Below are 112,457 nucleotides of genomic sequence, written 5' to 3'. Positions count from 1 at the left end.
CATTCCGGGCCGCAGCCGTCCGACATCATCAACTCGCCGTCGCCGATCTTGAGCGTCGCGTGCAGCACGCCGCCCGCGCCGATCTTCGGGAGCATGCTCTCGGGAACGGGGTCAGGGGCGTCGCCGTAACGCAGGAACATAAGGCGCTCGGCCCCGAGCGCCTGCTCGTAGAACGCGATCGCCTCTTCGCAACGGCTGTCGAAGAACAGGTAGGGCTTGATGGTCATGGCGGCTTCCTCCGTTGGTCGTCCTCGTCAAGGACGTCCGACCGAGGCGCGGCCCGACAGGCGCCGCCGGATTCTTTTCGGAAGCGGCGCCGCCTCCTGCGTCAGTCGTTCATCACGAGCTGACGGTTGATCGCGAGCGAGGCCATGCTGCAGAGCGCGCCCGAGAGCAGATAGACTCCGACGAAGGCGAGATCGAGCTTCGACGCCACGGTGAGCGCCACGAGCGGGGCGAAGCCCGCGCCGATCAGCCAGGCCAGGTCGGCGGTGAGCGCCGCGCCGGTGTAGCGATACCGCGACGAGAAGTTCGAGGTGAGCGCGCCGGACGACTGGCCGAAGGTCAGGCCGAGCAGGCCGAAGCCGATCAGGATGAAGGCCGTCTCGCCCGCGAGGCCGCCGCCGAGCAGGAACGGCGTCAGCACGCTGAACACCGCGATCAGTCCGGCGCAGACGCCGAGCAGGGTGCGGCGGCCGATGCGGTCGGCGATGACGCCCGACGCGACGATGCCGATGACGCCGACGACCGCCCCGAGCATCTCGATCAGCAGGAAGTGCCGCGCCGGCAGATCGGTGAACAGCGTCACCCAGGACAGCGGGAAGATCGTGACGAGATGGAACAGCGCGAAGCTCGCGAGCGGCGCGAAGGCGCCGATCAGCACGTTGCGGCCTTCCTTCCACAGCAGCTCGAGCACGGGCACGGGCTCGAGCTCGCGGGTCGACAGGAGCTGCGAATAGGCCTCGCTCAGCACCAGCCGCAGCCGCGCGAACAGCGCCACGACGTTGACGGCGAAGGCCACGAAGAACGGGTAGCGCCAGCCCCAGGACAGGAAGTCCTCCTCGGACAGCGTCGCCGTGAAATAGGCGAACAGGCCGGCGGCGAGCAGGAAGCCGAACGGCGCGCCGAGCTGCGGCATCATCGCGTACCAGCCGCGCTTGCCCGCCGGAGAGTTGAGCGACAGCAGCGAGGCGAGGCCGTCCCAGGCGCCGGCCAGCGCCAGCCCCTGGCCGATGCGGGCCGCGGCCAGCAGCCAGACCGCGGCGACGCCGATCGTGACGTGGCCCGGCAGGAAGGCGATCGAGGCGGTCGAGCCGCCGAGCAGGAACAGCGCGATCGTCAGCTTCACGCCGCGGCCGTAGACGCGGCCGATGGTCATGAAGATCAGCGAGCCGAACGGCCGCGCGACGAAAGCGAGCGAGAAGATCGCGAAGGAGTAGAGCGTCGCCGTCAGCCGGTCGACGTCCGGGAACAGCAGCGCCGGGAACACCAGCACGGAGGCGATGCCGTAAACGAAGAAGTCGAAGAACTCGGACGTGCGGCCGATGACCACGGCGAGGGCGATCTCGCCGGGCGTCACCTTGGCGTGGCCGGCGGCGCTTTCGCGGCCGTGGCGCTCGAGTTCGGCGGTCGCTTCCATCACGCTATCGTGGCTCATCGGCTCCAACGCTTGTCAAGGCCGCCTTGCGGCTCCGCGCCCCCGGCGGCGCTCGTCCGCCCCGGTTCCGTCCGGCGTCTCGCGACGCGCTCGCCCGACGGTTCGGCGCAGGTCGCGACCGTTCCGACGATCGCCGTGTCTAGCGGCATCGGCGCCCGCAGGCCGATAGGACAAAGCGTCCAATGTCCCGCGCCGCCGGGCGGGCTTAACCCGGCCCCATCAAGTTCCGATCCGAGACACGGACAGCCGGCCCTTGCGCACGCTCAGAACACTCGCCGTCCTCCCGCTTCTTCTGCTCCTCGCCGGCTGCGACATGGTCGTGATGTCGCCCTCCGGCGACATCGCCGCGCAGCAGCGCGACCTGATCGTGATCTCGACCCTTCTGATGCTGCTGATCATCGTGCCGGTGATCGCGCTGACGCTCCTGTTCGCCTGGCGCTACCGCGCCTCGAACAAGGAGGCGACCTACGATCCGGACTGGCACCACTCGACGCAGCTCGAGGTGGTCATCTGGGCCGCGCCGCTCGTCATCATCATCGCGCTCGGCGCGATCACCTGGACCAGCACGCATCTGCTCGACCCGTACCGTCCGCTGGGTCGGATCGACGAGAACCGTCCGCTGTCGGAGGGCGTGAAGCCGCTCGAGGTCCGGGCCGTCGCGCTCGACTGGAAGTGGCTGTTCATCTACCCCGACCTCGGCGTCGCGACCGTCAACGAGCTCGCCGCCCCGGTCGACACCCCGATCAACTTCCGCATCACCTCGTCCACGGTGATGAACTCGTTCTTCATCCCGGCGCTCGCGGGCCAGATCTACGCCATGGCGGGGATGGAGACGAAGCTCCACGCCGTCATCAACAAGCCCGGCGTCTATGACGGCTTCTCCGCGAACTACAGCGGCGCCGGTTTCTCCGACATGCGCTTCAAGTTCCACGGCGTCGATCAGGCGGGCTTCGACGCCTGGGTCGCGAAGGCCAGGGAGAGCGGGCAGACGCTCGACCGCGCCGGCTACCTCGAGCTCGAGAAGCCAAGCGTGCGCGAGCCGGTGAAGCTCTACGCCAATGTCGAGAACGAGCTGTTCGACGCCATCCTCAACATGTGCGTCGACACCCAGAAGATGTGCATGAAGGACATGATGCGCATCGACGCACAGGGCGGCATGGGCAAGGCCGGGCTCGGCAATGTGTTCGCCCTGCAATACGACAAGCCGCGCACCCGCGGCGGACACACGGCCCCGCCGAAGCGCTTCATCGCGGCGGTGTGCACGCCGGAGGCGCCGCGCGACGGCGAGACCGTCGAGCGCGTGACGCCGCGGCCCGACGGCCGCCGCGCGTCCGCCGCCGGCCTCCCGGCTGCGCAGACCGCCATGGCGCCCGGCGCCGCCGTTCTTCCGGAATGACAGAGTAGCTTCGATGACACCGAGCCCGGTTGAAGAGAGCGTCCTGTTCGGGCGCCTGTCGCTGAACGCGCTGCCGCTGCATGAGCCGATCCTGGTGGCGACCTTCGCGGCCGTCGCGATCGGTGGCGTCGCCGTGATCGGCGCGCTGACCTACCACCGTCTCTGGGGCTGGCTCTGGCGGGAGTGGCTGACCTCGATCGACCACAAGAAGATCGGGATCATGTATGTGATCCTCGGCCTCGTGATGCTCCTGCGCGGCTTCGCCGACGCCATCATGATGCGCCTTCAGCAGGCGATCGCCTTCGGCGGCTCCGAGGGCTACCTGCCGCCGCACCACTACGACCAGATCTTCACCGCCCACGGCGTGATCATGATCTTCTTCGTGGCGATGCCGCTGATCACCGGCTTCATGAACTACATCGTGCCGCTGCAGATCGGCGCGCGCGACGTGGCGTTCCCGTTCCTGAACAATTTCTCGTTCTGGATGACGACCAGCGGCGCCGTGCTCGTGATGGCGTCGCTGTTCGTGGGCGAGTTCGCCGCGACCGGCTGGCTCGCCTATCCGCCTCTGTCGGGCATCGCCTACAGCCCGGGCGTCGGCGTCGACTACTACATCTGGGCGCTGCAGATCGCGGGCGTCGGCACGCTGCTGTCGGGCGTGAACCTGATCGCGACCATCGTGAAGATGCGCGCGCCCGGCATGAGCATGATGCGCCTGCCGGTGTTCACGTGGACGGCGCTGTGCTCGAACGTGCTCATCGTCGCCTCCTTCCCCGTCCTGACGGCGGCGCTCGCGCTGCTGTCGCTCGACCGCTACGTCGGAACCGCGTTCTTCACGAACGACTTCGGCGGCAGCGCCATGATGTACGTGAACCTGATCTGGATCTGGGGCCACCCGGAGGTCTACATCCTGATCCTGCCGGCCTTCGGCATCTTCTCCGAAGTCGTCGCGACCTATTGCGGCAAGCGCCTGTTCGGCTACGCCTCGATGGTCTACGCGACGGTGGTCATCACCATCCTCTCGTACCTCGTCTGGCTACACCACTTCTTCACGATGGGGTCGGGCGCGAGCGTGAACTCGTTCTTCGGCATCACGACGATGATCATCTCGATCCCGACAGGCGCGAAGATCTTCAACTGGCTGTTCACGATGTACCGCGGCCGGATCAGGTTCGAACTGCCGATGATGTGGACCGTCTCCTTCATGGTGACGTTCGTGATCGGCGGCATGACCGGCGTGCTGCTCGCCGTCCCGCCGGCCGACTTCGTGCTACACAACTCGCTGTTCCTGATCGCGCACTTCCACAACGTGATCATCGGCGGCGTGCTGTTCGGCCTGTTCGCGGGCATCGCTTACTGGTTCCCGAAGGTCACCGGCTTCAAGCTCGACGAGTTCTGGGGCAGGATCTCGTTCTGGTGCTGGACGATCGGCTTCTACGTCGCGTTCATGCCGCTCTACGTGCTCGGCCTGATGGGCGTGACCCGGCGCATGAGCCGGTTCGAGGACCCGTCGCTGCAGATCTTCTTCGTGATCGCGGCCTTCGGCGCCGTGCTGATCGCGGGCGGCATCGCGTCCTTCCTGATCCAGCTCGTCGTCAGCTTCCGCAAGCGCGAGCAGCTCAAGGACACGACCGGCGATCCCTGGGACGGGCGCACGCTCGAATGGTCCACCTCGTCGCCGCCGCCGGCCTACAATTTCGCCTTCACGCCGGTGGTGCACGACCTCGACGCCTGGCACGACATGAAGAAGCGCGGCTACGTGCGGCCGACCGACGGCTTTATGCCGATCCACATGCCCAAGAACACCTGGGCCGGAATCGTGCTCTCGGGCGTCAGCCTGATCTGCGGCTTCGCGCTGGTCTGGCACATCTGGTGGCTCGCCGCCGCGAGCTTCGCGGCGCTGGTGTCGCTCGCGATCATCCACACCTTCAACTACGCCCGCGACTTCCACATTCCCGCGGCCGACGTGACCGCGACCGAAGCCGAGCGCACCAAGCTGCTCGCGGCCGGGGCCTGATCGCCATGAGCTCCACGACCATCGCCGCGACGGACGCCGCCCACGCCGACGCCGCGCTCGAGAAGCCGGACCGCGGAACCGTGTTCTACCTCCGGGAGGAGCATCACCCCGAGAACGGGACGATGCTCGGCTTCTGGATCTACCTGATGAGCGACTGTCTCATCTTCGCGGTGCTGTTCGCCTGCTACGGCGTGCTCGGCCGGAACTACGCGGCGGGCCCCTCCGGCGCGGACCTGTTCGACCTGAAGCTGGTCGCGATCAACACGACCTTCCTGCTGTTCTCCTCCATCACCTATGGCTTCGCTATGCTGGAGATGGTGAAGAACCGGGCCGGGACCACGCTCGCCTGGCTGTTCGTCACGCTGCTGTTTGGCCTCGCCTTCCTCGGGCTCGAACTCTACGAGTTCGCGCATCTGATTCATGAGGGCGCGACGCCGCAGCGCTCGGCGTTCCTGTCGTCGTTCTTCGCGCTGGTCGGCACCCACGGCCTGCACGTCGCCTTCGGCTGCGTCTGGCTGGTCACGCTGATGGTGCAGGTCAGCCAGCGCGGCCTGATCCCGGAGAACCGCCGCCGGCTGATGTGCCTCAGCCTGTTCTGGCACTTCCTCGACGTCGTCTGGATCGGCGTCTTCACCTTCGTCTATCTGATGGGGACGCTCTGATGGCCTCGGGAACGGACGCGCACGCCGCCGGCCACGCCGGCCACGGCCACGACGACCGCCACGAGGGCGGCGAAGCCCACGGCTCCATGCGGGGCTACGTCACCGGCTTCCTGCTCTCGGCGCTGCTGACCGCGATCCCGTTCTGGATCGTGATGGGCGACGTGTTCCGCGAGCCGACCACGGCGGCGATCGTCGTGATGGTGTTCGCGGTGATCCAGATCTTCGTGCACATGATCTACTTCCTGCACATGAACTCGAAGTCGGAGAACGGCTGGACGTTGCTCGCGCTGATCTTCACGGGGGTGCTGGTGATCATCACGCTGGCGGGCTCGTTCTGGGTGATGCACCACCTGAACACCAACATGATGCCGGGCGGCCAGCACGACATGGAACAGATGCGGTGACGGCGGCCGTCGCGGGGGACATGCTCGCCCGCGACGACGCGGAGGGCGGCCGGCCGCGTTCGGGGCTGGCGCTCGCCGCGATCGGCGTCCTCGCGCTCGCGGCCTTCGCCAGCTTCGTCGCGCTGGGGCTGTGGCAGATCGAGCGGCGCGCCTGGAAGCTCGACCTGATCTCCCGCGTCGAGACGCGCCTCGCCGCGGAGCCCGTCGCGGCGCCGGGCCCGGCCGCGTGGCCGGACGTCGACGCCGCGCGCTACGAGTACCTCCGGGTGACGCTCTCCGGCGTCTTCGACCATTCCCGCGAGACGCTGGTCCAGGCCGCGACCGGCCTCGGTTCGGGCTTCTGGACGCTGACGCCGCTGAAGACCGCGCAAGGTTTCGAGGTGCTGGTGAACCGCGGCTTCGTCAGACCCGAGCGGCGCGCCCCCGCGACCCGCGCGGACGGTCTGCCGCGCGGTCCCGTCGCGGTCACGGGCCTGCTGCGGCTCACCGAGCCCGACGGCGCCTTCCTGCGCGCGAACGAGCCGGACCGCGATCTCTGGCGCTCGCGCGACGTCGCGGCCATCGCCGCGGCGCGGGGGCTGACCGAGGCCGCGCCGTATTTCGTGGACGCCGATGGGCGGCCGAACGCCGGCGGATGGCCGGTCGGCGGGCTGACCGTGGTCGGCTTCCGCAACAACCACCTCGTCTACGCCCTGACCTGGTTCGGGCTCGCGCTGATGGTCGCCGGCGGCGCAGGCCTGCTGGCCCGGCACGAGCTCCGTCTGCGCGGAGCGCCGCGGGGGTGATCGCGATCGGTTCGACGCTGCGGCGTCTCGCCCCGGATCGGGCGGCGCCGGACGACGGCGCCACGCGCAAGAACATGCAGCAGCTGGTCCAGCTCCGCTGGATCGCCGTCTTCGGCCAGATCGTCACGATCGCCACCGTCCATTCCGGCTTCGGCATCGCCCTGCCGCTCGCGCCGATGGCGGCGGCGCTCGCCGCTCTCGTCGCGCTCAACGCGGCGACCTTGCTGCGGCTGAAGACCCGGGCGCCGGCGACCAACGTCGAACTATTCCTTCAACTCGCCTTCGACGCCGCCGCGCTCGCGACCCAGCTCTATCTCAGCGGCGGCGTCACCAACCCCTTCGCCTTCCTGTTCCTGTTGCAGGTGACGCTCGGCGCCGTGCTGCTGGAGGCGTGGTCGGCCTGGGCGCTGCTGGCGCTCGCCGTCGCCTGCTTCGCAGGGCTGGTCGGCTTCCATCGCCCGCTCGAGCTGCCCGGCGGCGACGAGAGCGAACTGTTCCGCCTGCACATCGAGGGCATGTTCGTCTGCTTCGCGCTCGACGCGATCCTGGTCGCGACCTTCGTCGCCCGCATGGGCCGCAACGTGCGCGAGCGCGACGCGCGGCTCGCCGACCTGCGCCAGCAGGCGGCCGAGGAGACCCACATCGTCCGCATGGGGCTGCTCGCCTCAGGCGCGGCGCATGAGCTCGGCACGCCGCTCGCGACGCTCGACGTGATCCTGAACGACTGGCGGCGGATGCCCGCGCTCGCCCACAACGCCGAGCTGCTCGACGAGATCGAGGACATGCGGGCCGAGGTGCGGCGCTGCAAGGCGATCGTCACCGGGATTCTGCTTTCGGCCGGCGAGGCGCGGGGCGACGCTCCCGTGGTCACGACGGTCGCGGTCTTCCTCGACGAGGTCGTCGCCGATCGCCGGGGGGCCCGGCCGGTCGGCGTGATCGCCTACGAGAACGGCTTCGGCGAGGACCAGCCGATCGTCTCGGACACCGGTCTGAAGCAGGTGATCGCCACCGTCATCGACAACGCCATCGACGCCTCGCCGCACTGGGTCGGCGTGACGGCGTCGCGCGAGGCGGACGCGCTCGTCATCGCGGTCGCGGACGACGGGCCGGGCTTCGCGCCAGAGATGCTGGCGAATTTCGGCAAGCCCTACAGCTCGACCAAGGGTCGGCCCGGAGGGGGACTGGGGCTCTTTCTGGTGGTAAACGTGGTCCGCAAGCTCGGCGGGGCCGTAGTCGCCTCCAACCGTCCGGGCGGCGGGGCGATCGTCACCCTGACGCTCCCGCTTGCGGCCCTCGCCATCGGGAAGGCGCGTGAGGATGTCGGCTGACCGACTGCTGGTGATCGTCGAGGACGACCCGAAGTTCTCGCAGACGCTCGCCCGCTCGTTCGAGCGCCGGGGCTACGAGGCGCTCCGGGCCGCGAGCCTCGAGGAGCTGCAGGAGCTGCTAAGGACCCGCTCGCCCGCCTTCGCGGTGGTGGACCTCAAGCTCGCCAACGGCTCGTCCGGCCTCGCCTGCGTGCAGGCGCTGCACGCCCACGACCCCGAGACCAACATCGTGGTGCTGACCGGCTTCGCCAGCATCGCCACCGCGGTGGAGGCGATCAAGCTCGGGGCCCGGCACTACCTCGCCAAGCCCTCGAACACCGACGACATCGAGGCGGCCTTCGAGCGGGTGGAGGGCGACGTCGCCGCGCCGCTGACCGAGCGCGCGACCTCGATCAAGACGCTGGAGTGGGAGCATATCCACCAGGTGTTGATGGAGACTGACTTCAACATCTCCGAGACCGCGCGGCGGCTGGGCATGCACCGCCGGACCCTCGCCCGCAAGCTCGAGAAGCAGCAGGTGAAGTGAGGCGGCGTCAGCCGGCCCCGAGCGCCAGCGCGAGCGCCGCCGCGAGCGAGGCCGCCGTGCGGACGTGGTTCCAGCGCGTCCACGGCCCGCGATAGGCCGCCCATCGCGCCTCCGCGTCGCCGTGGTCCGGCGCCGACGCCTTCAGGCGCTCGTTCAGGGGCACGTTGCAGGCGATCGTCACGCCGAGCGTGCCGGCGGCGTAGAGCGCGGCGCCGGCGATGGCCGCGGGGGAGAGGGACCAGGCCGCGCCAGCGAGCGCGAGCGCGCCGGTCCCGAAGAAAACGACGAAGAAGCCGGCGTTCAGGACCGTGACGTTGATCGCCTGCATCGCCGCGATCGCGTCGCGGGCGGCCAGCCGGTCGAGCGCCGGCATCACGAAATTCGAGAACGCGAAGAACAGCCCGCCAATCAGTCCGGCGCCGACCGAGGCGGCGAGGAGAAGCGCGTCGGGACCAGACGTGACGGACATCGGCTCAGCTCCAGTCATGAGAAGGGCTCATCCGCATTAAAGGCGATACATCGTCGCTTTTGGCGCGTCGAAGCGAGGCGCCCGGATTTTCTCGTGTCGTCGATCGTTTCTAAGCTTCGCCGGAAGCGCCTGTGAGCCCTGCGCGCAGCCCGCGCCGAGCGGCCGGCGCATGCCTGAGCGCGGCGAGTTTGCGCTTGCGGCGGCCGCCGCTTTGTGGCCTTCGAACCTGAGACAGGCCGGGCCGTCGCCCGGACCAACGCCAAGCGAGGCTATCGCCTTCGATGACGGCTGATCGTCGGAGCGCTCCGCAGAGCATGCTGCGCCGCTTCATCTCCTATTACCGGCCGTATCGCGGCCTGTTCGTGCTCGACTTCTCCGCGGCGGTCGCCTCGGGCCTGCTCGAGCTCGGCTTCCCCATGGCGGTGAAGCTGTTCGTGGACGAGCTGCTGCCGAGCCAGGACTGGCAGCTCGTGGTGCTTGCGGCCTTCGGCCTCGCCGCGATCTACATCGTCAACACCGGACTGATGGTGGTGGTCACCTACTGGGGCCACATGCTCGGGATCAACATCGAAACCGAGATGCGCCGCAGGGCGTTCGACCACCTGCAGAAGCTGTCCTTCGGCTATTTCGACAATCAGAAGACCGGCCATCTCGTGGGCCGCCTCACCAAGGATCTCGAGGAGATCGGCGAGGTCGCCCATCACGGGCCGGAAGATCTGTTCATCGCCCTGATGACGCTGATCGGCGCCTTCACGCTGATGTTCATGGTCAATGTGGAGCTGGCGCTGATCACGGTCGCCGTCGCGCCGCTGACCGCCTGGATCACCGGCCGCTACGGCGGACGGATGACGCGCAACTGGCGCGAGCTCTACGGCCGCGTCGGCGCCTTCAACGCCCGCATCGAGGAGAACGTCGGCGGCATCCGCGTCGTGCAGGCCTTCGCCAACGAGGCGCACGAGCGCGAGCTGTTCGCGCGCGACAACAGCGGCTACCGCGAGACGAAGCTCGCGGCCTACCGGATCATGGCCGCCACCGCGTCGCTGAGCTACCTCAGCATGCGCTTCACCCAGATCGTGGTGATGGTCGCGGGCAGCTACTTCGTCATCACCGGCCAGCTCAGCCATGGCGGCTTCGTCGGCTTCCTGCTGCTGATCGGCGCCTTCTTCCGGCCGCTCGAGAAGATCAACGCGGTCATCGAGACCTATCCCAAGGGCGTCGCCGGCTTCCGGCGCTATTGCGAGTTCCTGGACACGGCGCCCGACATCGTCGACCGGCCGGATGCGAAGCCCTCGGGCGCGCTGCGGGGCGACATCTCCTATCAGGGCGTCAGCTTCGGCTATGCGCCGGACAAGCCGGTGCTCGAGAACGTCGATCTCGACATCCGCGCCGGCGAAACCATCGCCTTCGTCGGTCCCTCCGGCGCCGGAAAGACCACGATCTGCTCGCTGCTGCCGCGCTTCTACGAGGTCAGCGCAGGTCGCATCGCGATCGACGGCGTCGACATCCGCGACATGACGCTCGCCTCGCTGCGGAGCCAGATCGGCGTGGTCCAGCAGGACGTGTTCCTGTTCGCGGGAACGATCCGCGAGAACATCGCCTATGGCCGCCTCGGGGCGCCGGACGAGGACGTGATGGAGGCCGCCCGCCGAGCCCGGCTCGAAGACATGATCGCCCGGCTGCCGGACGGGCTCGACACCGTCATCGGCGAGCGCGGCGTCAAGCTCTCCGGCGGCCAGAAGCAGCGGCTCGCCATCGCGCGCATGTTCCTGAAGAACCCGCCGATCCTGATCCTCGACGAGGCCACCTCGGCCCTCGACGCCGAGACCGAGCGCGCGATCCAGCGCTCGCTGACGGAGCTCGCCAAGGGGCGGACCACGCTCGTGATCGCGCACCGCCTGACCACGATCCGCGACGCCGACCGCATCGTCGTGGTCGACAAGCGCGGCATCGTCGAGCAGGGCCGGCACCACGACCTCATCACCAGCGAGGGCGTCTACCGGCGGCTGCATGAGGCGCAGTTCGCGGAGACGCCGCTGCGCAGCGCATGAGCGAGCGCTACGATCTTGACCGCTTCGTCGCGGCGCAGGAGCCGGTCTTCGCCCAGGCGCTCGCCGAACTGAAGGCGGGCGAGAAGCGCAGCCACTGGATTTGGTTCGTGTTTCCTCAGCTCAAGGGGCTGGGGGCGTCGCCCACGGCGGCGTTCTACGGCGTCGCGTCGCTCGGCGAGGCGCGCGCCTATCTCGCGCATCCCGTGCTGGGCGCCCGGCTCGACGAGGCCGTGACGGCGGTTCTCCGATGGGAGGGCCGGCCGCTGAGGCGCATCTTCGGAACGCCGGACGACCTCAAGTTCCGCTCGTCCATGACGCTGTTCGCGGCGGCCGCCGACGGCGGCCCCTACGCTTCCGCGATCGCCCGGATGTGCGGCGGCGAGCCGGACCCCCGCACCCTGGCGCTGCTCGGGCAAGGAGACGCGGCGTGATCGACGTCGCGATCGTCGGCGCGGGCGCGGCGGGCGTCGCCGCCGGCCGGCGCCTCGCGGACGCTGGGCTCGCCGTTAGGCTGCTCGAGGCGCGCCCGCGGATCGGCGGCCGCGCCTTCACGGCGGTCCACTCGCCCGGCGCGCTCGATCTCGGCTGCGGGTGGCTGCATTCCGCGGACGAAAATCCCTGGACCGCGATCGCGGAGGGGCAGGGCAGGGCGATCGACCGGACCTTGCCGCCGTGGGCGCGCCGGGCCGTGACGGCGGGCTTCCCCGCGCCGGACCAGCAGGCCTTCCGCGAGGCGAGCGACGCGCTGTCGGAACGGGTCGCCGCCGCGGCGGCGGAGCACGGCCCGGACTGCGCCGTCGCGGACCTGCTCGAGCCGGGCGGGCGCTGGAACGGGCTGCTCGGCGCCGTCAGCACCTGGGTGAGCGGCGCTGAGCCCGAGCGGGTCTCGGCGCGCGACCTCGCCGCCTACCGCGACACCGGCGTGAACTGGCGGACGCCGGACGGCTACGGCGCGGTGATCGCGACCCACGGGCGCGGGCTCGACGTGGCGCTCGGCTGCCGGGTGTCCCGCATCGATCATTCCGGAGCCGTCATCCGGCTGGAGACGCCCCGCGGCGCGGTCGAGGCCCGGCGCGTGATCGTCACGGTTCCGAGCGCGCTGATCGCGGACGAGGCGATCGCCTTCACGCCCGCGCTGCCGCGAAAGGTCGAGGCGGCGCGGGGCCTGCCGCTCGGGCTCGCCGACAAGCTGTTCCTGACGCTCGACCACGCGGACGAGTTCGCGGCGGATTCCCGCGTCTTCGGCCACACCGACCGCGTGGCGACCGGCGCCTACCACATCCGGCCGTTCGGACGGCCGCTGATCGAGGCCTATTTCGGCGGCGAACTCGCCGACGCGCTGGAGCGGGAGGGCGAGGGGGCCTTCGCGGCCCATGCCGTCGCGGAGCTAAAGGGCGTGTTCGGCGCCGCCTTCGCCCGGCGGCTCTCGCCGCTCGACATCCATCCCTGGCGCGCGGACCCTTACGCGCGCGGCTCCTATTCCTACGCCGCGCCCGGCCGCGCGGGCGACCGCGCGGTTCTTGCCGAGCCGGTCGACGGACGTCTGTTCTTCGCGGGCGAGGCCTGCTCTGAGCGGGACTACTCCACCGCCCACGGCGCCTACCGCACGGGGATCGCGGCCGCGGAGGCCATCCTCGCCGCGTGATTCGTTCGGCGCAATGCAGATGCGACGCCGTGCGATCTTCCGCTTCGATCGCATTTGTGTAATGAGCCCGCGCACCTGATCTGTGACGGCGAACGCCTCGATCCAGGGCCGCGGCTGCGGCCGGCGTTCCAGGTCCGCAAACGGTGTTGAACCCGCCCGGCTCTCAAGGCGCGTTCGAGCGAACGAGACGGAAACGATGAGCAAGTATCTCGAGGAGCGCGTGACCGAGGTCCGCCACTGGACCGACACGCTGTTCAGCTTCCGCACCACCCGCGACCAGTCGTTCCGCTTCCGGAACGGCGAGTTCACGATGATCGGCATCGAGGTCGACGGCAAGCCGCTGGTGCGCGCCTACTCCGTCGTGTCGGCGAACTACGACGACGAGCTCGAGTTTTTCTCGATCAAGGTGCCGGACGGTCCGCTGACCTCGCGGCTGCAGCACCTCAAAGTGGGCGACCCGATCCTCGTCGGCCGCAAGGCGACGGGCACGCTCGTCATCGACAACCTGCTGCCGGGCAAGCACCTCTACCTGCTCGGCACCGGTACGGGCCTCGCGCCCTTCCTGTCGATCATCAAGGACCCGGAAGCCTATGAGCGCTTCGACAAGGTGGTTCTGGTCCACGGCTGCCGCCATGTGAACGAGCTCGCCTATGGCGAGATGATCACCGAGGACCTGCCGAAGGACGAGCTGATCGGCGAACTGATCCGCGAGAAGCTGATCTACTACCCGACCGTCACCCGCGAACCGTTCCGCAACCGCGGCCGGATCACCGACCTGATGACCTCGGGCAAGCTGTTCGAGGACATCGGCTTGCCCGCAATGTCGATCGAGAACGACCGCTTCATGCTGTGCGGTTCGCCCGACATGATCCGCGACACCCGGCAGTTGCTGGACGGTCTCGGCTATGTCGAGGGCAACCACGGCGAGGCCGGCCACTTCGTGATCGAGAAGGCCTTCGCCGAGAAGTGACGCCGGGCGCCTGACGGCCGGCGTCGCGCCGGCCTCAGAAAGTCTTCAGCGTGCGGGCGAGCGTGACGATCTTCGTCGCTTACGCCCTCGGACAGCGCCGCCCTCTCAATTGCGAGCTTCGTGCGCACCTCGTCGGTCGAGAGGCCGGCGAGGTCGCTGTCACCCTGTGCGGTTGTCCTTGCGGGCCTGGGCCGCCTTGGTGCGCTGGGAGACGCGGCCCACCACGCCGGGATGCACGCGCGTCTTGCGCCGTTCGCTGGTGACCGGGCGCATGCCGTCGTCGGCGGTCGGTCCGGCCTCGGGCCGCCGGGCCTCGCCGGCCTGCCGCTTCAGCCGCAGCGCCTTGCGCGCCGCGCTCTGCAGGTCCTCCCGCGCCTTCAGCCGATGCCGACGCGAAATCTCTCCGTTCAGGCGCTTGATCGCCGCGCCAAACACCTGCTTGCGCTGCGACGGCCTGCTGGCCTCGCCGGGAAAGCTGCCGCCGCGGCCCTCCGCGGTCCCCTTGGACTGCCGGCGCAGCTGGCGGTGGAAGGTCCGTTTCTTATCCTGCGCATCGCGCAACCGCTTGTTGAGGTCAACGAGTTCCTGAAAACCAAGTTCGTAAGCTTTCGGGAAGTGGGATTGAGCGACGAGATCCGCTTCGTCCTTGGAAAGGACGGCGCGTTCGCTTCGCGTTGCTTGAGACATCGGCGTCATATCCTCCGAAATATATGGCGTCAAACGAAGATTTAGGGGAAATAGCCGTGACGTCGAGGCGGCGCGCGTTCACGCTTTCGCAAGGCTTCCCGCGAGCCGCGGGGCTGTCGTCCGCGAGGACGGCCGGCGTCGCGGACAGCGGCGATCGCTCTGGCGCTACGCTTGTTCAGCAAACGGGAGATGGTTCGGAAGATTGGCTGGGGGACCTGGATGCCCAGACCGTTTCGGCAGGCCTGAAACCCTTGGGTCTCTAAGGTCGACCAAGTTCAGTGTGGCCCCGCCGTGTGGACCCGTCAAGTGGCCCCGTGTGGCCCCGCCGGACGAGGCGGCCATGGCGGCGGCTCGGGGGCATGTCCTGCCCGCTCCGAAAGCCGTCCGGGATCCATCGAACGGCGGCGTTGATCGCAAGGCCGCAAGTCAGCTTGCTAGCAAGTCGGCAAGCGCGCTTGCGGCAAAGCGATCATGTGCGTCGTGGCCGTCGTCAGATTGGCGCGAGCTGCGCCACGGCCGTCGAGAGGCGGCGCGAAAGCAGGCCGGGCAGCCGCACCTCGAAGAATGCGGATAGCGTTTGGTGATATCCAGACTGCTGAAATCTTACTCCGGTCGACGCGACCCCAGCAATTGAACTTGATGTCGTTCCCGATCGCTAGTCTAAGTCGTCATAAAAATTGTTGGCGAGCGAGAAGGGCAGGGCGACGCACGAGACGAGAGAGCCTGCAAGACACGCTTGATCTGCTGCAGCGGTCGCCATCTTGCTAGCCCCAATTGTCCGACGGGAAGCGCCGAATCCGGCCGAAGAGCGTTTGGCGATTGAGGACACTGTCGTGCCACGCAGACGTGTCGCCGCCTGGATCGATCGCATGCCCAAGCGCGATCCGCTCGGGCTGGTTCCTGGGTTGGCGCCGGGACGCTCAACGAAGCCGGCGACAGGACTAGGCAAGGGCGCCGCCGTCGGCGGTCACAACGGCGCCGGTGATGATGCTTGCAGCCGGACTGGCCAGAAAGACCACCGCGTTCGCAACTTCGCGCGGCTCGCCATAACGCCCTAGGGAGGTGAGGCTTCTTTGGAAGTCGGCGGCGGGGCCGTTTGCTGGGTTCGCCTCCGTGTCGGTCGCGCCAGGCTGCACAAGATTGACGGTGACGCCCTTGGGGCCGAGCTCGCGTGACAGGCCGCGGGTGAAGGAGGTCAGCGCCGCCTTGGACATCGCGTAGGCTGTTATGCCCGGAAAAGGAACCCGCTCGCCGAGCGCCGAGCCGATCGTGACGATGCGCGCTCCTGCGCCAAGATGGGGAATGGCCGCTTTGGCGAACAGCACCGGCGCTCGCACATTGACGTCCATCAAGGCCTGGAAGTCCTCAAGCGCGATTTCGGCGATGGTTCCAGAGTGACCGATGGCGGCGCTGTTGACGAGTATGTCGAGGCCGCCCAGCGACGAGACGGCGACGCTCACCGAATGTGCTATCGCGTCCGGGTCCGCGCTGTCTGCCTGGATGGCGAAGGTTCGGCGCCCGGTTTTTTCGATAAGTTGGGCAGTCTGTTCCGCTCGATCGGTCGAACGCTGATAGGTGAACGCGACATCAGCGCCATTTTCAGCCAGTGCCAAAGCAATGGCGGCGCCGATCCCGCGCGATCCTCCGGTCACAAGTGCACGTTTTCCCTTTAAATCTATCATGGAATAGCCCGTAAGTACTTGTCAAATGCAGAGTGTTGACCGATGCGCAGCGCTACGTGGCCCCAACGTCAAACGCCGGCGTATCTCGAGTTGTTTTCACCGTCCACGACCCACTTTGGCGAAAAGAACTCGCGGACGCATAGGTGTCTTCCATAAACTGAAAGTAGACCATTTTGCCTTCGCGGACTTTGGCAAGGATGGCGAATGGCGACGTGAAGACGTGACCAACCTCGACAGAGCGGTAAGTGAACTTGCCGAAGATGGCGACATCCTCGCCGGAGGCGATCTTGTCGGTGACCGAAAAGTCTTCGACGTGCCAATAACTGGCGACCCGCAGGAAAGTGCTGCTGTAGGCCGACGGCCCCGTAGCGGTGCCGGCCCACGGCTCGATCTTCTTCAGTTCCGGATTGTCGAAATTCAACGAGACGTAGACGGCGTCCGGAGCGACGAGGCGGTGGGCGGCGGCCTCCACCTTGTCGGGCGCGGTGTTCGACAGAAAATCCAGCACCACAGCCAGTGATGCTGCCGAAAGATCGTCGGATTTGGGAATGGCCATAGGGAATTCGTCCTCTCGGCTATTGGAGCTTGCCGCGTCGTGAAAGCAGGACGCCAGCATGCGACGGCCGACTGAGAAATCCGGTGCGCCGACAGGCAGGTGCATACGCTTGCCGGACCTGCCGTCTAGGCTGTCATGCCAGCCGCAGCCGCGCCGCGCTGCGACCTGCCGGAACAACCTGCACGCCAGCTTTGCTGCTCGGTGAAATGTGGCGATGCAACGATCGCCTGAAAAGATTGGTCGACGTGACGCAGCGTCCTATTTGAAGAACGATGCTCGATCTCAACGACTTCCAGTATTTCGCAGCCGTCGTCGATCACGGCGGTTTCTCGCCGGCGGGTCGCGCGCTAGGCGTTCAGAAGTCGAAGCTCAGCCGCCGTGTTCTGGCGCTCGAGGAGCGTCTCGGCGTTCGCCTCCTGAACCGATCTTCGCGCCGCTTTTCGGTGACGGAAGTCGGCCGCGACTTCTATGAGCGCTGCGTTGCGATGCTGGTCGAAGCAGAAGCAGCCGAGCAGGTCGTCGCCGAAGCGCGGGCGGAGCCGCGGGGCGTGGTTCGAATGAGCTGCCCGACAGGACTCCTGTCTTTCCAGTTCGGCGACCTAATCGCGCGCTTCATGATGCGAAATCCCGCCGTTCAGGTGCAGCTGGAGAGTACGAACCGCCGTGTCGACGTCATTGCGGAGGGGTTCGATCTGGCGATCCGCGTGCGCTTTCCGCCGTTGGAATCGACGGACCTGGTGATGCGGTGGCTCGATGAGAGTCGGCAGTGTCTGGTGGCGGCGCGGTCCCTGATCGGCGACGCAGAGATCTCGCCCGGCGACCTGCACAATCTGCCGAGCCTCGACCAGGCCCGGCCATATCGCGAGCATGCCTGGGAGTTACATCGGGCCAATGGCGAGGTGACGACCATTCCTCATGCGCCCCGCCTGGTCACGGATGACATGTCGGTCCTCCGCAACGCCGCGATGGCAGGCGCTGGCGTCGTACAACTGCCGACCATCTTCGTCTGGGATGATGTCCGCGCCGGCCGACTTACGCATGTTCTTCCCAGCTGGAGACCGAAACCGGGAATCGTCCACGCCGTGTTTCCCTCGCGTCGCGGATTGCTCCCATCGGTCCGAGCGCTTTTGGATTTCCTTGCTCAGGAATGCGTGATCCAGCGGGCGCAGGCCGATAGGATCGTTCCCTCTATCGAGTGAGCTAGCCTGTAGGATGGGCCACCATTTTCGCCCCGGACTTCTGTTAGCTAACGGTCGTTCCCACCCGCGATCGCTTGCGATGGCGGGGTCTTGGTCCATCAACGTCTGGTTGCTGGAACGGAGCCAGTGTCCGGAACTGGCGCGAGCTCCGCCTGGTCCGCCCCTGCGCCACCACTGGGTCCACGACGGCCACTTGCGAAGTCGACAAACGCCTTGAACGCTCCGGTCGGGTCCACCGCTGGAGAAACAGAGGCTAAGGGAAAATTGATACTAGCGGGACCCCGGGCCACAGGAGGTCGCCCACCTCATCGCTTGCCTGGCCTAGGATCGCGCCGACTCGATCCACTGAGCCGCGTCTTTCATGGACGGCGAACCCGCCCGACCATCTGACCACTGCCACAGATGCATGCTCACGCCCTGCTTGGTCGCGAACGTGCCCGAAACTGAATGACCTGTCGGGGCGGTAAACCTCACAGCGGCGTGCGGATTTCCAGGAGGCTTTCCGTTTTCTCCCGACCTTTCTCGCGCAGATAGGCCACGATCTCGGCGCCGCTCCGCATGCTATGAGCCTTGGCCGCAATCTCGGCGCCTGCGACGTCGCCCCTGAGAACCGGGTCGATCAGGTCGAAGTGACGCTCGACCACGGTCGGGGCGTTCTTCACCACGACAGTCGAAGAGGCGATGTAAAGCCGGACCTGATTGGCGATCATGTCGTAATGCTCGCCGAGCCGGCGATTGCCCGAGAGCGCGACCAGCGTGCGGTGAAGCCCCATATCGGCGTCGACCAGTTCGTCGACGCGCCCGTTCTCGGCCGCGACCCGCAGCGCCTCGAACGCCGCCTCGATGGCGCGCCCGCCGGCGGCGTCGATCCGTTCCGCGCCGAGCCGCGCCGCTAGCGCTTCGAGGCTTGAACGCAGCGCCGACAGCTCCTCGGCGTCCTCGGCGCTCAGCGCCGCGACGTCCCAGCCGCTGTAGGGCCGCTGCACCACGAGCCCTTCGGTCACGAGGCGCTGAAGCGCCGCGCGCACCGTTCCGCGGGAGAGGCCGAACTGCTCGGCGAGCTTGACCTCGGTCAACCGCGACCCCTGCTCGAGCGCGCCGCTCACGATCGCGCCGCGCAGGCTTTCAGCCGCGGCGCGATCGAGGCTCACCTTTTTCGGCGCCTTAAGAGCGCTCAGTCCCGTCATGCCGCCGTCCTTGCATCGAAGCCGCCTGCACCCGACGCCATGGGTACAACATCATCTTTTCGATTGTCGACAATCAAGATGATTTACCGCCGCCTTTATGCGAACGGAGCACGCCCTGCCTACCATACAAAGAACCCCGATATCAGAGGCTTTGGCGCTTCCATAGTCAGCCCCGCCCGCCTTTTAGGCTTGACCCAGCGGTCCGCAGGCAATTGTCTGATTGTCGACAATCAGACCTCGGACCTCTCACATGACCCATTCCAGCTCGTTCATGCGCCGCCCCGTCGGCGCGTCGTGACCGCGGTGGCCAGCAGCGGCGAGACGAACCTGGTTCTCTCGGCGGTGCGCGCGGTCGACCGGGCGGTGCTCGGCGTCAACCGCGCCTGCATGATCGCGGCGCTCGCCGCCATGGCCGTCATGGTCTTCGTCAGCGTCTCGCTGCGCTACCTTACCGACGACGCCATCCTATGGGCCGAGGAGCTGAGCCGCTACTTAATGATCTGGCTCTGCCTGATCGGCGTCGGGCCGGTGTTGCGGCTCGGCGGACATGTGGCGGTCGACAACCTGCATGTCGCGGTGCCGCCCATGGCCGCGCGCGTCCTGCGGGTCGTGGTGGTCGCGATCGTGGCGGGCTTCGCGCTTTACATGACCTGGGCCGGCCTCGGTTATGTCGCGCGTTCCTGGCGGCAGACGACCCCCGTCCTGCACATCCCCTTCGCCTATGTCGCGATGGCCGTGCCGATCGGCTTCGGCCTCAGCGTCTGGCATCTCCTCATGATCCTCGTGCCGTATGTGCGCGACGGCGCCTTCGAGACGTCCGACGACCTCGCACCTGAAGAGGCGTCCGCGGCATGACGGCCGGCGTTCTCTTCGGCGGGCTGGTCCTGTTCCTGGCGCTCGGCGTGCCGATCGCCTTCGCGCTGGGCGCGGCGACCCTGACCGCGGTGCTCGGCGCCGGCCTCAATCCGATCGCCGTCACGCAGAAGCTGGTCTCGGGGCTCGACAGCTTTCCGCTGATGGCGATCCCGTTCTTCCTGCTCGCCGCCGAACTGATGACGAGCGGCGCGCTCGCCGAAGTGCTGCTGCGCTTCGCCTCGATGTTCGTCGGACACAAGCGCGGCGGCCTCGGGCACACCAACATCCTGACCATCACGTTCTTCTCCGGCATATCGGGCTCCGCGCTCGCGGACGCCGCCGGCCCCGGCTCGCTGCTGATCCGGATGATGCGCAAGTCCGGCTATCCGCCGGCCTATGCGGCTGCGCTCACCGCCGCCGCCTCGATCGTCGGGCCGATCATCCCGCCGTCGATCGTCATGATCCTCTATGCGCTCGCCGACGAGGGCGTCTCGGTGCTGCGCCTCTTCATGGCGGGCGTCGTGCCGGGCCTCATGATCTCGGCGGCCATGATCGGCTACAATGCCTGGGCGAGCCATCGCCGTGACTTCCGGGGCGAAGGCGAGGCGCCGGGCCTCGACGAGATCCTGCGCACGGCTTGGCGCGCGATCCCCGCGCTGCTGCTGCCGACGCTGATCGTGGTCGGGGTCCATTCCGGGGCGTTCACGCCGACCGAAGCCTCCGTGATCGCGGTGTTCTACGCGCTGTTCTGCGGCATGGTGATCTATCGCACCATCAGCTGGTCGATGCTGCCGCAGCTCATCGCGCGCACCGCCTTCATGAGCGCCGCGATCCTGCTGATCATCGCCGCGTCCTCGGCCTTCGCCTGGATGCTGACCTACACCCAGACTCCGCAGGTCCTCACCGCCTGGATCCAGGGGCTCGGCCTGTCGCCGATCATGTTCCTGCTGGCGGTCAACGTCTTCCTGCTGCTGTTCGGCATCTTCATCGAGCCGCTGCCGGGCGTGCTGGTGGTGGCCCCGATCCTCGCCCCGATGGCGGCTGCGCTCGGCATCGACCCGACGCATTTCGCCATCGTGGTCATCGTGAACCTCAACCTCGGGATGATCACGCCCCCGGTTGCGAGCCTGCTCGCGGTCACCGGCATGATCGCCAAGGTGCGGATGGCCGATCTCAACCGCGAGATCTACCCGATGCTCGCGATCCAGATCCTCGTGCTGCTGCTGCTCACCTTCGTGCCCGTGCTCAGCACAGGCCTGCCTGACCTGATGGGCGCGAAATGAGCGCCCTTCGCATGACCCCTCGGAGTATCGACGTGAACATCGCCCAGCGTACTGGCGCGGACATGAGCGCGACTTCGGCCGCCGGCCGGATCGCCAAGGCCGAATGCATCCTCGTCACCATCCCGTTCGACAGCGGCGGGCTGCCGGTCTGGAGCTTCACCAGCAACCCGAAGAACACGTTCGACGTGATGCTGGTGCGGATCGAGACCGACACCGGCCTCGTCGGCTGGGGCGAGGCGTTTTCGCGGGCCGAGGACGTGGCCCTCAGGAGCCTCATCGAGACCCGCATCTTCCCGGTGATCATCGGGGAGGAGGCGAACGCGATCTCGAAGATCAAGCACAAGCTCGAATTCGGCCTGCAGAACTTCGGCCGCGTCGGCCCGACCATGTATGCGATCTCGGCGGTCGACATCGCGCTCTGGGACATCGCCGGCAAAGCCGCGCAGCTGCCGCTGGTCGATCTGATCGGCGGGCCGTTCGCCAAGGAGGTCGAGGTCTACGCCAGCCTGCTGCGCTACGGCTCGGCCGAGGGCGTCGCCAAGGCCACCCGCAAGGCGATCGGAGAGGGCTACCGCTACGTCAAGCTGCACGACATCAGGTTCGAGGAGGTCGCGGCGGCCGTCGAGGAAGCGGGCGACGAAGCCGCCGTCATGCTCGACGTCAACTGCCCCTGGACGGTTTCGGAAGCCCTCGCCATGGACGCGCGGCTTTCGAAGCTGAACCTGCTCTGGCTGGAGGAGCCGATCTTCCCGCCGGACGACTATCGCGGACTTGCGAAGATCAGGGCGACGGGGCGTCACCGCATCGCGCTTGGCGAGAACGCCGGCTCCCTCCGCGACTTTGTCGCGATGGCCGACGCCCAGGCGATCGACATCGCCCAGCCCGACGTCGCCAAGACCGGCGGCGTGACGGAGCTCCTCAAGATCGCGGCCTTCTGCGACGCGAGCGCGATCGAGTTCATTCCGCACTGCGCGATCTTCGGGCCGGGTCAGCTTGCGACCGTCCACATCAACGCCGCGCAGCGCGCGACGCCCCTGCTCGAGCGCCTCTACTTCGATTTCGACGCCGAACTCTACGGCGACGCGATGCTGCCGAAAGCCGGCAGGCTCGCCGTCCCGACCGGGCCCGGCCTTGGCTTCGATCCCGACATGGGCGTCGTCGAGAGGTTCCGCGTCGCCTGACCCTTCAAGAACCATGGCCCGCTGGAACAAGCCGGCGGCCGAACGGGAAGCGCACCTGAGTCCAAACGTTCCACGATCGGAGAAGCGCAGATGAAAGCCCTTGTTGTCGCCGCGGCCTTGCTGATGGGCTTCGCGGCTCCGTCGGTGGCCCAGACCACCACCCTGAAATACGCCTTCGTCAACCCGATGAGCAGCCACTTCGGCGCGGCCGCGACGACCTTCAAGGAGTTCGTCGAGAAGGAGAGCGCCGGCAAGATCAAGGTCGACATCTTCCCCGGCGGCGCGCTCGGCGGCGAGCGCGAGATCGTCGAGAGCATGCAGCTCGGCACGGTCGACATGGCCATGACCGGCACCTCGATCATGGGCAACTTCGTGCCCGAAGTGCTGCTCTATGACGTGCCGTTCCTGTTCAAGGACACCCGCCAGGCCCGCGCCGTGCTCGACGGTCAGATTGGCAAGGACGTCCTCGCCAAATTCCAGGACAAGGATCTGGTCGGCCTCGGCTACGGCGAGAACGGCTTCAAGATGCTGACCAACAACAAGAAGCCCGTGCTGAAGCCCGAAGATCTCGTCGGCATGACGATCCGCGTGCAGGAGAACGAAATCCACATCGCGGCCTTCAAACAGCTCGGCGCCCGCCCGACCCCGATCGCCTGGCCCGAGCTCTATGCAGCGCTCCAGCAGGGCGTCGTCGATGGTCAGGACAACCCGATCTCCAACGTGCTCTCGGCCAAGTTCTTCCAGGTGCAGAAGTACGGCACGCTGCTGCGCCACGTCTTCGCCCCGACCGTGATCACCATGTCGTCGGCGACCTGGGGCAAGCTCTCCGACGCCGACAAGGCGATCGTGCAGGCGGCCGTGGCCAAGGCGGTCGCGACCCAGCGCGCGGCGGTCGACGAATACGAGACCAGCGGCCTCGCCAAGCTGAAGGAAGGCGGCATGCAGATCGTCGAAACGGTCGATACGGCAGCCTTCGTCGAGAAGCTCGCGCCCGCCAACGAGATCTTCGCCAAGCGCTTCGGCCAGGACAAGTTCGACGCGATCCGCGCCATGAACTGAGACCCGTCGGGCGGCGATCGAACCCCCGATCGTCGCCCGGCGCAGGCGCCATCCGCGATCCTCCCGCAGGTGGCGTCCGTGTCCTCTCCTGCTCGAGGCCGCTCGATGAGCTACAAGACGATCCGCTACGAGGTTCTGGGACCGGTCGCGCGGCTGACGCTGAACAGGCCCGAGCGCGCCAACGCGATCAGCGCGGAGATGCTCGACGAGCTTTCAGCCGCGATGGACGCCGCCGAGGCTGACGATGCGGTCCGCGCCGTTGTTGTGACGGGAGAAGGCGGAAACTTCTCGTCCGGCTTCGACCTCAAGGACCAGATGGAGCGCCGACCGACCGGCGTGGCCGACTGGCGCCCGATCCTGCGCAAGGATTTCGATGTGCCGATGCGGTTCTGGCGCTCGGCGAAACCGACGATCGCTTCCGTGCGCGGCGCCTGCATGGCCGGCGCCTGCGAACTGGCTCTCGCCTGCGACATGACGGTCGCGTCGGAAACCGCCTATTTCGGCGAGCCGGAGCTGAAGTTTGGCGCCGGTATCGTCGTGATGCTGCTGCCCTGGATCGTCGGGCCGAAACTCGCGAAGGAGATCATCCTGACAGGCGAGGATCGGATCTCCGCCGAACGCGCCCGCGAGATCGGCATGATCAACCGCGTCGTGGCCGACGCCGAACTGGACGCGGCTGCTCTGGCGCTCGCCCGCCGCATCGCTGTGATTGACCCGATGGTCGTCCGAGAGACCAAGCGGGCGCTCAACCGCCAACTCGAAGCGCGCGGCATGCTCGATGCGCTGGAGGCCGCGCTCGAAATCGACCTCGCGATCGAGGGCGAGGGCTCGGTGGACAAGCAGAACTTCATGGCGGTCGCCCGTGACAAGGGCATGAGGGCTGCGATCGCCTGGCGCGACGCGAGGTTCGAAGCCTGATGGCGCGGGCGCTGTTCCGCCTTCTGGAGACGAGGCTCGCGAGCGGCGCCGGCGTGGTCGAGGACGGGAACGCGGCGCCGCTTCGGGCCACCGAACTTCTCGAGGCCGGGAGTGAGATCGCCGCGGCGCTGCGGCGCGGTGGGCTTGGCGAGAACGAGCCGGTCTTCGTCGTGGTCGGTAACCGCAGTCTCGATCTCGCGGCGTTCCTCGGCGTGTGGATGGCGGGCGGCGTCGTCGCGCCGGTCCATGTCTCGGCGTCCGAATCCACGTGGGCGGCTGTGCGCGCATCGCTTGGCGCGCGCGTGGTTGTCGAGGGTGGCGAGGCGCTCTTCGCGCAGGACGCCCCGGCGCCGTCGGCGCGGCGCGAGCTCGAGGACGCGGCTGTGGTGGTCTTCACCTCCGGCACGACCGGCGCTCCGAAGGGCGTGGTGATCCGCCACCGCGGTTTCGCCGGCAAGCTCGCGGCGCTCGAGCCGATAATCCCCTTCGGTCCCGGCGGCGTCGTCGCGATCCCGCTGCAGCTCACCTTCATCTTCGGCCAGTGGACGGCGTTTCTGGCGCTCTGCGCAGGGGCGAGCGTCTCGCTCGTCCGGAAGTTCTCGCCGCAGGTCTTCGACGCCCTGTACCTTCGGAATGCCACCGCGCTCTGCGTCGTGCCCTCCATGCTGCGTGCAATGGAACAGGGACCGCGCCCGCTCGATCGGCTGAGGACGATCGTCAGCGGCGGCGAGCCGCTCGGCGCCGTACTGGCGGAGACGACGGTGGCGCGATGGCCCTGCGCCGCGATCTTCGACTGCTATGGCCTGACGGAGACGGGCGCTGCCGACTTCTGCGCGATCTCGACCGAGAGCGAACCGCGCGGCGCATGGATCGGTCGGCCAACGGGCGGCGTCCTCTACAGAATACGGGCCGAGGATGGCGGCTCCGTGCCTGCGGGCCGGTCCGGCGAACTCCAGATCCGGACCGAGCATGGCATGGCTGCCTATCTCGGCGAGCCGGATCTGACGGCGGCGGCCTTCGCGGACGGCTGGTTTCGGACCGGCGATCTGGCGGTCGAAGAGCCGGACGGAGAGGTGCGGCTCGTGGGGCGGATCAAGGAGGTCATCTCGCGCGCAGGCAACAAGATCTATCCGGCCGAGATCGAAACCGCGCTGCTCCTACACCCGCAAGTCGCGGCGGCGCTCTGCACGGGAGTGCCTGACGAGGCGATCGGCGAGCGCATCCACGCGACCGTGGTGCTGGCGGCAGGCGCCCGCGTCACCGCGCCCGAGATCCTGGACTGGCTCGTGACCCGGCTGGAGCGCTACAAAGTCCCGGACTTTCTCGTGCGCCGGAACGCGGTTCCACTCGGCTCGACCGGCAAGGCGAGCCGCGCGGCGCTGCGCGACATCGCCATGCAGGAGATGGCCGAGGCGCAAGGGGCCTCCCAAGTCCTCGCCCCGTGATGGGTTGGCTGGCGCTTCGGACATCCTCACATCGCCGTCTCGACGCTTCGAGCGCGCTACGCGTCGCAACGGTTCGATCGGGTCGGCCCGCCCATCGTGCTGAGGCTCGCGCCGCCGACACGCCGGTTCCCCACGATCCAGCGCAGAGTTGGAAAGCCGCCGAGGCCGCGACGACCTTCCTCGACACGATCGCGGCGGTCTGAGGCCTTCAGACCGCCTTCAGGCCATGGAACGCGCCGTCGCCATAGACGAGCGGCGCGCCCTCGTCGGTTTCGGCGCGCACCACCCGGCCGACGAAGATCGTGTGGGTGCCTTCGTCGTGGCGGCTCTCCAGAACGCAGTCGAGCCGCGCCGAGCAGCCTTCGATCAGCGGGCAGCCGGTCGGCCCGAGGCGATGCGGGACGGCGTCGAAGGATTTGCCGTCGCGGCCGGCGAAATAGGTCGCGAGCTCGCTCTGGTCCTCGCGGAGGAAGTTTAGCGCGAACGCCCCTCCGCGCGAGACGACGCCATGCGAGGCGCTCGATCGGTTCAGCGCGACGAGCACCAAAGGCGGCTCCGCGCTGACGCTGCAGACGGCGGTCGCCGTCATGCCGTTGACCGTTCCGCCGTGGCGGCTGGTCACGACGGTGACGCCAGCCGCGAGGCGCCGCATCGCGGCCTTGAAGGCGGCGGAATCGACGTCCGGCTCCGACGCGGGACGCACTGCGGCGGCGGAGTTCACGGCCGCGCCTCCGAGGTTCCGAGACGCTCGCGCAGCGAGCCGGCGCCGTAGGCCGCGCGGGCGCGGCCGCGCGCCTGGAGGATCGGCACGACCTTGTCGACGAAGTCCTCGAACGTGTCGGGCAGGAAGGCAGGCGAGATGACGAAGCCGTCGGCCGCGCCGGAATCCACGATCGCGATCAACTCGTCCGCGACATCCTCGGCGGTGCCTACGACGCGGGGGCACATCACGCCGCGGCCATAGATCTTGCCTGCGTCCGCGATCGTCATCGAGCCGTCGCCCGCGATCGAGCGCAGCGCCGCGAGATTGCCTTGGCTGCCGGTGTCGGCGATCTCGTCGATCGTGGCGTCGAGCGGCAGCGCGCCGAAATCCGCGTTGGCGTGGGCCGCGAGCGTCGAGAGGCCGACGCGCGGGTCGATCAGGCTGTCGTGCAGGTCGCGCTTGGCTTCCGCCTCCTCGCGCGTCTCGCCGATGAAGGGCATCATGGCCATCATCACCTTGGCGGCGTCGGGCGCGCGGCCGGCGCTTTCGAGCGCGGCGCGGACGTCCCTTGTGAAGGCCGTCATGCGCGCCATGCTCGGCTGCAGCGCGAAGATCACCTCCGACCAGCGCGCCGCGAACGCCTTGCCACGCCCAGACGAGCCGGCCTGGATGATGAGCGGGCGGCCCTGCGGCGAGCGGGGAATGTTGAGCGGTCCACGCGCCTGGAACCAGCGACCCTTGTGGTTGGCGTAGCGGACCTTCGCCGGATCAGCGTAGACGCCGCCCGCGCGGTCGAGCACGAGAGCGTCCGGCTCCCAGCTGTCCCAGAGCTTGAACGCCACCTCCATGAATTCGTCGGCGCGGTCGTAGCGCTCGTCATGGGAAAGATGAGGCACGTCGCCGAAGTTGAGCGCCTCGCCGTCGTTCATCGAGGTCACGACGTTCCAGGCTGCGCGCCCGGACGAGATGTGGTCGAGGGTCGCGAACTCCCGGGCGATGTTGAACGGCGCGTCATACGTGGTGGAGCGTGTCGCCCCAAGGCCCAGGTGCTCCGTCACCGCCGCCATCGCGCCAAGGATCGGCAGCGGATCCATGCGGGTCGCGTCCTGATCGCCAAGCCTTAAACCCATCTCGTGGCTGTCGCCGTAGCGGTCCGCGATGGCGAGCCGGTCGGCGAAGAACACGAAATCGAAGAAGCCGCGCTCCAGCGTCTTCGCGATGCCTGCGTAATGCGCGAGGCTCAGGAACGGCGTCTCGTGCGCCGGATTGCGCCAGATCGCGTGGCTGTGAACCACCGGCCCCGCCACGAGAAATCCGCAGAAGTGGATCGGCTTTGACTGCGTCATTTACGCCTCTTGTAGGCTTTGTATTTTTCTTCGTCGCACTGTTCTTGAGCGTGCGGATCAAACAATCCTCGAAATCGTAGTAATCACTTCGCACAAAGACAAATTTATATTGTTTTGCAGAAAGCGAAGTTTTGCTTATGAGGCGCAGCGTATAGGCCTGCGCCGCGAGGTCCGCCACGTGACTTCGGCCGTGTAGACGCGCCCGACCGTCATGCCCGGGCTTGACCCGGGCATCCATCGTTCCGGCCGCGGCCGATGGCTCCTCGGGTCAGGCCCGAGGATGACGGAGGAGGAGCTTCAGCTCACCACGCCGAACGGCGTGTTCTTCCCGCCCTTGATCAGCTGGACGTAGAAGGAGCGGTTCAGCGAGTCGCCCTTCTCGTCGAAGTCGCAGGTGCAGCCGGCGCCGTTGAAATTGATCTTCTTGCCTTCGCGGACCATCTTCAACGCCTCGACGATGTCGTCGACGGGCTCGCCGGGCGGGTTGCAGACCTCGCGGACCGACTTGGTCCACACGGCCGCCTCCTGCGTCTTGGCGTGCTCCATGGCCAGCACCGTGATGCAGATCTGATCCCAGGCGTTGCCTGCGAACAGGAACACCGTGCCTTCCGGCGCGCCCATCTCCTTGACGAACCTGGCGTAGGATGGGCTGTCGATCGGGGGCGAGGGCTGGAGGTGGTAGATGCCCTCGGCGACTTCCGGCCCGACCGCCTGCAGGAACTTGCCTTCGGCGTCCGCGCCGGTGCCGAGCGAAACCACTTTCGACGTGAAGCCGCCGCGGAAGATCTCCTTGGCGATCGACACCATGTCGGTGAGCAGCGGCAGCACGAACACGGCGTCCGGCTCCGGCCCGAAGGCCTTCTCGACCTCGGCCCGGTAGGAGGCCTGGTCGGGATTGTACATCACGACGTCGAGCACCTCGCCGCCGATCTTCTTCATCTCGGCCTTGAACGGCTCCACCATCGCGACGATGAACGGGTTCTGCTGCGCGAGCACGGTGACCTTCTTGGCCCCGATCTTCTGCATCACCTTGGCGCCGGCCGGGCCCCACTGGCTCGACTTCGCCTGAAGCCGGTAGATCAGCCCCTTGGTGTCGCCCTCGGTGACCGCGTTCGCCGCGCAGGACAGCATCTGGACCTTGTTGGCCGCGAGGATGATGGGTTTCGCGGCGAGCGCCTCGGGGCTGCCCCAGAAGCCGCCCACGAGCTCGACCTTGTTGACCTCGAGCAGCTTCTTCGACGCCGCGACGCTCGCGGTCGCGCTGGTCTCGCTGTCCTCGATGAAAAGCTTGACCTTGCGGCCTCCGAGAACGCCGCCCGCCTCGTTGACCTTGGAGACGACAAGCTCGGCCGCCTGCTTCATGGCCGGGCCGTAGGCGCCGGTCGCGCCCGAGAAGGGCAGCACCATGCCGAGAGGCACGTCGCCGGCCGCGCCTAGCGCAATGGCCGGGCGCCCAAGCGCCGCCGCGAGGGGCAGGGAGCCGACGCCCGCGAGCACGGTCCGGCGGTTCACCACGAATCTGCTGTCAGTCATCGGAAGCGTCCTTGTTCAGGGTGACGGCGGGCTTGGGAGGTCCATGGCGGCGGCCGCGCGGCCGTCGTCGATCTGGAGGGCGTCGTTGAAGCGGTTGAAGAAGCCCGCAAGCGCGATGCGCAGCGTGAGCTCGACAATCTGGGCCTCGGAGAAGCGAGCCTTCAGCCGCTCGAACACGGCGTCCCGGATTCCCCAGGCGCGGTTCGTGACAAGCGCGGCGTATTCGACGACGAGGCGGTCGGTCTCGTCGAAGGCCGGATGGTCCGAGGCCGGAAGCTGGGCGATCGCCTCGGGCGGCACGCCTTCGACCGCAAGCAGGGGCGCGTGATGAGACACGCAATAGGGGCAGGCGTTGATGACCGAGACGGTGACGACGGCGAGCTCGATGTAGCGCAGCGGGACGTTTCCCTGGCCGCGCAGTTTGAGCAGCATCCCGAACAGGCCTTCGAGCGCCGCCGGGACATGCGCCATCACGGCCGCCTGGTCGCTGAAGTCGGCGTAGCCCGACGCGAAGGTCTCGTAGAGGTTCGCAAGATCCGTAGGCAGGGCCGAGGACGGCAGCGGAGTGACGCGGGGCATCAGACGCCCCCCTTTTCGGTGGGCAGGAGGTCGGCCGCCCGACGCTTCGGCTCGGGCGCGAGCCCCTGCGGCCGCAGGATCAGCAGCGCCACGATGCCGGCGCCGATTAGCCCGAGGCGGAGCGCGGAGAGCTGCACGCCGTCGATGACGGTGACGAAGTCCTTCAGGAACCGCGTGCCTTCGAGCAGCGCCATGATCGAGCAGGCGCCGATCAGCAGCCCGACGTTCGAGCCGCGCCCGCCCGCGATCACGGCCATGAACGCGTAGGCGGTCACGATCGGGGTGAACTGGCTCGGGTCGATGTAGGTCAGGTAGAAGGCGTGGAGCGCGCCCGCGATCCCCATCACCGCGCCCCCGACCGCGAACGCCCGGACGCGGAGCGCGAAGACGTTCTTGCCGAGCGCCGCGGTCACCGTGGCGTCGTCGCGGATCGCCCGGAGCACGCGGCCGAAGGGCGAGCGCGCCATGGCCTCGAGCAGGACGAACACGACCGCGACCAGCGCCAGCGCGAAGACGATGAACACGGTGTCGCCGCCGATCGTCCGGCCGAGCGCCGCGAACGGCCGCGGGATGTCCGGGATGCCGAGCGCGCCGTTGGTGAGCCAGCCTTCGTTGAGGATTACGAGGCGCACGACCTCGCCGAACCCGATCGTGACGATCGCGAGGTAGTTCTCTTCCAGCCGTATCGAGAGCAGCGCGAGGCCGGCGCTCAAGATCGCGGACGCCGCGCCCGCGACGAGCATCGCCGGGAGCCAGCCGATCTGCGGCGCGAGCAGCGCGGTCGCGTAGGCGCCGATCGCCACGAAGCCGACCACGCCGAAATTCACGAGCCCGGCCTGTCCCCACTGCAGGTTCAGCGCGAGGCCGACGAGCGCCGCGACGCAGACCAGGATCGCGATGGTGACGAGATAAGCGATCATTTGCGCGCCGCCTTCGCTCCGAGAAGCCCGTTCGCTCGGAACAGCAGCAGCGCGAGGATCACCGCGAAGCTGACGACCTGACGGTAGTTCGTGGGGATGACGAGCGCCGACATCTCTTCCGCGACGCCGATCGTCAGCGCGCCGAGCACGGCCCCGATCGGCGAGCCGAGGCCGCCGAGGATCGCGGCCGCGAAGATCGCGATCTGGTAGTTCCAGCCGATCAGCGGATCGATCGAGCGGTCGAGCCCGGCGAGAACGCCGGCGAGCCCCAGCAGCGCGCCGACCAGCGCCCAGGTCAGCCGCGCGATGGCGCGGCGCTCGACCCCGCGCACGGCGGCGAGCGAGGCGTTGTCCGCGACCGCGCGCATCGCCCGCCCGAGCGGGGTGAAGCGCAGCAGCACGTCGACCGCGACCAGACAGACCGCGACCGTGATGGCGATGGTGATCTGCTCCTGATTGATGCGGAGCCCCTCCCAGCGGATCGGACGGGAAAGCGCGACGTCGAAGCCGCGGCTGGCGTTGCCGAAGAAGAAGCGGCAGACGTTCTCGATCACGAGTGAGACGCCCATCGAGGCGACGAGCAGCGAGATGGAGCCGCGGAGCCTGAGCTTCTCGAAGGCGAGCTGGTCGGCGAGAAGCCCGGCGCCCGCCACCGTCACGGCCGCGACCGCGGCCGACGCGGTCAGGGGCATGCCGAGCTGGACGTTCGCGACCCACGCCGCGTAGGCGCCGAGCGTCAGCATCGCGCCGACCGCGAAATTCGCGAACTTCAGCACGCCGAAGACGAGCGTGAGAGCGAGCGCGGGAAGCGCGAGCAGAAGGCCGGTGACGAGGCCGTTGAAAAAGAGCTGCGCGGCCATCTCAGGCGACCTTCGCGAAGAACATGTCGCCGAGGTCGGCGGCGCGCACGGCCGGCGCCGTGTCGCGCAGGCTGACCTGCCCCGCCACCAGCACGACCGCCTCGTCGGCGATCTCGAGCGCCGCCGCGACGTTCTGCTCGACCAGAAGCACGGTGACGCCGGCCGCGCGGACGCGGACGATCGCCTCCATGGTCTGGCCGACGATCTTCGGGCTCAGGCCGGCCGACGGCTCGTCGAGAAGCAGCACTTCGGGGTTGGCGAGCAGCGCGCTCGCGAAGGCGAGCATCTGGCGCTGGCCGCCCGAGAGATCGCCCGCGCGGGTTTTCAGCCGCGCGCCGAGCTCGGGGAACAGCGCCAGCACCTTCTCGCGCTGCTCGGGCCCGACGCCTGCGCGGCCGCGCAGGAACTCCGTCGCGAGCTTCAGGTTCTCGCCGATGGTGAGGCTCGGGAAGACGTTCGCTTCCTGCGGCACGTAGGCCATGCCCGCCGCTACGCGTCTGGCCGGCGTTTCGGACGTGACGTCCGTGCCCGTGACCGACACGCGGCCCTGACGTATGTCGAGCAGGCCCGCGAGCGTCTTCACAAAGCTCGACTTGCCGGAGCCGTTCGGGCCGATGACCGCGAGGATGGTCTCGGGCGCCTGATCGAGGGTGATCCCCCGCACGATGTCGTCGCCGCGGCCGTAGCCGGCGCGGAGCCCGCTGACGGAGAGGGCCGGGATCGCGCTCACGCCGCCACCCCGAGATAGGCCTCGACGACGCGACGGTCCCGGGAGACCTCCTCGAAGGTCCCCGAGACGAGGCGCTTGCCCTCCGCCATCACATGGACACGGTCGCAGAGCTCGCCGACGAGATGCATGTCGTGTTCGACGAGGCCGAACGAGACGCCTTCCGCCTTCAGTTCGCGGATCAGCCGGATCATCTCTAGCTTCAGCGGCGGCGCGACGCCCGCGCCCGGCTCGTCGAGCAGGATCAGCTTGGGCTCCAGAAGCAGCGCGCGGGCGAGGTCCAGAAGCTTCTTCTGGCCGCCGGAGAGGCCGCCCGAGGGATGGTCGGCGAGCCGGAACAGGCCGACGCGGTCGAGCAGCGCCTTGGCCTTTTCGGCGTTGGCGCTTTCCTGCGCCCACCACTTTCGCCGCCCGAAAATGGCGGCGAGCACGCCCTCGCCGGACTGAAGGCGCGGGGCGAGCAGCAGGTTCTCGAACACGGTGAGGCTTCCAAGCTCGCGCACGATCTGGAAGGAGCGGGCGACGCCGAGCGCCGGGAAGCGATGCGCGGGGAGGGCGGTGACGTTGCGGCCCTCGAACAGAACCGACCCCTGGTCGGCCCGCACAAGCCCGGTCATGACGTTGAGCAGGGTGGATTTGCCGGCGCCGTTGGGGCCGATGAGGCCGGTGACATGGCCTGCTTCGAGGGTGAGCGAGCAGCCGTCGAGGGCGGCCAGTCCGCCGAAGCGCTTGGCGACCTCGTGGACCTCAAGGAGCGGCGTCGGGGCGCCCGCCGTCACCGGGCGCATCCTTCGTCTGCGGACACGGTCGGGACCGGGGATTTGCCCGTTTCGCGTTCAAACGCTGCTCGAATGCTATGCATCAGCTCAATAATTATCCTGTATTCTACAAACTCCTTCATCCTATTGACTGATAGTATGGCCAGGCAAATTTATATTGCTTTGCACAAAGTGAAATATTATTTATGCGTTATGGCGCGGCCGCTTGAAATCTCGCTGCTAAGAACGTTCGTGTTGCTGGTCGAGGAGCGCAGCGTCACGCGCGTGGCGCGCATGCTGTTCCGCACCCAGCCCGCCGTCAGTCTGCAGATCAAACGGCTTGAGGAGGCCGCCGGCCGCCCCCTGTTCGAAAGCGATCTCCGCCATCTGAGGCTGACGCCGCAGGGCGAGACGCTGCTGCCCTACGCGCGCGCGGTGCTGAAGATGCACGACGAAGCGCAGATGAAGCTGTCGTCGGAGGAGATCGACGGCCGCGTCACGCTCGGCTGTCCGGATCTCTACGCCGCCTATCTCCTGCCCGAGACGCTCGCGAGTTTCCGGCGGGCCTATCCGCGCGTCGAGGTCTCCGTGCGCTGCTCGCTGTCGCGCCAGATCGCGGCCGAGATGGACGCAGGGCTTGTCGACGTGGCGATCGCGACCCGCATGCCGGGCGTCGCGCCGAAGTCGGGCGACGCCACGCGTTTGCGCTCGGAGGGTCTGGTCTGGCTCGGCGCGGTCGACGGCGACGCGCATCGCCGCTCGCCCGTGCCTGTCGCCATGCTGCCCGAGGGCAACCTCTATCGCGACCTCGCGCTCGCCGCGCTGAACGAGGCAGGGGTCGCCTGGCGCATCGCCTGCGTGTCGGAAAGCATCGCGGGCCTTCAGGCGATGGCGCTTGCGGACGCCGCCGTGACCGTCTTGTCAGAGTCTGCGCACGCCGCCGGCCTCGAGCGCGTGGCGACGGATTCGGAGCTCCGCAATCGTCTAGAATCCGGGCTGCCGGCTCTGCCTGATGTCGACATCATGCTGTGGCAGCGCACCCATGGACTTTCACAGGCGGCCCAGCATTTCGCGCGGCACATCGAGCTCGGCGTAGGCGGCGCGCAAGGCGCCGTCCAGGAGTCAGCGGAAACGCGGCCCGGCGAGGCGGCCGAGTAACTCAGGCGGTAGGTCGTTTCGCGACCAAGCCGGTTGGCGAGACAGGTGGTTTCCTCAGAATTTCGGCGTCAGCTTGCGGGCGATCATCCCATGTTAGCTCGTGACCGATTGTGTTGAAGAAATCGGACTGAGCGGATTTCGGGCTTCGAGACGCTCGCCGGCCTAAATTTGCGTCTAGCGAAATCAACGACTTAGGGAAACGCCCAAGCCCTAAATCGAGCCGAGATTGCTCGTCCGAGCCGCCATCCGGAGTTTTTCAACGCAATCGACCCTAGGCGGCCGTTAAGGAGGTCCGCTCTCCGCCACCTTAGGCAGTTTACCGCAACCGAACTTCAGTCGGTTCAGCAAAGCTTCCCATACCCAAAACAGAGCTTGATACGCAGTGATCATTCGGCCGATCTGAGCGTTGTGGACGCTGTCAAAACAGATCGGCCGCTTATACGCGTAGAATATTCCGCGCTCAGTTTAAACTCAGCGCTAAGTCTGTCATTTCATTACGATCACCCCATTTCAGGCAGCCGATCGAGGATCTTGTCGAGCGTCACCGGATAGTCCCGAACGCGCGCGCCGCTCGCGTTGTAGATCGCGTTCGCGATCGCCGCCGCCACGCCGCAGATGCCGAGCTCGCCGACGCCTTTAGCCTTCATGGGCGAGGACATCGGATCGGTATCGTCGAGAAAGATCACGTCCTGGTGCGGGATATCGGCGTGGACCGGCACCTCGTAGCCCGCGAGGTCGTGGTTGACGAAGAAGCCGCGCGTTTTGTCGACCGCGAGTTCCTCCATCAGCGCCGCGCCCGCTCCCATCACCATCGCGCCGATGACCTGGCTGCGCGCCGACTTCGGATTGAGGATCCGCCCTGCCGAGCACACCGCAAGCATCCGCCGGATGCGGACCTCGGCCGTGGCGACATCGACGCCGACCTCGACAAAATGAGCGCCGAAGGTCGACTGCTGCTTGGAGTTCGTCATCTCCTTGTCGAACTCGATCTTGTCCTCGACCATGATCTCGCGCGCCTTGGCGGCGTCGCCGAGCGGGACGCTCTTGCCGCCGCCCCGAACCTCGCCGTCGGCGAACTCGGCCGTCGCGGCGTCGAAGCCGAGTTGGCCGGCCACCGCCTCGCGTAGCTTGACGCAGGCCGCGTAGACGCCGGCCGTCGAAGAGTTCGCGCCCCACTGGCCGCCGGAGCCCGAGGAGGCCGGGAAGCTCGAATCGCCGAGCCGGACCACGACCTTCTCGAGCGGCACGCCCATCATCTCCGCCGCGGTCTGGGCGATGATCGTGTAGCTGCCGGTGCCGATGTCGGTCATGTCGGTCTCGACCGTGACCACGCCGTCCGAGCCAAGCCGCACCCGCGCGCCCGACGCCATGGTCAGGTTGTTGCGGAACGCTGAGGCCGCGCCCATGCCGACGAGCCAGCGCCCGTCGCGAACCTGCCCCGTGCGCGCCCTGCGGGCCGACCAGCCGAATTTCTCTGCGCCCGTGCGGTAGCATTCGGTGAGCTGGCGCAGGGAGAAGGGGCGCTTCGGATCCTCGGGGTCGACCTGTGTGTCGTTGAGGATGCGGAATTCGATCGGGTCCATCCCGAGCTTCTCGGCCATCTCGTCCATGGCGATCTCGAGCGCCATCAGGCCCGGCGCCTCGCCCGGCGCGCGCATCGCGTTGCCTTCGGGAAGGTCGAGCAGGGCGAGCCGGGTCGCGGTCATCCGGTTCGCTCCGGCGTAGAGCAGCCGCGTCTGCGCGACGGCCTCTTCCGGCGAGCCGTCGGGCAGGTTGCCGGACCAGGTCTCGTGGCCGATCGCCGTGATCTTGCCGTCGCTGCCGGCCCCAAGGCGGACGCGCTGAATCGTCGCCGGACGGTGCGTGGTGTTGTTGGCGATCAGAGGGCGCGGCAGGGCGACCTTGACGGGCCGTCCCGCGGCCTTCGCGGCAAGCGCGGCGATGACGGCATCCGCTCGCACGAACAGCTTTGAGCCGAAGCCGCCGCCGATGTAAGGCGAGATCACACGCACTTTGCCGTTCGGCATGCCGAGCGTCTTCGCGATGTCGCCCGCGGCCCAGGCGATCATCTGGTTCGACGTCCAGACGGTCAGGCTGTCTCCCTCCCAGGCCGCCATGGAGGCGTGTGGCTCCATCATCGCGTGGGAATGGTCAGGCGTGGTGTAGCTCTCGTCGAGCTTCACGGCGGCCGCGGCGAAGGCCCGGCCGAAGTCGCCGACGGCGGTGTCCGCGGGGGCGTTCGCATTCTTCGGCACGACCGCGCCATCCCTCGCGCTCGCAAGGTCAAACGCGCCTTGGGTAGGAGCGTATTCCACTTTGATGAGGCCAGCCGCCGCGCGAGCCTGCTCGAAGGTCTCCGCGACCACGACCGCGATCGCCTGATGGTAGTGGTCGATGTCCGGGCCACCAAGGAGCTTTGCGGTGTTGAACTTGCCGAGTTCCAGCTTGCCGGCGTTCTCGGCGGTGACGATCGCCAGCACGCCGGGCGCGCGCTTCGCCGCTGCGAGGTCCATCGCCTGGATGCGGCCCTTGGCGATGCCGGCGCCGAGCACATAGCCGACGGCGGGCTTCGCGCCGACGTCGTGGCGCTCGTAGGCGTAGGGCGCGCGGCCGGTCACCTTGAGCGGGCCGTCGACGCGGTCGAGCGGTTTGCCGACGACCTTGAGCTGGTCGATCGGATTGGTCGTAGCGGGGGTGTCGAACTTCATGGGATCAGCCCCTCGCTTCGGTCAGGACGGCGTCGAGCGTGCGCTGGACCAGCGTCAGCTTGAACGCGTTCTCGTGGGTGGGGTTGGCTCCCGCGAACAGGCCGTCGGTGACGGCCTTCGCGCCGCGGACCATCTCCTTCTCGGCCGCCTCGACCCGCCAGGGTTTCGGCGCGACGCCGCCGACGGCGACGCGGCCGGAGCCGTCCGGCTGAACGATCGCGCCGACCGAGATCAGCGCGAAGGCGTAAGACGCCCGGTCGCGGACCTTCCGGTACACATGCTTACCGCCGACGGGCTTCGGCAGCGTCACAGCGGTGATCAGCTCGCCGGGCGTCAGCACGGTCTCGATGTGCGGCGTGTCGCCGGGGAGGCGATGGAGCTCGGCGATCGGGATCGCGCGCGTCGCGCCTTCCGGGCTCACCGTCTCGACCACCGCGTCGAGCGCCCGCATGGCGATGGCCATGTCGCTTGGATTGGTGGCGATGCAGGCGTCGCTGACGCCGACGACGCCGAGCATGCGGGTGAAGCCGCCTATGGCGGAGCAGCCGCTGCCGGGGGAGCGCTTATTGCAGGGCTGGTTGGTGTCGTAGAAGTAGGGGCAGCGGGTGCGCTGCAGAAGGTTTCCGGCAGTCGTCGCCTTGTTGCGGAGCTGGCCGGAGGCGCCGGCGAGCAGCGCGCGCGACAGTAGCGCATAGTCCTTCCGCACCCGCGCGTCGGCGGCGAGGTCGGTGTTGCGGACCATGGCGCCGATGCGCAGACCGCCTTCGGCTGTCGCCTCGATCGTGTCGAGCTTAAGCTTGCTGACGTCGATCAGATGGGTCGGGGTCTCAATCTCGAGCTTCATGAGATCGAGGAGATTGGTGCCGCCGGCGACGAACTTGGCGCCTTCGATGCGCTGCGCGGAGGCCGCGGCTTCCGCGGGCGTGCTTGCGCGGCTGAAGCTGAACGCTTTCATGCGCGCCTCCCGGCGACTTCGGACATGGCGTCCACGATGTTGGAATAGGCCCCGCAGCGGCAGATGTTTCCGCTCATGCGCTCGCGGATTTCGTCGGCGGTGGGATCGTAGGAGGCGGCCGTGAGGTCGGCTGTGACGTGGCTCGGCACGCCGGCCTTGATCTCGTCGAGCACCGCGACCGCCGAGCAAATCTGCCCCGGTGTGCAGTACCCGCACTGGTAGCCGTCGTGTTTCACGAAAGCGGCCTGCATCGCGTGGAGGTTGTCGGGCGTCCCCAGCCCCTCGATCGTGGTGACGCTCTCGCCTTCGTGCATCACGGCGAGGCTGAGGCAGGAGTTGATGCGCCGCCCGTCGACGATGACGGTGCAGGCGCCGCACTGGCCGTGGTCGCAGCCCTTCTTGGTGCCGGGCATCTGAAGGCTTTCGCGGAGCGCGTCGAGCAGCGTGGTCCGGGTGTCGAGGTCGACGAGGCGACGGGCCTCGCCGTTGACCATCATCGAGACGGTCGCCTTCGAGGGCGCGCGGACCGCGGCAGCGGCGGCCGGCTGTGCGCCTGCGCCCGAGGGGGCTGAGGCGACGGCGGCGGTCGCGGCGGCCGCGACCATCAGGTCTCGGCGGTTCAATTCGAGGTCGCCGGGGCTTGTCATATCGTGTTCCCGCAGATTGCTGGCGCGGAGCACAAAGGGAGCTCCTGGACGGAAAAGCCGCCCCACCGGTTGATTTGCTCGACCGCACTGGGGGTCGTCGTGGATCGCAGGGGTGGACAGGTCGGCCAGATCCGGCACGACAGTCCGTCCACCGTGGATTTTGGAACAGTTTTTATTTGAGAACAGGTGCAGGATTCGGGATGACCCGATGAGCCTTGCTCATCGTTGGTGACGGCCGGTCTGCGGCTGACGCCTTTTTCGCCGCTTGGTCGGCTGCGAACGCCAAGACGGCCGCCAGAACAAGCACCGCACCGCTGCTCCAGAAGTCGATCACGGGGCCGGTCGCATCGTAGACGAGGCCGCCGGCTGCTGCCACGATCGTGATCGCGAGCTGGATGACCGCCACCATCAGGCCGCCTCCGATCTCTGCGTCGTCAGGAACGGTGCGCGTGAGCCAGGTCGACCAGGCCACGGGCGCCGCGGTCGAGACCAGGCCCCAGATCCCGAGAAGCGCCGCCGTTGGCCAGAACGACGTGCCGAGCACCGCGAGCGCCACGGCCACGAGAGCCATGACTGAGGGGATGAAGACGAGCGTGGCCCGCATCCGATCCTTCAGGACGCCTCCGAAGAGGTAGGTGCCTGCGAAGCCGGAGATGCCGACGATCAGGAGGAGGACGGACAGCGTCGTTACGTCGACCCCCGTCACCGTTTCAAGAGATGGGCGCAAGTAGGTGAATAGGGCGAACTGACCTATGAACAGCAACATGGCGGCGAGCATGCCCGAGGCGATCCGGCGATCGCGCAGCAGTTTCAGCATCGAGGCCTTCGGCATTCTTTCGGCGGGCAGCGACGGCAACGCGCCTTCCACTGCCAGACGATCGACACCAGCGCGACCGGCACGACGATCATAAAGGGGGCAGCCGCACCTCGAAGAATGCGGATAGCGTTTGGTGATACCCAGACCGCTGAAGTCTTACTGAGTTCGAAGCGACCCCAGCAAGTGAACTTGATGTCGTTCCCCATCGCTAGTCTAAGTCGTCATAAAAAGTGTTGGCGAGCGCGGCGAGCAGGAACTCGTCGCGGGCTCCGCATGGCTCGAGGCCTTAGACGGTCGAGCCGCAGGATGCGCTTCAGGTGCGCGAACAGCATCTCGACCTTCTTCCGCTCGCGCCGCGACGTCGGGTAGGCGTCGGTCTTCGCGATGTCGCGCGCCATGTCCCGGGCGCCCTCATGGATGGACCGCGGCACCTTTCGCGCCAGCGCCTTCGGACAGCAGCGCGGCTTCAGCCCGCAGGCGTCGCAGTCGTATTTGCTGGCGCGGTAGAGCAGCGTCGCGCCGTCGTTCACCAGCGTGCCGCTGCAGGTCAGCGTCTTGCCCGCCGGGCAGACGTAGACGTCGCCCTCATGGTCGTACGCGAAGTCCTCGCGGGCGAAGCTTCCGTCGGTCCGGGCGCTTTTGTCGAACACGGGGATGTGCGGCTCGATCCCGCGTTCATGGACCAGCCAGGCGAGCATCTCGGCCGAGCCATAGGCGCTATCGGCTGCGAGCCGTTCAGGCCACAGTCCGAAGCGGTCTTGGGTCCTCTCGACCATCGTTCGCGCGGCGCCGACCTCGGCCTGCCGGATAGCGCGGCTCGCCTAGACATCGACGATCACCGCATGGTCGAGGTCGATCAGGTAGTTGGTGGCGTAGGCGAAGAAGGCGTGGCCCTTGTGCGCGCCGGTCCACTGCGCGGCTGGATCCGAGCGCGAGACGAACTTCGGCGTCGTCGGGCTCGCCGCGCCCCAGGCCGCATCGTAGAGCGTGTCGAGGTACTCGCGGACGGAACGGCGCGTGGCGGCCAACTCTTCCCAGTCGACGTTCTCCGCGCCGTCGGCTGAGCGCTGTCGGTTGGCGTCGGCCCGGATCAGGCCGGCGTCGACCGCGAAGCCGTCGCCGCCCACGAGCCCCTCAGCCATGCAGCGCCGGACGACCGTCTCGAACAGCTTGCGCAGCAGGTCGCTGTCGCGGAAGCGGCCGTGACGGTTCTTCGAGAAGGTCGAGTGATCGGGCACGTCGCCATCGAGGCCAAGCCGGCAGAACCAGCGATAGGCGAGGTTGAGGTGAACCTCCTCGCGCAGCCGTCGCTCCGAGCGGACGCCGAAGCAGTAGCCGACCAGCAGCATCCGGATCAGCAGCTCCGGGTCGATCGAAGGACGCCCCGTCGAACTTTAGAACGGAGCCAGATCCCGCCGCACTTCCGACAGGTCCACGAACCGATCGATCGCCCTTAGCACGTGATCTTCCGGCACATGCCGCTCGAGAGAGAACTCATAGAACAGCGCCGCCTGGTCGACCTGCCGCTCGCCCATCATCGCCGCCGCCCTCCGCTCATAGAGCCGAGTGAATCAGCGGCGGCGCCTCGCTTCAACGATGGAGTTTTTCAACGGAATCGACCCAAAGCTGGCCTTTTGACAATTCCGCTTTTGGGCGATCGTAAGTCAGCGAGCGTCAAGGGCGTCAGCGGCGTCTGGTCGCCGGCACCAGCCGATTTCCGCCCCCAGCGCTCCATGTCTCTGTCGAAGAGCCGCTGCTCAGAGCGCTGCGCGGAATGCTGTGGGGGTGACGCCCGTGGCCTTTCGGAAGCTGGACGCGAAGGCCGAGGGGGTCTGATAGCCGACCGCAAGCGCAACGCTGGTGACCGGTAGGTCGTGGCTCGCCAGAAGCTGGCGCGCGCGCGTCATGCGCAGCGCCACCAGCCATTCGTGCGGCGTCTGGCCGGTCGCGAGCCGGAAGGCCGTGCAGAAATGATGTCGGCTGAGATCGACGAGGCCGGCGAGTTCATCGAGCCCAAGCTCGCGGTCGAGAAAGTCCCGCATGTAGGTGGTGACGCGCTTCACCTGCCAGTCGGCGAGCCCCTTGCGCGGGGCTGCGGGCGCTGCGCCGAGCGATGAGTGCGCGCGTACGAGCTGGAGGCAGAGCAGGTCTACGGCCTGCTCTGCGAACAGCGACGACGCGGCGTCGCCCTGCTCGGCCTCGATGGACAGCATCTCCAACACGCGCGATGCCGACGGATCGTCGAAGCATATTCGGCCTACGAGTTCGATCGGCCGCCCTTTGGCCAGAACTTCGGTCGCCGCGAGCAGTCGATCGTTGGAGAGGTAGACGTGGCTGACTTCGATTGGTCCCTCGACGTCCCAACGACCATCATGGCCTTCGGGGATGAGGGTGATTGAACCCGGCCGAGTGCGGGACGCTTTCCGAGAACCGCCCTGACGCCAGCTGCAGTCCTGCGCCGCGCCGTAATAGCCCATCACCACATGGCCCGGCATGCCGGGCAGGTCGGCGTGAAGCTCGCCGTGGCACCAGCGTCGCGTCAGCCGGGCGCCGCCGCGCAGCGCCTCGTTCGCGAGCGCCGGCGGCCTGTCGAGGATCCGACCGATCTCGCGAGGCGCGCCGGCCGCGTCGACGTCGCGTACTGCGTCGCCCGCATGGTCGCGCGATCGTTTCAGGTGCGAGGGCGGCTTCAAGGAAGGGTCTGATCCCGCTTCGGCTCTCTTTACGTCGCCTCAGTCAGGCCGAACTCTTACAGCCACGCAAGGTGGATTGCGGCGCGCCATCGTCTGCGTCGCCGCAATTTCGCGATAGCGCCGCAATCGCGCGAAAGCGGGCGCCCGCCGTCCTTCATAGGTTCCGCCTCGTTCCGGCGCATCACGGCGCCGACCAGAGGAGGACTGGACGTGAACGCTTCGAAGAAGATCGTGGTGATGGGCGGCACAGGGCTGATCGGCTCCAGAACCGTGGCGCTGCTGCGCGCCGCTGGCCACGAGGTGATGGCCGCCTCGCCGAGCACGGGCGTCGACGCCTTCACGGGCGAAGGGCTGGCGGACGCGTTGCGCGGCGCCGACGCGGTCGTCGACGTGACCAATCTGCCGTCTTCCGATCCGGCGGCCGTCATGTCGTTCTTCAGAACCTCGACCGAGAACCTGATGGCCGCCGAGGCCGCCGCAGGAGTCCGCGTCCATATCTTGCTGTCCATCGTCGGCGCTGACCGCCTGCGCGGCAATTTCCACCTCGACGCCAAGGTCGTTCAGGAGGAACTGGTCCGGCAGTCTGGACAGCCACATACGATCGTTCGCGCCACCCAATTCTTCGAGTTTCTTGGCGCGCTGGCCGACGGCAGCACGGTCGACGGCGCCGTTCGCCTGGCTAAGTGCCAGTTCCAGCCGATCGCCGCGGACGAGGTGGCCGCCGCGCTTGCAGGCGCTGCAACGGCCGACGCCATTAACGGCGTGATCGAAATCGCCGGTCCTGAACGGGCTGGCTTCGCCGAAATCGTCGGGCGCTACCTGCGCGCCGTCGGCGATCCTCGCGCGGTCGAGGCCGATGCAGACGTCGGTTATTTCGGCGGCCGCGTCTCGGATCTCTCGCTCGTGCCGCTCGGCGAGGCCCGGCTCGGCCGGACCGATCTCGACGGCTGGCTGCAGTCCCGGAAATCTGCCGCCTGATCTCTTTCCGACTTCGAACTCCCGCTCACACTCAGACGCTCACAAGGAGCCTTTCGATGACACGCCTTCTCGCCGCCGCCGCGGCCATTTCGCTTCTCGTTACCGCCGCCACCGCCGACGAGGCGATCACCGCAAAGATCACGCCGACCTTCGCCGCGGCGATTCCCAACATCTCCGGCAAATCGCTCAAGGCGGTGACGGTCGAATACGGCCCGGGCGGCTCGTCGGGCAGCCATACGCATGCGAAGTCAGCCTTCATCTGGGCCTACGTCCTCGACGGCGCGTTCCGCAGCAAGGTCGACGACGGCCCGGAGCGGATCTACCGCAAGGGCGAGTTCTGGATCGAGCAACCCGGCGCACATCACGGCGTGAGCGCAAACGCGAGCGCCACAGAGCCTGCGAAACTGCTCGCCGTGTTCGTGGTCGACACCGACGATACAAACCTCACCGTTCCCGACAAACGCTGACGCGTCACTGCGACGTCGGTGATCCGAAAAGGTCAGTCAACAGGAGCGGGCCATCGGTCCGCTCCTGGCGCGTAGCCTGAAAGTTCGGTTGTGGCGCTCACCGAACGGCTGCGGGTGTATATCCAGTCGAGGGGCCGCCTTCGAGGAGGAGGCAATGCGCCAGCCCGACTTGTTCCGTTTACCGCAGAAGCCATGGAACGCCGGTCGGCTCATCGGACCGAAAGCGCCGCTGAAGCCGAAGCACATCGATCGGGAGTGCCTTGGTAGACAGCGACGAGTGGGTTGGGAGCGACAGAGCTTGGCCACGACGCAGACGTCCGCTTCCGGGTACAATTCGAATTCTGGCTTTGGCGCTGTCGCCGCTGCGCGTCATTCGCCGGGATGCGCGCCCCCGAGCCCGAAACGTGAGCGATACTCTCGCGGCCCCAGACCAGTAATTTTGATAAGAACCGGCAGGCGAAGAACTACGACGCCTACAAAAGCATCTCCCGCGAGCACATGCCGGAGTTTCACGTCGCGATCGTCGAGAGCGGCGCGCCGATGGGCGGGATCGTCGAGCCCGGCCCTCCCGGCGTCCCGCCCGCGGTCGCCAACGCGCTCGCGGCGCTCACCGGACAGCGCATCCGCAACCTGCCGCTCGCGAAAACGAAGCTGTCGGGCGCGTGAAAGGAGCAGGCTCCCTGACGCGCCTGGTCCGGCGAGGCGGTTAGGCTCCGTGGGCTTTCCTGATCATCCGCGCCGCCCGCTCCCCGATGATCGCGCAGGGCGCTTGCGTGTTGCCGGTCGTGACGCGCGGCATGATCGAGGCGTCGGCGATGCGAAGCCCCCGCACGCCATAGACCTCAAGGTCGCCGTTCACCACGGACAACGCGTCCTGGCCCATCTTGGCGGTGCAGCTCTGGTGCCAGTAGGTGACGGCGGAGTCGCGGATGTATTGTCTAAAAGCCTCGCCTCTCAGCGGACCCGGCAGCGCTTCCGCCTTAACGAAGGGCCTGAAAGCTGAAGCGTTCCCGAGTTCCCGGCAGAGCTCGATACAGCGAATGGCCGTGTCCATGTCGGCAGGCTGTGACAAGGCGCCGGCATCGATCGCGATCGGGGTCGACGGGTCGGCTCCGGTGAGGCGCACCCTGCCACGGCTCTCGGGCTGCGCGAGGCCCGCGAACATCGTCCAGCCTTGAGCCGGAACGCCGCGCGTGGCGGTGCGGTCGCTCGGGACTGGGAACTCGACCTGGCAGAACAGCAGGTCGGGCGAGTCGAGCTCGGGCCGGCTTTTCCAGTAAAGCGTCGCCTCGCTTCCGCTGTTCCGCGGCGCGACCGGCTCCCGAAGCTCCCAGATGCAGCCGAACGACAGATGATCCTGCAGGTTCCGGCCGACGCCCGGCAGATGTTGCGTCACAGGGATGGCGAAACGGCCAAGCTCCGCCGCGTCGCCGACGCCGGAATGCATCAGCACCTTCGGCGTGTGCATCGCTCCGAGTGAAAGGATCACCTCAAGGCGGCTCCTGACCGACAAGACCACGCCATCTCGCTCGATCTCGACGCCGGTCGCCCGACCGCCCTCGATCAGCACCCGGCGGACGACGGTGTGCGTCAGGACCGTGAGATTTGGCTGATCCATCTTGGGATGGACATAAGCGCGGAAGAGCGAATGGCGGCGGCCGTCGCGAAGCAGAATGTCGGAGATCGATGCCCCTCCGGCCCCCTCCATCATAGCCCCGTTGGGATGGTCGAAGGTCGGGATGCCGAGCTCTTTGGCCGCGTCCAGCATGGCGGTCGCGACCGGGCTCGGATCCGGCGCAGGCTGCACCCAAACCGGGCCGGACGTCCCGCGATATTCGGGGTCCGGCGATCCCCGCCAGTTCTCGATCTCGCGATAGGTCTCCAGAACCTGCTCGTAGCCCCAGGCCGGGTCCCCGGCCTGGGCGGCGAAATGGTCCCAGTCGCTTCGGTGGCCCCGCGCCCAGACCATGACGTTGATGCTGGAGCCGCCGCCAAGCCCTTTTCCCATCGACATGGAAAGGGAGCGGCCGTCGAGGTGCGGATTGGGCTGCGCCTGAAACCCCCAATCACGCTCGCTTCCGAGATTGGTCGGCCAGAGCGATGGATCAAGAACAGCTTCGGCCTCGTCGTCGCCGCCCGCCTCGATCAGCAGGACCTGCACCTCAGGGTTTTCGGCCAGCCGCCCGGCCACCACCGAGCCGGACGAGCCCGCGCCGCAGACGATGAAGTCATACGCTGGCAGAGGTTCTTCGGCCCGCGCGGCCGAGGGCTTCCCAACCGGGCCCGTCCCGTCTGAAGAGATCATTTGGAGAGAGCCTTGGCCGCCGTCTCGATGACGTCGGCGACCGCCGCCGGCTGCGACATGAACAAGGCGTGGCTGGCCTTGATCTCCTTCACGGTGCTGCCGGCCCGTTTCGCCATCGAGCGCATCAGGTCGGGATGGATCGCGCGATCTTCGGTCGCGATCAGCGCCCAGCTTTTCTTCGCCTTCCAAGCCGGCTGAGTGATCTTTGCTTCGAAGCTCGCCTTCGAAGGCAGCACCTGGGAGGCCGCCATGAACTCGGCTTCGGCCTTGGGCACGTCCGCGGCGAAGTCGGCGGCATAGACCTCCGGGTCGAGGTAGAGATAGTCGTCCGCCGTGGCCTTGATGCCCGTCGTCGCGGGCGGCGTCTTGCCGGCGAGATCAAGCAGGTTCTCGCCCTCGTCCGGCTGGAACGCGGCGATATAGACCAGCCCGGCGACGTTCTCGGCCGAGCCGGCCTGGGTCACCACCATGCCGCCATAGCTGTGGCCCACGAGCACGGATGGGCCGTCCTGGAGGTCGAGGATGCGCTTCGAGGCGGCCACGTCGTCCTTGAGCGACGTCATCGGCGGCTGCACCACCGTCACCTTGAAGCCCTTCGCCTTCAACAGGTCGTGGACCCTGCGCCAGCCGGAACCGTCGGCCAGCGCCCCATGGACGATCACCACGTTCTGGATCGGCTGAGAATAGGCAGGCGCGATCGCCGCCATCGCGAGGAGCGCGCCTCCGGCGAGCGAGAGCGCAAGTTGGGTCGTTCCCATGGCGGGGCCTTTTCTGCTTGTGGTTGAGATCAGGGGGTGGAGAACGCGCGGCGGTCAGCGAGCCTTGCTTGGATCGTCGGCGGGATTGACGTAGTTGAGACCAAAGGGGCCGGTGCCGTTGACCTGGATCACCGCAGGCTGATCCCTGGTCCAGAGCGAATGCGGCATTAGGGCCGGCAGGTAGAGGAAGCCGCCTTGGCCGAACGGCTCGCCGCGGCTCTCGACCATTTTCTCTCCCATGTCGTGGACAAGGGCGCCGTCAAGCAGCGTGACGGTCTCGTCGGTCGCGTGGGTGTGCGGGGCGATCACGGTCGAGGGCGGAATTCTGAGCCTCAGCGCGAACGGGCCGGGCTTGTCCGGATCGCCCATGATGACGCTGATTTCGATCCCCTTCGGCAAAGCGGCAGGCGCAGGCTTCCACTGGACGGCGGCCGCGTCCTTCACGGTGATCATCTGCTTGTGGGCGGACGGGTCCGCGATCGCAGCGGTCGATAGACCGGCGGCCAGACCGAGAGCTGAAAGACGAACGGCTTGCTTCAAGCCCGGGAGCGCTGCTCTCGGGAGGTTTGCGAGATGGGCGGCGGCAGTGGTGCGGACGACGTTGATCAAGGCGCTAACCCCGGTTTGGAGAGGAGCGGACGATAAGGGAACAGGTGAGAAAGGTGCTTTCGAAAGTGACCTTCCCGCTTGCCCTGCGCGGGCTCCTTTGAAACAAAAAAGACGTTGATCGTTCAAAATGAGAGCAGAGTTGAAAGATCCTTCCAACACTACGCTTGACCGGATCGATCTGAAGATCCTTCGCGCGCTTCACGCCGACGGCCGGCTGACGAACGCCGATCTCGCCGCCCGCGTGGGCGCCAGCCCCGCCACCTGTCACCGACGGACGCAGCGGCTGTTCGAGAATGGCCACATCACCGGCTTCAGGGCGGACGTCGCGCCTGCTTCGGTGGCTCTGGGCGCCCTTGTGATGATTGGCGTGGTCCTCGACCGGTCTTCGCCCGACAGCCGCAACGCCTTCGAGGAGGCGGTGCTTAAGATAAAGGAGATCCTCGACTGCATTCTGGTGGCGGGCGAGTTCGACTACTTCCTCAAGATCCGCGCGCGTGACCTGGCCGACTTCAACAAGCTGCAGAGCCAGACGCTCATCGCCCTGCCGGGCGTCCAGAACACCCGGACCTTCTTCGTGATGAGAGAAGTCAGGGAGAACGCCCGATTGACCTTCTGATCGGCCGACCGCGCAGCCGTCAGACCGTCCGTATCGTCCCGCCGTCGATAACGAACTCGGCGCCGTGGATCGCGGCCGCACGGTCCGAGGCGAGGTAGGCGATCAGGTCCGCGACCTCGTGGGGCTCGGCCGGGCGCCCGATCGGGATGCCGCCGAGGCTGTCGAGCACGAGCCGCCGCGCGTCCTCGACTGTGCCGCCATTCGCGGCCTGAAGACGCTCGAGGAAGCCCGCAACCGCTTCGGTCATGATCCAGCCGGGCGAGACGGTGTTGACGCGCACCCCCTTGGGTCCAATCTCCTTGGAGAGCGACTTGCTGTAAGTCCTCAACGCGGCCTTCGCGGCGGCGTAGGCCGTGGTCGACGCCGGAAGCGGCAGGACCGACTGGATCGAGGTGACGTGCACCACCGCCCCCGCGCCGCGCTCGATGATCTGCGGAACGAGCAGGCGATCGAGGCGGACGGCCGGCATCAGGTTCAGGTTAAGCTCGGCGAGCCAGTGATCGTCGGCGAGAGCGGCGAAACCGCCGCCCGGCGACGACGAGCCGCCGACGACATGGGCGAGGATGTCGACGCCGCCCATCTGCTCGAGCGCCGCTCTGGCGAAGGTCGCCGCGCCCTCGGCCGTCGTCAGATCCGCCTCGACGAACGCGACGCCGTCGATGGGCTGAAGGGTTCCGCGCGCGGCGGTTATCACCCTGGCGCCGCCCGCGACGAAACGATCGACGGTCGCGCGGCCCAGACCCTTCGTGCCGCCGCTGACGAGCACGCGCTTGCCGGCGAATTCGGCCGGATCGACCCGGACGGTCATAGCGTGATCTCCACGGCCTTGATGAGCTCGTTCGCGAGCGTGAACCGGTAAGTGAACCGGAGCGGGCTGCCCTTGAAGTCGCCATGGGCCGGGCCTTCGAGCACGACTTGGCCGTTCTCCTCGCGAACCGTGTCCGGCGTGAAGATCGCCCTGACAGGGATCACTTCCGTCTCGAGCAGCGTCCGCACTTCGGCGAAGCCCTCGTGACGGCGTCCGTTGTCCAGGACGACCGCGTCCGCGGCGAAGGCCTTCAGCATGCCGTCCGCGTCGAGGCGCGCATTGGCGTCGACATAGGCGGCGATGGGTTTGGGAGTTCTGGCGTCATGGCGGACCCCGGCTCTGGTGATGAGGATTCTCGGTGATCGCCTCCTGCGCTCGTTAAGCTTGCGAGGCGTCGATGTCAGCGATTTAGCACTGGACAACCGAAGCGATAATCGGGATAGAAAGGAATGAGGTATTGCGAAAATCGGGATAATGGCGGCGCACGCTCTCATCGAACTGGACGCCGTCGTGGCGATCGCGCGCCGTCAATCGTTTCGGGCGGCGGCGGCGGACTTGCAGATTTCAACGACGTCGCTCAGCAACATCGTCGCCAAGTTCGAGCGGCGGCTCGGCGTACGGCTGTTCAACAGGACCACACGCAGCGTGTCGCTGACCGACGCTGGGCGGAGCTTCGTGGAGCAGGTCAGTCCTGCTCTCGTCGACATTCACGACGCCATGGAGACCGTGAAGTCGCAGCAGGAAATCCCTTCAGGCACGCTCAGGATAAACGCCTTCCCGACAGCCGCGCGCGAGATTTTGGCGCCTGTCATTCTCGAATATCTGCGACGCTTTCCTCGCGTGCACATCGATCTCGTCACCGAGGGGCGGCTTGTGGACGTTGTGGCCGAAGGCTTTGATCTCGGCGTCAGAAGCGCAGATCTCGTGCCGAGCGACATGATCGCGGCGCCCCTTGGCCATCCGAGATCAAACGCCGTCGTCGCCTCTCCCGCCTACTTTGAAAAGCATGGCGAGCCCCGCGCGCCTCTCGATCTGCTCGACCATGCCTGCATTCGGGTCAGGCTCCCCGATGGCGCGATTTACCGATGGCATTTCGAGAAGGACGGCCATCCCGTCGTGGTCGACGTCGAGGGGCCGATCACCCTTGATGAAGCGAGCCTCGCTCGCGCCGCCGTGCTGAGTGGGATCGGGATCGGCTACTTCATGGAGTCAGACATTCGCGAAGACATCGAGGCGGGACGCTTGGTCCGCGTTCTCCATGACTGGATGAAGCCGGTCGCGCCATTGTGTCTCTACTATCCCGGACGAAAAAATCCATCCGCCGCCTTCAGGGCTTTCGTCGATCTAGCTCGAGGTCGCGTCACTCAAGTCAGGTCATGACAGCCGATGAATGCCTTGAGGGATTAACTAAATATTTTCAGTACGTCGGCTGAGGCGTCGAAAGAAGTTTGACATAGGCGATTGCACAATCGATTTCAGACTGAATTCAGCCTGCGTGCCAACGTCTGCTTTTGAGCACGTCGCCAACTTCAGCTTTTAGCGCGGAGCCGCCCGGCGAAGCCGTCCACGCATGACCCTTAACCGACGTCGAGAACGTCCGTTCTCGGGCAATCCAGTGCGAACCGCACCGCGGCCGGGAAGGCGAAATGAACGCCTGCGGGGGCCATCGCCCTCATCCCTTCGCGGCACGGTTCATGGCCGTGCCCGATCATCGCAGCGCTGATGCAACAAGATGGTAGCCCCATAGTGTGCAACTGAATTCGGGTTCAGACAGGCTTGGTAAGAGGCGCATAGGAATGTCGGTAGAGCATTGGCCCGCCGAAGCGAAACAGGGCGTTCCTGACAAATTGGGGAAGGCGGCGCGCCCTGTCGCGCGACGCATTCTGCCGGTGAACCCAATCGGCGCGCGGCTTCCGGCGGGCCTCGAACTGCGCAAGGGCGACCGTTAGGCTTGGACTTGCGGCCGGTTCGTCGGCAAGAACCAGGGCGTCCTCGAGGGCCAGGCCCGCCCCCTGGGCCATGCTGGGCGGGCCCGCATGCGCGGCATCGCCGACGAGCACCACGCGGCCGCGGTGCCACCGGTCCAGCCGCAGCCGCACGAGTTCGGCGAAGTGGACATTCGCCGACTGAGCCAGCGTCAGCACGGGCCGCAATGGGCCAGCTATGCCCTCGAAAAGCGGCTCCAGACGCGTTGCAGCCGTGTAGCGGGAAACCTCGTGTTTCGGTACCGCGAGATCCGCGTAAACGTAGAGCTCCGAGGGGGAAATCGGCTTGCACAGCAGGCTGCGATCGCGGCCTAGCAGCACCGTCCAGTCCGCGACGCCTGCGACGTTGTGAACGATGAAACGCCAGCAGATGTTGCCGACATATTCGGGCTGGCGACAGTCCTGAAAGGTCAGCCTGCGGACGCTGGATCCGACTCCGTCTGCACCGATGAGTAAATCGTAGTCTCTGATCTCGCCGTCGTCGAAACGAACGCGGCAACGGTCGCCTCGATCGTCGATCGCCGCGACCGATGTCGTGATCACGTCCGTATCGGTGCCGCCCCTCAGCAACTGCCACAGCGTCGATCGCCGGGCTGCTCTGCAGGGCCCGACACCGACCCAGAATTCAGCGGCGTCAATCTCGCTCAACAGCCGCCCGTTCTCGTCAAAGATCCGTTGTCGTTTAATCGGGTGGGAGTGTTCGAGTAGCTTGTCAAGCAGTCCCAGCTGCTCCAGCGCCCTTACGCTGTTTCCAGGAAGAAACAGTCCGGCGCCTCCTTCTCCCGCACCCGGATTTCGATCCACGATGGTCGGCTTGAATCCGCGCTGCGACAAGGCGCGGTGGGTGGCCAGCCCGGCAATGCCGGCGCCTACGATCAGGATCCGCATCTTCTTGGCTCCATGGGGCACCATCACCAGCTCACGCGACACTCGGTGCTGCCGCGGACAAAGACGTGGCCGCAGAACACCGGCGGCTGCTCGAGCCGCAGATGCGGAAGCCGCTCGGCCAGAACCGACAGAGCCTCCTGAAGCGCGGCGCGTCCGAGAGCCTCGGCCACGCATCGGTGCGCACCGTCGCCGAAGCCGAGTTGGGAGGGCTCGTGATCCCTGCGGAAAATGTCGAATGTGTCGGGACGATCGAAGATTCGCTCGTCGCGCAGGGCCGACATCACCGACAGCACGACGACTTGCCCCACCGGCAATGTGCGACCCTCTATTTCAATGTCTTCGGCCGACAACCGGACGAGGCCTGCGATGCCCGGCTCGAAGCGCATGGCTTCGGCCACAGCCGCGGGAACGCGTTCTGGGTTGTCGCGGACCGCCTGCCACTGCTGCGGGTTCGCCAGCAGGTTCGCCGTCTGCGCGACGATCGCTGTTCGCACGGATTCCGTGCCGCCGATGATGAGCTGGACGATCTGCGTCAGGGTTTCGACCCGCGCGTGCAGCGGCTCGCTCTCGGCGAGCCGAACATAGTGCTGCAGGAAGCCGCCCGTCTGATCGTCGCCTTCGCAATCGATCAATAGCCCGATCGAACTGCGAACCTGAGCCGCCGCCTTCTCCGCGGAGGAAACGGTGGCAGCTGTCGCATCGGGGCGGAAGAACGCGTTCATTGCGTCGATGTCGCGCAGGAACGGGGCGACCTCGCCATCGGGCACGCCTAGCAGCCCTGCCAGGCCGAGAGCCGGCAACGGAGCTGCGTATTGCTTGACGAGCTCCATTTTGCTGTCGGCAAGGCAGCGGTCAATCAAGAGGTGCGCGCTGCGCCTGACATGGCGTCCATACTCCTCGGCGACTTCGCCAGCGAGCGCCCTCGACATCGGTGAGCGGCGCGCTTGGTGAACCCCGCCATTGGCCGTCAGCATGCCGTGCGCGAAGATGTCGAAAAGTGCGCCTTGCGACAGGCCAGCCTGCGCCGGCAGGGCGACTTCGGTCGATTGCAATCTGGGATCGCGGGCGAGCCGACTGACATCCTCATAACCTAGAACGATGTAGCCCCCCGATTCGAGGGCAGCTAATGGGTGGGATGCCCGATAGCGACGCAGCGTACCGTGCGGATCCGTTTCGAGATCGGCGGACGCAATGACGGGGACGTCCTGGATGGTGTCGAGCATGGTGTTTTGTTCCTGGCGCTGATGGGTGTGCGACCGCCCGGCCGGTTTACCGGCGGTCTGATCTCATGAGAGAAGGCTGGTAACGGCGTTTCAGGTGACTGCCTCGACAGCCGCGTCAGTCGCCGAGCTTGAAACCTCAGCGTAGGACAGCCCGTGCTGCATCCGGATCATGTCCGCCGCGCGCTGACCGATGGCGACACACGGCGCCATGATGTTGCCGACCGTGGTGCACGGCATGATCGAGGCATCGGCGATCCGCAGCCCGTGATCCCGCAGACCTTGAGGCGGTGTTGACCACGGACATCGGTCACGCCCCATCTTGGCCTTGACCTTGAGGCGCTCAGGCCTTGTGGGCCGCCGGTGGCCGCAGCGAGAGGAACACGACCAGCGCCGTGATGAGTGTGACGGTGGCGAGGCACAGCGTGAGCGCGCTGAACGCGTGACCGTAACTTGCTAGCAGCGCAGGCGGCGAGACCTCGGGCGCGAGCGCCGAGGCGCCTCCGAAGTCCCCCGTCGCGAGCCGCTCCGCAATCAACGATGAGGCCTCAGGCTGGGCGATCAGCGGTAGGACCCGGGCCTGCGCTAGGCCGCTCAGCAGCGCCGTAGCGAGCGCCAGGGCGACGCCTTCACCGGCCACGCGGACGGTTCCGAAGATGCCTGCGGCCATGCCGGCGCGCTCCTTGGGCACAACACTGACCGCGAGCCCGTCCATCAGGCCCCACGGAAAGCTTATGCCAAGGCCGATGACGAGAAGGGGGGGGACGAGGTCGGCAGCGCCAGCACCGATCGGGACTTGGCCGAGCCAGAATACGCCGACGCAGGTCACAACAAGGCCGAGGCCGCAAAGCGTCGCCGGCGACAGCCAGCGGGTCAGCGAACCCGCCAGCAGCGGTAGCAGCAGCAAGGGCGCCGACATGGCGAGCATGGTCTGGCCAGCTTCCGGAGCGGACATGCCGTCGATCCCTACAAGCCGGATTGGAAGCAGGATCAGAAGCACGACGAAGCCGTACGCGGGGGCGGCCGCAAGAAGCTGGACACCCACGAACTGTCGGTACCGAAACAGATCGAGGTCCAGCATCGGACGAGAGACGCGACGTTCGATCACGACGAACGCGACTAGAAGGGCAGCCGCCGCTCCGAAGAAGGTGACGACCATCGGGTCGGACCATCCGCGGCCCGGACCCTCAAGGATCGCCGTCGTCAGGGTTGCGAGCGCGACTGTGAAGCTCACGCTTCCCGGCCAGTCGATCGTCGTGGCCTCCGGATCCCGCGACTCAGCCATGAAGACGATGCCGATGAGGAAGGCGGCGACGTCGAAGGCGACCACCAGTGCGAAGATGCTTCGCCAGCCGAACAGCTCGAACACATAACCGGAAGCGATCGGCGCGACCGAGAGGCCGACTCCGAAGCTCATTCCAACGAAACTGAACGCCCTCAGCTGTCCAGGGCCTTGGAACTCCTGCGCCAGAACGGCCATCCCGGCCGACATGGCGGCGGCGGCCATGACGCCCTGAGCTGCACGGATCAGGTTGAAGCTGGTCATGTCGGGGGCGAACGCGAGCATCAGCGACAGAAGGGCGAATGCGCCCGTCGCGATGGCGAACACCCGCTTGCGACCATATCGGTCCGCGATCGCCCCGGCCGCCAGAAGCAGGCTGCCGAAGGTCAACAGATAGGCGTTTGTCGCCCAGCTGATCGAGACCGGTGATCCGCCGAGCGCCGCGCCTATGGCCGGCAGGGCGATGGTCGGCCCCGTGAAGGCGAGCGGCATCGACGCGGAGGCGAGACAGACGGCCACAAGAACGGCCGCGGAACGCCGCTTCAGAGAGTGAATTTCCATGGTGGTTTCCAGACTGGTCAAGACACCGGAGCTTCGCCTCAGGTGGTCGGGCCGCCGCTGGACGTCAGTCTGGCCGGCGCTGCGGCGCCGCCGCGACTGCCGGGACGAGCTGGGCCCTGCGCCTCAGTTGGCGGCGCACCGTCCTGCGACGATGAATCGAGTTCCCGCTTTGTGAATAATTTAGTACGCGCTATATATCCATAGCGCAGCGCGCAGCAAGGGATATTTTGTATTGACCGATAAAAAATCGGGCCGGCCAGGGCGGCCCCGGTTATTCGACTTGGAAAAGGCGCTCGACGTGGGGCAGCGGCTCTTTCACGAGCGGGGCTACGACGGCGTGTCCCTGTCGGACCTGACGTCTGCGATCGGCATCGCTGCGCCGAGCTTCTACGCCGCGTTCGGGAGCAAGGCGCAATTCTTCGAGATGATCCTGAACCGCTACAGCGGCGCTACGCCGTCAATCGACTCATTCATGGTCGAGAACGACGCTGTCGCGACGCCGATCGAAAAATATCTTGTCGCGCGCGCCGAGGCCTACAGCCGGGACGCCGCGACGAAGGGCTGCTTGGTGCTCAACGCCACCCGGAACTGCAGCGACGCCGGCGCCGCGGCCGCTGCCGGGCAGATCGCCGAGGGCGGCCGCCTGCGCGTGCGCGACCTCGTCGCCAGGTCGCGACCGGATCTGGCGGAGCCGGTAAGCGACCTGGTCGCGTCCGTCATGCAGGGATTGTCCGCACACGCGCGCCAAGGCTGGTCGACGGAACGTCTCGTCTCGGTCGCGCGGAGTGCGGCTCTCGCGGTTGACGCAATGACGCAGACGTCGGATCTCGCCGAGGTTTAGTCGACAGTCCGCAGCGAGCGTCCGATTCCGGTCAGGCGTTGGCGCCGCTGTCTACCGTCAGCGTCGTGCCGGTGACATATCGAGCCTTGTCGCTGGCCAGATAGGTGACGGCATGCCGGATCCCGGCGCCCTCGCCGAAGCGGCCGGTAGCGGTAAGCTGGCGCATCGGATCGCCAAGAGGCAGCCGCACGTATCGCCAAACGTCAGCCGTCGGGCAGTCGGCCGATGTCAGATTTTGGCGCTCTTCGGCTGATTGTGGTTTGCCGCTGAGAACCGATCGCGGTCTGGCTCAAGCCCGCATACCGCAATTGTACAAAAGCGCGTTTCGGAGAGGGCCCAACTAGTTGGTCAGACTGAACCGCAGCTCGCCCAGCCCCTCAAGCGACGAGACGATCTCGTCGCCGGCCTCCAGCCAGCGCCGCTCCTCGCGCGGGGCCTTCTCGCCGAAGATCACGCCCTGAGGCGTGCCGGTGAACATCACGTCCCCGGGCTTCAGCGTCATGATCCCCGAGGCGAAGCTGATCAGCTGGCGACAGTTGAAGATCATGTCGTTCGTCGACCAGTCCTGCCGGCTGCGGCCGTTCACCACCGTCTTGAGCTTGAGGTTGTTGGGGTCGGGGACCCGGTCGCGGGTGACGAGCCAGGGGCCGATCGGCGCGAAGCCGTCCGAGGTCTTGCCGATCATGAACTGCGAGGTCGCGGTCTGCAGGTCGCGGGCGGAGAAATCGTTGCCGGTCGCGTAGCCCGCCACGAAGTCGAGCGCGTTCTCCTCCGTCGCGTCGCGGCATTCCTTTCCGAACACGATCACGAGCTCGGTCTCGTAGTCGAACTGCCGCGCGACCCTGGTCGGCAGCGCGATCGTCCCGCCGTGGCGGTTCAGCGCGTTGTTGAACTTGTTGAACAGCGGCGGGGTCTTCGGCACCGGCGTGCCGGTCTCTTTGGCGTGCTCCCGGTAGTTGAAGCCCATGCAGATGATCTTTTCCGGCCGCGTCACCAACGGCGCGAAGGTCGCGGTCGCGAGATCGATGAGCACGGCCTTGCCCGGCTCGGCCTTCGCCGCCTCGATGACGGCGCGCAGCTCCGCGCCGCGGCCGTTCTGCAGCAGGTCGTCGACGTCAACTGGCGCGGCAAGGCCAAGCGACTGCGCCGTCGCGCCGACGTCGAGAACGCCGCGTTCGGTCTCGACGCCAAGAGCGTAGCCGCCATCCTTCCGCAGGTTCGCGATCCGCGCGCCGAGCGTCGCCACGTCTTCGAAACTGCCGCGGCTCGATGAGCGCGACGACCTCTCCTGCGCGCTGGCGACGCCCGTGACCGTCGCGGCCAGCGCCGCGCCGCCGAGCATGACGGTTCGGCGGGAAGCGTCGGGATGATCAAGCATGCCGGCGATTGCGGGCGGCTGGTGATCGGATCGAAAATCCTGCGGCTGTTGCGTCATGGCTGTTCTCCTTGGGGGCGGCGCGTTCCAGTTCTCTTTCGGTCGGACGTCGATCTGCCCCCCATCACTCGATCCACTTCGGCGCGAGGGGAAGCGAAGCCATCTGCGCGGCGTCGTGGTTGATCCAGAGCTTCGCGCCTTCGCGGCGCATCAGCGCCTCGACCTTATCCATCGAGGCCCTGCTCGCCGCCGGGTCGGAGTTGAACTTCGGCACGTACCGGTGATGAAGGCTCTCCGCGAAATGCGCCACGTCGCCGCTCAGGATGACGGGGCCGGATTTGGGCAGACGCACCAGCAGGCTGCAATGGCCGGGCGTGTGGCCGGGGGTTGCGATCAGCGTCACCGAGCCGTCGCCCAACACGTCGTGGTCGCCCTCGACCACCTCGGTCGGGTTCGAGCGCAGCGTGTCGTAGAGGTGCGGCAGGAAGCCGAAACTGTCGGGCTTGTCGCCGAACATCGCGTCCCGCTCGGCCTTCTGAACGATCCAACGCGCGTTTGGAAACAGCCGACAGTTGCCTGCATGATCGAAATGGGCGTGCGACAGGATGATCGTGCTGACATCCTGCGGGTCGATCCCGATCTCTTTCAGCTGCCCCGCGATGGTGCGCTTCGCAATTCCGCGGATATCGTGCGCGATGATCCGGCCCTCGGACAGCTGAGCGAGGCTGTCCTCCATGCCGGTGTCCCAAAGTGTCCAGCCGTCCGCATGCTTGATCAGATAGGCGTAGCAACTGAGGCCGATGGGCTCCCCGACATGGACGCCGGGCGAGTAGATCGAACGGTCGTCGACCCGCGCCTCGCCGGAATAGAGCACATAGATGCGCTCGACCGTCTTGGCTGTCGCCGGGCCTTTCTTGTCGGAAGCCGCGCGCGCCGGTCGCGTCACGGCCAAAGCGGCCCCGGCCGCGACGCCGGCCAGTCCCGCAAGGGCGTGTCGCCTGTTCATCGGATTCGCTCCTGTCGTCCCAGGTCGTCGGGACTCGTCCTCGTGGTTGCGCCGCAGAGCTCGTGAGGCTCCGCCATCGGCCTGCGGCGGTCAGATGATCTGGCCGCCCGAGACCTCGATCCGCTGCGCGTTGACCCAGCGGTTGGCGGGGGCGAGCAGGCTCGCGATCATCGGCCCGATGTCGTCCGGCACGCCGACGCGGCCAAGCGCCGTCATCTCGGCGAAGGCCTTGTTGAGGCTTTCGTCGTCACGCACCGCGCCGCCGCCGAAATCGGTCTCGATCGCGCCGGGCGCCACCGTGTTGACCGCGATCCCGCGCGAGCCGAGCTCCTTCGCCATGTAGAGGGTGAGCGTCTCGATCGCGCCCTTGACCGCGGCGTAGGCGCCGTAGCCCGGGTAGGACATGCGGGTCAGGCCAGACGACAGGTTCACGATCCGCCCGCCGTCGGCGATCAGCGGCAGCAGCGCCTGGGTCAGGAAGAACACGCCCTTGAAGTGCACGTCGACCAGCCGGTCGAACTGCGCCTCGGTCGCGTCCGCGATCAGCGCGTAATCGCCATGGCCGGCGTTATTCACGAGATGGTCGAAGGTCTCGCGGCCCCAGGTCTGGCGGAGCGCCGCTTTCAGCGTGTCGGCGAAGGGCCTGAACGCCGCGACCGAGCCGCTGTCGAGCCGGAAGGCGAGCGCCTTGCGGCCCATCGCCTCGATCTCGGCCACGACCTTGTCGGCCTCGTCGGAGCGGCTGTGATAGGTGATGACGACATCGCCGCCGCCGCGGGCGATGCTGAGCGCGGTGTTGCGCCCGAGACCGCGGCTGGCGCCGGTGACGAGGGAGATGGTGGTCATCTTCGGAAGCTCCGTTTTGAGGACAGGCCGAACATGGTCGGCCGGGTCCCTCGCTTGTTTCCCGATGCTCGACGGTTTTTGCCTATTCCTCCGAAACGACGTGCATCGCGCCCATTAGCGGTCTAGCTTTCGGCTATGACCGCCCTGCTTGACGCCGTCCGCGCGCATATCGTCTCGCTTGGGACCGGCGACGGCGTGTTCGACACGCCCGTCGCGGGCTTGACGCTGGTGCGCGCCACCACGCCCAGCGAACTCGTCCACCAGATCCCACGCCCGCTGGTGGCGCTTGTGCTTCAGGGGTCGAAGCATGTGGCGATGGGCATGAAGGCCTTCGATTTCTCCGCCGGCGACTCCCTGCTCATCACCGCCGACGTTCCGACGCTAAGCCAGATCACCCGCGCAAGCGCAGCCGTGCCGTACGTCTCATTGGTGCTGGAGCTCGATCCTTCGGTCATCGCCGACCTGACGGCGCAGATGCCGGAAGAGGAGGCCGGCGATCACTCTCCGGTGCGCGCGCACCCGACGGACGCGGAATTGGCGGACGCGGCGCTCCGCCTGATGCGGCTGTTCGAGCGCCCCTCGTCCGTGCCGGTGCTAGGGTCCCAGCTCGTGCGGGAGATGCACTATTGGCTGCTCGCCGGCCGCCACGGCGCCGCGATCCGCCAGCTCGGCTGGCCGGAGGGCCATGTGCGGCGCGTAGCACGGGCGGTCGCGCTGTTACGCGCTGAGTTCGCGCGGCCGCTTCGCGTCGAGCGTCTCGCAGAGACCGCGGGCATGAGCCCGTCCTCTTTCCACGAGCATTTCCGCAACGTGACGTCGCTGTCGCCGCTGCAGTTCCAAAAGCGGCTGCGCTTGATCGAAGCGCGGCGGCTGATGCTCTCGGAGGAAGCGAGCGCCAGCAGCGCCGCCTATGCGGTCGGCTATGAGAGCGTGTCGCAGTTCACGCGCGAATACGGCCGGCTGTTCGGCGTCTCTCCCGTCCGCAGCGCACGCGCCGCGAAGGCGCAGGTTCAGGCGGTCTCCTGAGCGAGGTCGGACGCACGCCTTCGGCTGTACGAGCGTCTGCTTGGGCCGCGACCGATGTTGGCGCGTCGCCGAACGTTTGAGGGTGTATGATTGGGTTGAGGGGCTGCCTCTAGGAGGAGGCAATGCGCCAGCCCGACTTGTTCCGACTACCGCAAAAAGCCATGGAACGCCGGCCGTCTGATCGGCCCTAAAGCGCCGTTGACGCCGAAGCACATCTGGGCGATCCGCCAGCAGTTGAAAACCAACGCTCAGGTCCGTGACCTTGCGATGTTCAACTGCGCTCTCGATGCGAAGCTTCGTGGATGCGATCTGGTCAAGCTCCGGATCAGCGACGTTGCCATAGGCGGATCGATCCGCGTGCGGTCAACGGTCATACAGCAGAAGACCGGCCGACCGGTTCCGTTCGAGATCACCGAGTCCGCCAGAGACGCGCTCGCGGCATGGCTTCGACTAAGAGGTTGCCGGCCGGACGACTGGCTTTTCCCGAGCAGGAGCGCGCCGGGGCCAGCATATCGGAACTCGTCAGTATGCCCGGCTGGTCGATAAGTGGGTCCGTATGATCGACCTCGAGCCGACGGCCTACGGCGCGCACAGCCTCCGGCGCACGAAGGTGTCTCTGATCTACAAGAAGACCGGCAACCTGAGAGCCTGCCAACTGCTCTTGGGTCACGGAAAGCTCGAGAGCACAGTTCGCAACCTAGGTATTGAGGTCGACGACGCCCTGGCCCTCTCCGAGCAACTGGAGCTTTGACCTTGAGCGATCGGCAGCCCGGAAGGGAAGGAGCGCCGAAAGGGCGATGAGGCGATGTCTGCTTCCAGCGGTTGATGACGCCATTATTGCCGTCAGGGTCAGCGGCAGGGAGCTGCCGCTGACTCATTGCGGAATTTGAAGACGTCCGCTGCCGGGAGGTCAACCTTCGCCCCGTCGCGGAATTGCTCGCGAGCCGGTGCCAACTTCAGCTTTACCGGCGCTCCGTCACGCCGATCGACCTGATCGCTTCGGCCACTGGCCGGCCCTGCGCGGTCAGCACTTCGACCTAGCGTAGCCTCGCGACGAGCTCTTTAGGTGCCTGCCTCTTCCTCGGCGTCAGACAATTCTCCGAATGGCCAAAGCCATATGTGGAACGGTTTTGCGGACAAGAGCGCTCTACGACGTTGACCTGACCGGGAACGGTGAGGTCAACCGCCACGCCTACGGGCGCAAAACCTAGCGTATAGCGTAAGCCATGGCGCAGTTTACGCCGCCTCCCGGCCGATTTTCGAGTCAGGGTTGGCGAGCGCTTCTTTGAAGGCGGAAGCCGTCATCGGTTTTCCGAAGAAGTAACCCTGGCCCTCTTGGCAGTAGGATCGCATCAGCTCGGCTTGCGTTGGCGTCTCGATGCCTTCGGCAATGACCTCCAGCTCAAAGCCGCGCGCGAGATTTGAGATCGCGTCGACGATCACGAGGTTCCTGTCTCCGCCGTCGGGGCTGCTGACGAAGGATCGGTCGATCTTCAGGCGAGTTACCGGAAAGTCCTTCAGCATCGTCAGGGATGCGAAGCCCGTTCCAAAATCGTCGAAGGCAATCCCGACACCAACAGCCCTGAGCTCTCGGAGTGCCGAATGAATGCGAAACTCGTTCCGCAGGATCGTGTTCTCAGTGATCTCCAGCTCGAGCCCACAGGCGGGAAGCTTCGCTTCCGAGAGCGCCCTGTCGACGACGGACGGCAGGTCCTCGGACCTGAATTGGGCTGCGAACAGGTTCACTCCGATGCGGAAGTCCGGAAAACCGATTGCCCGCCACGCGGCTGCCTGGCGGCATGCGGTCCAAAGGATCCATTCAGAGACAGGGACGGCTAGCAGACTGTTTTCGAGCGTCGACAAGAAAGCAGCCGGCGTGAGCACGCCGCGCTCGGGATGGTTCCAGCGAATGAGCGCTTCCCCTCCCACAACAGCTCCATCCGTGAGGCGGATCTGCGGCTGATAATAAAGTTCTAATTCACCTTTCTCCCAGGCTTGTCGAATACCGGAACTCACCGAGACGCGTGTCTGCGCCACCGGACGCAGTTCCTGCGTGAAGAGACGTACGCGGCCTTTGCCGTCGGCCTTTGCTTTGTAAAGCGCGAGATCGGCTTGCTCCAAAAGCAAATCGGCGTCCCAACCCTCTCCTGAGACGAGAGACACGCCCGCGCTGGCGCCGATATAGATCGACTGCTCTCCGAGCTCCATTGGGCGCTCAATCGCCTTGATCAGCCGATCGGCCAAGCCGACGGCCGATAACGGATCTGCTGTGTCCTCCAGAACGATGACAAACTCATCGCCGCCCAGGCGACATGCAAGACCAACGTCGCCAAGCACCTCGCGCAACCGGTCCGCCACTGTCTTCAGAACCTCGTCGCCCGCGGCGTGACCAAGGCTGTCGTTGACGTCCTTGAAACCGTCGAGATCTAAAAGGATCAGAGACGCTGGGCGACCGCTGCCGCCGGAGGCTGCGAGCCGATCTCTCAGCAGCGTGCGATTGGCGAGGTCGGTGAGAGCGTCGTACTCTGCGCCACGCTTCAGCCTCGCCTCCGTCTTAAGACGTTCCGTTATATCGCGGGCAATCGCGCCAAAGCGATGCTCGCCGCCCTCGGTCCAATGGGAGAGCGACAACTCGATCGGGAACTCGGTTCCGTCACGCCGAAGGGCGGGGACGGTCACCAAAGAGCCAACCAGTTTGGTCGGTAGCCCGGCTGCTGCGCGTTGCAAGCCGGCATCGTGCATAGGACGGTAATGTGGGGGGATGATGATGCCCAGGCCTTGCCCGATCGCCTCGTCGGCCGCGTATCCGAACATGCCTTCCGCGGCGTTGTTCCAAGACAAAATCTGACCGTCGCCGTTCGCAAAGACGATCGCGTCCGCCGACGATCCGGCCACGGCATCGAAGCGCCGGCGCCCGTCAGCCTCGGCTGTCGAAAGGCGGCGGATCTGGAGCTTGTCCATGACGAGGTCGGCAAGGTCGGCGAGCGACTGCCGCTCGGCTTCGGAAAGTCCACCCGGCCGCGGCAAGACATCCACGATGCATAGCGCGCCGATGACGAAACCGTCCGGCGTAACGAGGGGGGCGCCGGCATAGAAGCGGATCTTCGGCTCATCGGTGACGAACGGCGATTGACGGAACCGCTCATCCAGCGCTGCGTCAGGCACCACCATGACGGCCCGGCCAAGGATCGCGTAGGTGCAAAAGGAGCCTTCCCGAGGCAGTTCACACGCCTCGATGCCGAGACGCGCCTTTAAGAATTGGCGGTGTTCGGCGACTAAGGAGACCATCGCCATCGGAACGCCGAAGATCCGCTGAGCGTGCCGCACGATTGTGTCGAGCCCGGGCTCGGGAGGCGTGTTTAGGACGTTGTACTGGTCAAGAGCAAGAAGGCGCTGGGCCTCGTTGTCGGGTACCGGATAGGAAGGGCGTTTCGCCATCATTGTTGTCTTTTAAGACCCTTTGACTCGCACGCTGAGGTCTGCGTGCTTCGCCTTCTGATTTTTCTCTGGGTCGCGCTACTCCATGTCTGACGCAAAACTGTTACCGAAGTGCTCCGAAATGCGCCGCCAAACCCACCGCCCTATGGCGGCGCAGAGATGCTTCGCTTCCAGCATGCCGCCGAACGCCTCGGGGTAATTTGTTCAGTGGTCTGTTAGATCCAAAAGCCGGCGACCCAGTTCATCGTCGGGCGTGTCTATCGAGCGGCCCGGAGCGTCCACTTGACGGAAGCCGGGGCGGATGGACCCGGTAGCGAGGCCGGCAGATAAGTAGCGCCAACGTCCGATTTGAGCTTACGAACCAAGGTCCGGTTGTGGCGCTATTCGGCTGATGGCGCTTCGTGGCTGCTGATCGTCGGCCACGGATGACCCGAGGCGGCCCTTCTTGAGGTCTGCCTTCCCAGTTCCACCGATTGTTTCGCGTCGCGTCGGTCTAATGACCGGCGGCGCGCGACGGCGTGTGATCAAGAGCGCTTGTAGCGCATCAAATGAGACGCGTCGCACAGGTTCGAGCCGGCGGCGGCCGCCACCGCGAAGGCGCTGGCGCCGATCGCGACATGGGCGCTGGGCCCGCCGACGAAACACATCATCATCGGCATAGCGAGGATCGAGCCGCCGCCGCCGAACAGGCCGAGCGTCACGCCGACCGCCGAGCCGGACACGCCCCAGAGCAGATCCTGCATCGGTTCGCGCGCAAGCGTGGCCATCACATGCCGTCCAGCGGCACCTTGAGGAAGCGGCGCCCGCCGCTCCCCGGCGGGGGCAATGCGCCGGCCTTCATGTTGATCTGGAGCGACGGGATGATGAGCCGCGGCATGGCGAGGCTCGCGTCGCGCGATGTGCGCAGCGCCACGAACTCGTCTTCCGAGACGCCGTCGCGCACATGGATGTTGTTGGCGCGCTGTTCCGCGACCGTCGTCTCGTTGCGGATTTCGCGGCCGTTCGGCCCGTAGTCGTGGCACATGAAAAGCCGCGTCGCGGAGGGTAGGGCCAGCACGCGCTTGATCGAGCGGTAGAGCGCCCGCGCGTCGCCGCCCGGGAAGTCGGCGCGCGCCGTGCCGCCGTCCGGCATGAACAGCGTGTCGCCCACGAAGGCGGCGTCGCCGACGAGGTAGGTCATGCAGGCCGGCGTATGGCCTGGCGTTGCGACGGCCTGCGCTTCCAGCGAGCCGATCGCGAAAACGTCGCCGTCCTGGAACAGCCGGTCGAACTGCGACCCGTCGCGCCGGAACTCCGCGCCTTCGTCGAAGAACTTGCCGAAAGTCGCCTGGACGTCGCGGATCGCCGACCCGATCGCCATCGTTCCGCCGAGCGCGCGCTGGAGATAGGGCGCAGCCGAAAGGTGGTCGGCGTGGACATGGGTCTCGAGCAGCCACTCGACCTCAAGTCCGCTCGCCCGCACATGGTCCACGATCCGGTCCGCCCCCGCATAGGCGATGCGCCCGGCCGCGTAGTCGAAGTCGATCACGCTGTCGACGATGGCGCAGGCCGGGCCGCGCGGGTCCTTCACCACGTAGGAGAAGGTGTTGGTGGCCGCGTCGAAGAAGGAGGTGACGTGAGGATTCATGCCGCGAGCCTCGCAACGCGCGCGCCGCCCGCCCATTGCTCCATGACAAGCGCGTCTGCGTCGTCCTGCAGCACGCGCCATTCGCCGGCCGTCGACGGCGCGCCCTCGATCACCACCGGGGTCGACCGCGTCTTCAGGCGGATCACCGGGGCGCGGTGGGCATATCCGCTATGGTCGCGCTTGAGGATGGCGTTCGCGATCGCCTCAGCCTGTCCGCGGATCGGCTCGACGAAGCGGCAGGGCGCGCCCCCGATCGTCACGCAGTCGCCGAGAGCGTAGACGTGTTCGGCGCTCGTGCGCATCGTCTTCGGATCGACCACGATCCCACGGTCGAACGCGAGGCCGCCGCTGCGCGCGAGGCGGGGTTCGGTCGCGAGCCCGGTCGCGGCGACGATCTGGTCGGCTTCGACCGTCTCGCCGGACGCGAGAGTCAGTCGCAGGCGCTCGTCGATCCGTTCGACCTTGCCGACCGCCCGCCCGCCAAGGAAGCGGACGCCGATCTTCGAAAAGCCCGCCGCGAGCCGCTCCGCAGCCGGGCGCGGCAGCATCGCCAGGAGCGGCAGTTCCTCGATGCCGATCAGCGTTACGTCATGGCCGGCGCCCGCAAGATCCTCGGCGAGTTCGCAGCCGACCATGCCCGCGCCCACGATTGCGACGCGCTGCGGCCCGCACGAAAGCGCGGCGTGGAGGCCCGACCAGGCCGCGAGATCGTTGACGCGCCAGCAGAGGTGGGCGGGCAGGCAGGCGGGCGCCGCGGAGCGCGCGCCCTGAGCCAGCACGAGGTCGGAAAAGCGCACGGTCCCGCGCGTGGTGCGGAGCGTCCCGCTCGCTGGCGACAGTCCGACAGCGACGGTTTCCTTCATCAGCCGCACGCCGAGACGCGCTGCGGCTTGCGCGCCGGTCTCGCGGCGAAGGCTGCTCGGCGTCGCGCCGCGCGTCAGCGCGACCGAAAGTTCGGGCTTGTAATAGACGTCGCCCGAGCAGGCCGTGACCACCGTTATGGGCGTCGCCGGATCGAGCGCGCGGATGGCTTCGGCTGCGCCCCAGCCGGCGGTCCCGGCGCCCACGATGACGACGCCGCTTGTGCGCGAGACCGGCGTCGCGGCCTGCGGCGCGCTCACGGCGGCGCGCGGGACGAGAGGGTCGAAATCCGCCTTGGTGACGTTGCAGATCGGGCATTCCCAGTCGTCGGGAATGTCGTCGAAGCGCGTGCCGGGCGCGATGCCGCTATCGACGTCGCCTTCCGCCTCGTCGTAGATCAGCCCGCAGACGCGGCAGATGTAGCGCCGCCAAGGGCCGAGCCCGTCGGTCGGCTCGATCACGGCGGGGATGGCGGTCCCGGCGTTCACGTCAGCGCCCCCGCCGGCTGCGCGACCTTGGAGAGCCGCGTCATCTCGCTGCGCAGATGCTTTATGGCGGGCGTGACGATCGCCACGAAATGCGCCTCGCGGACGCGCCGCTGCGGCGCTGCCGACATCAGGTAGCCGCGCGCGCCCTGATGCAAGAGCGCCGATTGGGTCGAGCGCAGCGACAGTTCCGACGCTTGGGCGCGCGCGTCGAGCACGTCGATCAGGTAATCCGTGGAGGTCTCGAACGGCGTCTCTGCGAGCTTCGCCACGCGGCCCGCGAGCTCGTCAAGCTCGCCCGCGATCTCGTCAGGCCGGTTGTCGAGGTACTGGTTCACATGTCCCAGAACGCTCTCGACCTCGAGCATCGAGTCGATCGCGCCCTCGGTGACTCCGAGCCCCATCCCAAGCTGTAGGAGTATGAAGGCCGCACGGATCTTCGCGATAAAAGGCTTCGCCGGATCGGCGATGAGGTCGGCGTCGTCAATGCGCACGTCGGCGAGCCGCAGGCCCCAGGTGCTCGTGCCCTCCATGCCGGAGAAGACCGGGCACTGGCGCAGCTCCACCGGCTCGTCGCAGCGGAGCACGAACATGATCTCGTGGGAGGGCGCGCCGGAGGCGTCGACCACCTGCGCGATCGCCCCGCAATACTGGCCGCGCCCGATATGGCTGACCCAGGGCAGCGTGCCGGTGACGCGGTAGCCGCCGGGCACGCGCCCGGCCTTCAGCGCCATCGGCTCGATGCCCGCGAACGACTTCATCGGGTTGGAAAGCGCCGTGCCCCCGAAGGTTTCGCCCGCGGCATGGGGCGGCAGCATGCGGTCGGCGAGCCCGCAATTCTCCGAGTGGTCGAGATAGAGGCCGAAGACGCCGTGGCACCACATCAGGAAGCCGGTGGAGCCGCATTGCCTCGCGCCGGCTCGCATGGCGTCGATTGCGAGACCGAAGTTCCCGCCGGCGGATTTCAGATGCGCCGACAGAGCGCCCACACGCGCGAAGTCGCGCATGATCTCGAGCGGATAGTGGCCCTCGTCGATCGCATGCGCCTTTGCGCGCAGCGCGCCGTCCGAGATGGCGCGGGTGCGGGCGAGCACCGTTTCGCCGACCGGGTCCGGTGACGTGTCGAATGCATGCTGATCGAGAGCGAGCGCGCCGGCCATCGGCTAAGTCTCCAACCGGGAGTGGTCGGGGGCCGCTCGACGCGGCCCCTTGGTCCTTCAGTCCGCGAGCGCGATCTTGAAGGGGATCGGATTGCGCATGGTGTTGGCGACCGGCGAGAAATAGTTCGCCTGTCGCACAATCTCATCGAACTCCTCGCGAGTTGCGTCGCCCTCGATGTCGACGCTCACGCGGATCTCCTGAAAGCCCATCTGCGACGGCTCGCGCTCGGCGCCGCCGGCGCCCCAGGCGGCCGGGTTGCCGATGTCGCCCTCAAGCCTGATCTCGAGCTTCGACAGGCGGACCTGCTTCCATGTCGCGACGGCCGTGATGCCGACCGCAAGGCAGCCGCCGAGCGCCGAGAGCACGATCTCGCCAGGCGCCGGCGCGGTGTTCTCGCCGAAGAGGTGCAGCGGCTCGTCGACGACGACGGGGGCGTGGTCGCCCACATAGCTGAGGGTCCGGTACTGGCCGTCCACCACGGTCTTCACGACGTTGGTGCCGCGGCTGTTCGGGTTGTTGCGGCCCTTCTCGGCGAAGGCCATCAGGCCGTCGCGGTCGATCGGGCGCAGATAGGTCTCGGCGGTCTTGATTTGGGCGGAGGCGGTCATGGGCTGTCCTCGGTGTTCCGCGGGCGGCGGTATGTCCCGCCATCCTTCACGAAACGTCAACGCAACGCCTGTGCCAACCCGCACCGGCAGAGGCTGAGGAAGCCAAACCGGCTGAAAATTGAGCGAACCTATTCTGCGCTCCGATGAGCGGCGTAGGTCGCGCGCCGCCTCCGTCCGTCGACAAAATGTCGACAATGCCGGAATTGTCGGTTCAGCTTCTGGCCGGCTCGAGCCCGAGCTTCTTGAGGCGGTAGAAAAACTGCCGCTCGGTGAGGCCAAGCTGCTGCGCGGCCCGCGCCTTGTTGCCTCCTGAAAGCTCGAGCGCGCGGCGAAGGTCGTCGGAGGTGTGGGACTTCACGGGCAGATAAGGCCGCACCGGCATGGCGGCGGGTGCGAAGTGCGCCTCCGGCGGCCGCTGCCTCGGGGCGGCGATGTCGAAGGCGCGGTCGGCGAGGAGCGAGGCCACTTCGACGCGTCCCAGCACCGGGGCGCTGGCAAGCAGCACGAGGCGCTCGATGAAGTTCGACAACTGCCGCACGTTCCCTGGCCAGGGCTGTTCGCTGAGGTAATGCATCGCGTCCGCCGTCAGCGCGACCTCGCGGCGGTTGGAAGCGTTGGCGCGGTTGAGAAAATGGCGGGCGAGCTGTGGAATGTCGGCAGCCCGCTGGCTGAGCGAGGGCAGTTGGATCGGGATGACGTTGAGCCGGTAGAAAAGGTCCTCGCGAAAATCGCCGCGCTCGACCGCGAGCGAAAGATCGCGGTTCGTCGCCGCGACCAGACGCATGTCGACCCGGATCTCCCGCTTGCCACCGAGCCGCATCACCACGCCCTCCTGCAGCGTGCGCAGGAGTTTGGTCTGCAGCAGCAACGGCATTTCGCCGATCTCGTCGAGAAAGATCGTGCCGCCGCTCGCCTGCTCGAACCAGCCGGCCCGCGCTTCCGTCGCGCCCGTGAAGGCGCCGCGCTCATGGCCGAAAAGCTCGGATTCAAATAGGCTCTCAGGGATCGCCGCGCAGTTGACCTTCATGAAGGGCTTGGACTTCCGCGGCCCCGCGGCGTGCAGCGCATGGGCGAACAGCTCCTTGCCCGTCCCGGATTCGCCGAGCAGCAGGACGCTCGCAGTCGCGTCCGCAACCTGTTCGATCTGGGCGATGGCGCGCAGCAGCGCCGGGGCCTCGCCGACGATGCCGTATCGCGCGGCCTGGTCCGATGGCTTGGCGAGCGGCTCGCGCGCCTCGATGGCGCGCATGCGCCGGTCGAGCCGGTCGTTCAGGGTCAGGAGCTGGCCGAGCAGCGTCGCGACGATCTTGAGGATCCGGACGTCGTCCTGCAGCGGCCGGTCACGGTGGCGGATGCGGTGGCAGGCGAGCGCGCCGACCGTGCGATCCTCGACGCGGATCGGGCAGGCGAGAAAAGAGACGACGCCCTCGGGCAGACGCGAGCGCTCCACCGCGCGGCCGAGGAACGTCGGCTCCTTGTCTATGTCCTGCACGATGACGAGGTGTCCGGCCTGGATGACGCTGCCGGTCACGCCCTCGCCGAGCTGGTAGCGGCCGCGCGCGGCCTCGGCGGTCGTAAGACCGTACGAATAGGCGATGCGGTAGACGTCCTCATCTTGCGATTTCAGCACGATGCGGCCCCGGTTGAGGCCGAGCATCTCGGACATCAGGTGCAGCGCGCCGCGGGCCACCTGGTCGAAATAAAGCCCCTTCCCGATGAGGTTCGTGACCTCCTGGATCAGGAACATCTCCTGGGTGCGCCAGAAGCCGCTGGTCTCGCGGTGGACGTCCCGTGTTTCGTTCGTCATGTCGCCAATCGTCGCCTTTTCGGGACTCATAGCGCGAAACGGCGCGCGCCGAAGAGGGCGCGGGCCGGGCTCGGCGGGACGTGATGCGCGCAGGCGGTCAGCTTCGCTTGATCGCGAAGGAAGCGAGATATTCGTCCGGCTTCGACGGATCGAACGGCTTGCCCATGACGCTGAAGGTCTTGGCGGTTGACGACGGGGCCGCGATGCCGGCCTCCTTCATGGCCTTCTCGGCGTCGGTCGCGAGATAGACGTCCCTCGCGATCGCCTGGAAGTCGACGTCGCCCTTAATCTGGCCCCAGCGCTTCATCTGGGTCAGCGTCCAGATGGCGTAGCTTTCATAGGGGAACGGGTCGAAGGCGATGCGCGCGGGGTCTTTCTTCACGCCGCCAAGTCCGTCCGCATAGGTGCCGGTCAGCACCTGCTCGACGACCGTCACCGGCTGGTTGAGATAGTTCGCGGGCGCGATGGCGACCGCGATCTCCTTCCGATTCTCCGGCCTCTGGGCATAGGAGGTCGCCTGCATGATGGCGCGCAGGAGCGCTGCGGCGGTGTTCGGCGTGTCCGCCATCATCTTACGCGACAGCGAGAAGCTGCAGCAGGGGTGGCCGTCCCAGATCTCCTTCGACAGCAGATGGATAAAGCCGACGCCGTCATAGACCGCACGCTGCACGATGTTGTCGGGAGCCAGGAAGCCATCGATGTTGTCAGCGCGCAGGTTCGCGACCATCTCGGGCGGCGGCACGAGCCTCAGCTGAACGTCCGTGTCCGGATCGATGCCGTGCTCGGCGAGGTAATAGCGCAGCAGGTAATTGTGGTTCGAGAAGTCGTAGGGGATGGCGAACTTGAAGCCCTTCCAATTCTTCGGATCGCGATTGTCCTTGTGCTTGTTGGCGAGGCAGATGGCCTGGCCGTTGACGTTCTCGATCGCGGGCGTGACGAAGGGCGTCTTGGTCGCGCCAAGGCCCATCGAGATTTGGAGCGGCATCGGCGCAAGCATCTGGGCGGCGTCATATTCGCCGTTGATGGTCTTGTCGCGGATGATCGCCCAACCGGCGGTCTTCACCACCTCGACATTGAGCTTCTGCTTCTCGTAGAAGCCCATAGGCGCGCCCATGATGATGGGAGTCGCGCAGGTGATCGGAATGAAGCCGACCTTGAGGTTCGCTTTTTCGGGCGCCCCCGCCTCGCCAAGAGCTTGAGCGGCGGCCTTCACCGGGAAGACGTGGTTGAGCGCGGCTGCGGCCGTGGTCGCGCCGATCGCCTGAAGGAACAGGCGCCGCTCGATCGTCTTGGGGAAGATCGCCTTCAACAGCGCCTGTTCGGTCGCGTGTTCGACGGCCGCGACCGAGAGCGCCTCGTCATGAGCGGCCTGACTTGAATGCGCGCCGCAGGGACAGCGTGTCAGCTTCCAATTTGATCCAGACCCGCTCATTGCGCTCTCCATCGATGACCTGGATCGATGAGCAATGCCTGTGCCATGCGACTGCGTGAAGAATCCCACCTGATCACCAGAGCCGCCTGGCGTGACAGCGCCAGCAATGCCGACCTAATGCCGACAATTTACCGGCACTCGGCGTTCCGAGGCCTGCCCGTAGCCGCCGATCAGCCGAACCGCCGACGCAGTCGATCGTTGTCGCGCCTTAGAGTTTGACCCGGCGCTAACCTGGCCCGCCCTCAAACCTCGCATCCGTTTTGCGGCGCGCTATGGACGACCGCGCCGCCAGTTCGCCGGGGGTCTCCTACGTATTGCCTGCGTCCGGGTCATCGGCGCCGTGACAAGCCGGCTCGATAACTCGACCCTGCCGAGATCGTGCAATAAGAAGACGCTGCGCGTTGCTCTGGCTCAGGCGTCCAAGGCGCGAGCGGCCATCGTGGCCTTGGCCCACCAGACGAGTTCGTCCAGCGCGATCTTCGCGGAGCCAAGAAGATTCTGCTCGATCCTTTCGATCGGCTGATTGCCGACAGCAGGGAAGATCGTGAAGAAGTCGGCCCCACCGATGTGGACGGCCGCGTGCGTCGAGACCATGTGCAACTCGACTGCGATCTGACGGAGGTGCTCTAAGGCTCGGGCAGCGCCCATCCCCCCGTAGCCGATCGCGGTGAACGGCTTGTGGCTCCACTCCTTGTACGCTTGGTCGAGCGCGTTCTTGAGGACAGCCGACAAGGAATGATTGTACTCGGCGACGACGAAGATGAAGCCGTCGAAGCGCGCCAACTCATGCTGCCAGCGCGTCGCCTCAGCGCTCTGGCTCGGTGCGAACGCGCTTGAGGCGACCTCGTCGAACATCGGCAGATTAAAGTCGCGGAGGTCGAGAAGCTCGACGTCAATGTCGGAGCGGGACTGCGCTTGTCTCAGCATCCACTGGGCCGGAACGTCGGCGAAACGGGCTCCGCGGGTCGTCCCAATGATCAGAGCGATCTTAGGCCTAGCGTGATCTGTCGTGGACATGGCTTTGATCTCCTCGATGCCTCGCGCGGGTCAGGCGTCGAATGGCTTGCCGAGGGGAAAATGACCGGACGGCTGATAGCCTACTAGCCATCCGAGGCGGGCTTCGGCGTCCCCGCATCCGGAACACTTGGGCGGTTAGCGGCTGACAACCGTCGGTGATTCAGGCACACTCTCGGTGTGCGCTGCCCGGCAGTTAGACGGGGGTCGGTTTGGAAATTGAAGACCTTCGCGTGTTTGTCGAGATCGCCGATGCGGGCGGGGTCAACTCCGCCGCTCGTCGGCTCGGTCTGGCGAAATCGATCGTCAGCCGTCGCTTGTTGCGGCTCGAAGACGAACTCGGCGCTCAGCTTGTCGCCCGCACGACCCGAGGCGTCGTTCTGACAGAGGCCGGCGCCCATTTCCGGGATGAAGCGGCGAAGGTCTGCGCGGTCATCGATAATGCACGCGAAGACATGTCGCCCGCCGGGGCGCTCAGGGGCCTACTTCGCGTCGCAGCGCCAGCCTCGTTCGGTCGCCAGTTGGCGCCGGTCCTCGCCGAACTCGCTCAACGGCACAAGGATCTGCACGTCCACATTCGCTTCAATGATCGCTATGTCGACCTTGCCGCCGAGGGCTTCGATTGCGCCATTCGCGTCGGATACCTGTCCGACTCAAATCTGGTGGCGCGCAAAGTCGGTGAGCTCCCTGTTCGCCTCTATGCAAGTCCCACCTACCTGTCGGAGCACGGCGAACTGCAAACGCCATCCGACGTTCTGCAGCACTCTTGCATCACGCCTGGCGCGGACGTCTGGAACTTCAGACGCGGTGTTGAAACGATTCCGTTGCGCCCGCATGGTCGGTTCAAAGCAGACAACGCCTTTGTTATCGCGGAGGCTGCGGCAAGAGGTGTCGGCATTGCCGTATTGGGAGAAATTATCGCTGCGCCCTACGTCGCCGAAGGCACGCTGACACCGGTGCTGCAAAGCTATGACCTGCCCGCGGTCGGCATCTACATCGTACGGCCGCAGGGGCAGCATCTGCCACGAAAGGTGCGGGTGCTGATCGACCTGCTGGCCGAGGCGTTCGCAACGCCTTCAGCTGCAAACGCGCGCTGACCCGGTACGGTCCCCAGAGGCGAGGCCTGATAGGGCGGCAGGCTATTCATGCGCACGCGGGTCGAAGACGTTGATCTCGTTGCGCTGGGGCCAAGCCGCGGATGGTGGTCTACAAGGACCCGTCCTGCGGCTGCTGCGAGGCGTCGGTCGACCATGTCCCGCATTGAACAACGATGTCCGCAATGCGGCGAGTCGCAAGCGACAGCTTCTGGCGCCAAGCGGCGGTGGCCGCTGGCCGTAGGTGACCCTCAGCGGTCTTTGGGAACGTCCGCTTGATGCAAGTCACTTTGATCACGGTCGGACGTCGACAGGGCCCTCTTGTCCCTCCACATCGAAGTCGGTCACGAGAAGCTCGAGACGGACGGTCTGTAGCCCCCGGGGCCGGGAACTGGACGCCTTCGACGCGTCATGTGGCGTCGCCGGGCGCGCCTCGCGCCGGATCCCATCGACCCCGGCCGCGGGGTTTCACAGGACGTCGGTTACCCGCGCCAGACTGACGAAGGCCCATGACAGCGACGGGCTCGATGAATCGAGGCGGGCGGATCTTGGCGCCTCGGCACGATCCCGACGTCGCCGGCCGACAAGCCGCCCCAACGCGCGATCCGCGCCTCATACTCCTGCATCCGATTGGCGGCCTTCGCGCCCTCGTCGAAAGCGCCGGCCTCGAACTTCTGCACGCACAAGCGGATCAGATTGCGCGACAGGTCATGCCGCTTCGCAAGCCTGTGCAGCGTGGCCCCGGAGATGAACTCCTGCGCGACCTGGCGCTTGAACGCGATGCTGTGGGATCGATGGCGTGTCATGGGCTCTCATCCTCTGAAAGCCTGGCGCACGGTCCAGAAGCTCAATCCGTCCACCCCGAAGGACCCACTCCAATAGAGGGTCAAAGTTCAGCGCCGATTGACAGCAAACCCACACAAAACTGAACGCCAAAAGTGCAGTTATGTCAGTTAGAGAACAAATTTAAAGCACCTAGGTTCCCGCCATCGGCTGACGTGGGTCCTTCCGAAGTTTCCAGACCCATGAGGGCGGCCGCTTAGGTCCCCCTGGCTTTGGAACCCGACGGAAGCTTGGCCGGACTAACAGAGAGATTTTCCTGGGCGCTCGCGGAACGCGGCGGTCCGCTCCGATGCTCGCAAACGAGGACTTCGATGATGATCTCGATGCTGGTGATCTATGCGGGCGATGAGCAAACACCGTTCGACCGGGACCATTGGATCAACGTGCACTTCCCGCTCGTGCAGAAAAGCTGGGGACCCTATGGGCTGGTCAGCGTCGGCGGGTTCTTTCCGCAAGGTGATGGCACCGGGCTGATCGCGGTTGGCGTCGGAAACTTCCGCGATGAGGCCGCCATGGAAGCGGCGCTCAATTCGCCGGAGACCGCCCATGTCATGGCCGACGTCGACATCGTCACCGCCGTCAAACCGCAACGCAGCGCCTGGCTGATCGGGGCCACGACGCTGGGCGCGCCGCCTGGCCATCTGTGGCTCGTCGTCCTCCTCTTCCTGACTGGGTTCGGCCATGGGCTTGCGACGCCCGGCCTGATGCACATGGTCACCGGCCGCGTCTCGCCCGCCTTTTCAGGCATGATTGCAGGAGTGATCGACTCCACCCTTCAGGCAAGCGCGGCGCTCAGCGTCGCAGTGATCGGCGGCGTCTTCTATGCGCTCAGCGGGGTCCGCGACGACGCCGGCCAGTTCGCTCACGCCTTCGTTGTGGCCCTCCTCGTCATCGCCGCCAGCCAACTCATCGGCGCGTGTCTCGGCCGGACTATCGCCCGACGGCCTGCGTCCGACCCCGCGCGCTGTTCTCACCTGAACGACGTCAACATCTGACTGGAAGGCGATCATGATCGCAGCTTTGAAGGGGTTCACCCAGCAATTGACGCCGGCGAACGGCGTCAAGATCAACGCCGTCACGGGAGGCTCCGGCCCGCCGATCCTCCTGCTCCACGGCTGGCCAGAAACGTGGTGGGAATGGCATGACGTGATGCCGCTGCTCGCTGAGCATTTGAGCGTGGTGGCCATCGATCTGCGCGGCGCGGGTTTCTCAGACTGTCCGCTCGACGGCTACGACAAGGCGACGATGGCGCGCGACGCGCACGAAGTCATGGTCGCCCTTGGGCATGAACGCTACGCTGTCTGCGGACATGATATCGGCGGCATGGTGGCGCTGCCGCAGGCCGCCCTCTATCGGGAAGCCGTCACGCATCTCGCCGTCCTCGACGTCCCGCTCCCCGGCTGGTCCAAATGGGAGGCGACGACCGCCGGCCTCTGGCACTTCAGCTTCCACATGAATCGGGATCTGCCTGAGCGCCTGATCCAGGGTCGTGAATATGACTATGTATCGACCTTCATGGCCGAGCGGTTCTACGATCACAGCGCCTTCAATCCGGCGAACATAGAGATCTACGCCAAGGCGATGGCTCTTCCGGGCCGCACCCGCGGCGGGATGGAATGGTATCGCACGCTCAAAGCCGATCATGCGGCCGCGCTCGAGTACAAGAAGCAGCCGCTTGAGATGCCAGTGCTTGGCCTGGGCGGGGACCAGCGGTTCGGCGTGCATATGGTGCCGATGCTCAAAGAGTTCGCCGCCAATGTGACGGGCGGCTCGATCGCACGGTGCAGCCACTATGTCGCGGACGAGCGGCCGGACGAGGTCGCGGCCGCTCTCATCGATCTTCTCAAAGACAATTGAAGCTCTGCGCCCGGGCCGTGGTGGCTCCGGCCGGGATCGCGACGTCGCGGGCAAACTGCGCCGCAGAGGGTCGCAATGGATCGACTAACCGAGAAAGGAATATGTCATGACGGCACCCGTCATTCGCGGCGTCAATCACATCGGCATCACGGTCCCTGACATCGAAGCGGCGAAAGCGTTCCTTGTGGAAGCTTTCGGCGGCCAGGTGATCTACCAGTCCTTCGGACCGCAGGATCCGCCGCGGCAGGGACCTGAGTTCGAGCGCGCCGTCGGGGCCTTTCCCGGAACGGTCGTGCGCGCCCAGGCGATGGTGAAAATCGGAACCGGAGCCGACATCGAGCTCTTCGAAATGCACGGCCCCCAGCAAGCCGAGCCGGTCCGGGCGAGCGACTTCGGCATCACGCACTTCGCGCTCTACACCGACGACATCGAGGCGTCGGTCGAGCGCTTCGAGAAGGCGGGAGGCACGCCCTTCACCGCGCCGCGCGCCATTCCCTACGCGACCGAAAAAGGGGCTGGAAACAGGGTCTGCTACGGCCGCATGCCCTGGGGCACGACGATGGAGTTCATCACCACGCCTGACCGCATGGCCTATCACGACCAGACGGATCTGCGCAGGTGGCAGGACGAAGACTGAGGCGGGCGCGAGAAGCACTCCAATCAAGCGTGTCGCGGCGAGGGTGGTCTTCGCCGCGGCCGCGCTCTAAACCGGCCTGATCAGAGCGGAACGCCGATAGTGCGAGACACGGCGGCGTCGGTGAAAAAGGGGACGTCCGCCATCACCGTCGCGGTCTCGATGGACGCGAGCGCCGCGCGCAGCGCGGCCTCATCTCGGAATCGATAGATCCCCACGGAGACATCCGCCGCGTCGGCGTCGCGCGGAAAGAAGGCGGCGGCGCTTTCCAGTCCATGCCGCCGCCAGCAGGCAAGCGCCAGTGGCAGGTGAACGTCGACATAGTAGTCGCGGTCGAAATATGTGCCGCCGCTGCAGGTGACTATCAGTGTCGTGTTCGCCATGAACGAGCGTTTGGACCTATCGGCAGTGATCCTCAACTTACAAAATTGAGCATGCCTCGTTCAGCAATGTGGGTCGAGCTACCGATGCATCTGTACCGATGGACCCGGCGAAGATGCTGGCGGCGCCGCCCCTCTAAGCTTAAGTCGCCGGCTGCGGCGCTCACGTTTGCACCGAAGTCTTCGCGATATGATCGGTCACCGTCTCAATGAACGCCCGCAGCCGCTGAAGGCGCCGGATGTCCCGGTGATAGCCCATCCAGATGTCTCGTGAAGGCGGCTCAACCGGCAGGTCGAGCTTGCGAAGACCAACGATCTGACTTCCGACCACTTGCGGCAAGACGGCGATGCCGATGCCCTGACGGCTCATCCGCCCTTGCACGTTCCGGTTGTTCGACCGAAGGACCGGCTTCGCGTTCGGAAAGCTCTCGATGAGCCAGGCGATATCCGGAAATTGGCCGGTCGACGTGTCGTGGGTGATGAGCCGGAAGCCGGTTCCATCTCCGTACGTCGGCTCAGGCGAAAACGCCGCGACGTAGACGCCATAGGGCAGACGGACCAGTCGTCGCTGCACGACATCGGGGTTGTCGAACGGGACGATCCGAAAAGCGATGTCGGCCTCCCGGTGCGCGAGGCTGAACAGGCGGGTGCCTGTGAGAATTTCCAGATCGACGTGCGGATAAACTCTCGCATAATCGTCGATGATGGGCGGCAGGACGTAGGCTCCGAACCAGTCGGCCGACGATATGCGCAAGGTGCCTAGAAGCTCTTGCTCTTGCCCGCTGAGCCGGCGTTCGATGGCCAGAGCGCCTTCCTCCATCTGCTCGGCCAGGGCGATGACGGCGTTTCCTTCTTCCGTGGGAACGAATCCGTCCGCCGTCCTCTGGAACAGCGTCTGTCCGGTGGCTTCTTCGAGCGCCCGAAGGCGGCGTCCCACCGTGGGGTGGCTCAGATGAAGCGCGCGCGCGGCCGCGCCCAGCGTGCCGTTGCGGGCTATGGCCAGAAAAATCCTGACGTCGCTCCACTCCATCGGCGCACCCACAAGAATGAACGGATTGCGTGCAATACTGTCACTTATCGAACAAGACCGAAAGCTTAATTGGTCTCCTCATCCCCCTGCGCTGATCGCTTGGGTCAAACCGTCGCGTCAGTTCGCTCGGGGCCGGGCCTGAATACCGAAGGAGAACAGGATGAAGACTTGGCTGATCACAGGATGCTCGTCCGGCTTGGGCCGGCAGCTTGCTGAAGCGGTGGCTGCGCGCGGCGACCAACTCGTCGCCACCGCTCGCTCCACCGACAGCTTGCTGCCTTTGTGCGAGCGCTATCCTGAGACGGTGCGCAGCATTTCGCTCGACGTGACCCGCGCCGGAGACGCCTCGAAGGCGGTGGCTCTGGCCGAGCACGCGTTCGGCGGCATGGACGTCCTCGTCAACAACGCCGGCTTTGGTTTCATCGGCGCGATCGAGGAGGGAGAGCCGAGCGAATACCGGCCGATGTTCGAGGTGAACGTCTTCGGCCTGATCGAGACGATCCGAGCCGCCCTGCCGGCGCTGCGCAAACGCCCGGGCGCCCGCATCGTCAATCTCTCTTCCGGGGCCGGGATCGCCGGCTCCGCAGGCTTCGGCTTCTACAACGCCACCAAATTCGCCGTGGAGGGCCTGTCTGAAGCGCTCGCACAGGAGCTTGGTCCTCTCGGCCTGAAAGTGATCGTCCTCGAACCTGGCCCCTTCCGCACCGAGTTTTTGGGTCGCTCGATGGCGGCCGCCGCGCGTGAGATCGACGCCTACGCCGAGACCGTGCAGGCGAGGCGACGCTATCGTGAGACCAACGACGGCCGGCAGGCCGGCGACCCGGCCAAAGCCGTCGCCGTCATTCTGGAGGCCGTCGACGCCACGAATCCGCCGCTGCACCTGCCGATTGGACCGCGCGCTCACGCGACGGCGGAGCGAAAGCTGGAGGCCTTCCGAGCCGACATCGCCGCTTGGCGCGACAAGTCCATCGCGACCGACTTCGACGCGCTGAACTAGACGCCTCGACGTGATCACGACCGTCGCCGCCTACGCCTGCAGCGCCGACACGCCGGTCGCCCCTGGTCGAGCTCGGTTGAAGCACGATTGGCCGGTCGCGCGGCTTCGCAAGCTGCGCGACCGGCTTTCCTCTCCGACGTTGAGGCCGCCGAAAGCCTCGAAGCGTCGATCTCACGCCCCGCCGTAAGCCGCGTCCGGTGACCCTTCATGTCCATCGCCTGCCCATCATGGCGCGCTGGTCCGGACGTGCGTCAAGTTCGCGTCGGCTTGTGGCGGGGACGCTCAGCGCCCCGCGGCCTTCAGGATGAGCGCAGCGATCGCGTCGGGCTGGGAGATGAGCGACAGGTGGCTCGCCTTGACCTCGATCGTCGTGGCGCCCATGCGCTTCGCCATGAACCGCTGGAGATCCGGATTGATCGTGCGGTCGTCGGCGGAGACGGCGTAGAAGCTCGGCTTGGACCTCCAGGCCGCGTTGCTGGTCCTGCCCGCAAGCAGCGCTTTCTGGAACGGCTGCTGCACGGCGTGAAGGACGAGCGCCTTCTCCCGCGGCAGGTCGCCCGCGAAGTCCCGGAGGAACGCCTCGCGCGTCAGCCGGCCCTCTTCGCCGTCGAAGACGATGCCGGCGCTTGCGGGCGGCGTCGGATAGGTCTTGGCGAGCGCCGTGTAGTCTTCTCCGGCGTCGGGGGCGCGAGCGGCCACATAGACGAGAGACGAGACCTTCGGATGGACGCCGTTCTCGGTGACCAGCACGCCCGAGAAGGAATGCCCGACCAGCACGGTCGGGCCGTCCTGGCGGTCCAGCACGCGCTCGACCGCCGCGGCGGCCTCGGGCAGTGTGGTCAGGGGGTTCTGCACCGCCGTGGCGTTCAATCCCGCTGCCTGAAGCCGCGCGATGACCTCGGTCCAGCACGATCCGTCGGCGAAAAGGCCGTGGGCGAGCACGATGTTGTCCGCCCGGACCAGGCCGGCGGCGGGCGTCGCGAGGGCTGCCTTGGTCGAGGCGGCGGCCGCGACCGCGGCGGCGAAAACGGTGTTGAACGTTCGGCGGTCCATCACGACCGGCTCCTTTCATGACATCCTTGGCGTTCGCCCGACGGAGGCCGCGGCGAAGCTGCGTCGGAAGACCCAGCCCTTCGGAAGTGCCGTGGAACGGAGCGGGGATCGATCAGATCATCAGGTCCGGCGCCTATACGTGCGTATGGCGGCCTCCAAATCCCCGTATGATTTTGCGCGCTTCCGCGTCGTGTCACTGATCTCTTGATCAAAGGCCGAGGCGGGAGCCTAAGGCTCGAGCTGAGGAACGCGTCTCACGCCCCGCGGGGCGTGCTACCTCTGGAAAGGGCTCGCGCGGGCGCTGCGGGCCGCAGAGCCGATGCGAGGCTGCCCCGCGGCAAGGGGGGCGTCTGTAGGGGAAGACGTTGACGATAGCAGCGACCGAGCCGGCGACCCCGGTCTGGCCCCGTAGCATAGTCCTGCGCGCGCTGGCGGGGGCTCTCGCGCTCGGAGTCTTCTTCATCGACGCGTTCACGCCGCTTCAGAGCGCGGTGGCGGTGCTCTACGTCCTCGTCATCCTGATCGCCGCCAAAGTGTCCGAGACCGATCTGCTCGTCGCTTCAGCGGCGAGCGTGGCGTTGGCGGCGCTGGCCTACGTCTACATGCACGGCGTCGATCAATTCGGATCGTCGACCATACGTCTGGCCGTGAGCTTCTCTGCGATCGGCATCGGCACGGTGCTCTCGCTGCAGAACCTGAGAGCCACCAACAGGCTCCGCGAGCAGGCCCGACTGCTCGACCTCTCGCACGACATGATCTTCGTCCGCGACGCGGCCGGCATTATCCGTTTCTGGAACCGCGGAGCCGAAAATCGGTACGGGTGGCCGGCCGAAGCGGCGATCGGCAAGGTCGCGGACGAACTGCTCGCGACGGAGTACCCGACCAAGCGGGCCGACATTGAGCGGCAGCTGCTCCGGACATCGCGCTGGGAAGGCGTGCTGCGCCAGCGCACGAACGCGGGCGCGACCATCGTCGTCGAAAGCCGCTGGGCGCTGCAGCGCGGCGGTCCAGGCCAGCCGTTCAGGGTCCTGGAGACGCACCGGGACGTCACCGAGCGCGAGGCGTCGCACAGGGCTCTCGCCCAGAGCGAACGCCGCTACCGGCGCATGTTCGACGCGAACCGCGTGGGCCTGCTCCAGGAGGACTGGTCCGCGCTCCGGACGGAGCTGCGGCGGCTGACCTCAACGGGGGAGGCCGATCTTCTCCGCTACATTGACGCGAACCCCGACTTCGTGGAGCGGGCGAAGGCGCTTGTCCGGATCACCGACGTCAACGCCGCCTTCCTCGAGATCACCGGAGCCGACAGCGCGGTGAGCTTGCCCGGATCGCTCGACGGCATCCTCGGAGAGGCCGACCAGACCTTCGTGGGCTCGCTTGCGGCGTTTTGCCGGGGCGACAGGTTCTTCGAGGGCGAAACGGAGATACGGGCCTCCAACGGACGGCGCGTGCCCGTGATCTTCGGACTGACCTTCCCGGCCGTCGAGGAGGGCAACGACGGCGAGGTGCTGGCCTTCGTCGTCGACGCTACCGAGCGCAACGAAGCCCAGAACGCGCTTCTGGCGGCTCAGGCGGAGCTCGCCCATGCCGCGCGCGTCGCGACCCTGGGCGAGCTGACGGCCTCGATCACCCACGAGGTCAACCAGCCGCTCGCCGCGATCGTCACCAATGGCGAGGCCGCGCTCCGCTGGCTGCGCCGGGCGGAGCCGGATCTCGAGGAGGTCTCGACCGCGCTCGTCCGGGCGATCGAGGAGGGTAAGCGAGCGAGCGCCGTCGTCCGCCGGATCCGGGCCTTCCTGACGAAGGGGCCGATCAGGCGCGACGTCCTCGATGTGGTGGAGCTCGTGCAGGACGCGATCCTGCTGGTCGAGCGGGAGCTGACGAGATCCGGAGCGACCGTCCATCTGCGGCTCGACCCGAAGCTGCCGAGGGTCTTGGGCGATCGGGTGCAGTTGCAGCAGGTGCTGGTCAACCTCGCGGTGAATGCGACCCACGCCATGGCCGGCGCGCCGGATGGCCGGCTGTGGGTCGGAGCCGCGACCGACGGCGCCGGTCATGTCGCCGTGACGGTCGCCGACAGCGGGCCCGGGATCCCCGAGGCGAACCTCGGCAAACTGTTCGATCCGTTCTTCACGACCAAGGAGGACGGAATGGGGATGGGCCTTGCGATCTGCCGCTCCACCATCGAAGCTCACGGCGGCCGGCTCTCGGTCGAGAGCCCGGCGGGCGAAGGCGCGCGCTTCATCTTCACGATCCCCGTCGCCGCACAGGGCCCAGAATGATCCGGCAGGGCGGCAAAGTTTCGGGCGGCGACGAGCCTGCGGACAAGCGCGTCGTCGTGGTGGTGGACGACGACGCAGGAATCCGCGCGTCCCTCGGCAGCCTGTTCCGGTCCGTGGACCTTCACGTCGAACTGTTCGGCTCGCCGGCGGACCTGCTGGCGCGACCCGCGCCGGACGTCCCGAGCTGCATCGTCCTCGACGTCCGGCTTCCGGGGATCAGCGGGCTCGACTTCCAACAACAGCTCGCGGCCGCCGGCGTGCATCTGCCAGTGATCTTCATGACCGGGCATGGCGACATCCCCATGTCCGTGCGCGCCATGAAGGCGGGCGCCGTCGACTTCCTGGCGAAGCCGTTCAGAGACCAGGACATGCTGGACGCGGTCATGAGCGCGATCGAGCGGGATGCGCTGCGGCGGCGCGAACTGGCGGCCGAGACGGATCTCAAAGCCCGCTACGCCGCGCTCACCGCCCGCGAACGCGAGGTCATGAGTTACGTCACCGCCGGCCTCATGAACAAGCAGATCGCGGGCGAGATCGGCCTGAGCGAAATCACAGTGAAGATTCACCGCGGCTCCGCCATGCGCAAGATGAACGCCAAGTCGCTCGCCGAGTTGGTGCGGATGGCGCAAGCGCTCGGCGTGACGGACCCGCGGTCGTCATGACGCAAACCTGTGTATGATTTTCGGGTTGCGCCAGCAGCTTTAGATTGAACCGGAGCTGAGCACCGCTCGTTGCGTCCGTGAGGGACGCACAGAGGATTTTCATGGCCGAGGCGCCGACTATCGCGATCGTCGACGACGACGAGGGCGTCCGCATGTCGCTGGCGAGCCTCGTGCGCTCGCTCGGCTACCTTGCGCGCACCTACGGGTCGGGCCTCGAATTCCTGCGCGCGGATATGGCGCAGGAACCCTCCTGCATGATCGCTGACGTGCAGATGCCGGCCATGACGGGCGACAAGTTGCAGGAAGCCTTGGTCTCCGCGGGGCGCCGCTTCCCGATCATCTTCATGACGGCGTTTCCCACCGACGAGGTGCGCCGCCGGGTCATGGCGAACGGCGCGCATTGCTTCCTCGCCAAGCCTTCCGACGGCGACACGATCATCCGCTGCATCGAGGACGCCCTCGCCCGGCCGGCGTAACGACCACGCATGTCCGGCCACCACGCTTCGGGAGCGACATGCCTCCGGACCGTCTCGAAGCCGGTGAGCCGCGCCGGCTGCGCGAAATGACGTCGGGCCGCGCGTCGAAACCTCGAAGTCCTCGGACGCGCTGATACGAGGACTAGGCGACACAAACCAACGTATGGGTTCGCGATATCGAGGTGCAATGTCTTCTGTGGCCGCGCAGAACTAGCTTTCTCCCCAAGACGTCGTCGCCCGACGACGCCTAACAACGGGAGAACATCATGAAGACCATCATCTACGCCATGGGCGCTCTGGCTCTGGCCACCAGCGCGGCGTCCGCCGGGACCCTGCGCCATCCGGGCGGCGATCACGCCCTGTCCGCGTCCCAGTGCGCCGCCGCGACGCCGGGCCTGGAGCGCTCGTCGGACGCCGCCGGGGTCCGTCATGCGCCGAAGCAGCGCTTCTATCCCGCTCCGCACACGCCGACCGTCGCCGACCGCTGGGACGCGAACGACAACAACGGCTGATCACGCGATCCCCTCCCGGCCCTCGCCCGTTCGAGGCGCGGGGGCTGGGATCACGGACGCCACGGCCTGACCCGCGAACACAGGACGGCGCCAGCCGGCTCCTCAACGCATAGAACTCGAGGAATTCAGATGATCCGCAAACTCCTCCCCGTGACGCTCGCCGCGATCGCCAGCCTGTCCCTGCAGGCCTCCCTCCTGTCGTCTGCCTCGGCGGAGACCGGCATGGCCGAGTCGGTGCGGTTGCGCGGCGCCATCGTCAGCTTCGATCATGACGCCCTGAAGGTCCGAACCCGCGAAGGCGAGGTCGTCGACGTCGCGCTGGCGCCGGGATGGGGCGTGTCGAGCGTCGCCCGCGCGAGCGTGGCCGACATCAAGCCCGGCGACTACGTCGGCATCGCATCGCTGCCCACGAAGGACGGGGGCGACGGCGCGCTCGAGGTGCTGATCTTCCCCGCCGCGCTGAAGGGAACCGCCGAAGGCAGCTATGGCTGGGACCTGAAGCCCAACAGCACCATGACGAACGCCACGGTCGCCGACGCGGTGAAGGACGTGAACGGCCGATCCGTCACCGTCTCCTATCACGGCAAGGCGAAGACGATCGCCATCCCCGACGGCACGCCCGTGGTCACTCTGGCGGCTGCGACCGAGGCCGACCTGAAGCCCGATGCGGTCGTCTTCGTTCAGGCCCAGAAGAGCGCGGCCGGCGCGATCGCCGCGCAGCGGATCGTGGTGGGCTCCAACGGCGTCGTCCCACCGATGTAGTTCCGCGACGCGGCCGGCCCTGGCGAGCCGTCCCCCGCGCCGGGCCGGTCGGGCGCGGGGGCGCGCCTGACCGCGCCGCTCCCCCCTCAGGAGAACTCCATGTCCCAGGAAACCATGGGCGCGAAGCCCCATCCGGCGAAGACCGTCCTCGTCCGCCGCCACTCCGCGGTGACGCGGCTCACGCACTGGATCAACGTTCTGTGCCTCGGCGTGCTGCTGGCGAGCGGGCTTCAGATCTTCAACGCCTATCCCCGATTGCATTGGGGCCAGTACGGTTCGGACGCCGATCCCGCCGCGATCGAGATCGGCGCGCGCGGCGATCAAGGAGCTCCGAGCGGCTTTCTCACCGTCGCCGGAGCCTCAGTCGCCACGACCGGCGTGCTCGGCGTGTCGAAGGCGGACGGCGAGTGGACGTCCCGAGCTTTTCCGAGCTGGCTCACGCTCCCGTCCCATCAGGATCTCGCCATGGGCCGGCGCTGGCACCTATTCTTCGCCTGGGCGTTCGTCATCAACGGCCTGCTCTATCTCGGCTACGGCGTCGCGAGCGGCCATCTTCGCCGCGATCTCGCGCCCGGCCGCAGAGACCTTGCGCCCCGCCACATCTGGCGGGAGATCGTCGACCACGTGCGCCTGCGGTTCCCCTCGGGCGAGAACGCCCGGAGCTACAACACGCTGCAAAAGCTCGCCTATGTCGGCGTGATCGCAGGCCTGCTTCCGCTTATGGCGCTGACCGGCCTCACCATGTCGCCCGGCGTGAACGCGGCCTTTCCCGTTCTTCTCGACCTCTTCGGCGGGCGACAGTCGGCCCGAACGATCCACTTCGTCACAGCGTCGCTGCTCGTCGGCTTCGTGTTCGTCCACGTCGCCATGGTCGTCCTCTCCGGGCCTTGGAACAACATGCGTTCGATGATCACCGGCCGCTACGCCATCCGGCAGGAAGGGCCCCGCGCATGACCCGCCTCACACGCCGCCGGTTCCTGATCGGAAGCGGTCTCGGAGCGGGCGCCGTCGCCCTTGGGGGCTGCGACCTGCTGGAGCCGAACGAGCAGACCCAGGCTGTGCTGCGCTCCGCCGAGACGCTGACGATGAAGCTCCAGAGACTGCTTCAGGGTCGAGGTGCGCTAGCTCGAGAGTACTTGGAGGCCGACATCTCGCCGACGTTCCGCGTAAACGGGACGAGCGCACCCGACAGCGACGAGTATGCGCGGCTCCTCGAAGGCAAATTCGCGGATTGGCGGTTGAGGATCGACGGCCTTGTCGAGCGGCCGCAGGCGTTCTCGCTGGCGGAGCTGAAGGCGCTTCCGGCGCGCACCCAGATCACCCGTCACGATTGCGTCGAGGGGTGGAGCGCCATCGGCAAGTGGACCGGCGTTCCGCTCGGGGCCCTGTTCACTGCGGTCGGGATCAAGCCTTCGGCGCGATACGTCGTGTTCCATTGCGCCGACGAGCTGGAGAAGACGCTCGACGGAAGCGGCCGCTACTATGAAAGCGTGGATCTGATCGACGCCTTCCACCCGCAGACGATCCTCGCCTACGCGATGAACGGCCAGGACCTGTCCGTGGGCCACGGCGCGCCGTTGCGCCTGCGGGTCGAGCGTCAGCTCGGCTACAAACAGGCGAAATATCTGATGCGCATCGAGGTCGTCGACAGCTTCGCCTCCTTCTGGGGCGGCGGCGGCGGTTACTGGGAGGACCGCGGTTACGAGTGGTACGCGGGGATCTGAGCGGCGGCGCATGCCGTGGCGGAGTCGGGCGCGCTCAAGCGCTTAGCCACAACACTCTTGATCGAGAGAAGCGCCGCCGTGACCGCGGCGGGATTCCTCTCTCGGCGGACGTTCCGGCGCCCGGTCAAACGGGCGGCCCGAGAGAAGACGGCCGCTAAACACAAAGCGGCCTCATTTTCCTACACTCGAGGATCTCAATGGCCTCTAGAAGCAAGACGTTTCTGATCACCGGCGTGAGCTCCGGCCTCGGCCGCTCATTTGCCAAGGCTGCGCTGGACGTTGGCCATCAGGTCGCCGGCACGGTCCGCAGTCCCGAGGCCGCGCGCTTGTTCGAGACGCTCGCGTCGGGCCGCGCGCTCGCCGTCCAGCTCGACATCACGGATTTTGACGCCATGCCGGCCGCGGTCGCCGAGGTGGAGCGGCGCCTCGGCCCCGTCGACGTGCTGGTCAACAACGCCGGCTATGGTCACGAAGGCGCTCTGGAGGAGTCCACGATGGAGGACCTCCGCCGTCAGTTCGACGTCAACGTCTTCGGGGCGGTCGCGCTGATCAAGGCCGTACTTCCCGGCATGCGCAGCCGGCGCGGCGGCCGGATCGTCAACGTCACCTCCATGGGCGGCTTCATCACCATGCCCGGGATCAGCGTCTACTGCGGCAGCAAGTTTGCTCTGGAGGGCATCTCGGAAGCCCTCGGCAAAGAGGTCGCGCCGTTCAACGTGCATGTGACGGCCCTCGCGCCCGGGCAGTTCCGCACCGACTGGGCCGGGCGATCGATGCAGCGCAGCCCGCGTAGCATCGCTGATTACGACGCTGTCATGGATCCGCTGCGCGCCGCGAGACAGGCGAAGAGTGGGAACCAGCCGGGAGATCCCGCCAAGGCGGCCCAGGCGCTTCTCAAGCTGGTGGAAGCGGCCGCGCCGCCGGTCCGGCTCTATCTCGGCGAAGATGCGCTGGAGCTGGTCGAACGGAAGATCGACCAGCTGAAAAAGGAGATGACCGATTGGGCGCACGTTTCGCGCTCGACAGGCTTCATGTGAGGCGACGGCTTTAGAATGTCATGCGCGCGCCTCCCAAGGACGCCGCCCTCATCCTGACGGAGCGTTGGCTCTACCCCCGGGAGTGATAAAGACGATGAAGATGCAAAGCGCGATCAGGATCCTTGTGGCCGGCGGCCTCGCCTTCGCGGGCCGCGAGTGTGCGTTGGCGGACACGCGCGCAAACACCGAAGCTCCCGCCTTCTGGGGAGCGCCAACGGTGGACGGTGGAAAATGCTGCGGAACTCTCGGAGAGGTTCGAGAGAACATTGATCGCATCGACGGCGCTCTCATTGAGCTGATGGCGGAACGCGGCGCCTATGTGCATGAAGCCGCCCGGTTCAAGCAAACCCCGGCCGCCGTGGAGGACAAGGGGCGCGTTGAGGCGATTATCCGCAAGGTTCGGAGACTTGCCGAGGAGCGCCAGCTGAACCCGGACGTCGCGGAGATGACGTACCGGGCGATGACCGCGGGCTTTGCCGAAGACGAGCGCCGAGCCGCCGCCGAGATGATGCGCCATCCGGCCCGCTGAACCCCGGACGCCTGCTGGCGAAACGATCGTTGCTCACGATCGGGGTCGCAGCTTCCCGCGCATAGATCCGCCGACGCGAGTCCACGCCCCGGGCCTATTGTCCCGCGACCCGAACGTCCGCTTGTCATGCTGGCCGTTACTTCCGCTCCTGGCGCATCCTGGCCGGCCACGATCGGCCAAGGGCGTTCGGAACGACGGTCAGCGATCGAGAAGCGGCTCGACCGCCGACGCCACCCCTCGCTGCACGTCCGACCCCAGCGGTAAGATGGGTCGCGGCGGCGCGGCCGTTCCGAGCCCGAGAATGCCGAGCAGCGCATACATGACGCGCAAGCTGCCGTAGACCTTGAAAGCGTCCCAGAGCGGGGCCAGCGTCGCATCGATGCGGCGCGCCTCCTCCGCGTCGCCGGCCTGCGCCGCTCGGACCAACGCCAGAGCCGGCTGCGGAAGCATGCCCCCGAGAACGCTGTAGAACGCGTCGGCACCGGCCAGCATGGAGGCCGCCATGCCCCAGTCGCCGCTGTAGCCGACCGCGAACCGCGTGCGCGCGCGAAGGGGTGCGATTTCCCCGGCGAAGTCGCCGTTCACCGGCAGGGGCATCTTCACCGCGCGGATGGACTCGATCTCGGAGAGCCGTCCCAGAAGCTCGGCCCCGAAGGTGAAATGGGTCGTGCCCGGGTTGTTGTAGATGCAGAGCGGAAGGTCCGAGACGGAGGCGACGGCTCGGAAGTGCTCGTAGGCCTCGTCCTGCGTCAGCGGCGTGTAGGAGACGGGGGCCATCAGGAGCCCGTCGGCCCCCGCGGCCTCCGCGTCGCGGGCGAGCGCCTGCGCCTGATCGGTGCGCAGCGCTCCGACCCCGACGATGAGCGGCGCCCGTCCGCTGACACAGTCCACCGCTGCCGCGACGGCGCGCCGTCGCTCCTCGCGCGTCAGGTAGGCGTAAACACCGGTCGAGCCGAGGAGGCCGATCGAATCGACGCGGGCTTCACATAAGCGATCGAGCAGTCGGGCCAACGTATTGGTGTCGACGCGCCCCTGATCGTCGGCGGGGGTCAGGGGGAAGGCCGATAGGCCGTAAAACAGAGCCGTCGCCGGCATCGGCTTATCCTCGGGCATGATCATCAGGACAGGAGCAGACGGACGCCGGCCCCCGCAAAGACGGCGGCGAGCCCCGCCTCGATCCAGCGCCGAGCCCGCGCATAGCCGCGCATCATCGGCACCGTTGAGCACAGCAGCGCATAGCCGGAGAAGATAAGGACGCCAAGCATGACGCAGCCGCCGAAGGCAGCCGCGACGGTCTCAGGTGCCGCGCCCGGCTTCAACCCGAGCGACATGATCGCGACCCAGGCGAGGACCGCCTTCGGGTTTCCCACATGCATCAGCACACCCCGGCGGTAGAAGCCCTAGGTCCCCGGCGACGTACCGGCAGGAGCGTCCGCGGCGCCGCCCAGGGCGGCCGCGGATCGAGCCGCCCGCCATGCGAGCCATAGGAGATAGACGCCACCGCCCACCTTGAGCACGACCAGCGCGTGGGCGTAGGTCGCGAGAAGTGTCAAACGCCGCTCGCCGCGATCAACCCCCAGCATGTCGATATGGCGAGCACGCCGGACGCCAGAACCAACGCCGGCCGTCGGCCATACCGCATGGCCGTGTTCATGATCGCCATGTTGCTCGGCCCGGGCTTCCCGCAGCAACGACATAGGCGGTGTAAACGATCAGGAAATCCTGCACGTGCATAGGTTGGGCGCCTGTTTATCGAACGACGTTTGCGATCAGCGAACCTGCCAGCGTCAGCATAACGACGGCGACGGTCGCATCCAGCACGCGCCATCCGGCGGGACGACGGAACAACGGCTCCAGAATCCGTGCGCCATACCCCAGGGCGGCGAACCAGACGAAGCTCGCGGTCGCCGCGCCTATGACGAAGATAGGCCTCGTAGCCTCAGGCTGCGCAGATCCGGCCGCTCCCATCAGCAACACCGTGTCGAGATAAACGTGTGGGTTCAGGAATGTGAAAGCGGCGCCGGCCGCCATCGCCCGCCCGAGCGTCATGCCGTCATCCGCGGCCACGGCCAGGACGCCGGGCGTCACCGTTCGGCGAAGCGCGGCGAGGCCATACCAGCCGAGGAACGCCGCGCCACCGATCGACAACAGTGTCGCAAGCTTTGGGACGGCGGCCAGAGCGGCGCCCACGCCTCCGACCCCCGTAACGATCAGAACGGCATCCGCGCATCCGCAGAACAGGACGATGGGGCCCACATGTTGTCGTCGCAGACCCTGGCGCAGAACGAAGATGTTCTGTGCGCCGATCGCCATGATCAGCGCCGCTGACAGAGCCAAGCCGGTGAGGAAAGGCGCCAACACGTTTGTCATGGCGGCGTTGGTGAGACCGTTCGTGACATAAGGAAAGCTTGTTTTGCTTATGTGGATGAAGCAAGGCTTCATCCATGCTGGATTATGCATCCCTGAACGCTGTCGGCGCGGTGATCCGCGAAGGCAGTTTCGAGCGCGCCGCCAAGGCGCTCGGGATGACGCCGTCTGCGATCTCCCAGCGGGTGCGTGGTCTCGAGGAGCGGCTCGGCGCAATCCTCATCGTCCGAGGACAGCCATGCTTGGCAACCGATCACGGACGCAGCCTGTGCGCCCATTTGGACCGCGTACGGTTGCTGGAGGCGGACCTTTCGCCCGACCTCACGCGAGAAGGCGCGAGACCGGGCCAACCGCTCGCTCTCAAAGTCGCCGTTAACGCCGACAGTCTTGCGACGTGGTTTCCGCAGGCTGTGGCTGATTTCGGGCTCGGCACGAGCGCGACGCTCGACCTTACGCTCGACGACGAAGGCCACACCGCCGATCGGCTTCGGTCAGGCGAGGTTCTCGCCGCCGTGACAGCCGATCCGACGCCCGTGCCCGGGTGCAGAACGATCCCGCTGGGCGCCATCAGCTACGCGGCGTGCGCCAACCCGGCCTTCGTGACCCGCTGCTTCGGCGACGGCGTGAACGCCGGGACACTGGCGAAGGCGCCGCACCTGCGCTTCGACCGGCGCGATCAGCTTCAAGCCCGATGGGCTGCCGAAGGGCTCGGCGTCGATCTCGCAGCGCCGACACACTGGGTTCCCTCGACACATGGCTTTCTCGACCTTGCCATGGCCGGGCTTGGCTGGGGGATGCAGCCCATCGCTCTCGCCGAAGAGCACATAGCCTCCGGTCGGCTGATCGAACTGCCGCCGACGCATCGCATCGAGGTCAAGCTCTTCTGGACGGTTGCTCGGCTTTCATCCGGATTGCTTGACCGTCTGACCGACGCCGTTCGCGCCACCGCCGCCGGGAGATCCGATCTGTGAACGTGCGGGCAAAAAATGGACGATCGTCCTTCGGGGACGAGCGCTACCCGGTGGTCATCCTGCGCTGACGTCCGCTCGTCGGAAGGCTGACAACGTCCGCTGTTGGCGCTATTCGGCTGCGCGTCACCGGTCGCGGATAACCCGTTGCGGACGTCGTGAGGGTTGGCTCCCCGGCGTGCAAAGGCGTTGCAATGACGATTGTGTGCGGCATCGCCCGTCACGGCGGCGGATGCGCTGCGAGCGCCTTGCGCCCATCGGCAACCAGAAGCCAAACACTAGAGCATAATATCGGCATGATGACTAGCGCTGCGGGAGCGTTGGATCGACACAAAACACAGTTCATTTAGTCATATCTCAGCAAGCGGACTGTAAAGTCGGATATTATCGCTCTATCATCTCATTATGTAAGTTTTCCTGCGGCATGAATATTCTCAAGGCTGCGCGCCAGCGCTCGCCACGAAGGCTTCGGACGGCCCGCTTCATTGAGAGGTAATGCGCGCGCAGGCCGATGATTTATTCTACTGTTGAGCCAGGACTTGGCGTCCGAGACGCCCCAGGTGATCACGCCGACCAGGTCGCCCTCCGCGGCGACCGTTTCGATAATGTCGGCGTAAACGTCCGCGACGGCCTGATCGACCACGGCCCGGTCGCCTCTGACGCCCGCTCCGTCGACGTCGAGCTCCGTGATCATGACCTTCAGCGCCAGGGCTCGGACCTCTCGCAGAAATCCGCGGAACTCCACGTTCTCCGAGGGCCGGTCGGACGCGGAGAGATGGCACTGCAGGCCGAGGCAGCCTACGGGCGCGCCGCCGCCCACCAAACCTTCGAGCAGACGGAGAACGGCGCGTCGCTTCGTCTGCGCCGCCGGAGCCTCGTACTCGAGGCCCATCTCGTTGAGAACGAGCAGCGCAGTTTGATCGATCTCCGCAATCGTTCCGAAAGCCTCCGCCACATAGCTTGGTCCGAGCGCCGACAAAAACGCTGATCGACGCAACCCGTCGGGTCGGCCGTCAGCCGGCTCGACCGCCTCGTTGACGACGTCCCAGGAGTGAATTCGACCGGTGTAACGTTCCGCCACCGCCACCAAGTGCGAGCGAGCGGCCTTGGCGAAGTCCTTGGCCTCGGCACCGTCCAACCAGCGAGGGGTGGACAAATGCCACCAAGGCGTGTGGCCGCGAAATGCCATTCCATGGGAGCAGGCAAAATCCAGCAGCCGATCCGTCGCTTCGAAACGCAACTCTCCCGGGGCAGGCTCGATCGCATCCCACTTCATCTCGAATTCCGGCGTGACGGCGCCGCACTCGCGCACGAGGGCCCGGCGCAAAACCTCGTCCTCGAGGTCGGCGTTGGATGCGGCCGCGCCGTAGATCAGGCCAGCCTGGGCCGCGGCGGAGGCGAGAGATATGGAAGGCGCCAGCGGAGGTCGCTTTCGGAGTCGAGGGGAACGCATGAGATTATCAACTGATGACAATCCGCACGACACTTCAGATGCTCACCGGCGTACTCGCTCTGGCGCTCGTTGTCGCGGTCGGAGGTCAGCTGCTCGCGCAGGCTAACGCGCGGTTCGAGGCGCAGCGGCTTTACGCTCATGATTCCCTGCGTGGAAAGCTGCTGCTTCTCGGCAGCCGTCTGGGAGAGGAACGCGGTCGCGCCTTCGTCATTCTGAGGAGCGCCGAAACATCCGAAGAATTCGTACGACGCTTACGCGCCGCGCGCGCCGGGGTCGATCTGACGCTTGAAGCGACTCTTGCGGAAGTCCGCCGGCGGCAAGATTTGCTGTCACGTCCGGAGGCGATCCGCGCGACGCTCGCTGCGGCGACCGACGTTTTGAACGCCCTCCGGGAGGATGTGGACAAGGCGCGCGAAGCCGGCGATGAGCCGCGAAGCCGGCGCCTCGCCAACCGCTGGTTCGACACGGTCACGGACCTGATCGCCTCGATTGGTTCTCTGCGCCTCTCTCTCCTGCAGGACGCGCCGCTTCAGGACACCGCGCTCGCGACCGAGTCGCGGCTGCGCCGTGCGCTTGGGCTCATGGGCGAGCACATGGGGCGCGTCCGCGCCCGGCTCGCCGCCGCAGACGGAGTGGACTCAGCCGCCGAAAGCAGAGCTTTCGACGAGGTCGCTCGCGATCTCGGTGCGGCGACCCTCGCCTTGGAGCTGACTGACGAACGGCAGATCTTAGGTCTCCGTCCCGGTATCGCCGACGCCATGAACGCGGTGCGGAAGGAGTTCGACGGCGTTTTCAGGCCGGCGGCGCTCAACCTCCTAAGCAATCTCCGCCAAGGGACAAGGGTTCCAGGGACCGGGGAGCGCTGGTTCGAGGCGGCGACCGGTTCCATCGCGGACGTGGACGACGCCCAACGAACCCTGTTGCGCAGTTCCGAGGGACGCCTTCGAGACCTGGAGGCGGCAGGAGAGCGGCTGATGGCGATGTGGGCGGGCCTTCTGGCTGCAGGCCTGCTCGCGAGCGCCGGAGTCATGCTGATCGTGCGCCGTCGCGTCATCGAGCCTATCGAGGAGCTTTCGGCGGCCATGCTGCGGCTCGCCGAGAACGACCTCGACGTGAAGCTGCCGAGGCCCAAGCGACGCGACGAAATCGGGGCGATGCAGACGGCCTTTCGCACGTTCAAGGCGAACGCGATGCAGCGGCAGCGCCTCCAGCGCGAGCGCGATGCGCTGAACGAGAGCCTGGCCCGCGCCTACGCCCAGCTGAGGCGCGACCTCGAGGCCGCGGCGGCGATCCAGGAGGCGCTGCTGCCTCCGAACGGCCGGCTCGGGCCTCTGCGGCACGTCGGCCTGTTCCGGCCATCGAGCGTAGTGGCCGGCGATTCCTACAACGTCATCCGGCGACCGAACGGCGCTGTGGCCTTTTTCCAGATCGACGTGGCGGGCCATGGCGCGCCGGCGGCTCTTGTCTCCGTGGCGTCGCAAAACGCCTTGGCTCAGGCCGCGCTGGGTCGCCACGGCGATGCGTCGCTTGCGGTCCTGGCTAAGGGCATCAATAGCGATTGGCCGGACGAACTGCCGTATTTCACCATGGTCTTTGGCGAGGTCGACCCGGTGAACGGCGAAGGTCGGCTCGTGCAGGCCGGTCATCCCGCGCCGCTGATCGTGTCGCGCGACGGCAGTCGGCGCACGGTCGGAGAGGGCGGACTTCCCGTCGGGATGATCTCTGAGGCGGACTACGACGAAGCTGCCTTCCGGCTCGAGGAGGGCGAGCGGCTCATCCTTTACTCCGACGGACTGACCGAGGCGGAGGACGCCCAAGGCCGGCCCTTTGGCGAGCAGTTGCCGGCCTTGATCAAGAGGCACGCCAACGCGGACGCCGAGCAACTGCTCGAAGCGATCGACGAGGAAGTGCGCCGCTGGCGCGGCTCCGACGATCTCGACGACGATTTGACCGTGCTCGTGATCGAGCGCACGACCGACCGGGAGGTGGCATGACTCTGAACGACACCGCGCATGGGGACGTTCTCGTGGTTCGCGTGGAGGATTCCCGCATCGACGCCGCAAGGGCGCCGGAATTCAAGACGGCCATGATCGAGCGCATCGACCGGGGGCACGTTCGCCTGGTGCTCGACCTGAGCAAGGTGGACTTCGTGGATAGCTCCGGGCTCGGCGCCATCGTCTCCTGCCTCAAGCGCATCGGGCCGCGGGGCAACCTCGCCGTGGCGGGCGCCAAGGGCGCCGTGGCGAAGCTCTTCGCTCTGACCCGCATGGATCGCGTGTTTCCGCTGCACGCAAGCGTCGACGACGCCCTGAAGAGCGTGGCGGGCTGACGCCATGCCCGGCGTGGTCCGCCTCTCCATCGACAGCGACCTCAATCAGGTCGAATTTATTGCCCGAGCGGTGCGGTCTCTCTGCGACAACCTGTTAGGGCGCGAAGATGCGGAAGCGGTCGAACTCGCGGTCGTCGAGGCCATGAACAACATCATCAAGCATGGCTATCGGGGACGGCGGGGCGAGGCTGTCGACGTTAACGTCACCCTCACCCGCTCAGAGGTCGAGGTCGAGGTCGTCGACCACGCCACCCCGATCCCGGAGCGCATCGTGAAGGGCGGCGAGCCGCTGGCGTTCGACTTCGACGCGACCGACGTCGCCGGTCTTCCCGAGGGCGGCATGGGCCTTACCCTCATCCGCATGAGCATGGACGAGGTCGACTACGTCTCACGCCCCGGCGAGAACCGGCTGCGGATGGTGAAGCGCATCGCGGCGTCCTGAGGCGGGCGCGCAGGCTCGCCGTCAGCGCTCGGCGCGAAGGTTCGCCGCTTCGATCAGCTTGCTCGCATGTTCGGGGAACGCCACCGCCGCCATGGCGCTGGCGGCCGCCGCTTGCGGGGTCTCCGCATTCTCCTTCCGCAGGGCCGCGACGGCCGCCTCGACCCGCGGCGCCGCGTGCTCGCGCCGGACGAAACCGGCCTCCACAGACGCCGACAGCGCCATCAGCAGGGCGGCCGCCGATCCCGGTTCCGACCGGGCGAAGGCGGCCTCGGCGCGCGCCGCGGCGGCGCGCAGCGGCTCTTCCAGCTCGGGTTGCGGCGGGCGGCCGGCGATCGCCTCCGCGCGCATCTCGGCCGCGGCGCGGGCGCGGGAGCGGGCGTCGAGATCGAGCGTCTCGAGCTGAACGATGGCGAGCGTCGACACGAAGAGCGCCACAAGAAAGACGATCTGGGACCGCGCGCGCAGCAGGCCTTCCGGAATTCTCATCGCGCAACCTCCGCAGGCGCTTCAGGCGCCTGTTCTTCGTCCGGCCTCCAGTAGGCGGCGCGGATGATCGGCGTCATGGCGTAGACGTTGTTCAGGCCCCAGAGCGTATTGGCGATCATCGCCCCCAGGCTGTAGGCCTCGCGGCCGAGCGCGTAGGCGAACCAGCCGCAGGCGAGCCCCGCCAGGGTCACCACAGCGATCGCGATCTGCACCCGCACCAGCTGTGGATAGACGCCCTCCTGGCGGTCCTTCGGCGTCACGGGAAACGAGATCTTCTTGCCCCGCGCCACGGTCAGGAGCGCCTTCAGGTTGAGCGGGAACATGGCGAGGTACCAGGAACGCCCCTTGTAGCTCGACACGCCCCACATCCCCAGCATCTGCGCCAGCTCGTTCAGGAACAGGAACGGCGCGATGTGGAGGAAGAAGTCGAGCGTGTAGCCGGAGACCGGCGCGACGCCGGTGAACAGGAAGATCACCGGCGCGGCGAGGAACACCACGTTCCAGAGCGGTGAAAGATAGGAATAGAACGTCGCGGCGTACATCGCCCGCTGCGCGAGCGTCAGGCCGCCGCGGCGAAACAGCGGGTTGTCGTGGAACAGGATGTCGAGGGTGCCGCCGGCGTATTTGAAACGCTGGATCGTCCAGCTCAGCAGATCGTTGGGCGACAGCATGTGGGACTGGACCACGGGGTGCAGCACCGACTTCCAGCCGCGCTCGCGGTCGGAATGAAGGACCAACGAGGTGTAGATGTCCTCCGAGACGTGGAACTTGTACGGCGTGAACTCCTCGGCGAGCGCGCCCTGCCAGCGCAGGCTCGACATGACGCTCTCGTCGAGCGCCGCCTCGCCGGTGAGCCGCAGCGCCGCGCGCTCCCCGCTCGCCGCGGCGGCGGAGATCGTGTCGGACCACTGACGCAAGGCCGCCTCCATGATCGCCTCGCGGCGATGAATGGATCCGGCCCCGCAGCAGAAGCTGGCGTTGGCCCAGTTTCGGCGCCGCTGGATGTAGTCGAAGAACAACTGCGGGTCGTTTGCGAACGGATCCTCGCCGATGCGGACCGGACCGAACATGTTTTCGAAGGCTCGCCCGACGCCGGCGCCGGGCCGGCCGAACCAGCGCCCGAGCGCGCGCTCGAGCGACCTGCCCGGCGGGATGTCCGAGAACCATTGGGGCGTCTGGACCCACGCCATCTTCGGGTCGCGGAAATAGCCCAGCGTCTGCTCGAGCATCGTCTGAAACGGCCGGGTGTCGGCGTCGCAGATGACCACGAAATCGCCCCAGGTCGCGGACAGCGCGTTTCTGAGATTGCCCGCCTTGAAGCCGACGTTGTCGGAACGGGTGAGGTAGTTCACGCCTTCCTCGCGCGCCACCTGCTCCATCGCAGGTCGCTTGCCGTCGTCCAGCACATGCACCCGGATGACGATCGGATGCGGGTAGACGAGCTGTTTGGCGTCCTGCAATCCGAGCCGTACCAGCTCCGGGTCCTCGCTGTAGGTGGCGAAGAAGACGTCGACCTCGATCGGCCGGTCCTCTGCGGGATCGTCGGGTGCCAGAACGTCCCGGAGCCGAGCCGGGGGCGCGCCGGGCTCGACGCTGCGATCCGTCCAGAGGTTCACGGTGAAGAGAATCAGGCCGACGAAAGCCGCCGTTTCCGCGACGACCAAGGGCAGTGAGAGCCAAAGCGCGTCAAAGTTGATCGAATAAAGCCACCGCCACCCAATGTACCAGACGCCAAACGTAAGGCTCGCGACCGCACAGAATTGCCATAGGAGCTGGTGAAGCGTCGATAGTTCGCTCGGTCTCCAAGGAGTCTTCGTCTCAAATCGGGACATGTAGCGCATGTATCGTGAGCATCCCCCGCACCGCGGCCCGAAGCCGCCATGAGACTGGCGATTCCCAACTTCTCTACTTTGCCTCATGATGCAAATCAGAATATCAGCGAATGATCAGCAATCAGTTGCGGTGCATCCGTAAAGGGGCTCGATGGGCCAAGTGGCGCTCAGGAGGGGACAGAGCCGGTCCATGACGCTTGGGGTTGCGGGACTGCGGAAAGCGCTCGTCGCGTCGACGACGGCGCTCGCCGTCACCTTCGCCGGGGCCGGCGGCGTGCTAGTCGCGCGTGCGCAGACGGAGGCGCCGGCTGACAGCGTGGACGCCCTCGTCGCGCGCGCCCGCGCGGCCGCGAACGGGTCTCGTCATGCCGAGGCGGCCGACCTGTTCCGCCAGGCGATGGCGCGCGACCCAAGCCGGCGCGGCGCATTGCTCAGGGAGTTCGCCGACCAGATCGCCTATGGCGGAGACCCCAAACAGGCCGTGGCCCTCTACCGCGAGGCGCAAGGCGCGGGGCTGCAGCCGACCGAGCTCGCGGTGGTCGAGCGGCATCTCGCGGCCGCGCTGACCTGGGCGGGGTCCTTCGCCGAGTCCGCCGACGTCTGGGAGAGGATCCTTGCGACCGCCCCCGGCGACGTCGAGGCGAGACGCGGCCTCGGCGACGCCCTCATCGCCGGTGGCCGCGCGGCGGCGAACGCCGGCGCAAACAAGGAGGCGGCCGCGCTGTTCGCTCGCGCCATTGAGCGGAGCCCGGACCGCCAGCCCGAGATCGCCCGCGAATTCGCGGACCAGACCGCTTACGCCGGGCAGCCGGACGTCGCGGTCGGCCTGTACCGCGACGCGCTCGCCCGCTCTGATCTGTCCCCTGCGGACCGGGCGCGGGCGGAACGCGGCCTCGCGTTCGCCCGGCTCTGGAGCGGCCGCTTCTCCGAAGCGATCGCGGACTGGGAGCGGCTCGCGAGGGCGACGCCGCAGGATCGGGAGGCGAGCGGCGCGCTGGCCGACGCGCTCGTCGGCGCCGCCCGAAAAGCCGCCGCCGACGGCCGGAACGCGGAGGCCGCGACCTTGTTTCGGCGCGCGCGGCGCGCGGCGCCCGAACGCCGCCTGACGCTGCTGCGCGAGTACGCCGACCAGATCGCCTATGCCGGCCGGCCGGCGGAGGCCATTCCGTTCTACCGCGAGGCCATGGCGTCGCGATCGCTGCCGGCCGACGACCGCAAGCGCGCCGCCCGGGGCCTCGCCTTCGCCCTGCTCTGGGTGAACCGCTTTGACGAGGCGACCGGAGCGCTCGAACGGCTGATCGCTTCCGGAGAGCGCGACGCGGCGACGAGCACGGCGCTTGTCGACGCGGTGGTCGGGGCGGCGCGGGCGGCGGCGGGGCGCGCCGACAACGCCGGCGCAGCCCGACGCTTCGCCAAGGCTATCCGCCTCGCGCCCGGCCGGCGCCGCGCGCTCATCCGCGAATACGCCGACCAGTTGCTCTACGCCGGCCGCCAGCGGGAGGCCGAGGTCGAGTATCGCGTCATGCTGCGCTACGCCGACCTCGACGGCGAGGAGCGGCGTGCGGCGCGGCTGGGCCTCGCCCGCTCGTTGGCGTGGCGCGGCGAGCACGAGGCCGCCGTTCCCGCTTATGGCGACCTTCTGGCCGAGCGCCCCGACGACGTCGACGGCCGGGTCGGCCGCGGCGAATCCCTGAACACGCTCCGCCGCCACCGCGAAGCCCTGGTCGACTTCGACCGAGCGCTTCGCGTCGCTCCCGGCCTTGAACGGGCGCTGCGCGGCGCCGGTCAGGCCGAGACGTCCCTCGGCCGGCATCGGGCGGCGCTCGCACGGGTGGAGCCGCTGCTGGACCGGCCGGACGTCGAGCGCGACACGCTCGTGCTCGCGGCCTACGCGCGCCGCGCCATGGGGCGCCCGGACATCGCCTTTCCGATCGCGCAGCGGACGCTTGCGCGGCATCCGGAAGCGGCCGCGGCGCAGAAGCTGCTCGATGAGATCCAGGCCGCTGCGCGTCCGACGACGCTGCCCGAGGTGCGCTACATCAAGCAGGAAGACGGTCTTCGCATCCGGTCCGCCAGCGTGGCGCACACCCACTTCTTCGATTACGGCCTCGGCGAGCTTACGCCGCAGGCGTCGGTCACCCGCTACTGGGGCCACCCGTTCCCCAAGGTGGACATCTATTCGGCGGGCGTCTCCGGCCGGCGGCGCGTCAGCGACAAATTCGAGGTCGACGGCCTGCTTCGGCTCAACGTGCGGGACGAGCGCCCGGGGCAGCACGTCTCGCTGAACTATGTCGCAACCGCGAGCCTCCTGCCGGACGACGCCTGGCGGCTCTCGCTGCGGGCGTCCCGGATGGATCTCGACGACCCCCGCTCGATCGTCGCCGGCATCCAGACCAACGAGTTCGGCGCCCTCGTGGACTACACGCCGAGCTACGACATCCGCGTCTGGGCGAGGAGCTTCTACACGCATTATGACGACGGAAACGAGCGGGTCTGGGGCCAGGTGACCGCGCAGACGCGCCTGATCGAGTCCACCTCCGACGTCTGGTTCGGCGTGCGCGGCACCGCCTTCGATTTCGCCGAAGAGCTGGACCACGGCTACTGGAACCCGAACCGATACGCGTCGGCCGAGGCGACGGCGCAGCTCTACGGACCGCTGTTCGGCAAGCTGCGGTACGATCTCCAGGGCGCGGCCGGCTACGAGGCGAGCGACCCGGACGGATCGCGCCCTATCTGGTCCGCGTCGCTTCGGCTGAGCTACGAAGTCGATCCCGCGGTCACGCTATCGGCCTATGCGGCCCATCAGGTGAGCTCCGCGAACTCCACCGGCGACGGTTTCACGCGCTCGACCTTTGGGGGCGAGGCCAAGATCCGGTGGTGACGGTGCGATTTAGTAAGTGTCGGCCACGCGCTGCGGCAGAAAATCGAATGACTGGCTCGTAAGGATGCCGAACGACCGCTTTCCGGCAAAACGCCAAGGGCGGTTAATGGCGCATACCCGCCCTCATTCGTGCGCTCGAGTCTGAGCAGCGTAGAGGCAGGCGGGAGTAGAGCCAAAAAATTCACGCGCGATGTGCGGTTGGGCTAAAAAACAAATGTTGTCGATAGGTGTTTTCCTTTTTTTACTAATATTTACGCTCCATAATTTGGCGTTCATTTACTCTCCTCGCTGCGAAGCTACGCTGTAGGGAGAGGCTCATGAGACTGGACAAGAAAGTCGTGCTCATTACCGGAGCGGCTGGCGGTATCGGATTCGCGATCTCGGAACTGTTCGCCAAGGAAGGCGCGATTGTGGTCGCGACAGACATTGTTGCGCCTCCACAACCATATTCAGATGGCATTGAAGCCATGCGCCACGACGTGACGAGCGAAGACGCTTGGAAGGCGACGGTCCAGACCATCGTCGACAGGCATGGTCGGCTCGACGTTTTGATCAACAACGCCGGCATCATCGCCTACGAGCCCCTGGATGAGCTCGACCTCGAGGCGTGGCATCGGATGATCTCAATCGATCAGACCGGCGTTTTCCTCGGCATGCGCGAGGCCGTGCGGGTGATGCGACCGCGAAAGTCAGGCTCGATCGTCAACATCTCTTCGATCTGGGGAAACGCCGCGGTCGCAGGCGCTCACTCGTACCACGCTGTCAAAGGCGCCGTCAGGATTATGTCAAAGAACGCCGCCATGACCTATGCGGGCGATGGCATCCGGGTGAATTCGGTGCATCCGGGCTTCATCCACACGCCGTTGACCGACGCGCAGGATGCTGAACTCAACGACACAGTCATCGCTGCAACGCCGATGAAGCGCGGCGGGCAGCCCGATGAGATTGCGTATGGCTGTCTGTTCCTCGCCTCCGACGAGGCGAGCTACGTGACCGGCGCCGAACTCGCGATCGACGGGGGTTACCTGGCGCAATAACCCCCGGCTGCGACGCGTTCATGCGTGTCGATAGGCGTCCTCAGCACGGACGCCACTGATGCGAGATGTCTCGGCAATGGTGCGACTTGCTGCGATGTCTCGCATCATTGTGACGCGCACTCTGCGGCGGCTTCGACAACATTGCTCCTCGGCGCGCAATCTCTATCGTGACGCGGTCCGACGTTTTCCGCGACCCAGCGCCGTCGGCGCGCCGCCGTCCCACGATCCGGGGACGTCCGAGGGACGACGAGTGAACGAAGCGCCCATCGTGATCAGCGAGTTCCGCTTCGGCCGGTTTCGCCTGGTTCCGGCGCAGCAGGCCCTTTTTAAAGACGAGACGCCAATACGTCTGGGCTCCCGCGCTCTCGATCTGCTTCAGGCGTTGGTCGAGAGGCCCGGCGAAATCATCGCTCGTGATGAACTGATGGCGCGCATCTGGCCGGACACCTCGGTCGCCGACGCTAATTTGAAAGTCCAGGTGGCCGCGTTGCGCCGCGCGCTGGGTGACGGGTCCGAAAGCGATCGTTTCGTCGCCACCTCCAACGGGCGCGGCTATCGTTTCGTGGCGCCTGTCGAGCGTAGGGGATCGCTCATCGCGGCGTCTCCCACGTCCGCCAAGCTGCACAATCTACCATCCAGTTGGACACCGCCGCTCGGACGGGATGACGTCATCGACCGACTGGCGCGCGATGTGCCCGCCAAGCGGTTCATCACTATCGTGGGCCCGGGCGGGATCGGAAAGACCACGGTCGCGATCGCGCTGGCGCGCACGCTCATCGACCAGTACCGGGACGGCGTTTGGATCATCGATCTCGCTGCGCTTCGAGATCCAAAATTGCTGCCCGGCGTCATCGCCTCGACGGTGGGCGCTGGCGTTTATCTGCAGAACGGCGCGACGGCGCTGCCCGTGATGCTCAGCGATATGAACATGCTGATCGTCCTCGACTGCTGCGAGCATCTCGTGGACGCCGTGGCGCGGATCGTCGAGGACATCGTCAGGCAGGCCCCGATGGTTCATGTGGCCGCCACGAGCCGCGAGCCTCTGCGCGCGATGGGAGAAATCGTCGAGCGACTTCAACCTCTCGCAACGCCCCCGGACGCGCCGCTGACCGCCGCGGAGGCGTTGCGGTTCCCCGCAGTCGAGCTTTTCGTGGAAAGGGCCGCCGCGGCCGAACGGGGTTTCGCCCTGACGGATGCGAACGCCGAGGCAGTGGCGGGCATCTGTCGGAAGCTCGACGGCATCGCGCTTGCGATCGAACTTGCGGCGCGCAGGGCCGACGCCTTCGCAATCCCGGAGTTGCTTTCGCTTCTGTCCGACCGATTCCGGCTGCTAACCCGTGGCCGACGCACCGATCTGCCGCGCCACCAGACGCTCCTCGCCGCAATCGACTGGGGCTTCGACCTGCTGCCGGCCTGCGAGCAGGAGACGCTGCGCCGGCTGTCGATGTTTGCGGGCTCCTTTACTCTCCACTCCGCCCTCGCGGTCGCGAGCGAGGGCGTCGCGCCGGGGGACTTCGCAGACAGGCTCGGCGCCCTTGTCTCCAAATCGTTGGTCTGCGCCGAGAACTCGGGCGGCAGCATTCATTACCGGCTTCTGGATTCCATACGGGCCTATGCTCTCCGGCAGGCGGAAGAACGCGACGAGGTCGCGACGCTTTCTCGCCGGCACGCCGAGCATGTTCTGGCGCTTTTCCTGCGGGCCGAGAGAGAGTGGGAGCGCAGGCCGTCCGCCGCTTGGCTCGATGAGCATGGACGATCGATCGACGATCTGCGCCAGTCACTGGACTGGGCTTTCTCCGATCATGGCGACGCGACGCTCGGCGCGGCGATGACGGCGGCGTCCATCCCGATCTGGACAGCGCGCTCGCTCGTCGATGAGTGCCGTCGCCACATGGAGCGCGCCCTCGACGCCCGATGGCCTAGAGATCATGACGATGGCGCGACCGAGATGAAGCTTAGCTTCGCTCTCGGCTCAACTCTGCTTCAGACCCAAGGTCCGACGCAGCGCGCTTTGGATGCATGGCGGACCACCGCCGAAATTGCGGAGCGGCTTGGCGACCATTCGCATGGGGTTCAAGCGTGTTGGGGATTGGCCGACTATCATACGTGGAGGGGAGAGCATCGCGCCGCTCTCGAACTCACCGTCCGCACAAGGGAAATCGCGATCGCGGCTCGAGACAGGGCCGCCGAAGTGAATTTGGGCCGGCAAGCCGGCACCGCGCTTCGCTATCTTGGACGTCTCGCCGAGGCCCGCGGGGTCCTTGAGCGCATGATTGATCGCTATGAGGCGCCGCTTCATTGGGAGCATCCGGCGCGGTTCCAGTTCGATCCGAGGATCGCGGCCCGTGGAACGCTGGCGAACGTGCACTGGCTTCAGGGGCGAACCCAGCAAGCAATGAGCCTCGCGGAGCTAGCTCTCGAAGACGCAAGAAGGTCAGGCCATGCTCTGGCGCTCTGCAACGCTTTCGCCCATACGGCCATCCCAGTCGCGCTGTATGTCGGAAGTTGGGATCGAGCGCAGGCTTGGCTGGAGGAGTTCCTCGGCCACACCGCCCGTCAAGCCATGCCGGTGTGGGACGCAATCGGCCGCTGCCTGACGGGCGTGCTCCAGATTCAGCAGGGACGACCCGACGGCGTCGGCCTCATGCGCGCGGCGCTCGACGAATTTACGGATCGAGGGTTTCGCATGCGACGTCCTGCTTATCTGGGGGCGCTTGCGAGCGGGCTCGAAAGGTCTGGTCGCTTGGCGGAAGCGCGCGCGGTTGTCGATGAAGCTCTCGCAAGCTTGCAGGACGAGCGCTGGTGCCTCGGTGAACTGCTGCGAATTGACGCTAATCTATCCAGCGCGGAAGGCGCGCCGCCCGACGTAGTCGAGACGAAGTTGTTGCGATCGATCCAGTCGTCCAAAGAGATCGAAGCTTTCTCTTTCGAGCTGCGCGCGGTGGGTAGTCTCTCTCGCCTACTCCGCGATCAAGGTCGGCGCATGGAGGCCGACGACCTTCTGGCGCAGGTCTCCAGACGGGGCGCCGAAGTCTTCGAGGCCGGCGATCATCCGAGGCCGGAAGAAGCGGCGTTATCGCCGGCCGTGCTGGCATGATGAACTGTAACTGACGGCGCATCGTGTCGAGAGAGGTCCGAGCAACCGATCTAGGTAGCGGCGGCGGGCCTCGCGACGCCATGCTGCGTCGTCGCGTCAAGCGAACTCAGGCGCAAGAAGCCGATGTCGAGCCGTTTCGCCGGACTGAACCTTCTCTGTGAAGAGCGCGCGCCTGACGGCCGGTTGTCTATCCTGTTGGCGTCCGGCCTTGGCATGTATCTCAGCGTCGGAATTTTCCTCATCTATGGCTTCAGCGTATTCATCGACCCGATCGCCGCCGAGACGGGCTGGTCTCGGGCGGGCGTAGCCGCCGCCATCGCGCCGGTCGGCCTGATCACGGGCATCATGTCCCCGGTCATCGGCCTTATGACGGATCGCTTCGGGCCGCGGCGGGTTCTGATCTTCTCTTCGCTGGCGATGTCGGTGGGCCTGATCGGAATAGGCCTGGGATCGCAAACCCTGTCGAGCCTTCTGGTCTGGGTCGCTCTCGCAAGCTTGCTGGGCAGCGCGCAGACCGGCGTGGCCTACTCGCAGATCATCGTCGGATGGTTCCACGAACGCCGTGGCGCAGCGCTCGGGCTGACGCTCGCTTTCTCCGGCCTCGGCATAGCGACCGTGCCACCGCTGCTTTCGCTCGCAATCGAAGCGTTTGGATGGCGCATGGCCCTTGTGATCGCCGGCGTCTGCGCCGCCATGATCCTGTCTCCGGTCGCGTTGTTCATGCTGCGTGATCCGCGACGCGGTGAACTGCGCTCACCGGACCGCGGCGGCTGGTCGGTCGTCGTCGCGGCGGCTTTGACGCGAGACTTCTGGCTGCTGTTGACGGCGTTCTTGCTTACGGCCCTCGTCGCGCTCGCCGGCTCCGTTTCGTTGCCCATGATTTTGACCGATCGCGGAGCGACGCCTGAAACAGCGGCGCTCGCAATGACCGTGGTGGGCGTCGCGCTGGTTCTGGCGCGGCTCGGCTTTGGAGCCTCGCTCGATCGTTGTCCGCCTCGGGCGCTCACATGTCTCGCCTTTATCGCGCCAGCGATGGGCCACCTCCTGCTTGCCGCGACCGACGGCGTCACACCCGCCTTCGTCAGCGCAGCCCTGTTCGGCTTCGCAGTCGGCGCCGAGGGCGACGCGATGGGGTATCTCCTCGCCCGACGCTTTGGCACGGCGGCTTTCGGCAGGATTTACGGGATCAACTATCTGGCGTTCTGCGTCGGCGCGGGCGCAGGTCCGTCCCTGCTCGTCGCCCTTCTGAGCGCCGACGGCCCGAGCAGCGTGATGGCGTTCGGCGTCGCGGGCCTGCTCGGATCAGTCGCCCCCCTTCTCATGCTGCTGGTGTCCGACCGAACGCATGCCGAGGGCTTGGCTGTCTCGTCTTCAATCGACGCCACGGAAGCGATCAAGCAGCTCGACGCGAGAAAGGGCTAGACCATCCACGCTGCGTGTCGTTGTCTTTACTTGTTTTTACAACCTTTTACAGTCCAGTAACTGTTGAATTTCAACCTTCGGATTTAGAGTTTCTCGGCAAGCATGCTTGTTGCCTGGAGAAACCTGATGGAACTGCGAGATATAACAGCGGGAAGATCCGCCGACAGCGACGCCGCTGTCGAGCGACGCACGGTGCTTCGGGGCGCGGGGGCCGTCGCAATAGCGGGACTCGCCACCGCCACAGCGGGTCTACCCACGTCAGCGCTCTCCGCGCCGGCGCTGTCGAGCGCAAACAGTCGATCGCTGGGATTGAGGCTTCAGGGCGTCCAGCACTTCGGGCTGACGGTGCAACACATGGAGCGCGCCTACGCCTTCTACACCGAGGTCCTCGGTGGGACCGAGATCATGCGCGACGGCGACTTCCAAGGGGAGCGCATCCACAACACGCTGCTGACCGATCAGGAGATCGAGGCGCGGGATCGGAACGTCAATCCCCGCACCATGGGCATTCCGGACCTGCGCGGCGGAGCCCAACGCCTCGACGTACGCTTCATCCAGTTCGACAACGTCGTCATCGAGCTGTTGCAGTACCGCGACGCGAACCAGCCGATGGGCGGCCCCGTCAGCTTTGCGGAAGCGCTGGACCATATGAGCCCGGCTTTCCCGCGGATGATGCACATCTGCTTCCACATCCGGGACGACGTCGACTTCAACGCCTTCATCCGCGATCTCGAAGCGGAGTCCGCCCGGCGCGGCATGGATCAGGTGCGCGCGAACCGCGTCGTCACCGTGACGTCGGAGGCGGCCCGCAAGGCCGCGCCGCTCGACGCCAACTCCAACCCGATCACCGAGGGCAAGTCGAACGGGTGGCGGCTCATCTACTGCAAGGGGCCGGAAGGCGAGCAGCTCGAATTCGTCCAGGCGCTCGGACCCGTGAAGAAGGTCTTCGACGACGCGCTCGAAGCCCGCCGGAAGATGATGGCTTCTCGATGACCGGCGGCTGCAAGGGTTGGTTCGCTCGGCTCGCTTTCGTCGCCGGGATGGCCGCGGCACCGGCGGTCGCCGAGGAGAGGCTCGTCGCCGGATATGCGAAGATCCCGGACGGCGCCATCGCCGTCGTGGCCGAGATCAAGGCGAAGCCCGGCAAGGAGCGTGAGCTGCGCGAGGCGACGCTGCCATTGGTGAACGCGGTTCGAGCCGAGCCGAACAACCTCGTCTATTTCGCTCATGAGGACCGGTCCGCGCCGGGGCGGATCATTTTCTACGAGATCTTCGCCACCGAAGCGGATTTCGAGGCGCACAACAAAACACCTCACGTCACGACGTGGTTCTCGAAGCTCGCAGATCTCGCCGACGGCGAGGTCAAGGTCACGAAAATGAAGATCCTGCCCGGCCTGTCGCGCTGACACCGTGGATACTGCCTGCGAGGACAAAAATGCGCGAGCGTAAACGCTGTCCGGAACCCGGCTCCACTGCCATCGACGCCAGACGGGCTGTAGTCGATCGGCGGTCTGCAATGATTGGCGGAGCCAGCGCGCTGATCGCGGGCAAAGCTCTGGCGCAAGGCTTCGCGGCCGGGGCGCCGGTCGTGCTCGGTCAGGTCCAGTTGAGCTTCTACGCCGTCACCGGCGCCGTGGTGCACGAGGTGCTGGAGCGCCTCGGTCACACGGTTGAGGTCCGCCAGGCGCCCCATGAGCAGATGTTTCCCTGGCTCGCGGAGGGCCAGATCGACCTTATGGCCGCCGCATGGCTGCCAGAGGGCCACGGCGCCTATTGGGCGCGATACGGGGCCGACGCCGTGGAGGTCACGAAGCTCTATGACGGCGCGCGCTTTTTCTGGGCGACGCCGGCCTATGTGCCCGAAAGCGATGTCGCGACGATCGCGGACCTGGCCAAGCCCGCGGTCACAGAGCGCATGGCCAAGCGCATCCAGGGTATCGGGCCCGGCGCAACCATTTCAGTCGTCTCGCAGAAGGCGGTCACGGACTACGGGCTCGGGACCCTTGGTTATGAGTTCCGCACAGGTTCTCCGGCCGACTGGACCGGAGCGTTGGACGCCGCGCTCGCCGAGAAGCGCTGGATCGTGTTTCCGACCTAGGCGCCGCAATTCCTGAACCGCGACGGCGTCTTGCGGCCGCTCGGAGATCCGAAGGCGGTGCTGGGAAGCGTCAACCGCGCCTCGCTGGTCGCGCCCCGCGCGCGGTTCGAGAGGTTGTCAGAGAAGACGCGCGCGATCCTGTCCCGCATCCAACTCGGGCTCGATGGGGTTACGGAAATGGACTGGCTTGTGAACGTCCGGAAGCAGTCGCCGCGCGACGCCGCCAAAACATGGATGGCCGCCAATCAAGGATTGGTGTCCGGCTGGTTGGACGCCTGAATCGCCTATCGCCGCCCATGGAAACTCCACGCGAGAAGGATCTCGCCGATGACCTCTGCGCCTGAACGCAGTCTGTTCTCTCCCACCCGGATCGGAGCGATCGAGGTCGCCAATCGCGTCGCCATGGCGCCGTTGACGCGCTCGCGCGCCGACATGAACGGCGTGCATTCCGCGCTCGCGGTCGAATACTACCGACAGCGCGCCGGCGCCGGGCTCATCATTACCGAGGCGACCAACATTTCGCGTCAGGGTCGCGGCTACGCGTTCACGCCAAGCATCTACACGAACGCACACGTCGAGGCCTGGGCGGCGGTCACCGAGGCGGTCCATGCCGAGGGCGGCAAGATCGTGTGTCAGCTTTGGCATGTCGGACGGATGTCGCATGTCAGCCTGCAGGAGAACGGCGCGGCTCCGGTTTCGGCCAGTGCGATCCAGGCCGGAGAACTCATTTTCCTCGAGAACCAGACGCAGGCGCCTCCCTCCCTGCCGCGGGCGCTGAAAACCGACGAGGTCGTCGGCGTCATCGAAGATTACCGGAACGCCGCCCGGCGCGCGCAGGAGGCCGGGTTCGACGGCGTCGAAATCCATTCGGCGAATTGCTATCTGCTGGAGCAGTTCATCCGCGACAGCACAAACAAGCGCGACGACCGCTATGGAGGATCTGTCGAGAACCGAATCCGTCTGCCGCTCGAGGTGGCGACCGCGGTTTCCGAAATCTTTGGCGCGGACCGAACCGGCGTCCGCTTGTCGCCGATGACACGCGCGGTCGGCGACACGCCTCTCGACGGCGATCCTCAGGGAACGTACGGACGGCTGGCGGCGGAACTCGGCAGGCTCGGTCTCGGCTATCTTCACTGCGTTGAGGGCCAGACCCGTGGCCCGAACGCGGCCGCGGAATTCGACTACAAAGCGTTGCACGCGGCCTTCGGGGGCTCCTACATCGCCAACAACGGCTACGATCGAAACCTAGCGATCGAAGCCGTCGCGTCGGGCCACGCCGACATGGTCGCGTTTGGCAGGCCCTTCATCGGCAATCCGGATCTCGTGGACCGCTTGCGCCGCGCCGCGCCACTCGCGGAGGCCGACGGGCGGACGTTTTATGGCGGCGGAGCGGAAGGCTACACCGACTACCGAACACTGGATCAATTCGTCAGCCCCTAGAGCGGCGCGTCGGAGAGATCGAAGAGTCGATACAAGGAGACTGCTTCGGTATCCTGGTAGTTCTTCGTTGTTCCGATGAGGCACCTGCCTGAGTTCTATGGCTTGGCCAGTCTAAACTGACGAGCACATGGCGTCGTCGGTCGGGATAGGGGTTTCCGATGGCTTATGCAGTCAATGTGAACAGCAAGCGATACGACGTCGACGTCGATCCCGACACACCCCTGCTGTGGGTGCTTCGCGACGTCTTGGGACTGACCGGCACCAAGTTCGGCTGCGGCATCGCAATGTGCGGCGCCTGCACAGTCCATCTCGATGGTCTGGCGGTCCGGTCCTGCATCACGCAGGCCGCGGACGTCGGATCCGCGGACGTCACGACGATCGAAGCGATCGGCGAAACGCCTGAAGGCAGGCGGATTCAAAAGGCCTGGCTCCAACTCGACGTCGTGCAGTGCGGTTATTGCCAGTCCGGTCAGATCATGTCCGCGGCGGCGCTGCCCCGAGCTGGCAGCCTTCACAGTCAGGCTTGCGAGGAATACCCCCGTCGGGTAGCTATCTCTAATGCAGTGCGCCACCAAGACCTCCTGCGCGAAGCGGCTGGGCCGGATTGAAGGCCAGGTCCGCGGCATCGCGCGCATGCTTGAGGAGGACCGCTACTGCATCGACGTCGTGACCCAGATCTCCGCCGTCCGGGCCGCTCTCAAGCGGGTCGAGGAGGAGATCCTCAAGGACCACGTCGGCCATTGCGTCGAGAACGCCATCCAGTCCGGCGACAAGGACGAGCAGCGTCAGAAGGTGGCGGAGCTCGTAAATGTGCTCGGCAGGGTGCGCGGATGAGCGCCATCTTCCGCACGATCGCCGCCGTCGTGTTCGCCGTCTTCGTGGCCGCCGCCTGGGCGAGCCCGAGCGAGGCGCATGCCGGGCACGACGCTCCGGCCGCCGCGGAGCAGTCCCGGCGACTGTCCTCGGTCGAGAACGTGTCTGTTGGGCCATCGGTGGAAAGCCGGGCGGCGGACGTCGCCGTTTCCACCGACCCGGACTGCCGGGGGCACGGCGAGTCGGGCGATACGCGCTGCTGCAGCAGCGTCTGCCACGCCGCGATGTCCGAGGAACTTGGGGTTCTGACGCCCCTGCCCATCGAGGTGACCGCGGGGCCGTCCCTGCCGGAGCCGACCGCTCACAGCGGCCCCACGACCCACGTCAAGCGACCTCCGAGACCGCTGGCCGTCACGGTCGGCTGAGCCTCGCTGACGTTCCGCACGCGCTTCCCGCGCCTGCGCAGCACCCGTGAGACCTGACCGACCGCGTCATGCGGCGCCTCCGGCGCCGTCCGCGTCCGCTCGATCAGTTTCCGGGGTTCTCATGAAGCCGCTCCTCACGGCCGCCGCAGCGTCGCTGCTGGCGGGCTGCTCCACGCTACCGCCGCCTCCGGTGGCGGGGCGCGATCCATCCGACCCGACGGTTCGGGTGGCGGCCGCCCGCTACGCGTCCGTCACGGCGGGCACGGCCGACCACCGGCCCGTGCCGCCGAAGCCATGGGCGGATCAGAACCGAGGCGTCGCTCCGAACAAGTCGGGGGACATGTGATGGTCGCGACCCGATCCCGGCGCCTTGCGAGGGCGGCCCTGGTCACGGCGGCCTTGGCCACGCTCGCCGCTTGCGCCTCCGTCTCGCCGGACGGCGGCATGGTCCCCGTCGTCTCGCGGGTCTCGCTGGAGCTTGGCAAGGACACCGCGAAGATCGTGACCCCGGCGGACGCCGCGGCGGCGCAGAGCCGGGTCCGCTTGATTCTGGCCCGGCCGCTGACCGCCGACGGCGCCGTCCAGATCGCGTTGCTGAACAACCGCGGCCTGCAGGCGGGATACAACGCCCTTGGCGTCTCCGAGGCGGATTACGTGGAGGCAAGCCTGCCCCCGTCGCCGACCGTGTCGCTCGAGCGCGTGGCCGGCTCGGGAGACCTCGACGTCGAGCGGAGGCTGATCGCCGATCTCCTGCAGCTCCTCACGCTGCCTCGACGCGCCAGGATCGCGGAGACGGAGTTCCGGGCGGCGCAGCAGAAGGCGATCGCCGCGACGTTCCGCACGGCCGCCGAGGCCCGCCGAGCCTGGATCCGGGCCGTGGCGGCGCGCGAGACCGTCGGCTTCCTCGAGACCGCGAGAGCGTCCGCGGGCGCGGCGGCCGAACTGACCCGGAAGCTCGGGGAGACCGGGGCGTCGACGAAGCTGGACCAGGCGCGGTCCGGCGCACTCTACGCGGAGGTCTCGACCGAGCTCGCGGAGGCGCGGCTCGAGACCGCAAAGGAGCGCGAGGCGCTCACGCGGCAACTCGGGCTCTGGGGCCGGGACGCCGACTTCAAGCTGCCGGGCCGGCTG

The 112,457-nt window shown here is 66.8% G+C and carries 105 protein-coding genes and 5 pseudogenes (2 of these 110 only partly in view); 58 read left to right on the top strand and 52 right to left on the bottom strand.

What is annotated here, in order from left to right; translation table 11 throughout:
* Positions 1-227: the 5' portion of a VOC family protein gene (locus PKE78_RS04755; RefSeq protein WP_271199680.1), read on the bottom strand. The gene continues 193 nt to the left of window position 1, outside the view; 227 of the gene's 420 nt are visible here — the first part of the coding sequence; the start codon lies at positions 225-227; the stop codon falls past the left edge of the window.
* Between the two features lie 101 nt (positions 228-328).
* Positions 329-1,657 (bottom strand): MFS transporter, encoded by a 1,329-nt coding sequence (locus PKE78_RS04750; RefSeq protein WP_428981223.1) that lies wholly within the window; start codon positions 1,655-1,657, stop codon positions 329-331.
* Between the two features lie 253 nt (positions 1,658-1,910).
* Here PKE78_RS04750 and cyoA point away from each other — a divergent pair, with 253 nt between their 5' ends.
* The 7 genes from cyoA (at position 1,911) to PKE78_RS04715 (ending at position 8,775) form a co-directional block, all read left to right on the top strand.
* Positions 1,911-3,053, top strand: coding sequence for a ubiquinol oxidase subunit II (cyoA, locus tag PKE78_RS04745; RefSeq protein ID WP_271199679.1), 1,143 nt, complete (start codon positions 1,911-1,913; stop codon positions 3,051-3,053).
* A 13-nt stretch (positions 3,054-3,066) separates the two neighbouring features.
* The gene (gene cyoB / locus PKE78_RS04740) at positions 3,067-5,070 is read left to right on the top strand and encodes a cytochrome o ubiquinol oxidase subunit I (protein ID WP_271199678.1); all 2,004 of its coding nucleotides are present in this window, start codon (positions 3,067-3,069) and stop codon (positions 5,068-5,070) included.
* Between the two features lie 5 nt (positions 5,071-5,075).
* Positions 5,076-5,732, top strand: a complete 657-nt coding sequence (cyoC, locus tag PKE78_RS04735) for a cytochrome o ubiquinol oxidase subunit III (protein ID WP_271199677.1) — start codon at positions 5,076-5,078, stop codon at positions 5,730-5,732.
* Positions 5,732-6,136, top strand: a complete 405-nt coding sequence (gene cyoD, locus PKE78_RS04730) for a cytochrome o ubiquinol oxidase subunit IV (protein ID WP_271199676.1) — start codon at positions 5,732-5,734, stop codon at positions 6,134-6,136. Before cyoC ends, cyoD begins: the two co-directional genes overlap by 1 nt.
* A gap of 20 nt (positions 6,137-6,156) precedes the next feature.
* Complete coding sequence (locus PKE78_RS04725; protein ID WP_271200071.1) at positions 6,157-6,921, top strand: SURF1 family protein; 765 nt, start codon at positions 6,157-6,159, stop codon at positions 6,919-6,921.
* 74 nt (positions 6,922-6,995) lie between these two features.
* On the top strand, positions 6,996-8,249 hold the full coding sequence (locus PKE78_RS04720) for an ATP-binding protein (RefSeq protein ID WP_428981238.1): 1,254 nt from the start codon (positions 6,996-6,998) through the stop codon (positions 8,247-8,249).
* On the top strand, positions 8,239-8,775 hold the full coding sequence (locus PKE78_RS04715; RefSeq protein WP_271199674.1) for a response regulator transcription factor: 537 nt from the start codon (positions 8,239-8,241) through the stop codon (positions 8,773-8,775). Before PKE78_RS04720 ends, PKE78_RS04715 begins: the two co-directional genes overlap by 11 nt.
* 7 nt (positions 8,776-8,782) lie before the next feature.
* Here PKE78_RS04715 and PKE78_RS04710 read toward each other — a convergent pair whose 3' ends face one another.
* The gene (locus PKE78_RS04710; protein ID WP_271199673.1) at positions 8,783-9,244 is read right to left on the bottom strand and encodes an anthrone oxygenase family protein; all 462 of its coding nucleotides are present in this window, start codon (positions 9,242-9,244) and stop codon (positions 8,783-8,785) included.
* Positions 9,245-9,558: 314 nt separating this feature from the next.
* On the opposite strand from PKE78_RS04710, the gene PKE78_RS04705 reads away from it, so the two are divergent.
* From PKE78_RS04705 to PKE78_RS04690, 4 genes are all read left to right on the top strand, one after another.
* Positions 9,559-11,292: an ABC transporter ATP-binding protein gene (locus tag PKE78_RS04705; protein WP_271200070.1), complete on the top strand. Its 1,734-nt coding sequence runs from the start codon at positions 9,559-9,561 to the stop codon at positions 11,290-11,292.
* Positions 11,289-11,723, top strand: coding sequence for a DUF1810 domain-containing protein (locus PKE78_RS04700; RefSeq protein WP_271199672.1), 435 nt, complete (start codon positions 11,289-11,291; stop codon positions 11,721-11,723). Before PKE78_RS04705 ends, PKE78_RS04700 begins: the two co-directional genes overlap by 4 nt.
* A complete protein-coding gene (locus tag PKE78_RS04695; protein ID WP_271199671.1) occupies positions 11,720-12,937 on the top strand; it encodes a flavin monoamine oxidase family protein in 1,218 nt (405 codons plus the stop codon). Before PKE78_RS04700 ends, PKE78_RS04695 begins: the two co-directional genes overlap by 4 nt.
* A gap of 196 nt (positions 12,938-13,133) precedes the next feature.
* Positions 13,134-13,907 carry a ferredoxin--NADP reductase gene (locus PKE78_RS04690; RefSeq protein WP_271199670.1) on the top strand — a complete coding sequence of 258 codons (774 nt, stop codon included), beginning with the start codon at positions 13,134-13,136 and terminating at the stop codon, positions 13,905-13,907.
* Between the two features lie 159 nt (positions 13,908-14,066).
* On the opposite strand, the gene PKE78_RS04685 is transcribed toward PKE78_RS04690, so the two are convergent.
* The 3 genes from PKE78_RS04685 to PKE78_RS04675 form a co-directional block, all read right to left on the bottom strand.
* On the bottom strand, positions 14,067-14,603 hold the full coding sequence (locus PKE78_RS04685; RefSeq protein ID WP_271199669.1) for a hypothetical protein: 537 nt from the start codon (positions 14,601-14,603) through the stop codon (positions 14,067-14,069).
* Between the two features lie 932 nt (positions 14,604-15,535).
* Complete coding sequence (locus PKE78_RS04680) at positions 15,536-16,276, bottom strand: SDR family NAD(P)-dependent oxidoreductase (protein WP_271199668.1); 741 nt, start codon at positions 16,274-16,276, stop codon at positions 15,536-15,538.
* Positions 16,277-16,328: 52 nt separating this feature from the next.
* Positions 16,329-17,009: a nuclear transport factor 2 family protein gene (locus PKE78_RS04675; protein ID WP_271199667.1), complete on the bottom strand. Its 681-nt coding sequence runs from the start codon at positions 17,007-17,009 to the stop codon at positions 16,329-16,331.
* Between the two features lie 95 nt (positions 17,010-17,104).
* Here PKE78_RS04675 and PKE78_RS04670 point away from each other — a divergent pair, with 95 nt between their 5' ends.
* Positions 17,105-18,031 (top strand): LysR substrate-binding domain-containing protein, encoded by a 927-nt coding sequence (locus PKE78_RS04670; RefSeq protein WP_271199666.1) that lies wholly within the window; start codon positions 17,105-17,107, stop codon positions 18,029-18,031.
* Positions 18,032-18,501: 470 nt separating this feature from the next.
* On the opposite strand, the gene PKE78_RS04665 is transcribed toward PKE78_RS04670, so the two are convergent.
* Positions 18,502-19,218 (bottom strand): GntR family transcriptional regulator, encoded by a 717-nt coding sequence (locus tag PKE78_RS04665; RefSeq protein ID WP_271199665.1) that lies wholly within the window; start codon positions 19,216-19,218, stop codon positions 18,502-18,504.
* Positions 19,219-19,512: 294 nt separating this feature from the next.
* Here PKE78_RS04665 and PKE78_RS04660 point away from each other — a divergent pair, with 294 nt between their 5' ends.
* The 6 genes from PKE78_RS04660 to PKE78_RS04635 all read left to right on the top strand — a co-directional run bounded on the left by PKE78_RS04660 (position 19,513) and on the right by PKE78_RS04635 (position 25,959).
* Entirely contained in the window at positions 19,513-20,073 is a 561-nt protein-coding gene (locus PKE78_RS04660; RefSeq protein ID WP_271199664.1) for a TRAP transporter small permease, read from the top strand.
* On the top strand, positions 20,070-21,356 hold the full coding sequence (locus PKE78_RS04655; protein WP_271199663.1) for a TRAP transporter large permease: 1,287 nt from the start codon (positions 20,070-20,072) through the stop codon (positions 21,354-21,356). Before PKE78_RS04660 ends, PKE78_RS04655 begins: the two co-directional genes overlap by 4 nt.
* A gap of 62 nt (positions 21,357-21,418) precedes the next feature.
* A complete protein-coding gene (locus PKE78_RS04650; RefSeq protein WP_271199662.1) occupies positions 21,419-22,537 on the top strand; it encodes a mandelate racemase/muconate lactonizing enzyme family protein in 1,119 nt (372 codons plus the stop codon).
* 90 nt (positions 22,538-22,627) lie between these two features.
* Positions 22,628-23,596 carry a TRAP transporter substrate-binding protein DctP gene (gene dctP / locus PKE78_RS04645; protein ID WP_271199661.1) on the top strand — a complete coding sequence of 323 codons (969 nt, stop codon included), beginning with the start codon at positions 22,628-22,630 and terminating at the stop codon, positions 23,594-23,596.
* 105 nt (positions 23,597-23,701) lie between these two features.
* A complete protein-coding gene (locus PKE78_RS04640; RefSeq protein WP_271199660.1) occupies positions 23,702-24,514 on the top strand; it encodes an enoyl-CoA hydratase/isomerase family protein in 813 nt (270 codons plus the stop codon).
* A complete protein-coding gene (locus PKE78_RS04635; RefSeq protein ID WP_271199659.1) occupies positions 24,514-25,959 on the top strand; it encodes a class I adenylate-forming enzyme family protein in 1,446 nt (481 codons plus the stop codon). Before PKE78_RS04640 ends, PKE78_RS04635 begins: the two co-directional genes overlap by 1 nt.
* Before the next feature lie 208 nt (positions 25,960-26,167).
* On the opposite strand, the gene PKE78_RS04630 is transcribed toward PKE78_RS04635, so the two are convergent.
* From PKE78_RS04630 to PKE78_RS04595, 8 genes are all read right to left on the bottom strand, one after another.
* Entirely contained in the window at positions 26,168-26,680 is a 513-nt protein-coding gene (locus PKE78_RS04630; protein ID WP_271199658.1) for a flavin reductase family protein, read from the bottom strand.
* Positions 26,677-28,008 (bottom strand): LLM class flavin-dependent oxidoreductase, encoded by a 1,332-nt coding sequence (locus tag PKE78_RS04625; RefSeq protein ID WP_271199657.1) that lies wholly within the window; start codon positions 28,006-28,008, stop codon positions 26,677-26,679. The genes PKE78_RS04630 and PKE78_RS04625 overlap by 4 nt, the downstream gene beginning before the upstream one ends.
* 297 nt (positions 28,009-28,305) lie before the next feature.
* A complete protein-coding gene (locus PKE78_RS04620) occupies positions 28,306-29,541 on the bottom strand; it encodes an ABC transporter substrate-binding protein (RefSeq protein WP_271199656.1) in 1,236 nt (411 codons plus the stop codon).
* 15 nt (positions 29,542-29,556) lie between these two features.
* The gene (locus tag PKE78_RS04615) at positions 29,557-30,120 is read right to left on the bottom strand and encodes a carboxymuconolactone decarboxylase family protein (RefSeq protein ID WP_271199655.1); all 564 of its coding nucleotides are present in this window, start codon (positions 30,118-30,120) and stop codon (positions 29,557-29,559) included.
* Positions 30,120-31,040 carry a branched-chain amino acid ABC transporter permease gene (locus PKE78_RS04610; RefSeq protein WP_271199654.1) on the bottom strand — a complete coding sequence of 307 codons (921 nt, stop codon included), beginning with the start codon at positions 31,038-31,040 and terminating at the stop codon, positions 30,120-30,122. Before PKE78_RS04610 ends, PKE78_RS04615 begins: the two co-directional genes overlap by 1 nt.
* On the bottom strand, positions 31,037-31,900 hold the full coding sequence (locus PKE78_RS04605) for a branched-chain amino acid ABC transporter permease (protein WP_271199653.1): 864 nt from the start codon (positions 31,898-31,900) through the stop codon (positions 31,037-31,039). The genes PKE78_RS04610 and PKE78_RS04605 overlap by 4 nt, the downstream gene beginning before the upstream one ends.
* 1 nt (position 31,901) lies before the next feature.
* Entirely contained in the window at positions 31,902-32,630 is a 729-nt protein-coding gene (locus PKE78_RS04600) for a branched-chain amino acid ABC transporter ATP-binding protein (RefSeq protein ID WP_271199652.1), read from the bottom strand.
* A complete protein-coding gene (locus tag PKE78_RS04595) occupies positions 32,627-33,406 on the bottom strand; it encodes an ABC transporter ATP-binding protein (RefSeq protein WP_271199651.1) in 780 nt (259 codons plus the stop codon). The genes PKE78_RS04600 and PKE78_RS04595 overlap by 4 nt, the downstream gene beginning before the upstream one ends.
* A 192-nt stretch (positions 33,407-33,598) precedes the next feature.
* Here PKE78_RS04595 and PKE78_RS04590 point away from each other — a divergent pair, with 192 nt between their 5' ends.
* Positions 33,599-34,543, top strand: a complete 945-nt coding sequence (locus PKE78_RS04590) for a LysR substrate-binding domain-containing protein (protein ID WP_271199650.1) — start codon at positions 33,599-33,601, stop codon at positions 34,541-34,543.
* Between the two features lie 500 nt (positions 34,544-35,043).
* Here PKE78_RS04590 and paoC read toward each other — a convergent pair whose 3' ends face one another.
* The 6 genes and pseudogenes from paoC to PKE78_RS04560 all read right to left on the bottom strand — a co-directional run bounded on the left by paoC (position 35,044) and on the right by PKE78_RS04560 (position 42,363).
* The gene (gene paoC / locus PKE78_RS04585) at positions 35,044-37,251 is read right to left on the bottom strand and encodes an aldehyde oxidoreductase molybdenum-binding subunit PaoC (protein WP_271199649.1); all 2,208 of its coding nucleotides are present in this window, start codon (positions 37,249-37,251) and stop codon (positions 35,044-35,046) included.
* A 4-nt stretch (positions 37,252-37,255) separates the two neighbouring features.
* Positions 37,256-38,206: an FAD binding domain-containing protein gene (locus PKE78_RS04580; protein ID WP_271199648.1), complete on the bottom strand. Its 951-nt coding sequence runs from the start codon at positions 38,204-38,206 to the stop codon at positions 37,256-37,258.
* Positions 38,203-38,853, bottom strand: coding sequence for an aldehyde dehydrogenase iron-sulfur subunit PaoA (paoA, locus tag PKE78_RS04575; RefSeq protein ID WP_271199647.1), 651 nt, complete (start codon positions 38,851-38,853; stop codon positions 38,203-38,205). The genes PKE78_RS04580 and paoA overlap by 4 nt, the downstream gene beginning before the upstream one ends.
* A gap of 172 nt (positions 38,854-39,025) precedes the next feature.
* A complete protein-coding gene (locus PKE78_RS04570) occupies positions 39,026-39,670 on the bottom strand; it encodes an MFS transporter (protein ID WP_271199646.1) in 645 nt (214 codons plus the stop codon).
* Between the two features lie 208 nt (positions 39,671-39,878).
* Positions 39,879-41,208, bottom strand: a pseudogene (locus tag PKE78_RS04565) (IS1182 family transposase).
* Between the two features lie 219 nt (positions 41,209-41,427).
* On the bottom strand, positions 41,428-42,363 hold the full coding sequence (locus PKE78_RS04560) for a helix-turn-helix domain-containing protein (protein WP_271199645.1): 936 nt from the start codon (positions 42,361-42,363) through the stop codon (positions 41,428-41,430).
* 237 nt (positions 42,364-42,600) lie between these two features.
* Here PKE78_RS04560 and PKE78_RS04555 point away from each other — a divergent pair, with 237 nt between their 5' ends.
* From PKE78_RS04555 to PKE78_RS04545, 3 genes and pseudogenes are all read left to right on the top strand, one after another.
* The gene (locus PKE78_RS04555; RefSeq protein ID WP_271200069.1) at positions 42,601-43,341 is read left to right on the top strand and encodes an SDR family oxidoreductase; all 741 of its coding nucleotides are present in this window, start codon (positions 42,601-42,603) and stop codon (positions 43,339-43,341) included.
* 56 nt (positions 43,342-43,397) lie between these two features.
* Complete coding sequence (locus PKE78_RS04550; protein WP_271199644.1) at positions 43,398-43,808, top strand: cupin domain-containing protein; 411 nt, start codon at positions 43,398-43,400, stop codon at positions 43,806-43,808.
* A gap of 450 nt (positions 43,809-44,258) precedes the next feature.
* Positions 44,259-44,474 (top strand): annotated as a pseudogene (locus tag PKE78_RS04545) (hypothetical protein); the annotation flags it as partial.
* Positions 44,475-44,514: 40 nt separating this feature from the next.
* Here the strand turns inward: PKE78_RS04545 and PKE78_RS04540 are convergent.
* From PKE78_RS04540 to PKE78_RS04530, 3 genes are read right to left on the bottom strand one after another with little or no spacing between them, the layout of a single operon-like run.
* On the bottom strand, positions 44,515-46,113 hold the full coding sequence (locus PKE78_RS04540) for a GMC family oxidoreductase (protein WP_271200068.1): 1,599 nt from the start codon (positions 46,111-46,113) through the stop codon (positions 44,515-44,517).
* On the bottom strand, positions 46,110-46,871 hold the full coding sequence (locus PKE78_RS04535) for an alpha/beta fold hydrolase (RefSeq protein WP_428981222.1): 762 nt from the start codon (positions 46,869-46,871) through the stop codon (positions 46,110-46,112). The genes PKE78_RS04540 and PKE78_RS04535 overlap by 4 nt, the downstream gene beginning before the upstream one ends.
* Before the next feature lie 54 nt (positions 46,872-46,925).
* Positions 46,926-47,411 carry a cupin domain-containing protein gene (locus PKE78_RS04530; RefSeq protein WP_271199642.1) on the bottom strand — a complete coding sequence of 162 codons (486 nt, stop codon included), beginning with the start codon at positions 47,409-47,411 and terminating at the stop codon, positions 46,926-46,928.
* A gap of 208 nt (positions 47,412-47,619) precedes the next feature.
* On the opposite strand from PKE78_RS04530, the gene PKE78_RS04525 reads away from it, so the two are divergent.
* Complete coding sequence (locus tag PKE78_RS04525) at positions 47,620-48,096, top strand: Lrp/AsnC family transcriptional regulator (RefSeq protein WP_271199641.1); 477 nt, start codon at positions 47,620-47,622, stop codon at positions 48,094-48,096.
* A gap of 19 nt (positions 48,097-48,115) precedes the next feature.
* Here PKE78_RS04525 and PKE78_RS04520 read toward each other — a convergent pair whose 3' ends face one another.
* Together PKE78_RS04520 and PKE78_RS04515 are read right to left on the bottom strand one after the other, a co-directional pair.
* On the bottom strand, positions 48,116-48,904 hold the full coding sequence (locus PKE78_RS04520; RefSeq protein ID WP_271199640.1) for an SDR family oxidoreductase: 789 nt from the start codon (positions 48,902-48,904) through the stop codon (positions 48,116-48,118).
* Positions 48,901-49,161 (bottom strand): nuclear transport factor 2 family protein, encoded by a 261-nt coding sequence (locus PKE78_RS04515; protein ID WP_271199639.1) that lies wholly within the window; start codon positions 49,159-49,161, stop codon positions 48,901-48,903. The genes PKE78_RS04520 and PKE78_RS04515 overlap by 4 nt, the downstream gene beginning before the upstream one ends.
* 217 nt (positions 49,162-49,378) lie before the next feature.
* Between PKE78_RS04515 and PKE78_RS04510 the strand changes: the two genes are divergently transcribed.
* Positions 49,379-50,284, top strand: coding sequence for a LysR family transcriptional regulator (locus PKE78_RS04510; protein ID WP_271199638.1), 906 nt, complete (start codon positions 49,379-49,381; stop codon positions 50,282-50,284).
* Between the two features lie 386 nt (positions 50,285-50,670).
* Here the strand turns inward: PKE78_RS04510 and PKE78_RS04505 are convergent, their stop codons facing one another.
* The 3 genes from PKE78_RS04505 to PKE78_RS04490 all read right to left on the bottom strand — a co-directional run bounded on the left by PKE78_RS04505 (position 50,671) and on the right by PKE78_RS04490 (position 54,861).
* Positions 50,671-51,777, bottom strand: coding sequence for an FAD-dependent oxidoreductase (locus tag PKE78_RS04505; protein ID WP_271199637.1), 1,107 nt, complete (start codon positions 51,775-51,777; stop codon positions 50,671-50,673).
* 23 nt (positions 51,778-51,800) lie between these two features.
* Positions 51,801-53,000: a cytochrome P450 gene (locus PKE78_RS04500; protein ID WP_271199636.1), complete on the bottom strand. Its 1,200-nt coding sequence runs from the start codon at positions 52,998-53,000 to the stop codon at positions 51,801-51,803.
* Between the two features lie 340 nt (positions 53,001-53,340).
* Positions 53,341-54,861: an MFS transporter gene (locus PKE78_RS04490; RefSeq protein WP_271199635.1), complete on the bottom strand. Its 1,521-nt coding sequence runs from the start codon at positions 54,859-54,861 to the stop codon at positions 53,341-53,343.
* A gap of 211 nt (positions 54,862-55,072) precedes the next feature.
* Between PKE78_RS04490 and PKE78_RS04485 the strand changes: the two genes are divergently transcribed.
* Positions 55,073-55,681: a TetR/AcrR family transcriptional regulator gene (locus PKE78_RS04485; protein ID WP_271199634.1), complete on the top strand. Its 609-nt coding sequence runs from the start codon at positions 55,073-55,075 to the stop codon at positions 55,679-55,681.
* A gap of 31 nt (positions 55,682-55,712) precedes the next feature.
* Here the strand turns inward: PKE78_RS04485 and PKE78_RS04480 are convergent, their stop codons facing one another.
* From PKE78_RS04480 to PKE78_RS04465, 4 genes are all read right to left on the bottom strand, one after another.
* Positions 55,713-55,847: an SDR family oxidoreductase gene (locus PKE78_RS04480; protein WP_271199633.1), complete on the bottom strand. Its 135-nt coding sequence runs from the start codon at positions 55,845-55,847 to the stop codon at positions 55,713-55,715.
* 174 nt (positions 55,848-56,021) lie between these two features.
* Positions 56,022-57,116, bottom strand: coding sequence for a fumarylacetoacetate hydrolase family protein (locus PKE78_RS04475; protein ID WP_271199632.1), 1,095 nt, complete (start codon positions 57,114-57,116; stop codon positions 56,022-56,024).
* Positions 57,117-57,180: 64 nt separating this feature from the next.
* Entirely contained in the window at positions 57,181-58,062 is an 882-nt protein-coding gene (locus tag PKE78_RS04470; protein WP_271199631.1) for an N-acyl homoserine lactonase family protein, read from the bottom strand.
* 90 nt (positions 58,063-58,152) lie between these two features.
* Entirely contained in the window at positions 58,153-58,908 is a 756-nt protein-coding gene (locus tag PKE78_RS04465) for an SDR family oxidoreductase (RefSeq protein ID WP_271199630.1), read from the bottom strand.
* Positions 58,909-59,043: 135 nt separating this feature from the next.
* Between PKE78_RS04465 and PKE78_RS04460 the strand changes: the two genes are divergently transcribed.
* Both PKE78_RS04460 and PKE78_RS04455 read left to right on the top strand, forming a co-directional pair.
* Positions 59,044-59,934, top strand: a complete 891-nt coding sequence (locus PKE78_RS04460; protein ID WP_271199629.1) for an AraC family transcriptional regulator — start codon at positions 59,044-59,046, stop codon at positions 59,932-59,934.
* Between the two features lie 122 nt (positions 59,935-60,056).
* Positions 60,057-60,685: pseudogene (locus PKE78_RS04455) on the top strand (tyrosine-type recombinase/integrase).
* 485 nt (positions 60,686-61,170) lie between these two features.
* Here PKE78_RS04455 and PKE78_RS04450 read toward each other — a convergent pair.
* From PKE78_RS04450 to PKE78_RS04410, 9 genes are all read right to left on the bottom strand, one after another.
* A complete protein-coding gene (locus PKE78_RS04450) occupies positions 61,171-63,372 on the bottom strand; it encodes a putative bifunctional diguanylate cyclase/phosphodiesterase (protein WP_271199628.1) in 2,202 nt (733 codons plus the stop codon).
* Positions 63,373-63,896: 524 nt separating this feature from the next.
* Positions 63,897-64,139, bottom strand: a complete 243-nt coding sequence (locus PKE78_RS04445) for a hypothetical protein (RefSeq protein WP_309299090.1) — start codon at positions 64,137-64,139, stop codon at positions 63,897-63,899.
* Positions 64,139-64,999, bottom strand: coding sequence for an MBL fold metallo-hydrolase (locus tag PKE78_RS04440; RefSeq protein ID WP_271199627.1), 861 nt, complete (start codon positions 64,997-64,999; stop codon positions 64,139-64,141). Before PKE78_RS04440 ends, PKE78_RS04445 begins: the two co-directional genes overlap by 1 nt.
* Entirely contained in the window at positions 64,996-66,348 is a 1,353-nt protein-coding gene (locus PKE78_RS04435) for an FAD-dependent oxidoreductase (RefSeq protein ID WP_271199626.1), read from the bottom strand. Before PKE78_RS04435 ends, PKE78_RS04440 begins: the two co-directional genes overlap by 4 nt.
* Entirely contained in the window at positions 66,345-67,505 is a 1,161-nt protein-coding gene (locus PKE78_RS04430; protein ID WP_271199625.1) for an acyl-CoA dehydrogenase family protein, read from the bottom strand. Before PKE78_RS04430 ends, PKE78_RS04435 begins: the two co-directional genes overlap by 4 nt.
* 57 nt (positions 67,506-67,562) lie before the next feature.
* Entirely contained in the window at positions 67,563-68,114 is a 552-nt protein-coding gene (locus PKE78_RS04425; RefSeq protein ID WP_271199624.1) for an OsmC family protein, read from the bottom strand.
* Between the two features lie 211 nt (positions 68,115-68,325).
* Positions 68,326-69,921 (bottom strand): sigma-54-dependent Fis family transcriptional regulator, encoded by a 1,596-nt coding sequence (locus PKE78_RS04420; RefSeq protein WP_271199623.1) that lies wholly within the window; start codon positions 69,919-69,921, stop codon positions 68,326-68,328.
* A gap of 97 nt (positions 69,922-70,018) precedes the next feature.
* A complete protein-coding gene (locus PKE78_RS04415; protein ID WP_271199622.1) occupies positions 70,019-71,353 on the bottom strand; it encodes a CmpA/NrtA family ABC transporter substrate-binding protein in 1,335 nt (444 codons plus the stop codon).
* Positions 71,354-71,764: 411 nt separating this feature from the next.
* Positions 71,765-72,370: an NADPH-dependent FMN reductase gene (locus PKE78_RS04410; protein WP_271199621.1), complete on the bottom strand. Its 606-nt coding sequence runs from the start codon at positions 72,368-72,370 to the stop codon at positions 71,765-71,767.
* 209 nt (positions 72,371-72,579) lie between these two features.
* Here PKE78_RS04410 and PKE78_RS04405 point away from each other — a divergent pair, with 209 nt between their 5' ends.
* On the top strand, positions 72,580-73,464 hold the full coding sequence (locus PKE78_RS04405) for a LysR family transcriptional regulator (protein ID WP_271199620.1): 885 nt from the start codon (positions 72,580-72,582) through the stop codon (positions 73,462-73,464).
* A gap of 479 nt (positions 73,465-73,943) precedes the next feature.
* Here PKE78_RS04405 and PKE78_RS04400 read toward each other — a convergent pair whose 3' ends face one another.
* Complete coding sequence (locus PKE78_RS04400) at positions 73,944-74,267, bottom strand: hypothetical protein (RefSeq protein WP_271199619.1); 324 nt, start codon at positions 74,265-74,267, stop codon at positions 73,944-73,946.
* A gap of 348 nt (positions 74,268-74,615) precedes the next feature.
* On the opposite strand from PKE78_RS04400, the gene PKE78_RS04395 reads away from it, so the two are divergent.
* The 3 genes from PKE78_RS04395 (at position 74,616) to PKE78_RS04385 (ending at position 76,798) form a co-directional block, all read left to right on the top strand.
* On the top strand, positions 74,616-75,299 hold the full coding sequence (locus PKE78_RS04395; protein ID WP_271199618.1) for an EthD family reductase: 684 nt from the start codon (positions 74,616-74,618) through the stop codon (positions 75,297-75,299).
* 13 nt (positions 75,300-75,312) lie between these two features.
* Positions 75,313-76,161: an alpha/beta fold hydrolase gene (locus tag PKE78_RS04390; protein ID WP_271199617.1), complete on the top strand. Its 849-nt coding sequence runs from the start codon at positions 75,313-75,315 to the stop codon at positions 76,159-76,161.
* A gap of 106 nt (positions 76,162-76,267) precedes the next feature.
* Positions 76,268-76,798, top strand: coding sequence for a VOC family protein (locus PKE78_RS04385; RefSeq protein ID WP_271199616.1), 531 nt, complete (start codon positions 76,268-76,270; stop codon positions 76,796-76,798).
* Positions 76,799-76,878: 80 nt separating this feature from the next.
* On the opposite strand, the gene PKE78_RS04380 is transcribed toward PKE78_RS04385, so the two are convergent.
* Positions 76,879-77,178, bottom strand: a complete 300-nt coding sequence (locus PKE78_RS04380) for an EthD domain-containing protein (RefSeq protein ID WP_271199615.1) — start codon at positions 77,176-77,178, stop codon at positions 76,879-76,881.
* A 160-nt stretch (positions 77,179-77,338) separates the two neighbouring features.
* A complete protein-coding gene (locus PKE78_RS04375) occupies positions 77,339-78,205 on the bottom strand; it encodes a LysR family transcriptional regulator (protein WP_271199614.1) in 867 nt (288 codons plus the stop codon).
* Between the two features lie 160 nt (positions 78,206-78,365).
* On the opposite strand from PKE78_RS04375, the gene PKE78_RS04370 reads away from it, so the two are divergent.
* Positions 78,366-79,202 carry an oxidoreductase gene (locus PKE78_RS04370; RefSeq protein ID WP_271199613.1) on the top strand — a complete coding sequence of 279 codons (837 nt, stop codon included), beginning with the start codon at positions 78,366-78,368 and terminating at the stop codon, positions 79,200-79,202.
* Between the two features lie 282 nt (positions 79,203-79,484).
* Here the strand turns inward: PKE78_RS04370 and PKE78_RS04365 are convergent, their stop codons facing one another.
* Positions 79,485-80,255, bottom strand: a complete 771-nt coding sequence (locus tag PKE78_RS04365; protein ID WP_271199612.1) for an alpha/beta fold hydrolase — start codon at positions 80,253-80,255, stop codon at positions 79,485-79,487.
* A 365-nt stretch (positions 80,256-80,620) separates the two neighbouring features.
* Here PKE78_RS04365 and PKE78_RS04360 point away from each other — a divergent pair, with 365 nt between their 5' ends.
* The 9 genes from PKE78_RS04360 to PKE78_RS04320 all read left to right on the top strand — a co-directional run bounded on the left by PKE78_RS04360 (position 80,621) and on the right by PKE78_RS04320 (position 88,236).
* Complete coding sequence (locus PKE78_RS04360; RefSeq protein WP_271199611.1) at positions 80,621-82,534, top strand: PAS domain-containing sensor histidine kinase; 1,914 nt, start codon at positions 80,621-80,623, stop codon at positions 82,532-82,534.
* Complete coding sequence (locus PKE78_RS04355) at positions 82,531-83,196, top strand: response regulator transcription factor (protein WP_271199610.1); 666 nt, start codon at positions 82,531-82,533, stop codon at positions 83,194-83,196. The genes PKE78_RS04360 and PKE78_RS04355 overlap by 4 nt, the downstream gene beginning before the upstream one ends.
* A 101-nt stretch (positions 83,197-83,297) precedes the next feature.
* Positions 83,298-83,672: a response regulator transcription factor gene (locus tag PKE78_RS04350; RefSeq protein WP_271199609.1), complete on the top strand. Its 375-nt coding sequence runs from the start codon at positions 83,298-83,300 to the stop codon at positions 83,670-83,672.
* 266 nt (positions 83,673-83,938) lie between these two features.
* A complete protein-coding gene (locus PKE78_RS04345) occupies positions 83,939-84,184 on the top strand; it encodes a hypothetical protein (RefSeq protein WP_271199608.1) in 246 nt (81 codons plus the stop codon).
* A 129-nt stretch (positions 84,185-84,313) separates the two neighbouring features.
* Positions 84,314-84,946 carry a hypothetical protein gene (locus PKE78_RS04340; protein WP_271199607.1) on the top strand — a complete coding sequence of 211 codons (633 nt, stop codon included), beginning with the start codon at positions 84,314-84,316 and terminating at the stop codon, positions 84,944-84,946.
* 99 nt (positions 84,947-85,045) lie between these two features.
* The gene (locus PKE78_RS04335; protein ID WP_271199606.1) at positions 85,046-85,900 is read left to right on the top strand and encodes a cytochrome b/b6 domain-containing protein; all 855 of its coding nucleotides are present in this window, start codon (positions 85,046-85,048) and stop codon (positions 85,898-85,900) included.
* A complete protein-coding gene (locus PKE78_RS04330) occupies positions 85,897-86,670 on the top strand; it encodes a molybdopterin-binding protein (protein ID WP_271199605.1) in 774 nt (257 codons plus the stop codon). Before PKE78_RS04335 ends, PKE78_RS04330 begins: the two co-directional genes overlap by 4 nt.
* A 197-nt stretch (positions 86,671-86,867) precedes the next feature.
* Positions 86,868-87,707, top strand: a complete 840-nt coding sequence (locus PKE78_RS04325; protein ID WP_271199604.1) for an oxidoreductase — start codon at positions 86,868-86,870, stop codon at positions 87,705-87,707.
* Between the two features lie 94 nt (positions 87,708-87,801).
* The gene (locus PKE78_RS04320; RefSeq protein ID WP_271199603.1) at positions 87,802-88,236 is read left to right on the top strand and encodes a chorismate mutase; all 435 of its coding nucleotides are present in this window, start codon (positions 87,802-87,804) and stop codon (positions 88,234-88,236) included.
* 198 nt (positions 88,237-88,434) lie between these two features.
* Here the strand turns inward: PKE78_RS04320 and PKE78_RS04315 are convergent, their stop codons facing one another.
* The 3 genes and pseudogenes from PKE78_RS04315 to PKE78_RS04305 all read right to left on the bottom strand — a co-directional run bounded on the left by PKE78_RS04315 (position 88,435) and on the right by PKE78_RS04305 (position 90,606).
* Positions 88,435-89,331 carry a dihydrodipicolinate synthase family protein gene (locus PKE78_RS04315; RefSeq protein ID WP_271200066.1) on the bottom strand — a complete coding sequence of 299 codons (897 nt, stop codon included), beginning with the start codon at positions 89,329-89,331 and terminating at the stop codon, positions 88,435-88,437.
* A gap of 23 nt (positions 89,332-89,354) precedes the next feature.
* Positions 89,355-89,964, bottom strand: a pseudogene (locus PKE78_RS04310) (LysE family translocator).
* Between the two features lie 21 nt (positions 89,965-89,985).
* A complete protein-coding gene (locus tag PKE78_RS04305; protein ID WP_271200065.1) occupies positions 89,986-90,606 on the bottom strand; it encodes a LysE/ArgO family amino acid transporter in 621 nt (206 codons plus the stop codon).
* 74 nt (positions 90,607-90,680) lie between these two features.
* On the opposite strand from PKE78_RS04305, the gene PKE78_RS04300 reads away from it, so the two are divergent.
* Complete coding sequence (locus PKE78_RS04300; RefSeq protein WP_271199602.1) at positions 90,681-91,574, top strand: LysR family transcriptional regulator ArgP; 894 nt, start codon at positions 90,681-90,683, stop codon at positions 91,572-91,574.
* 400 nt (positions 91,575-91,974) lie between these two features.
* Here the strand turns inward: PKE78_RS04300 and PKE78_RS04295 are convergent, their stop codons facing one another.
* The gene (locus PKE78_RS04295) at positions 91,975-93,024 is read right to left on the bottom strand and encodes an endo-1,4-beta-xylanase (RefSeq protein WP_271199601.1); all 1,050 of its coding nucleotides are present in this window, start codon (positions 93,022-93,024) and stop codon (positions 91,975-91,977) included.
* Between the two features lie 14 nt (positions 93,025-93,038).
* On the opposite strand from PKE78_RS04295, the gene PKE78_RS04290 reads away from it, so the two are divergent.
* From PKE78_RS04290 to PKE78_RS04280, 3 genes are read left to right on the top strand one after another with little or no spacing between them, the layout of a single operon-like run.
* The gene (locus tag PKE78_RS04290) at positions 93,039-95,018 is read left to right on the top strand and encodes a SpoIIE family protein phosphatase (protein ID WP_271199600.1); all 1,980 of its coding nucleotides are present in this window, start codon (positions 93,039-93,041) and stop codon (positions 95,016-95,018) included.
* Positions 95,015-95,353, top strand: a complete 339-nt coding sequence (locus PKE78_RS04285) for an STAS domain-containing protein (RefSeq protein ID WP_271199599.1) — start codon at positions 95,015-95,017, stop codon at positions 95,351-95,353. Before PKE78_RS04290 ends, PKE78_RS04285 begins: the two co-directional genes overlap by 4 nt.
* A 4-nt stretch (positions 95,354-95,357) precedes the next feature.
* Positions 95,358-95,795 (top strand): ATP-binding protein, encoded by a 438-nt coding sequence (locus tag PKE78_RS04280; RefSeq protein ID WP_271199598.1) that lies wholly within the window; start codon positions 95,358-95,360, stop codon positions 95,793-95,795.
* Between the two features lie 21 nt (positions 95,796-95,816).
* On the opposite strand, the gene PKE78_RS04275 is transcribed toward PKE78_RS04280, so the two are convergent.
* Positions 95,817-96,281: a hypothetical protein gene (locus tag PKE78_RS04275; RefSeq protein ID WP_271199597.1), complete on the bottom strand. Its 465-nt coding sequence runs from the start codon at positions 96,279-96,281 to the stop codon at positions 95,817-95,819.
* Positions 96,278-97,945, bottom strand: coding sequence for a glycosyltransferase family 2 protein (locus PKE78_RS04270; protein ID WP_271199596.1), 1,668 nt, complete (start codon positions 97,943-97,945; stop codon positions 96,278-96,280). The genes PKE78_RS04275 and PKE78_RS04270 overlap by 4 nt, the downstream gene beginning before the upstream one ends.
* Before the next feature lie 358 nt (positions 97,946-98,303).
* Here PKE78_RS04270 and PKE78_RS04265 point away from each other — a divergent pair, with 358 nt between their 5' ends.
* The 13 genes and pseudogenes from PKE78_RS04265 to PKE78_RS04205 all read left to right on the top strand — a co-directional run.
* A complete protein-coding gene (locus PKE78_RS04265) occupies positions 98,304-100,994 on the top strand; it encodes a tetratricopeptide repeat protein (RefSeq protein ID WP_271199595.1) in 2,691 nt (896 codons plus the stop codon).
* A gap of 317 nt (positions 100,995-101,311) precedes the next feature.
* A complete protein-coding gene (locus PKE78_RS04260) occupies positions 101,312-102,031 on the top strand; it encodes an SDR family NAD(P)-dependent oxidoreductase (RefSeq protein WP_271199594.1) in 720 nt (239 codons plus the stop codon).
* A 250-nt stretch (positions 102,032-102,281) separates the two neighbouring features.
* Complete coding sequence (locus PKE78_RS04255; RefSeq protein ID WP_271199593.1) at positions 102,282-105,128, top strand: ATP-binding protein; 2,847 nt, start codon at positions 102,282-102,284, stop codon at positions 105,126-105,128.
* Positions 105,129-105,251: 123 nt separating this feature from the next.
* Positions 105,252-106,550, top strand: coding sequence for an MFS transporter (locus tag PKE78_RS04250; RefSeq protein WP_271199592.1), 1,299 nt, complete (start codon positions 105,252-105,254; stop codon positions 106,548-106,550).
* 309 nt (positions 106,551-106,859) lie between these two features.
* Positions 106,860-107,543: a VOC family protein gene (locus PKE78_RS04245; protein WP_271199591.1), complete on the top strand. Its 684-nt coding sequence runs from the start codon at positions 106,860-106,862 to the stop codon at positions 107,541-107,543.
* A 125-nt stretch (positions 107,544-107,668) separates the two neighbouring features.
* Complete coding sequence (locus PKE78_RS04240; protein WP_271199590.1) at positions 107,669-107,956, top strand: putative quinol monooxygenase; 288 nt, start codon at positions 107,669-107,671, stop codon at positions 107,954-107,956.
* A gap of 29 nt (positions 107,957-107,985) precedes the next feature.
* Positions 107,986-108,927, top strand: a pseudogene (locus tag PKE78_RS04235) (glycine betaine ABC transporter substrate-binding protein).
* Positions 108,928-108,975: 48 nt separating this feature from the next.
* Positions 108,976-110,088, top strand: coding sequence for an alkene reductase (locus PKE78_RS04230; RefSeq protein WP_271199589.1), 1,113 nt, complete (start codon positions 108,976-108,978; stop codon positions 110,086-110,088).
* A 158-nt stretch (positions 110,089-110,246) separates the two neighbouring features.
* Positions 110,247-110,696: a (2Fe-2S)-binding protein gene (locus PKE78_RS04225; RefSeq protein ID WP_271199588.1), complete on the top strand. Its 450-nt coding sequence runs from the start codon at positions 110,247-110,249 to the stop codon at positions 110,694-110,696.
* A complete protein-coding gene (locus PKE78_RS04220; RefSeq protein ID WP_271199587.1) occupies positions 110,647-110,922 on the top strand; it encodes a metal-sensitive transcriptional regulator in 276 nt (91 codons plus the stop codon). Before PKE78_RS04225 ends, PKE78_RS04220 begins: the two co-directional genes overlap by 50 nt.
* The gene (locus PKE78_RS04215) at positions 110,919-111,326 is read left to right on the top strand and encodes a hypothetical protein (protein WP_271199586.1); all 408 of its coding nucleotides are present in this window, start codon (positions 110,919-110,921) and stop codon (positions 111,324-111,326) included. The genes PKE78_RS04220 and PKE78_RS04215 overlap by 4 nt, the downstream gene beginning before the upstream one ends.
* A gap of 121 nt (positions 111,327-111,447) precedes the next feature.
* The gene (locus PKE78_RS04210) at positions 111,448-111,672 is read left to right on the top strand and encodes a hypothetical protein (RefSeq protein ID WP_271199585.1); all 225 of its coding nucleotides are present in this window, start codon (positions 111,448-111,450) and stop codon (positions 111,670-111,672) included.
* 98 nt (positions 111,673-111,770) lie between these two features.
* A protein-coding gene (locus PKE78_RS04205; protein ID WP_309299089.1) for a TolC family protein crosses the window boundary here: on the top strand, positions 111,771-112,457 show its 5' portion. The gene runs 657 nt beyond the window's last position; the window shows 687 of its 1,344 coding nt (coding positions 1-687); it begins with the start codon at positions 111,771-111,773; its stop codon lies off the right edge, out of view.

The organism is Methylopila turkensis, assembly GCF_027922325.1.
Taxonomy (GTDB): domain Bacteria; phylum Pseudomonadota; class Alphaproteobacteria; order Rhizobiales; family Methylopilaceae; genus Methylopila; species Methylopila turkensis.
Note: the sequence above shows the minus strand (reverse complement) of the source record. Positions and strands in the feature narration are given on the sequence as shown.

Excerpts from the sequence above, each read along its gene's own strand:
- PKE78_RS04395 (WP_271199618.1), top strand. The coding sequence starts at position 74,616 with ATGATGATCTCGATGCTGGTGATCTATGCGGGCGATGAGCAAACACCG.
- PKE78_RS04445 (WP_309299090.1), bottom strand. The coding sequence starts at position 64,139 with ATGGCCACGCTTGCGCGCGAACCGATGCAGGATCTGCTCTGGGGCGTG.
- dctP (WP_271199661.1), top strand. The coding sequence starts at position 22,628 with ATGAAAGCCCTTGTTGTCGCCGCGGCCTTGCTGATGGGCTTCGCGGCT.
- PKE78_RS04505 (WP_271199637.1), bottom strand. The coding sequence starts at position 51,777 with ATGCGGATCCTGATCGTAGGCGCCGGCATTGCCGGGCTGGCCACCCAC.
- PKE78_RS04465 (WP_271199630.1), bottom strand. The coding sequence starts at position 58,908 with ATGACCACCATCTCCCTCGTCACCGGCGCCAGCCGCGGTCTCGGGCGC.
- PKE78_RS04440 (WP_271199627.1), bottom strand. The coding sequence starts at position 64,999 with ATGAATCCTCACGTCACCTCCTTCTTCGACGCGGCCACCAACACCTTC.
- PKE78_RS04305 (WP_271200065.1), bottom strand. The coding sequence starts at position 90,606 with ATGACAAACGTGTTGGCGCCTTTCCTCACCGGCTTGGCTCTGTCAGCG.
- PKE78_RS04510 (WP_271199638.1), top strand. The coding sequence starts at position 49,379 with ATGGCGGCGCACGCTCTCATCGAACTGGACGCCGTCGTGGCGATCGCG.
- PKE78_RS04670 (WP_271199666.1), top strand. The coding sequence starts at position 17,105 with ATGCTCGATCTCAACGACTTCCAGTATTTCGCAGCCGTCGTCGATCAC.
- PKE78_RS04750 (WP_428981223.1), bottom strand. The coding sequence starts at position 1,657 with ATGAGCCACGATAGCGTGATGGAAGCGACCGCCGAACTCGAGCGCCAC.
- PKE78_RS04320 (WP_271199603.1), top strand. The coding sequence starts at position 87,802 with ATGAAGATGCAAAGCGCGATCAGGATCCTTGTGGCCGGCGGCCTCGCC.
- PKE78_RS04655 (WP_271199663.1), top strand. The coding sequence starts at position 20,070 with ATGACGGCCGGCGTTCTCTTCGGCGGGCTGGTCCTGTTCCTGGCGCTC.
- PKE78_RS04460 (WP_271199629.1), top strand. The coding sequence starts at position 59,044 with ATGACCGCCCTGCTTGACGCCGTCCGCGCGCATATCGTCTCGCTTGGG.
- PKE78_RS04300 (WP_271199602.1), top strand. The coding sequence starts at position 90,681 with ATGCTGGATTATGCATCCCTGAACGCTGTCGGCGCGGTGATCCGCGAA.
- PKE78_RS04580 (WP_271199648.1), bottom strand. The coding sequence starts at position 38,206 with ATGAAAGCGTTCAGCTTCAGCCGCGCAAGCACGCCCGCGGAAGCCGCG.
- PKE78_RS04340 (WP_271199607.1), top strand. The coding sequence starts at position 84,314 with ATGATCCGCAAACTCCTCCCCGTGACGCTCGCCGCGATCGCCAGCCTG.
- PKE78_RS04605 (WP_271199653.1), bottom strand. The coding sequence starts at position 31,900 with ATGGCCGCGCAGCTCTTTTTCAACGGCCTCGTCACCGGCCTTCTGCTC.
- PKE78_RS04620 (WP_271199656.1), bottom strand. The coding sequence starts at position 29,541 with ATGACTGACAGCAGATTCGTGGTGAACCGCCGGACCGTGCTCGCGGGC.
- PKE78_RS04370 (WP_271199613.1), top strand. The coding sequence starts at position 78,366 with ATGAAGACTTGGCTGATCACAGGATGCTCGTCCGGCTTGGGCCGGCAG.
- PKE78_RS04410 (WP_271199621.1), bottom strand. The coding sequence starts at position 72,370 with ATGTCCACGACAGATCACGCTAGGCCTAAGATCGCTCTGATCATTGGG.
- PKE78_RS04470 (WP_271199631.1), bottom strand. The coding sequence starts at position 58,062 with ATGAACAGGCGACACGCCCTTGCGGGACTGGCCGGCGTCGCGGCCGGG.
- PKE78_RS04265 (WP_271199595.1), top strand. The coding sequence starts at position 98,304 with ATGACGCTTGGGGTTGCGGGACTGCGGAAAGCGCTCGTCGCGTCGACG.
- PKE78_RS04610 (WP_271199654.1), bottom strand. The coding sequence starts at position 31,040 with ATGATCGCTTATCTCGTCACCATCGCGATCCTGGTCTGCGTCGCGGCG.
- cyoC (WP_271199677.1), top strand. The coding sequence starts at position 5,076 with ATGAGCTCCACGACCATCGCCGCGACGGACGCCGCCCACGCCGACGCC.
- PKE78_RS04700 (WP_271199672.1), top strand. The coding sequence starts at position 11,289 with ATGAGCGAGCGCTACGATCTTGACCGCTTCGTCGCGGCGCAGGAGCCG.
- PKE78_RS04215 (WP_271199586.1), top strand. The coding sequence starts at position 110,919 with ATGAGCGCCATCTTCCGCACGATCGCCGCCGTCGTGTTCGCCGTCTTC.
- PKE78_RS04450 (WP_271199628.1), bottom strand. The coding sequence starts at position 63,372 with ATGGCGAAACGCCCTTCCTATCCGGTACCCGACAACGAGGCCCAGCGC.
- PKE78_RS04425 (WP_271199624.1), bottom strand. The coding sequence starts at position 68,114 with ATGACCGCCTCCGCCCAAATCAAGACCGCCGAGACCTATCTGCGCCCG.
- PKE78_RS04475 (WP_271199632.1), bottom strand. The coding sequence starts at position 57,116 with ATGACGCAACAGCCGCAGGATTTTCGATCCGATCACCAGCCGCCCGCA.
- PKE78_RS04330 (WP_271199605.1), top strand. The coding sequence starts at position 85,897 with ATGACCCGCCTCACACGCCGCCGGTTCCTGATCGGAAGCGGTCTCGGA.
- PKE78_RS04375 (WP_271199614.1), bottom strand. The coding sequence starts at position 78,205 with ATGGAGTGGAGCGACGTCAGGATTTTTCTGGCCATAGCCCGCAACGGC.
- PKE78_RS04390 (WP_271199617.1), top strand. The coding sequence starts at position 75,313 with ATGATCGCAGCTTTGAAGGGGTTCACCCAGCAATTGACGCCGGCGAAC.
- PKE78_RS04715 (WP_271199674.1), top strand. The coding sequence starts at position 8,239 with ATGTCGGCTGACCGACTGCTGGTGATCGTCGAGGACGACCCGAAGTTC.
- PKE78_RS04555 (WP_271200069.1), top strand. The coding sequence starts at position 42,601 with ATGGGCGGCACAGGGCTGATCGGCTCCAGAACCGTGGCGCTGCTGCGC.
- PKE78_RS04635 (WP_271199659.1), top strand. The coding sequence starts at position 24,514 with ATGGCGCGGGCGCTGTTCCGCCTTCTGGAGACGAGGCTCGCGAGCGGC.
- PKE78_RS04680 (WP_271199668.1), bottom strand. The coding sequence starts at position 16,276 with ATGATAGATTTAAAGGGAAAACGTGCACTTGTGACCGGAGGATCGCGC.
- PKE78_RS04295 (WP_271199601.1), bottom strand. The coding sequence starts at position 93,024 with ATGCGTTCCCCTCGACTCCGAAAGCGACCTCCGCTGGCGCCTTCCATA.
- PKE78_RS04725 (WP_271200071.1), top strand. The coding sequence starts at position 6,157 with ATGCTCGCCCGCGACGACGCGGAGGGCGGCCGGCCGCGTTCGGGGCTG.
- PKE78_RS04415 (WP_271199622.1), bottom strand. The coding sequence starts at position 71,353 with ATGAGCGGGTCTGGATCAAATTGGAAGCTGACACGCTGTCCCTGCGGC.
- PKE78_RS04290 (WP_271199600.1), top strand. The coding sequence starts at position 93,039 with ATGACAATCCGCACGACACTTCAGATGCTCACCGGCGTACTCGCTCTG.
- PKE78_RS04705 (WP_271200070.1), top strand. The coding sequence starts at position 9,559 with ATGCTGCGCCGCTTCATCTCCTATTACCGGCCGTATCGCGGCCTGTTC.
- PKE78_RS04350 (WP_271199609.1), top strand. The coding sequence starts at position 83,298 with ATGGCCGAGGCGCCGACTATCGCGATCGTCGACGACGACGAGGGCGTC.
- PKE78_RS04685 (WP_271199669.1), bottom strand. The coding sequence starts at position 14,603 with ATGACGCCGATGTCTCAAGCAACGCGAAGCGAACGCGCCGTCCTTTCC.
- PKE78_RS04540 (WP_271200068.1), bottom strand. The coding sequence starts at position 46,113 with ATGATCTCTTCAGACGGGACGGGCCCGGTTGGGAAGCCCTCGGCCGCG.
- PKE78_RS04250 (WP_271199592.1), top strand. The coding sequence starts at position 105,252 with ATGTCGAGCCGTTTCGCCGGACTGAACCTTCTCTGTGAAGAGCGCGCG.
- cyoD (WP_271199676.1), top strand. The coding sequence starts at position 5,732 with ATGGCCTCGGGAACGGACGCGCACGCCGCCGGCCACGCCGGCCACGGC.
- PKE78_RS04335 (WP_271199606.1), top strand. The coding sequence starts at position 85,046 with ATGTCCCAGGAAACCATGGGCGCGAAGCCCCATCCGGCGAAGACCGTC.
- PKE78_RS04570 (WP_271199646.1), bottom strand. The coding sequence starts at position 39,670 with ATGCTGAAACTGCTGCGCGATCGCCGGATCGCCTCGGGCATGCTCGCC.
- PKE78_RS04480 (WP_271199633.1), bottom strand. The coding sequence starts at position 55,847 with ATGCGCCAGCTTACCGCTACCGGCCGCTTCGGCGAGGGCGCCGGGATC.
- PKE78_RS04615 (WP_271199655.1), bottom strand. The coding sequence starts at position 30,120 with ATGCCCCGCGTCACTCCGCTGCCGTCCTCGGCCCTGCCTACGGATCTT.
- PKE78_RS04500 (WP_271199636.1), bottom strand. The coding sequence starts at position 53,000 with ATGCTCGACACCATCCAGGACGTCCCCGTCATTGCGTCCGCCGATCTC.
- PKE78_RS04590 (WP_271199650.1), top strand. The coding sequence starts at position 33,599 with ATGGCGCGGCCGCTTGAAATCTCGCTGCTAAGAACGTTCGTGTTGCTG.
- cyoB (WP_271199678.1), top strand. The coding sequence starts at position 3,067 with ATGACACCGAGCCCGGTTGAAGAGAGCGTCCTGTTCGGGCGCCTGTCG.
- PKE78_RS04640 (WP_271199660.1), top strand. The coding sequence starts at position 23,702 with ATGAGCTACAAGACGATCCGCTACGAGGTTCTGGGACCGGTCGCGCGG.
- PKE78_RS04550 (WP_271199644.1), top strand. The coding sequence starts at position 43,398 with ATGACACGCCTTCTCGCCGCCGCCGCGGCCATTTCGCTTCTCGTTACC.
- PKE78_RS04710 (WP_271199673.1), bottom strand. The coding sequence starts at position 9,244 with ATGTCCGTCACGTCTGGTCCCGACGCGCTTCTCCTCGCCGCCTCGGTC.
- PKE78_RS04515 (WP_271199639.1), bottom strand. The coding sequence starts at position 49,161 with ATGCTGAAGGCCTTCGCCGCGGACGCGGTCGTCCTGGACAACGGACGC.
- PKE78_RS04210 (WP_271199585.1), top strand. The coding sequence starts at position 111,448 with ATGAAGCCGCTCCTCACGGCCGCCGCAGCGTCGCTGCTGGCGGGCTGC.
- PKE78_RS04275 (WP_271199597.1), bottom strand. The coding sequence starts at position 96,281 with ATGAGAATTCCGGAAGGCCTGCTGCGCGCGCGGTCCCAGATCGTCTTT.
- PKE78_RS04650 (WP_271199662.1), top strand. The coding sequence starts at position 21,419 with ATGAGCGCGACTTCGGCCGCCGGCCGGATCGCCAAGGCCGAATGCATC.
- PKE78_RS04315 (WP_271200066.1), bottom strand. The coding sequence starts at position 89,331 with ATGCCGGCGACGGCTCTGTTTTACGGCCTATCGGCCTTCCCCCTGACC.
- PKE78_RS04720 (WP_428981238.1), top strand. The coding sequence starts at position 6,996 with ATGCAGCAGCTGGTCCAGCTCCGCTGGATCGCCGTCTTCGGCCAGATC.
- PKE78_RS04220 (WP_271199587.1), top strand. The coding sequence starts at position 110,647 with ATGCAGTGCGCCACCAAGACCTCCTGCGCGAAGCGGCTGGGCCGGATT.
- PKE78_RS04345 (WP_271199608.1), top strand. The coding sequence starts at position 83,939 with ATGAAGACCATCATCTACGCCATGGGCGCTCTGGCTCTGGCCACCAGC.
- PKE78_RS04380 (WP_271199615.1), bottom strand. The coding sequence starts at position 77,178 with ATGGCGAACACGACACTGATAGTCACCTGCAGCGGCGGCACATATTTC.
- PKE78_RS04520 (WP_271199640.1), bottom strand. The coding sequence starts at position 48,904 with ATGACCGTCCGGGTCGATCCGGCCGAATTCGCCGGCAAGCGCGTGCTC.
- PKE78_RS04230 (WP_271199589.1), top strand. The coding sequence starts at position 108,976 with ATGACCTCTGCGCCTGAACGCAGTCTGTTCTCTCCCACCCGGATCGGA.
- PKE78_RS04260 (WP_271199594.1), top strand. The coding sequence starts at position 101,312 with ATGAGACTGGACAAGAAAGTCGTGCTCATTACCGGAGCGGCTGGCGGT.
- PKE78_RS04355 (WP_271199610.1), top strand. The coding sequence starts at position 82,531 with ATGATCCGGCAGGGCGGCAAAGTTTCGGGCGGCGACGAGCCTGCGGAC.
- PKE78_RS04665 (WP_271199665.1), bottom strand. The coding sequence starts at position 19,218 with ATGACGGGACTGAGCGCTCTTAAGGCGCCGAAAAAGGTGAGCCTCGAT.
- PKE78_RS04625 (WP_271199657.1), bottom strand. The coding sequence starts at position 28,008 with ATGACGCAGTCAAAGCCGATCCACTTCTGCGGATTTCTCGTGGCGGGG.
- paoC (WP_271199649.1), bottom strand. The coding sequence starts at position 37,251 with ATGAAGTTCGACACCCCCGCTACGACCAATCCGATCGACCAGCTCAAG.
- PKE78_RS04690 (WP_271199670.1), top strand. The coding sequence starts at position 13,134 with ATGAGCAAGTATCTCGAGGAGCGCGTGACCGAGGTCCGCCACTGGACC.
- PKE78_RS04325 (WP_271199604.1), top strand. The coding sequence starts at position 86,868 with ATGGCCTCTAGAAGCAAGACGTTTCTGATCACCGGCGTGAGCTCCGGC.
- PKE78_RS04285 (WP_271199599.1), top strand. The coding sequence starts at position 95,015 with ATGACTCTGAACGACACCGCGCATGGGGACGTTCTCGTGGTTCGCGTG.
- PKE78_RS04365 (WP_271199612.1), bottom strand. The coding sequence starts at position 80,255 with ATGGACCGCCGAACGTTCAACACCGTTTTCGCCGCCGCGGTCGCGGCC.
- PKE78_RS04385 (WP_271199616.1), top strand. The coding sequence starts at position 76,268 with ATGACGGCACCCGTCATTCGCGGCGTCAATCACATCGGCATCACGGTC.
- PKE78_RS04225 (WP_271199588.1), top strand. The coding sequence starts at position 110,247 with ATGGCTTATGCAGTCAATGTGAACAGCAAGCGATACGACGTCGACGTC.
- paoA (WP_271199647.1), bottom strand. The coding sequence starts at position 38,853 with ATGACAAGCCCCGGCGACCTCGAATTGAACCGCCGAGACCTGATGGTC.
- PKE78_RS04400 (WP_271199619.1), bottom strand. The coding sequence starts at position 74,267 with ATGACACGCCATCGATCCCACAGCATCGCGTTCAAGCGCCAGGTCGCG.
- PKE78_RS04420 (WP_271199623.1), bottom strand. The coding sequence starts at position 69,921 with ATGACGAACGAAACACGGGACGTCCACCGCGAGACCAGCGGCTTCTGG.
- PKE78_RS04535 (WP_428981222.1), bottom strand. The coding sequence starts at position 46,871 with ATGGGAACGACCCAACTTGCGCTCTCGCTCGCCGGAGGCGCGCTCCTC.
- PKE78_RS04430 (WP_271199625.1), bottom strand. The coding sequence starts at position 67,505 with ATGGCCGGCGCGCTCGCTCTCGATCAGCATGCATTCGACACGTCACCG.
- PKE78_RS04280 (WP_271199598.1), top strand. The coding sequence starts at position 95,358 with ATGCCCGGCGTGGTCCGCCTCTCCATCGACAGCGACCTCAATCAGGTC.